At 44.0% G+C, this 115,343-nt stretch carries 100 protein-coding genes and 5 pseudogenes (2 of these 105 cut by a window edge); 74 read left to right on the forward strand and 31 right to left on the reverse strand.

The window, feature by feature from the left end; all coding sequences use genetic code 11:
• The 3 genes from EGM68_RS11580 to EGM68_RS11590 all read left to right on the forward strand — a co-directional run.
• Positions 1–10,001: the 3' portion of a non-ribosomal peptide synthetase gene (locus tag EGM68_RS11580; protein WP_129549209.1), read on the forward strand. It extends 1,246 nt beyond the left edge of the window; the window shows 10,001 of its 11,247 coding nt (coding positions 1,247–11,247); its start codon lies off the left edge, out of view; its stop codon occupies positions 9,999–10,001.
• 265 nt (positions 10,002–10,266) lie between these two features.
• On the forward strand, positions 10,267–12,168 hold the full coding sequence (locus EGM68_RS11585) for a serine hydrolase domain-containing protein (protein ID WP_129549210.1): 1,902 nt from the start codon (positions 10,267–10,269) through the stop codon (positions 12,166–12,168).
• 101 nt (positions 12,169–12,269) lie between these two features.
• The gene (locus tag EGM68_RS11590) at positions 12,270–15,305 is read left to right on the forward strand and encodes an endonuclease (protein ID WP_129549211.1); all 3,036 of its coding nucleotides are present in this window, start codon (positions 12,270–12,272) and stop codon (positions 15,303–15,305) included.
• A gap of 229 nt (positions 15,306–15,534) precedes the next feature.
• Here EGM68_RS11590 and EGM68_RS11595 read toward each other — a convergent pair whose 3' ends face one another.
• Positions 15,535–15,882 (reverse strand): hypothetical protein, encoded by a 348-nt coding sequence (locus tag EGM68_RS11595; RefSeq protein WP_064963646.1) that lies wholly within the window; start codon positions 15,880–15,882, stop codon positions 15,535–15,537.
• A gap of 370 nt (positions 15,883–16,252) precedes the next feature.
• On the opposite strand from EGM68_RS11595, the gene greA reads away from it, so the two are divergent.
• Entirely contained in the window at positions 16,253–16,732 is a 480-nt protein-coding gene (greA, locus tag EGM68_RS11600) for a transcription elongation factor GreA (protein WP_013371005.1), read from the forward strand.
• A gap of 128 nt (positions 16,733–16,860) precedes the next feature.
• On the opposite strand, the gene EGM68_RS11605 is transcribed toward greA, so the two are convergent.
• Both EGM68_RS11605 and EGM68_RS11610 read right to left on the reverse strand, forming a co-directional pair.
• The gene (locus tag EGM68_RS11605) at positions 16,861–17,400 is read right to left on the reverse strand and encodes a transcription repressor NadR (RefSeq protein WP_013371006.1); all 540 of its coding nucleotides are present in this window, start codon (positions 17,398–17,400) and stop codon (positions 16,861–16,863) included.
• Positions 17,397–18,551, reverse strand: a complete 1,155-nt coding sequence (locus EGM68_RS11610) for an IscS subfamily cysteine desulfurase (RefSeq protein WP_129549212.1) — start codon at positions 18,549–18,551, stop codon at positions 17,397–17,399. The genes EGM68_RS11605 and EGM68_RS11610 overlap by 4 nt, the downstream gene beginning before the upstream one ends.
• 166 nt (positions 18,552–18,717) lie before the next feature.
• On the opposite strand from EGM68_RS11610, the gene nadA reads away from it, so the two are divergent.
• The 5 genes from nadA to EGM68_RS11635 all read left to right on the forward strand — a co-directional run bounded on the left by nadA (position 18,718) and on the right by EGM68_RS11635 (position 22,820).
• A complete protein-coding gene (nadA, locus tag EGM68_RS11615; RefSeq protein ID WP_013371008.1) occupies positions 18,718–19,824 on the forward strand; it encodes a quinolinate synthase NadA in 1,107 nt (368 codons plus the stop codon).
• 115 nt (positions 19,825–19,939) lie between these two features.
• Complete coding sequence (locus tag EGM68_RS11620; protein ID WP_240664155.1) at positions 19,940–20,269, forward strand: hypothetical protein; 330 nt, start codon at positions 19,940–19,942, stop codon at positions 20,267–20,269.
• Entirely contained in the window at positions 20,235–21,068 is an 834-nt protein-coding gene (yidC, locus tag EGM68_RS11625) for a membrane protein insertase YidC (RefSeq protein ID WP_058712336.1), read from the forward strand. Before EGM68_RS11620 ends, yidC begins: the two co-directional genes overlap by 35 nt.
• A gap of 195 nt (positions 21,069–21,263) precedes the next feature.
• Positions 21,264–22,040 carry a GNAT family N-acetyltransferase gene (locus tag EGM68_RS11630; RefSeq protein ID WP_129549213.1) on the forward strand — a complete coding sequence of 259 codons (777 nt, stop codon included), beginning with the start codon at positions 21,264–21,266 and terminating at the stop codon, positions 22,038–22,040.
• Between the two features lie 108 nt (positions 22,041–22,148).
• A complete protein-coding gene (locus tag EGM68_RS11635; RefSeq protein WP_129549214.1) occupies positions 22,149–22,820 on the forward strand; it encodes a phosphatase PAP2 family protein in 672 nt (223 codons plus the stop codon).
• 38 nt (positions 22,821–22,858) lie between these two features.
• Here the strand turns inward: EGM68_RS11635 and EGM68_RS11640 are convergent, their stop codons facing one another.
• A complete protein-coding gene (locus EGM68_RS11640) occupies positions 22,859–23,509 on the reverse strand; it encodes an undecaprenyl-diphosphatase (protein ID WP_129549215.1) in 651 nt (216 codons plus the stop codon).
• A 147-nt stretch (positions 23,510–23,656) separates the two neighbouring features.
• On the opposite strand from EGM68_RS11640, the gene EGM68_RS11645 reads away from it, so the two are divergent.
• Positions 23,657–24,367 carry a response regulator transcription factor gene (locus tag EGM68_RS11645; RefSeq protein ID WP_129549216.1) on the forward strand — a complete coding sequence of 237 codons (711 nt, stop codon included), beginning with the start codon at positions 23,657–23,659 and terminating at the stop codon, positions 24,365–24,367.
• Complete coding sequence (locus tag EGM68_RS11650) at positions 24,364–25,740, forward strand: sensor histidine kinase (RefSeq protein ID WP_129549217.1); 1,377 nt, start codon at positions 24,364–24,366, stop codon at positions 25,738–25,740. Before EGM68_RS11645 ends, EGM68_RS11650 begins: the two co-directional genes overlap by 4 nt.
• Before the next feature lie 81 nt (positions 25,741–25,821).
• On the opposite strand, the gene EGM68_RS11655 is transcribed toward EGM68_RS11650, so the two are convergent.
• The gene (locus tag EGM68_RS11655; RefSeq protein ID WP_129549218.1) at positions 25,822–26,295 is read right to left on the reverse strand and encodes a C40 family peptidase; all 474 of its coding nucleotides are present in this window, start codon (positions 26,293–26,295) and stop codon (positions 25,822–25,824) included.
• A gap of 353 nt (positions 26,296–26,648) precedes the next feature.
• On the opposite strand from EGM68_RS11655, the gene EGM68_RS11660 reads away from it, so the two are divergent.
• The gene (locus EGM68_RS11660; protein WP_058711075.1) at positions 26,649–27,665 is read left to right on the forward strand and encodes a glycosyltransferase family 4 protein; all 1,017 of its coding nucleotides are present in this window, start codon (positions 26,649–26,651) and stop codon (positions 27,663–27,665) included.
• A 23-nt stretch (positions 27,666–27,688) separates the two neighbouring features.
• Positions 27,689–28,414, forward strand: a complete 726-nt coding sequence (locus EGM68_RS11665; protein WP_129549219.1) for a succinylglutamate desuccinylase/aspartoacylase family protein — start codon at positions 27,689–27,691, stop codon at positions 28,412–28,414.
• A gap of 128 nt (positions 28,415–28,542) precedes the next feature.
• Here the strand turns inward: EGM68_RS11665 and EGM68_RS11670 are convergent, their stop codons facing one another.
• Complete coding sequence (locus EGM68_RS11670) at positions 28,543–29,886, reverse strand: sugar phosphate nucleotidyltransferase (RefSeq protein WP_058831343.1); 1,344 nt, start codon at positions 29,884–29,886, stop codon at positions 28,543–28,545.
• Between the two features lie 70 nt (positions 29,887–29,956).
• Entirely contained in the window at positions 29,957–30,793 is an 837-nt protein-coding gene (locus tag EGM68_RS11675; protein ID WP_013371021.1) for a DUF6492 family protein, read from the reverse strand.
• Between the two features lie 209 nt (positions 30,794–31,002).
• Here EGM68_RS11675 and EGM68_RS11680 point away from each other — a divergent pair, with 209 nt between their 5' ends.
• The 4 genes and pseudogenes from EGM68_RS11680 (at position 31,003) to EGM68_RS11690 (ending at position 33,640) form a co-directional block, all read left to right on the forward strand.
• Positions 31,003–31,866, forward strand: a complete 864-nt coding sequence (locus EGM68_RS11680; protein WP_025677866.1) for a YheC/YheD family protein — start codon at positions 31,003–31,005, stop codon at positions 31,864–31,866.
• 95 nt (positions 31,867–31,961) lie between these two features.
• Positions 31,962–32,099, forward strand: a pseudogene (locus tag EGM68_RS26060) (oxalate decarboxylase); the annotation flags it as partial.
• Positions 32,100–32,132: 33 nt separating this feature from the next.
• Positions 32,133–32,483 (forward strand): cupin domain-containing protein, encoded by a 351-nt coding sequence (locus EGM68_RS26065; RefSeq protein ID WP_240664156.1) that lies wholly within the window; start codon positions 32,133–32,135, stop codon positions 32,481–32,483.
• Positions 32,484–32,860: 377 nt separating this feature from the next.
• Positions 32,861–33,640, forward strand: a complete 780-nt coding sequence (locus EGM68_RS11690; protein WP_058711079.1) for an ABC transporter ATP-binding protein — start codon at positions 32,861–32,863, stop codon at positions 33,638–33,640.
• Positions 33,641–33,656: 16 nt separating this feature from the next.
• On the opposite strand, the gene EGM68_RS11695 is transcribed toward EGM68_RS11690, so the two are convergent.
• The gene (locus EGM68_RS11695; protein WP_129549220.1) at positions 33,657–34,583 is read right to left on the reverse strand and encodes an AEC family transporter; all 927 of its coding nucleotides are present in this window, start codon (positions 34,581–34,583) and stop codon (positions 33,657–33,659) included.
• Between the two features lie 207 nt (positions 34,584–34,790).
• Positions 34,791–35,684: an oxygen-dependent tRNA uridine(34) hydroxylase TrhO gene (gene trhO / locus EGM68_RS11700; protein WP_058711081.1), complete on the reverse strand. Its 894-nt coding sequence runs from the start codon at positions 35,682–35,684 to the stop codon at positions 34,791–34,793.
• A gap of 210 nt (positions 35,685–35,894) precedes the next feature.
• On the opposite strand from trhO, the gene EGM68_RS11705 reads away from it, so the two are divergent.
• From EGM68_RS11705 to EGM68_RS11720, 4 genes are all read left to right on the forward strand, one after another.
• On the forward strand, positions 35,895–37,184 hold the full coding sequence (locus EGM68_RS11705) for a glycoside hydrolase family 27 protein (RefSeq protein WP_129549221.1): 1,290 nt from the start codon (positions 35,895–35,897) through the stop codon (positions 37,182–37,184).
• A gap of 234 nt (positions 37,185–37,418) precedes the next feature.
• Positions 37,419–38,462: a carbohydrate kinase family protein gene (locus EGM68_RS11710; protein WP_025677855.1), complete on the forward strand. Its 1,044-nt coding sequence runs from the start codon at positions 37,419–37,421 to the stop codon at positions 38,460–38,462.
• 97 nt (positions 38,463–38,559) lie between these two features.
• Entirely contained in the window at positions 38,560–39,255 is a 696-nt protein-coding gene (locus EGM68_RS11715) for a P-loop NTPase family protein (RefSeq protein WP_040101404.1), read from the forward strand.
• A gap of 323 nt (positions 39,256–39,578) precedes the next feature.
• Complete coding sequence (locus EGM68_RS11720; RefSeq protein ID WP_129549222.1) at positions 39,579–41,324, forward strand: proline--tRNA ligase; 1,746 nt, start codon at positions 39,579–39,581, stop codon at positions 41,322–41,324.
• On the opposite strand, the gene EGM68_RS11725 is transcribed toward EGM68_RS11720, so the two are convergent.
• Positions 41,321–42,085, reverse strand: a complete 765-nt coding sequence (locus EGM68_RS11725; protein WP_040101402.1) for a spermidine synthase — start codon at positions 42,083–42,085, stop codon at positions 41,321–41,323. The two genes, EGM68_RS11720 and EGM68_RS11725, sit on opposite strands and share 4 nt — an antisense overlap.
• 218 nt (positions 42,086–42,303) lie before the next feature.
• Here EGM68_RS11725 and EGM68_RS11730 point away from each other — a divergent pair, with 218 nt between their 5' ends.
• The 4 genes from EGM68_RS11730 to EGM68_RS11745 all read left to right on the forward strand — a co-directional run bounded on the left by EGM68_RS11730 (position 42,304) and on the right by EGM68_RS11745 (position 45,304).
• Complete coding sequence (locus tag EGM68_RS11730) at positions 42,304–43,023, forward strand: YebC/PmpR family DNA-binding transcriptional regulator (protein ID WP_014599726.1); 720 nt, start codon at positions 42,304–42,306, stop codon at positions 43,021–43,023.
• A 170-nt stretch (positions 43,024–43,193) separates the two neighbouring features.
• Positions 43,194–43,778: a TetR/AcrR family transcriptional regulator gene (locus EGM68_RS11735; protein WP_013371033.1), complete on the forward strand. Its 585-nt coding sequence runs from the start codon at positions 43,194–43,196 to the stop codon at positions 43,776–43,778.
• A 164-nt stretch (positions 43,779–43,942) separates the two neighbouring features.
• Positions 43,943–44,371 carry a nuclear transport factor 2 family protein gene (locus EGM68_RS11740; protein ID WP_040101401.1) on the forward strand — a complete coding sequence of 143 codons (429 nt, stop codon included), beginning with the start codon at positions 43,943–43,945 and terminating at the stop codon, positions 44,369–44,371.
• 72 nt (positions 44,372–44,443) lie between these two features.
• Positions 44,444–45,304, forward strand: coding sequence for an NmrA family NAD(P)-binding protein (locus EGM68_RS11745; RefSeq protein WP_013371035.1), 861 nt, complete (start codon positions 44,444–44,446; stop codon positions 45,302–45,304).
• A 13-nt stretch (positions 45,305–45,317) separates the two neighbouring features.
• On the opposite strand, the gene EGM68_RS11750 is transcribed toward EGM68_RS11745, so the two are convergent.
• The 3 genes from EGM68_RS11750 to EGM68_RS11760 all read right to left on the reverse strand — a co-directional run bounded on the left by EGM68_RS11750 (position 45,318) and on the right by EGM68_RS11760 (position 47,429).
• Positions 45,318–46,508: an oxalate decarboxylase family bicupin gene (locus EGM68_RS11750; RefSeq protein ID WP_129549223.1), complete on the reverse strand. Its 1,191-nt coding sequence runs from the start codon at positions 46,506–46,508 to the stop codon at positions 45,318–45,320.
• An 89-nt stretch (positions 46,509–46,597) separates the two neighbouring features.
• Entirely contained in the window at positions 46,598–47,077 is a 480-nt protein-coding gene (ybaK, locus tag EGM68_RS11755) for a Cys-tRNA(Pro) deacylase (protein ID WP_129549224.1), read from the reverse strand.
• A 16-nt stretch (positions 47,078–47,093) separates the two neighbouring features.
• Positions 47,094–47,429, reverse strand: a complete 336-nt coding sequence (locus tag EGM68_RS11760) for a ribosomal protein L7/L12 (protein ID WP_013371038.1) — start codon at positions 47,427–47,429, stop codon at positions 47,094–47,096.
• 320 nt (positions 47,430–47,749) lie between these two features.
• On the opposite strand from EGM68_RS11760, the gene EGM68_RS11765 reads away from it, so the two are divergent.
• The 14 genes from EGM68_RS11765 (at position 47,750) to EGM68_RS11825 (ending at position 61,335) form a co-directional block, all read left to right on the forward strand.
• Positions 47,750–48,658: an ROK family protein gene (locus EGM68_RS11765; protein WP_013371039.1), complete on the forward strand. Its 909-nt coding sequence runs from the start codon at positions 47,750–47,752 to the stop codon at positions 48,656–48,658.
• A 259-nt stretch (positions 48,659–48,917) separates the two neighbouring features.
• Positions 48,918–50,333: a glycoside hydrolase family 1 protein gene (locus EGM68_RS11770; protein WP_090739263.1), complete on the forward strand. Its 1,416-nt coding sequence runs from the start codon at positions 48,918–48,920 to the stop codon at positions 50,331–50,333.
• Positions 50,334–50,485: 152 nt separating this feature from the next.
• The gene (locus EGM68_RS26380) at positions 50,486–50,614 is read left to right on the forward strand and encodes a hypothetical protein (RefSeq protein ID WP_013371041.1); all 129 of its coding nucleotides are present in this window, start codon (positions 50,486–50,488) and stop codon (positions 50,612–50,614) included.
• Between the two features lie 155 nt (positions 50,615–50,769).
• Complete coding sequence (yfcE, locus tag EGM68_RS11780; protein WP_064963665.1) at positions 50,770–51,321, forward strand: phosphodiesterase; 552 nt, start codon at positions 50,770–50,772, stop codon at positions 51,319–51,321.
• A 118-nt stretch (positions 51,322–51,439) separates the two neighbouring features.
• Entirely contained in the window at positions 51,440–52,471 is a 1,032-nt protein-coding gene (locus EGM68_RS11785) for an agmatine deiminase family protein (RefSeq protein WP_129549225.1), read from the forward strand.
• 29 nt (positions 52,472–52,500) lie between these two features.
• Positions 52,501–53,376 carry an N-carbamoylputrescine amidase gene (gene aguB / locus EGM68_RS11790; protein ID WP_013371044.1) on the forward strand — a complete coding sequence of 292 codons (876 nt, stop codon included), beginning with the start codon at positions 52,501–52,503 and terminating at the stop codon, positions 53,374–53,376.
• Positions 53,377–53,514: 138 nt separating this feature from the next.
• Positions 53,515–54,045, forward strand: a complete 531-nt coding sequence (locus tag EGM68_RS11795) for a hypothetical protein (RefSeq protein ID WP_064963667.1) — start codon at positions 53,515–53,517, stop codon at positions 54,043–54,045.
• 285 nt (positions 54,046–54,330) lie between these two features.
• The gene (locus EGM68_RS11800) at positions 54,331–56,352 is read left to right on the forward strand and encodes an NAD(P)/FAD-dependent oxidoreductase (protein ID WP_129549226.1); all 2,022 of its coding nucleotides are present in this window, start codon (positions 54,331–54,333) and stop codon (positions 56,350–56,352) included.
• Positions 56,353–56,378: 26 nt separating this feature from the next.
• Positions 56,379–56,555 carry a hypothetical protein gene (locus EGM68_RS25715; RefSeq protein WP_013371048.1) on the forward strand — a complete coding sequence of 59 codons (177 nt, stop codon included), beginning with the start codon at positions 56,379–56,381 and terminating at the stop codon, positions 56,553–56,555.
• Entirely contained in the window at positions 56,494–57,462 is a 969-nt protein-coding gene (locus EGM68_RS11805) for an aminoglycoside phosphotransferase family protein (protein WP_481855594.1), read from the forward strand. Before EGM68_RS25715 ends, EGM68_RS11805 begins: the two co-directional genes overlap by 62 nt.
• A 245-nt stretch (positions 57,463–57,707) precedes the next feature.
• Positions 57,708–58,157 carry an immunity 63 family protein gene (locus EGM68_RS11810; protein ID WP_129549228.1) on the forward strand — a complete coding sequence of 150 codons (450 nt, stop codon included), beginning with the start codon at positions 57,708–57,710 and terminating at the stop codon, positions 58,155–58,157.
• A 131-nt stretch (positions 58,158–58,288) separates the two neighbouring features.
• Positions 58,289–59,272, forward strand: a complete 984-nt coding sequence (locus EGM68_RS11815) for an ABC transporter substrate-binding protein (protein WP_129549229.1) — start codon at positions 58,289–58,291, stop codon at positions 59,270–59,272.
• 33 nt (positions 59,273–59,305) lie between these two features.
• On the forward strand, positions 59,306–60,331 hold the full coding sequence (locus EGM68_RS11820) for a FecCD family ABC transporter permease (RefSeq protein WP_129549230.1): 1,026 nt from the start codon (positions 59,306–59,308) through the stop codon (positions 60,329–60,331).
• On the forward strand, positions 60,328–61,335 hold the full coding sequence (locus EGM68_RS11825) for a FecCD family ABC transporter permease (RefSeq protein WP_129549231.1): 1,008 nt from the start codon (positions 60,328–60,330) through the stop codon (positions 61,333–61,335). Before EGM68_RS11820 ends, EGM68_RS11825 begins: the two co-directional genes overlap by 4 nt.
• A gap of 71 nt (positions 61,336–61,406) precedes the next feature.
• Here the strand turns inward: EGM68_RS11825 and EGM68_RS11830 are convergent, their stop codons facing one another.
• The gene (locus EGM68_RS11830) at positions 61,407–61,982 is read right to left on the reverse strand and encodes an NAD(P)H oxidoreductase (protein WP_129549232.1); all 576 of its coding nucleotides are present in this window, start codon (positions 61,980–61,982) and stop codon (positions 61,407–61,409) included.
• Between the two features lie 233 nt (positions 61,983–62,215).
• On the opposite strand from EGM68_RS11830, the gene EGM68_RS11835 reads away from it, so the two are divergent.
• On the forward strand, positions 62,216–62,599 hold the full coding sequence (locus EGM68_RS11835) for a winged helix-turn-helix transcriptional regulator (RefSeq protein WP_013371054.1): 384 nt from the start codon (positions 62,216–62,218) through the stop codon (positions 62,597–62,599).
• A gap of 72 nt (positions 62,600–62,671) precedes the next feature.
• Here EGM68_RS11835 and EGM68_RS11840 read toward each other — a convergent pair whose 3' ends face one another.
• Positions 62,672–63,100, reverse strand: a complete 429-nt coding sequence (locus EGM68_RS11840; protein WP_013371055.1) for a VOC family protein — start codon at positions 63,098–63,100, stop codon at positions 62,672–62,674.
• Positions 63,101–63,310: 210 nt separating this feature from the next.
• On the opposite strand from EGM68_RS11840, the gene EGM68_RS11845 reads away from it, so the two are divergent.
• Positions 63,311–63,502, forward strand: a complete 192-nt coding sequence (locus tag EGM68_RS11845; RefSeq protein WP_129549233.1) for a DUF3934 family protein — start codon at positions 63,311–63,313, stop codon at positions 63,500–63,502.
• Positions 63,503–63,640: 138 nt separating this feature from the next.
• Positions 63,641–64,333 carry a pseudouridine synthase gene (locus EGM68_RS11850; protein WP_129549234.1) on the forward strand — a complete coding sequence of 231 codons (693 nt, stop codon included), beginning with the start codon at positions 63,641–63,643 and terminating at the stop codon, positions 64,331–64,333.
• A gap of 53 nt (positions 64,334–64,386) precedes the next feature.
• Here EGM68_RS11850 and EGM68_RS11855 read toward each other — a convergent pair whose 3' ends face one another.
• From EGM68_RS11855 to EGM68_RS11870, 4 genes are read right to left on the reverse strand one after another with little or no spacing between them, the layout of a single operon-like run.
• Positions 64,387–65,487, reverse strand: coding sequence for a GerAB/ArcD/ProY family transporter (locus EGM68_RS11855; protein ID WP_040101391.1), 1,101 nt, complete (start codon positions 65,485–65,487; stop codon positions 64,387–64,389).
• 12 nt (positions 65,488–65,499) lie between these two features.
• Positions 65,500–65,727 (reverse strand): hypothetical protein, encoded by a 228-nt coding sequence (locus EGM68_RS11860; protein ID WP_013371060.1) that lies wholly within the window; start codon positions 65,725–65,727, stop codon positions 65,500–65,502.
• A gap of 6 nt (positions 65,728–65,733) precedes the next feature.
• A complete protein-coding gene (locus tag EGM68_RS11865; RefSeq protein ID WP_058831320.1) occupies positions 65,734–66,942 on the reverse strand; it encodes a Ger(x)C family spore germination protein in 1,209 nt (402 codons plus the stop codon).
• A 13-nt stretch (positions 66,943–66,955) separates the two neighbouring features.
• Entirely contained in the window at positions 66,956–68,380 is a 1,425-nt protein-coding gene (locus EGM68_RS11870; protein ID WP_129549235.1) for a spore germination protein, read from the reverse strand.
• 293 nt (positions 68,381–68,673) lie between these two features.
• Between EGM68_RS11870 and EGM68_RS11875 the strand changes: the two genes are divergently transcribed.
• From EGM68_RS11875 to EGM68_RS11905, 6 genes and pseudogenes are all read left to right on the forward strand, one after another.
• On the forward strand, positions 68,674–69,042 hold the full coding sequence (locus tag EGM68_RS11875; protein ID WP_017428542.1) for a hypothetical protein: 369 nt from the start codon (positions 68,674–68,676) through the stop codon (positions 69,040–69,042).
• Between the two features lie 125 nt (positions 69,043–69,167).
• A pseudogene (mle, locus tag EGM68_RS11880) lies at positions 69,168–70,009 on the forward strand (alpha/beta fold macrolide esterase).
• 246 nt (positions 70,010–70,255) lie between these two features.
• Entirely contained in the window at positions 70,256–70,534 is a 279-nt protein-coding gene (locus tag EGM68_RS11885) for a DUF6809 family protein (protein WP_129549236.1), read from the forward strand.
• A 138-nt stretch (positions 70,535–70,672) separates the two neighbouring features.
• Positions 70,673–71,452, forward strand: a pseudogene (locus EGM68_RS11890) (WXG100 family type VII secretion target); the annotation flags it as partial.
• A gap of 566 nt (positions 71,453–72,018) precedes the next feature.
• Positions 72,019–72,291: pseudogene (locus tag EGM68_RS26530) on the forward strand (DUF2326 domain-containing protein); the annotation flags it as partial.
• Between the two features lie 203 nt (positions 72,292–72,494).
• Positions 72,495–72,809, forward strand: a complete 315-nt coding sequence (locus EGM68_RS11905; protein ID WP_231124608.1) for a hypothetical protein — start codon at positions 72,495–72,497, stop codon at positions 72,807–72,809.
• Between the two features lie 274 nt (positions 72,810–73,083).
• Here EGM68_RS11905 and EGM68_RS11910 read toward each other — a convergent pair whose 3' ends face one another.
• The 3 genes from EGM68_RS11910 to clpP form a co-directional block, all read right to left on the reverse strand.
• Positions 73,084–73,749 (reverse strand): MBL fold metallo-hydrolase, encoded by a 666-nt coding sequence (locus EGM68_RS11910; RefSeq protein WP_129549237.1) that lies wholly within the window; start codon positions 73,747–73,749, stop codon positions 73,084–73,086.
• Between the two features lie 46 nt (positions 73,750–73,795).
• Positions 73,796–74,002 (reverse strand): hypothetical protein, encoded by a 207-nt coding sequence (locus EGM68_RS11915; RefSeq protein WP_043885946.1) that lies wholly within the window; start codon positions 74,000–74,002, stop codon positions 73,796–73,798.
• Positions 74,003–74,063: 61 nt separating this feature from the next.
• On the reverse strand, positions 74,064–74,648 hold the full coding sequence (gene clpP / locus EGM68_RS11920; protein WP_013371085.1) for an ATP-dependent Clp endopeptidase proteolytic subunit ClpP: 585 nt from the start codon (positions 74,646–74,648) through the stop codon (positions 74,064–74,066).
• Between the two features lie 199 nt (positions 74,649–74,847).
• Here clpP and EGM68_RS11925 point away from each other — a divergent pair, with 199 nt between their 5' ends.
• Positions 74,848–75,573 (forward strand): RNA polymerase sigma factor, encoded by a 726-nt coding sequence (locus EGM68_RS11925; RefSeq protein WP_013371086.1) that lies wholly within the window; start codon positions 74,848–74,850, stop codon positions 75,571–75,573.
• 93 nt (positions 75,574–75,666) lie between these two features.
• Positions 75,667–76,377: an alpha/beta hydrolase gene (locus tag EGM68_RS11930; protein WP_129549238.1), complete on the forward strand. Its 711-nt coding sequence runs from the start codon at positions 75,667–75,669 to the stop codon at positions 76,375–76,377.
• A 153-nt stretch (positions 76,378–76,530) separates the two neighbouring features.
• Here EGM68_RS11930 and EGM68_RS11935 read toward each other — a convergent pair whose 3' ends face one another.
• Positions 76,531–77,061: a DUF4303 domain-containing protein gene (locus EGM68_RS11935; protein ID WP_090739251.1), complete on the reverse strand. Its 531-nt coding sequence runs from the start codon at positions 77,059–77,061 to the stop codon at positions 76,531–76,533.
• 76 nt (positions 77,062–77,137) lie between these two features.
• Between EGM68_RS11935 and EGM68_RS26535 the strand changes: the two are divergent.
• A pseudogene (locus EGM68_RS26535) lies at positions 77,138–77,299 on the forward strand (DUF2798 domain-containing protein); the annotation flags it as partial.
• Positions 77,300–77,534: 235 nt separating this feature from the next.
• Here EGM68_RS26535 and map read toward each other — a convergent pair.
• Both map and EGM68_RS11945 read right to left on the reverse strand, forming a co-directional pair.
• Positions 77,535–78,281, reverse strand: coding sequence for a type I methionyl aminopeptidase (map, locus tag EGM68_RS11940; protein WP_013371089.1), 747 nt, complete (start codon positions 78,279–78,281; stop codon positions 77,535–77,537).
• A 26-nt stretch (positions 78,282–78,307) separates the two neighbouring features.
• Positions 78,308–79,027, reverse strand: coding sequence for a TetR/AcrR family transcriptional regulator (locus EGM68_RS11945; RefSeq protein ID WP_129549239.1), 720 nt, complete (start codon positions 79,025–79,027; stop codon positions 78,308–78,310).
• Positions 79,028–79,369: 342 nt separating this feature from the next.
• Between EGM68_RS11945 and EGM68_RS11950 the strand changes: the two genes are divergently transcribed.
• From EGM68_RS11950 to EGM68_RS11970, 5 genes are all read left to right on the forward strand, one after another.
• Complete coding sequence (locus EGM68_RS11950; RefSeq protein WP_013371091.1) at positions 79,370–79,639, forward strand: CD3324 family protein; 270 nt, start codon at positions 79,370–79,372, stop codon at positions 79,637–79,639.
• 359 nt (positions 79,640–79,998) lie between these two features.
• Positions 79,999–81,003, forward strand: coding sequence for an alpha/beta hydrolase (locus EGM68_RS11955; RefSeq protein WP_129549240.1), 1,005 nt, complete (start codon positions 79,999–80,001; stop codon positions 81,001–81,003).
• 202 nt (positions 81,004–81,205) lie between these two features.
• A complete protein-coding gene (locus tag EGM68_RS11960) occupies positions 81,206–83,281 on the forward strand; it encodes a thioredoxin domain-containing protein (protein WP_129549241.1) in 2,076 nt (691 codons plus the stop codon).
• 387 nt (positions 83,282–83,668) lie between these two features.
• Complete coding sequence (locus EGM68_RS11965) at positions 83,669–85,669, forward strand: methyl-accepting chemotaxis protein (protein WP_129549242.1); 2,001 nt, start codon at positions 83,669–83,671, stop codon at positions 85,667–85,669.
• Between the two features lie 150 nt (positions 85,670–85,819).
• A complete protein-coding gene (locus EGM68_RS11970; RefSeq protein WP_129549243.1) occupies positions 85,820–88,384 on the forward strand; it encodes a hybrid sensor histidine kinase/response regulator in 2,565 nt (854 codons plus the stop codon).
• Between the two features lie 5 nt (positions 88,385–88,389).
• Here the strand turns inward: EGM68_RS11970 and EGM68_RS11975 are convergent, their stop codons facing one another.
• On the reverse strand, positions 88,390–89,082 hold the full coding sequence (locus tag EGM68_RS11975) for a response regulator transcription factor (protein ID WP_013371096.1): 693 nt from the start codon (positions 89,080–89,082) through the stop codon (positions 88,390–88,392).
• Positions 89,083–89,636: 554 nt separating this feature from the next.
• Between EGM68_RS11975 and ectB the strand changes: the two genes are divergently transcribed.
• Entirely contained in the window at positions 89,637–90,899 is a 1,263-nt protein-coding gene (gene ectB, locus EGM68_RS11980; protein ID WP_058712083.1) for a diaminobutyrate--2-oxoglutarate transaminase, read from the forward strand.
• 94 nt (positions 90,900–90,993) lie between these two features.
• On the opposite strand, the gene EGM68_RS11985 is transcribed toward ectB, so the two are convergent.
• From EGM68_RS11985 to EGM68_RS11995, 3 genes are all read right to left on the reverse strand, one after another.
• Positions 90,994–91,512 (reverse strand): NAD(P)H-dependent oxidoreductase, encoded by a 519-nt coding sequence (locus EGM68_RS11985; RefSeq protein WP_013371098.1) that lies wholly within the window; start codon positions 91,510–91,512, stop codon positions 90,994–90,996.
• A gap of 165 nt (positions 91,513–91,677) precedes the next feature.
• Positions 91,678–92,802, reverse strand: coding sequence for a GGDEF domain-containing protein (locus EGM68_RS11990; RefSeq protein WP_129549244.1), 1,125 nt, complete (start codon positions 92,800–92,802; stop codon positions 91,678–91,680).
• Between the two features lie 96 nt (positions 92,803–92,898).
• Positions 92,899–95,334 (reverse strand): glycoside hydrolase family 94 protein, encoded by a 2,436-nt coding sequence (locus EGM68_RS11995; protein WP_129549245.1) that lies wholly within the window; start codon positions 95,332–95,334, stop codon positions 92,899–92,901.
• A 223-nt stretch (positions 95,335–95,557) separates the two neighbouring features.
• On the opposite strand from EGM68_RS11995, the gene EGM68_RS12000 reads away from it, so the two are divergent.
• Both EGM68_RS12000 and EGM68_RS12005 read left to right on the forward strand, forming a co-directional pair.
• On the forward strand, positions 95,558–96,292 hold the full coding sequence (locus EGM68_RS12000; RefSeq protein WP_013371103.1) for a thioesterase II family protein: 735 nt from the start codon (positions 95,558–95,560) through the stop codon (positions 96,290–96,292).
• A 17-nt stretch (positions 96,293–96,309) separates the two neighbouring features.
• The gene (locus tag EGM68_RS12005) at positions 96,310–97,167 is read left to right on the forward strand and encodes a sugar phosphate isomerase/epimerase family protein (RefSeq protein WP_129549246.1); all 858 of its coding nucleotides are present in this window, start codon (positions 96,310–96,312) and stop codon (positions 97,165–97,167) included.
• A gap of 81 nt (positions 97,168–97,248) precedes the next feature.
• On the opposite strand, the gene EGM68_RS12010 is transcribed toward EGM68_RS12005, so the two are convergent.
• A complete protein-coding gene (locus EGM68_RS12010) occupies positions 97,249–97,617 on the reverse strand; it encodes a DUF423 domain-containing protein (RefSeq protein WP_025675219.1) in 369 nt (122 codons plus the stop codon).
• Between the two features lie 276 nt (positions 97,618–97,893).
• Here EGM68_RS12010 and EGM68_RS12015 point away from each other — a divergent pair, with 276 nt between their 5' ends.
• The 15 genes from EGM68_RS12015 (at position 97,894) to EGM68_RS12085 (ending at position 114,615) form a co-directional block, all read left to right on the forward strand.
• Positions 97,894–100,881 (forward strand): glycoside hydrolase family 48 protein, encoded by a 2,988-nt coding sequence (locus EGM68_RS12015; RefSeq protein WP_025675221.1) that lies wholly within the window; start codon positions 97,894–97,896, stop codon positions 100,879–100,881.
• Positions 100,882–101,017: 136 nt separating this feature from the next.
• On the forward strand, positions 101,018–101,521 hold the full coding sequence (locus EGM68_RS12020) for a ferritin (protein WP_013371107.1): 504 nt from the start codon (positions 101,018–101,020) through the stop codon (positions 101,519–101,521).
• 287 nt (positions 101,522–101,808) lie between these two features.
• Positions 101,809–102,357, forward strand: coding sequence for a GNAT family N-acetyltransferase (locus EGM68_RS12025; RefSeq protein WP_025675225.1), 549 nt, complete (start codon positions 101,809–101,811; stop codon positions 102,355–102,357).
• Positions 102,358–102,660: 303 nt separating this feature from the next.
• A complete protein-coding gene (locus EGM68_RS12030; protein WP_064963765.1) occupies positions 102,661–104,688 on the forward strand; it encodes a S9 family peptidase in 2,028 nt (675 codons plus the stop codon).
• A gap of 197 nt (positions 104,689–104,885) precedes the next feature.
• Complete coding sequence (locus tag EGM68_RS12035; RefSeq protein ID WP_064963766.1) at positions 104,886–105,989, forward strand: DNA alkylation repair protein; 1,104 nt, start codon at positions 104,886–104,888, stop codon at positions 105,987–105,989.
• A gap of 173 nt (positions 105,990–106,162) precedes the next feature.
• Positions 106,163–107,752, forward strand: coding sequence for an acetate--CoA ligase (locus tag EGM68_RS12040; RefSeq protein ID WP_129549247.1), 1,590 nt, complete (start codon positions 106,163–106,165; stop codon positions 107,750–107,752).
• A gap of 47 nt (positions 107,753–107,799) precedes the next feature.
• Entirely contained in the window at positions 107,800–109,032 is a 1,233-nt protein-coding gene (locus tag EGM68_RS12045; RefSeq protein WP_058712084.1) for an aminopeptidase, read from the forward strand.
• 234 nt (positions 109,033–109,266) lie between these two features.
• Positions 109,267–109,857 carry a TetR/AcrR family transcriptional regulator gene (locus EGM68_RS12050; RefSeq protein WP_025675234.1) on the forward strand — a complete coding sequence of 197 codons (591 nt, stop codon included), beginning with the start codon at positions 109,267–109,269 and terminating at the stop codon, positions 109,855–109,857.
• Between the two features lie 18 nt (positions 109,858–109,875).
• Positions 109,876–110,502, forward strand: coding sequence for an HXXEE domain-containing protein (locus EGM68_RS12055; protein ID WP_129549248.1), 627 nt, complete (start codon positions 109,876–109,878; stop codon positions 110,500–110,502).
• A gap of 120 nt (positions 110,503–110,622) precedes the next feature.
• Complete coding sequence (locus EGM68_RS12060; protein ID WP_025675237.1) at positions 110,623–111,423, forward strand: DUF4309 domain-containing protein; 801 nt, start codon at positions 110,623–110,625, stop codon at positions 111,421–111,423.
• A gap of 158 nt (positions 111,424–111,581) precedes the next feature.
• The gene (locus EGM68_RS12065) at positions 111,582–112,109 is read left to right on the forward strand and encodes a TetR/AcrR family transcriptional regulator (protein ID WP_129549249.1); all 528 of its coding nucleotides are present in this window, start codon (positions 111,582–111,584) and stop codon (positions 112,107–112,109) included.
• Between the two features lie 205 nt (positions 112,110–112,314).
• Positions 112,315–112,905 carry a sulfurtransferase TusA family protein gene (locus EGM68_RS12070; protein WP_129549250.1) on the forward strand — a complete coding sequence of 197 codons (591 nt, stop codon included), beginning with the start codon at positions 112,315–112,317 and terminating at the stop codon, positions 112,903–112,905.
• Positions 112,902–113,378: a DsrE/DsrF/DrsH-like family protein gene (locus EGM68_RS12075; protein ID WP_129549251.1), complete on the forward strand. Its 477-nt coding sequence runs from the start codon at positions 112,902–112,904 to the stop codon at positions 113,376–113,378. Before EGM68_RS12070 ends, EGM68_RS12075 begins: the two co-directional genes overlap by 4 nt.
• Positions 113,379–113,454: 76 nt before the next feature.
• A complete protein-coding gene (locus EGM68_RS12080) occupies positions 113,455–113,721 on the forward strand; it encodes a metal-sensitive transcriptional regulator (protein ID WP_129549252.1) in 267 nt (88 codons plus the stop codon).
• Positions 113,722–113,901: 180 nt separating this feature from the next.
• On the forward strand, positions 113,902–114,615 hold the full coding sequence (locus EGM68_RS12085; RefSeq protein ID WP_129549253.1) for a YetF domain-containing protein: 714 nt from the start codon (positions 113,902–113,904) through the stop codon (positions 114,613–114,615).
• Positions 114,616–114,631: 16 nt separating this feature from the next.
• Here the strand turns inward: EGM68_RS12085 and EGM68_RS12090 are convergent, their stop codons facing one another.
• Positions 114,632–115,343, reverse strand: the 3' portion of a protein-coding gene (locus tag EGM68_RS12090) for a GerAB/ArcD/ProY family transporter (protein ID WP_129549254.1). It continues 395 nt past the right edge of the window; 712 of the gene's 1,107 nt are visible here — the last part of the coding sequence; the start codon falls outside the window, past its right edge; the stop codon is at positions 114,632–114,634.

Here is a 115,343-nt window from a genome sequence, read left to right on the forward strand (position 1 = left end):
ATGTGGACTGCCTAAACCCACTCTATTCTATTTCTGCTAGTCCCGAACTTGCTTCTACTACAACTATCCCAACAGAAGCTACGCAATCAGAACAAGCTAAACCAATACAGCAGGTTTATGCAGCTGAAGAACAACCGAAGGCGACCGCAGCTGATCGATTGGCCTATATTATGTACACCTCAGGGACAACAGGCCAGCCCAAAGGGGTAATGGTGGAACATCGCAATGTCGTTCGTTTGGTGAAACATGCAAACTATGCACGTTTGGATGCGGACACGCGCATTTTGCAGACTGGGTCTGTTGTCTTTGATGCGTCCACCTTTGAAATTTGGGGGGCGTTGCTAAATGGTGGACAGCTTGTGCTAGTGAGTCAGGATGTCATTTTGGACGTGCTTAAGCTTAAGGAAGCTGTACGCAGCCACGGCATTACCACGATGTTTCTGACCACACCGCTCTTTAACCAGCTGTCTCAGCAGGATCTGGCGCTGTTCGAGGGGATACGGGAACTGCTGGTCGGCGGTGATGTGATGTCCGTACCACATATGACTCGGGTGCTGAAGGCTCATCCGTCCCTGCGAATCAGTAATATCTATGGCCCAACTGAAAATACGACCTTTTCCACAGTGCATGCGATCAACGGTGTGCAATCGGAATCTGTGCCAATTGGCAGACCGATCCATAATTCGACAGCATATGTCGTGGACCGTTCGATGCAGCTTCAGCCCGTCGGGGTATGGGGTGAGTTGCTAGTGGGCGGTGATGGGGTGGCACGTGGATACCGCAACCGTCCGGACTTAACGGCTGAAAAGTTCATCGATAGTCCGTTCCGTAACGGCGAACGCTGCTATCGCACCGGGGACCTGGTACGTTGGAATGCAGATGGGGCGCTGGAATACAAGGGACGGATCGATGCGCAAGTGAAAATCCGGGGTTACCGGATCGAGCTGGGCGAGGTGGAAGCGCAGCTGTTGAAGCTGGAGGTGGTGCGAGAAGCTGTTGTGACTGCACATGAGGATGAGCAGGGGCAAAAGCAGCTCTGCGCTTATGTAGTAACTCATGCGAATGCACAGTTAAGTGAGCTCCGCAGCGCTTTGAGCCGGGAACTGCCGGGCTATATGGTGCCGTCGTATTTTGTGCAGTTGGAGCAGTTGCCATTGACGCCTAATGGCAAGGTGGATCGCCGAGCTTTGCCTCAGCCGCAGGGAAGCATAAGCTCAGGTGCAGAATATGTAGCTCCTCAAAATCAGTTACAAGCACAACTGGTCAGCATTTGGAAAGATGTGCTGGAACTTGAGCGCATTGGGATTAAGGATAACTTTTTTGAAGCAGGAGGTCATTCCTTACGGGCGACAAATGTCATCTCGCTCATCCATAAGGAATTGCATAAAAATGTGCAGCTAAAGGACCTGTTCCAGCACCCAACCATCGAACAGCTTGCGCAGGTTATTGAAGCACTGGAGCAAACCACCTATGAATCCATTCCTGTTTCGGGAAATAAGCCATCTTATGCGGTATCCTCGGCTCAAAAACGGATGTATATTCTCAATCAGCTTGATGGAGCGGGAACTAGCTATAACATACCAGGCGCCTTGACATTGACCGGTTCACTTGATTACAAGGCACTGGATAACGCGTTCCGTCAGCTTATTAATCGCCATGAAACATTGCGCACAAGCTTTGAGAGCATGAACGGTGAACCTGTCCAGCGAGTACATGACGAGGTTCCTTTTCGCGTGGAGTTGATTCATGCCCACGGAGCTGACCAAAAGGAAACGGATGAGCTGGTGCATGGCTTTGTTCAGCCGTTTGATCTTGCGCATGCTCCGCTGTTCCGGGCGGGTCTGATTGAAACTGGGCCAGAGCATCATATTTTGCTGCTGGATATGCATCACATCATTTCGGACGGCACCTCTATAAATGTATTGATTCAGGACTTCATCCACTTATATGCGGGGGACACGCTGCCGTCGCTGCGCATTCAGTATAAGGACTATGCTGCATGGCAGCAGGAACAGCAGCAAAGTGAACGCTATCAGGAACAGGGAAATTACTGGCTCAATACCTTCGCAGGAGAGCTGCCAGTGCTGGATATCCCGACGGATTATCCACGTCCGGCGGTGAGAAGCTTTGAAGGAGATGTACTGGAATTTACGCTCGATCAACGGCAAAGCGAAGGATTAAAAGGCATTGCGATGCAGACCGAATCGACCTTATATATGGTGCTGTTGGCTGCCTATACGACTTTGCTTAGCCAATACAGCGGGCAGGAGGATATTATTGTCGGCTCGCCGATTGCGGGGCGGCCACATGCTGATCTTAGCAGTCTGATTGGGATGTTCGTCAATACACTGGCGATCCGCAATTATCCGGAAGGCGGGAAAACATTCCGCGATTATGTGCTGGAGGTCAAGGATAACGCGTTAAAGGCTTTTGAACATCAGGATTATCCTTTCGAAGAGCTGGTAGAAAAGCTGGGCGTGGATCGGGATTTAAGCCGCAATCCATTATTTGATACCATGTTTGCTTTACAAAACCTGGAGCAAACAGAGCAGCAGCTGGCAGAGCTGCAATTAGCGCCCTATCCGAGTGAACAAACAACGGCCAAATTTGATCTAAGTCTGTTCGCGCAGGAGGATGGGGAACAAATTGCCTGCGGTTTTCAATACGGAACCCGGCTGTACAAACGCGAAACCATCGAACGACTGGCTGTACATTTACAGCAGCTAATCAATGTGGTTATAGAACAGCCGGAGATCGCTCTTGCGGCTATAGAAATGGTTTCGGCCCAAGAAAAAGAGCAGCTGGTGGAGCAATTCAGCACTACAGCAGCAGACTCTCCGTATCCACGGGATCAATTACTGCATGTGCTGTTCGAGGAACAGGTTGCACAATCGCCAGATCGACTAGCGATCACCTTTGCGGACACACAGCTCACTTATCGCGAGCTGAATGAGCGTTCCGATCGTCTGGCATGTGTCCTTACTTCCCATGGGATACGGCGTGGGTCCGGGGCTCAGATACAGCGAGTAGGGATAGTAGCTGAGCGTTCCATTGAAATGGTCGTGGGCATGCTGGCTATTATGAAGGCAGGCGGGGCTTACGTTCCTATTGATCCCGAGTATCCGGAAGAGCGTATCCGTTATTTACTGGAGGATTCCGGTGCCGAGCTGTTACTGTCACAGCGACGGGAACAGATTTCTTTTGAACCAGGTATTCCGGTTATCGATTTGAGCGATGCGCAACTATGGAGCAGCGAATTTGAAGGATACACTCATACTCATGAATCAGCTTCCATTACAAATGGGGGGTCTGCCTTAGATCTTTCGCATGTCATATACACCTCTGGTACGACAGGCAAGCCGAAAGGCGTTATGGTCAATCACCGTAATGTCGCACGGTTGGTGAAAGGCAATAGCTACGCCACGCTTGACGAAAATACGCGTATGCTGCAAATGGGCGCAGTTGTATTCGATGCCTCCACGTTTGAAATCTGGGGAACGCTGCTGAACGGTGGTCAATTATATGTAGTAAATCATGACACTATTTTGGATGCTGCCAAGTTCAAACAAGTGATGAACAAGTATCGTATTAACACCATGTTCATGACCACGGCTTTATTCAATCAGCATTCACAGCAAGACATTGAAGTGTTTGCATCCCTAAAGGAATTGCTCGTGGGTGGGGATGTGATGTCCGTACCACATGTTAACCGCGTGCTGAAGGAGTACCCGCAGCTTCGGTTGAGTAATGTTTATGGGCCGACAGAGAACACGACCTTTTCCACCACCTATGAAATTACAGAACCGCAAACTCAAGGTGTTCCCATTGGACGTCCGATTGATCATTCCACCATTTATGTGGTCAATCGTTCGTTAAAATTGCAGCCTGTCGGGGCGTGGGGCGAGCTCCTTCTCGGTGGCGATGGCGTGGCACTCGGGTATCTGAACCGGCCTGAGCTTACGGCAGAAAAGTTTATTGAAAGTCCATTCCGGCCTGAAGAATATTGCTATCGTACAGGGGATTTGGTGCGTTGGCGTGCTGATGGCGTACTGGAGTACAAGGGAAGAATGGATGAGCAGGTCAAAATTCGCGGCTACCGCATCGAACTGGGTGAAGTTGAAACCCGTTTGTCCACGATTGCAGGTGTGAAGGAATCTGTTGTTACTGTGCGGCAGGACGATAGCGGGCAAAAACAGCTGTGTGCATATTTTGTAACAGACAGCGAATTGAGCGCTAGCGACTTACGTAGTGTGTTATCACAGGATCTGCCGAGCTATATGGTGCCTTCCTACTTTGTGCAGCTGTCGAAACTGCCTTTGACACTGAATGGCAAAGTAGACCGTAGGGCACTGTCTGCACCTGAGCCTAATGTCGATACAGGTATGGATTATGTGGCACCTGAGACAGATGTCCAACTGGCCTTGGCTGCGGCTTGGGGAGCCATTCTGGGTATACAGAAGGTAGGCACACAAGATAACTTTTTCCATTTGGGTGGTGACTCCATCAAGGCTATCCAAGTATCGTCCCGCTTGTTTCAGGCTGGATACAAGCTGGAAATGAAGGATTTGTTCAAATATCCAACGATTGCAGGATTGAGCACATATATTCAGCCAGTTAAACGAGTAGCCGAGCAGGGTGAGGTTACGGGACATGTTGTGCTTACACCGATTCAGCGCTGGTTCTTTGAACAGTCAACGGATGAACCACATTATTTCAACCAATCTGTCATGCTCTATCGGCAGGAAGGCTATAACGAACGGGCACTTCGGCTGGCACTCCATCAGATTACAGCGCACCATGACGCCTTGCGAATGACTTTTCGTTCGTCGGAGAACGGATATACGGCATGGAACCGAGGTGTAGGGGAAGGCGAACCGTACCATTTGGAGTGCTTTGACTATAGGGATAGCGAAGTAATTGAAGAGAATTTGGAGAAAATGATTGAGGCTAAATGCAATGAAATTCAATCCAGTATTTCCTTGAGCGAAGGGCCATTGATGAGGCTCGGCCTATTCCGTTGCCCGGATGGAGATCATCTGTTGGTCGTGATTCACCATTTGACAGTGGATGGGGTATCCTGGCGCATCCTATTCGAGGATTTGGCGACAGCATATGAGCAAGCCGCCAAGGGCGAACAGGTGATTCAGTTACCGCACAAGACGGATTCGTTTCAAACATGGGCCGAGAAGCTGCACGCCTATGCCAACAGCCCAGCGATGGAACGTGAGCGGGCGTATTGGGAGGGGATTGCACAAGCGAAACCGGCACCTCTGCCGCAAGATTATGGACATAACGAGCACGACAAGCCATTGATTGGCGATAGTGAGTCGGTTACTGCTTTGTGGACACACGAAGAGACAGAGCAATTGCTCAAGCAGGCCAATCGTGCCTACCGTACAGAAATTAATGACCTGTTGCTGACGGCAGTAGGAATGGCATTGCAAGCATGGAGTGGTCATGATCGTTTCCTAATTAATCTAGAGGGACATGGTCGTGAAGCCATTTTACCAGAGGTGGACATTACCCGGACGATTGGGTGGTTTACAAGCCAATATCCTGTTTTACTCGATATGCCAAAAGAAACGGCTCTTTCGCAGCGAATCAAGCATGCGAAAGAAGGATTGCGTAGTATTCCGCAAAAAGGAATAGGTTACGGGATACTGAAATATTTAGCCGAAGTATCTCCAGCCCTATGTGAGGTAGATCCTGAGATCAGCTTTAACTATTTAGGACAATTTGATCAGGATATGAAGGGAAATGACCTGCAGTCGTCTCCTTATAGTGGAGGTATGCCACTTAGCCCGACTATGGCTCGGACGTATACGCTGGATTTTGGCGGCATCATTTCAGGAGGCCAACTGGGGCTGACAATTAGCTATAGTCGTACCAGCTATCGACCAGAGACGATCGAGCGATTGGCCAGTTTATTGGAATCGAGCCTGCGTGAAATTTTGAAGCATTGCATTCATAAAGAACATCCAGAGCTAACCCCAAGCGATATTTCCTATAAAGGAATGCGTGTTGAGGAGTTGGACAGCTTGTTGTCTGAGATGGGTGCTACGGGTGAAATCGACAATGTCTATACCCTGACCCCAATGCAAAAAGGGATGCTGTTTCACAGCCAACTCGATAGTCAAGCAGCTGCCAATGACGCGTATTTTGAGCAGGTTTCTTATGATATGCAAGGTCAGCTGGACATTCAGGCTTTTGCAGAAAGCCTGAATACTCTAGTTCGGCGACATGAGGCGCTGCGTACACACTTTTATTTTGGACGGGATACGGAGCCTTTGCAGGTAGTGTATCGAAACCGGGATTGTGGCTTCTATTACGAAGATTTACGAGAGCTGGATAGCGATACAAGGGATACGCAGCTGACCAATTTCAAGTTGCAAGATAAAGCACGAGGCTTTGATCTGCGTCGGGATGTCCTACTGCGTGTAGCGATTTTGCGCACTAGGGAAGATCGTTATCATTTTGTGTGGAGCTTCCATCATATTGTGATGGACGGTTGGTGTCTGTCCCTTGTAAACAAAGAAGTGTTTGAGAGCTATGCAGCACTTCGGGAGCGCAGAGTACCGGAGTTGGCACCGGCGGTGCCCTACAGCCGCTTTATTGAATGGCTGGAAGCACAGGATCGCAACGCAGCAACCGACTACTGGAGCAGCTATTTGTCCGGGTATGAGCAGCAAACAGCACTGCCAGCTGTAAAATCCGGTCGCAAGAGTGAAGGCTATATGGCCAGTGACTGGATGACGGATTGGGAGCATGAGCTGGCTCTCCGGGTGGAGGAGACGGCGAAGCGGTATCAGGTGACCATGAATACATTATTGCAAACCACATGGGGGATTCTGCTGCAAAAGTACAACAACCATAGTGATGTTGTATTTGGCAGTGTCGTCTCAGGTCGTCCATCGGATATTATCGGGGTCGAGGATATTGTTGGTTTGTTCATTAATACCATTCCTGTTCGCATCCGTAGTGAAGCAGGGGAAACTTTTGCGGAAGTTATGAAGAAAATGCAGGAGCAAGCGCTGGCTTCTCATGCGTATGATACGTATCCGTTGTTTGAAATTCAGGCACTGACCGACCAGAAACAGAATTTAATTAACCATATTATGGTGTTTGAAAATTATCCGGTGGATGAGCAGATTGAAGAAATGGGTAGTGACGGGCAGGAGTTATTATCGGTTTCCAACGTGACGGCTACAGAGCAGACTAACTATGATTTGAGCATCGTCGTTATGCCGGGAGAAGGCATAAAAATTCGTTTTATGTATAACGCACTCTGCTTTGATCAAGCAGATATTGAACGTCTGCACGGACATTTTGTGCATCTGCTAGAGCAAATTTTGCTTAACCCGAATGTTTGCGTTGAAGAGCTGGAATTGGTTACAGCCTCAGAAAAACAACAGATTATAGGAGAATTTAATGACACGGCCTTAGCATATTCCTACAATCAGACGATCCAAAAACGGTTTGAGGAGCAGGTGGAACGCACGCCGGATCATATCGCCGTCGTTTGGGGTCAACAATCTTTAACTTACCGTGAACTGAACGAGCGAGCCAACCGCCTTGCACGGACTTTACGCGCGAAGGGGGTTAAACCAGATCAGTCGGTAGGTATTATGGTATATCGCTCGCTAGACATGATCGTAGGCATCTATGCGATCCTCAAGGCCGGCGGAGCCTATGTGCCAATTGATCCGGAATTTCCGGCCGACCGCATCTGCTTTATGCTGGAGGACTCGGGAGCGAAGCTGGTGCTGACGCAATCGCATTTAGCGGAGCAAGCATCGCTGAGCTTCGATGGCCAGGTGCTTGTGCTGGATCACGAGGACATCTATCACGAAGATGGCTCGAATCTGGAGCCACTGGCCGGACCGCACCATGTCGCCTATGTGATCTATACCTCCGGTTCCACCGGAAAACCGAAGGGCGTAATGGTGGAGCACCATTCCGTGCTGAACCGGATTTTGTGGATGCATGATCGTTACGGCTTAAGTGCGGAAGATACGATCCTGCAAAAGACCGCCTTCACCTTTGACGTGTCGGTGTGGGAGCTATTCTGGTGGTCGATGGTCGGCTCGAAGGTGAGTCTGCTGTCGGTCGGCGGGGAAAAGAACCCGGAAGAGATTGTGGACACGATTGCTCGTGATGGCGTGAGCACGATGCACTTTGTACCGGCCATGCTGCATGCGTTCCTGGAGTATGTGGAGCAGCAACCACGAGAAGCGATGCAAGCGAAGCTAGGCACGCTGCGCCATGTTTTTGCCAGTGGTGAAGCCTTACCGCCACAGCATGTGGCCCGGTTCCAGCGGCTCGTGTCGAGCTTGGCCGGAGCGAAGCTGATCAACCTGTATGGTCCAACCGAAGCGACGGTGGACGTATCGTACTTCGATTGCGAGCCGGATGAGGAATATGCGGTTATTCCGATCGGGAAACCGATTCAGAACATTCGTCTGTACATCGTGAAGGAAGGTACAGAGCAATTGCAGCCGATCGGGGTCGCGGGTGAGCTGTGCATCGGCGGTGTAGGTGTAGCCCGAGGCTATCTGAACCGTCCGGAGCTGACGGCCGAGAAATTTGTGAAAGATCCGTTTGCTGGAGGCAAAGCAGGCTATGAGCGGATGTACCGTACAGGCGATTTGGCAAGATGGATGCCGGACGGCAACATTGAATATCTGGGCCGGATTGACCATCAGGTGAAAATTCGCGGTTATCGAATTGAACTGGGCGAAGTGGAGGCACGTTTGGCAAGTGTGCCGCTCGTGCGGGACGGCGTTGTTATTGCTTTGCAGGATGGAATAGGTCAGCAGCAATTATGTGCTTACTTCACGGCTGATGAGCAGCTGACTGTCCGTGAGATTCGAGCTGTACTATTGGGCAGTCTACCAAGCTATATGATTCCATCCGTATTCGTACAGATGGAGCGTATTCCGCTGACGGCCAACGGCAAAATCGACCGAAAAGCGTTACCTACGCCGGACACAGCGCTGCGCACGGGTATAGAATATGTTGCACCGCGAACCGACGTGGAGCAGTTACTGGCAGCCATTTGGCAGGAAGTGCTTGATATTCCACAAGTGGGTATCCACGATGACTTTTTCACGTTGGGTGGACATTCCTTGAAAGTACTGGAGCTTATACGCAAAGTTCACCTTGCCACAGGCATTGAGCTTCCTATACGTAGTGTGCTGGAGTTCCCGACCATAGAAGAGCAGGCGCTCACATTATTGAAAGCTGATCTGGAATACAAGGCTGATAGTCCAATCATTCGGTTGAATGAACACGGTCCGGTCTCCATCTTCTGCTTTCCGCCGATGCTTGGATACGGGCTGTCGTTTGCAGAGCTTGCGAAACAACTGGATCAAGACGCAGTCGTGTACGGGTTAGAGTTCGTAGATGATGCTGCGGATGAGCAGGCAATGTTGGCACGTTATGTTGATCTTATCGTCAGCACGCAAGCGCAAGGTCCGTATGTACTACTTGGTTATTCCATAGGTGGGAATCTAGCGCATAAGGTTGCCTCTACACTGGAGCGTCAAGGTCATGCTGTATCCGACATTTTTATGCTTGATTCAGTCAAAAGAACGGAAGCCCTGCCTTTCACAGACGAAGAAACAGAGCAGGAAATTCATGCGATGCTGGAACAGGTTCCTGAATCTTACCGCGAGCTGCTGAATGAAACGTACCAGCGTAAAATGATCGCTTATGCGGTGTATGGCAATCAGCTTGTGAACACTGAAAAGGTTCAGGCGAATATTCATGGTTTTGACGCCGTTGGATCGGAAACGGTGAAGGGCACAGGAGATAATCGACTTTTATGGAAAGACGCTACACAAGGAAGCTATGAAGAACATAGCTTGATTGGGAATCATTATGAACTGCTGGAACCCGGATTTATCGAAGAAAATGTAAAAGGGATCCGTGCCGCGATACAAAAGATTACCCGGAACATGGACAAAGGCATGGCACAAGGTTTAACACATCATAATTCTTGAAAATCTAGTCTTGACGAATGATTAGAAGTTATCACCAATTTTAATCTGTAACCCATGAATCCTGATCGAACAAGTAAGAAGCCTTCCACTTACGCGATTCGATCAGGATTCGCTTTATCATGTGCACTCCCACGATGGGAAGTGCGATGATTTCATAGCGCCATGCTGATGGCTTCCATGCGGAGTATAAAGATCTGCTCGCTATGCAATCACCGCACGGTTCAAATTATTAAATCAAACTCATACGTAAGGAGAGTACTTGAATATGAAGAATAGAGGCTTTTACTACCTATCCGCATTTTTAGCAGCGTTGTATCTCTGGAATCTACTCATTGCTTCGGTATGGGCAGCAGATAGTATAACACCTAATTCAGTGGAAAAAGCAGTGGACGACATCATGAGTACAGAATTGGAAAAATTGCATACTCCGGGTGCTGCGGTCGTTGTGACCCAGGAAGACCACATTCTTTTTAGTAAAGGCTATGGATATGCAGACCTGGAGCAGAAAGTGGCATTCGACCCAGCGAAGACTATTGTTCGTGTCGGCTCTCTAACCAAATCATTTAGCGCAAGCGCCGCAATGCAACTGGTCGAGCAAAACAAACTTGATTTGAATCAAGACGTAAACCGCTATCTCCACAGCTATAAAGCTTTGCAATACCAAAATCATCCTTTTAATCTACATCAGCTTCTGACACATACTGCAGGATTAGATGAAGCGATATACGACATCAACAGCTCGACTCGGGCAGGTGTTTTACCTACAGAGCAGTATCTCAGCACGTATTTTCAAAAGCAACCTCCTATCCGAAAACCTGGAATTCGGTATGAATACAGTAATGTTGCCTTTGGTCTGATCGGTAACATTGTGGAGCAAGTAAGCGGTCAGGGACTGAATGATTACCTTAGCACACATCTGTTCCGGCCGATGAATATGCCGAGTGCGACATTGGAATTGCCACTAAATAATCCGGCACTAGCGCAATCCTATCAGTGGAAGCGTGAAGCGTATCTAAAACAGCCTTTTTCGTATATCAATCTGCCGGGAGCAGGAGCGTTGAACGTCACACCCAACGAATTTTCCCATTATCTGATCACTCATTTGAATCAAGGCAAGTATAAGGGCAAAGCGGTGCTCCAGCCACAAACGGTAAAAGCGATGCATGCACAGCAATTTGCAGCTGACGCTCGTCTTGATGGCATAGGTTACGGATTTTTCCGCGGTCAACTGGAGACGGGAGTGCACATGTTGTGGGCTACCGGGAAAATTGATGGTTTTATTTCCAAAATGGTACTAGTTCCCTCCCAAAAGATCGGTATTTTTGTAATCAGCAACTCAGCGGATACGGACACCCTGCTTCATGGAAAAGTCATCAATGCGATCGCCCAAATACTGCCCGCCGAGCCGCAGGCCGCTTCTCAGTCACCGGTTCGTTCTGTCAAGGAAATAAAGCTTTTACCAGAAATCGAGGGTGTATATCAGCTGAATTTGAATCCTATTCATGGGTGGGGAAAATGGCTTCGGATGCTGGGAAGTGTTAAATACACCGTTCGAATTCAAGATGATCATACGTTAATTGTTAAAGGGAAATTTCCGGATCAAAATGAAGCATCAGACAAAGTTTTTCAAGCAGCAGGTGATGGACTGTTTGTGGAGAAAGGGGGACAGCTTAAAATATTGCTGTATCAGGAAAACAGTACATGGATGATGATTGCCCCGGATAGTGAGACCATGAAGCAGACGACATTTTGGCATCGTACCTGGACGCTGCTTGTCAGCTACGCCGCATCCTCTTTATTTTTCATCACAACCCTGCTGATATGGATGATAAGGTATGTGCTCAGAGCTATCCGTAAAACGAATAATCACATTTCATCCAATCTGGCATACATCGCGTTACTAAATACGATTTTTCTCGGGGTACAGGTCGTCTATGCTAACAATCAGATGGTCTATGGCTATTCCGCCTGGTTTATCTGGGGAATTTGCACGCTGCCGCTCCTTTCAGCACTCATTGCCGTGTGGGTATTGATTGTGAATGGCGCAAAGCTGATTACCGGGGAAAAAAGAACTCGGGCTGCCGGGAAAATTGTATTTGCGGTACTCACATTGCTGCATACAGCCTATCTTTATTATTGGAATTTCCTTCCCTTTCATTATTCCTAAAGATTTACAAAATAACGCATGTCCGCACATAAATGAATGCTAACATTTATATTTAGTGCCCCTCTGAGAGGGGCCTTAAACCAATTAACAGGAGGAATAGAATGGGAATCTTTCGTCGTTTTACATCCCGTAGCTTCAAATACGCAACAGCTATGGTTTTCACTTTATCGTTGTACGCTGGTGTTGTAGGCGGCATACAACCGGCACGTGCAGAAGGTCCGGCAGACCCTGCCCCTTTCATTGCAGCCAAAGTGGTCAATGAAAACGCTGGTAAAAAAGTATTGTTCGATAATACACATGGACAGACAGCCGGCGCAGCAGATTGGGTGATTGATGGTGGATTCTCAGATTTCGGACAAGCCCTTGCAAACAATGGCTACGATGTTCATGAACTTCGCCAATCTACACCTATTACTTATAATGATTTAAAGAATTATGATGTATTTGTGACAGCAGAGCCCAATATCCCTTTTAAACAAAGCGAACAGGCCGCAATGGAACAGTATGTTAAAGCAGGCAATAGCATTTTTTTCATTGGAGATCATTATAACGCCGACCGCAACAAGAATCGCTGGGACGGGTCGGAAAGTATCAATGGGTACCGTCGAGGTGCATGGGAAGACCCTGCGAAGGGAATGAGTGAGGAAGAAAAAAGCTCGACAGCGATGCAGGGCGTGGTTAGCTCAGATTGGCTGGGCAGCCAGTTTGGTATACGCTTCCGCTACAATGCATTAGGCGATATCACGGCTAATCAGATTGTTGAGCCTGCGCAGGCGTTTGGCATTACAGCAGGAGTGAGTAATGTGGCGATGCACGCAGGATCTACATTGGCGATTATTGACCCGACCAAAGCCAAGGGGATCGTATATCTCCCTAAAACCAATCAGGCTTGGGGGAATGCAGTAGATCAGGGCGTTTATAACGGTGGCGGTATAGCGGAAGGGCCTTATGCTGCTGTAGCAAAAGTAGGTCTAGGCAAAGCTGCCTTCATTGGGGATTCATCTCCTGTTGAAGATGCAACGCCAAAATATTTGCGTGAAGAGACAGGAACCAAGAAGACAACGTATGACGGATTTAAGGAGCAGGATGACGCCGTGTTACTGGTCAATATGGTAGACTGGTTGTCCAAGAAAGAGGAGTATACCAGCCTGTCGTATGTAAAGAACTTACATCTTGATCAGCCGACGGAATTGCTGTCTTTTGAAGATCCTCAGGCTTCCACGGAACCGCAAGCAGAGCCTTGGTCCGCTCCTGCAGCCGGCTACAAATGGTGGGATCAACGAACGTTCAAGGCCGGCTCCTATGGCGGATCTACAGCCAGCGCGCAGCCTGTGTACAGCATCGTTCGTCAGGAACAGCTGCCGAATGTACAGCCTTTTCAAATTCGCATTGTTGCCGACCAACTGGCTCCCAATAGCACGATTAGCGGATTTAGCGCAGGTATTTATGTAGCGGGCGGCAACCAAGTAGCCCAGATTCAGAATCCGGATGGAAGCTGGCCGACCTCTTACGGTTATAGCGGAACATTTAGTCTGGAATCCGACAGCAAGGGGCATGCCTATAGGGACCTGACGGTGCGTATCAAGCCGGGAACCAGTGGTTCGGCTAATCTTAGGCTGAGACAAAACGGCAGCAACCTGCTGACCCAATCCGTCGTGTTGGCTGATGTCCCGGCTCAGCCTTTGCCTGAGGATGGCAACACGATTCCTGCTCGTATCAGTGTCGCAGAAGCACGGACTCTTTCGGCTGGCAAAGTTGTGACCTTGGAGGGTGTTGTGACGACAGAACCAGGGGCTTTTGGCGGTCAAGCCTTTTACATGCAGGATGAAAGTGGCGGCATTTATGTATATCAAAACCAAAGCGGATTTCACCCAGGTGATCGAGTAAAGATTACAGCAAGTTTGGCACTGTACAATAGTGAAGTGGAGTTGACCGATCCAGTGGCTATTGAAAAAACGGGAGAAGGACAACTTCCGCAAGCTGTGCAGGTCACCGAACTCAACGATGCGAACCAAGGACAGCTGGTTGAGCTCCCTACTGCCATTATTCGTAATGTGATAGATGCAACTCCTGTAGGTTCGTTTGAATTTGATGCAGTAGCGGGTGAGGTTAGCCATCATGTGCGAATTGATGCACGTACAGGCTTAACACGGACATCTTTTCCGTATCAAGAAGGACAGCAAGTGAAGCTGAAGGGAATTTCGGCGGTTTTTAAAGGGAATTATCAGTTAAAGCCGCGCGGGCTAGATGACTTTTCAGCTCAGACAGATGCAACTTTGCAGGAAGTGGAGCTTTCACTGGATCAAACAACATTTAACGTTGGGGATACAGTAGCCACACATCTCAAGGGTACGCTGACAGATGGCAGCCAAGCTGATTTAAGTAATGCCTCTGTTCAGTATAGCAGCAGTCATGAATCCGTTGCACTGGATACGTATGGAGAACTTCGGGCCCTAAAAGAGGGGAGCGCCGAGATTACAGCCAGCGTCACCTTGGACGGTAAAACGGTCGTATCCAATCCTGTAACCGTTAGAGTCGAGAAAACCGCTGCAGGTGAGGTGCCGGGTAAACCGGTGCTGTCTCATGATAACGGTCAGGAAACCGGACTGAAGGATGGAGACTACAACATCACCATGAATCTGTGGTGGGGCACGAATGGCGATGAACTCAAGTGGTATGAAAATGATAAGCTGATCGAAACCCAATCATTGCAAGCAGCTTCCCCTGAAGCACAGCATGCAGTCATTTCCGTTACAGGCAAAAGTAATGGAACCTACACGTATACTGCCGAGCTGATCAACGCTTCCGGTAAAACGGTCAGCGACCCGTTAACTGTCGAAGTGACCGATGCTTCTCCTGGCATTCCGGTGTTGTCTCATAATAATTGGGATGGTGACGGCGACTATACCCTGACAATGAACATGTGGTGGGGCACGAATGCTACCCAATACAACCTGTATGAAAATGGAAAGCTGATCGACACGCAGGATCTGCCGAGCCAAAGCCCGCAGGCTCAAAGTGCTGCGACCAATATCCAAAATCAAAAGCCGGGTACATATGAGTATCGGGCAGAGTTAGTCAATGCTGCCGGAGAGGTTTCCAGTCAAACCATAAGTGTAGAAGTAAAGGAACGTTAAATCGAAATGATTGGCTGTTAAAAAGAAGAGCATCTATTGACCTCGCGAGAGTCTGTAGATGCTTTTTTTGCGGGAATTATCATTTTAGGATTGGGTTGGCGAAGCGGAAAGTCCCTCTATATCTGAGGAGCCATAGAAGATCATGGCAACTAGAATCACAATGATGATAACCTCTGCAAAATATTCTCCATCAAACTCACTCACTACAAATATCTCCTTTCGCCACCTCTTAAGTATTTATTTTTTGTGAAAAGGCTTGAATTACCTGATCCAACGTCATATTGCCGTTATCATTTAAAAATTTCACCATATTATCTACATTAGTAGGGGCAGATGCTAATGTTTTGTATTTTCCTGTGAGTCCTAAAAATAAAGTTGCTTGTCTGTATAAAGTCACGGAATCGACGTTTAGTTTTCCTGTTAGTAGGAGGGCTGCGACTAGGACCTCCACATTTTTTCCTTGAAGTGCTGAAAAGATAGCCGAATTACTGTTTAATCCATTTTTCTTTTGACCGTTAGGGGGGGATTTGGATTTGCGATTCCCGTTCCCGTTGCCATTCTTTCCTAAGGAAGCCATTGAATCTTCCTCCCGCCATACACTGCTCCTGCCTGGTTTTCATGAAATTTGGGACAAGGGCAGTGGCACTGCACGTGCTCATTAAAATACGTTATGATCATACGATATGCGAGCAAGAAAGCTTTGGTTACCATATGAATCACTGTGGCCGAAGGTAGCTGACTGCTAAATTCCTGAATTTCTTTTCGCATGTTGGTCCAATTTAGAGTAAACTACAATAAAGAAAGCTAAATGAGCATTTTGCATCAATTCCAGGAGCTTTATCCAATCAGCAATAGATGGACCCTAACGGTTTAGCTCGTATATATTGCACCTTCGAGTATTGAACTTGAATTATGCAAAGTGCTGAAATAGGAGTTGAAATAAGACCATGTCGAACGAAGAAGTATTGTTAACTAAAGAGGGATTAGCCAAGCTGGAGGAAGAGCTTAAGGAACTGAAGACGGTAAAACGCAAGGAGCTAGCCGAACGCCTCAAGTTGGCCATCAGCTATGGAGATCTGAAGGAAAATAGTGAATATCACTCAGCCAAGGACGATCAGGCGTTTATGGAAACACGGATCATGGTCTTGGAAAAAATGTTGACCAAAGCTCGGATAGTGGATGAAAGTAATCTGGACCTTAAAACGGTCAGTATCGGATCTACTGTTATTCTGAATGACATCGAATTTTCGGAGAAGGTGGAATACAAAGTTGTAAGTCCTGCGGAGGCAGATGTTCTGGACAACAAAATTTCCTATGAGAGCCCTTTAGGTAAGGCACTTTTGGGGAAAGAAGTGGGCAGTATCATTCATGTCGATGCACCCATGGCTGTAATCAAATATGAGCTGCTAGAAATTAAGCTCACTTAGTCCATTCCCGATTCCCTTTATAAGGGGGCCGGGATTTTTCATTCTTGCTATTTACATACCATCCCTGCGGAGTGCATTTGCACTCCACAAACTGGACAGGATTTTCATTACTTTGTATCGTATTAAGATTAATCTGTCATCAGGAAGCCGGCTTGCTCCAGTGCAGCACAGGCATCATTAATTTTATTTTCATCCGAGGCATGCAAGGTATGCAGGTGAATGCCTCCGGTCAGCTGGGACAAATAAGTGGCTTGGGTGGAACTGATCTTACGAATAAAATCGTCCACTTCTTTGCGAGTTCCGACCCGTATTGGAGCAGTCAGATCTCCATATACTGGATGTTCAACTATAACATCCTGCACACTGACACCGTAGTCCACAATCAGTTTTAATTCTTCTTCTGTTTGTTCAGGGCGGTGATTACACACAATAATACGAGAGGCTAAGGGAGCGACTTGAGCCGTAGGCTCCATATAAATGTATCCTTGACTCGTTGCAAGGATAGGCTCTTGGCTTGCTTTTAACAGGGAAATATCCTGTACAATTACTTGTCTGGAAACGGAGGACCTGCGTGCCAGTTCGCTCCCGGTCAGCGGTGATTCGCTTTTGAGCCACAATAGCAGCTGTTCGCGGCGATCCGTACCCGACCGTTTTGAAGATTCAGTCAACGGGATAAGCTCCTTTCTTGTTGATGCGTCAGGTCTGTCAAAATATCTACCAGTACATTCAATTCCTCGATGGTGGTTGTCCTGCCGAAAGAAATACGGATAAATTGTAAGGCTTCACGGCCGGATGCTCCAAGCGCCTGTAAGGCAGGGGAAGGATCGTGATGTCCGGCGGCACATGCGCTTCCGGTAGATATACAGACACCGCTGCGATTACACTCCAGCATAACATATTGTCCTTCGTAACCGTGAAAAAAACATCCTACAATATGATGCAGCACCGCTTTTTTTTCGCTTTCCTCTACGACCCAACGTAATGGAATCGATCTTTCCTGAATTTTCGTAATAAAGTATCTTCGCAGGGTAGCATACCGCTCCTGATGCATCTCCATCTGTTCGGTCATCATTTCTGCCGCTGCGACAAAGGCTGCAATCCCTGGAACATTAATCGTTCCGGGACGAAATCCGTTTTCATGCAGTGTATCAGGATATACCGGACGCCATGGGGTTCCGGGTTTGAGATATGCAGCACCGACACCTTTGGGGCCATACACTTTATGGCTTGATATAGAGAGTGCATCCACTCCCATGGCTTCTACATCTATGTGAACATTCCCAAATGTTTGTACCGCATCACTATGCAGCAAAATACCGCGTTCGTGGAGCAGGGGAGACAAGGCAGCAAGATCCTGAATCAGCCCTGTTTCCGAATTGGCGTGTTGTACCGATACAAGCCCGGTATTGTCTCTAAGGTGGGGGATAAGAACTTCACGGGTTATTCTTCCTTCCCGATCCGGTTGTACAATGGTCAGCTCATAGCCCTGATGTTCTAGAAAAGTAGCAAGATTATACATCGAGTGATGTTCCAAAGCGCTCATAATCCAATGCTTTTTGTGGGGCGGCAACCCGTTCAGGATCGATTGCACGACCAACATATTGGATTCTGTGCCCCCTGTTGTAAAATAGATGCCTTCCTTATGCCCGCCAATCATATTTGCCATTCGTTGCCTGCTGTAATCTAGTGTGTAGGCTGCTTGACCGCCTGCATCATGGAGACTGCTAGCATTTCCGAACATTTCCTTATTCATTACGCTATATATATGCAAAGCTTCGTCACACATGGGTGTGGAAGCGGCATAGTCCAAGTAAATCACAGCAAATCCTCCCCACTTAAAAATAATTCCATTCCAAAAACCCTTGAGATTATTGTAGGCATGTGTAAATATAAGTGTCAAGACACATGTAAATATGTTTGTACACATAGCGGTTATCTATTCGTGAGCGAGGGACAGTCAGCCGCAACGATATGGAGGGAATCTAATGTCTATGCTAGACGTTTTACAAGGAAATCGTGGACTTATGCCAGAGCATTATAAAACACAGACGGTTGCTGACATGGAGCAACGTGTAGCTGAGCTGAAACAAAAATGGGGCTCAAAGCTGCTCATTCCGGGCCATCACTATCAGAAAGACGAGGTTATCCAATTTGCTGATATCACAGGAGATTCGCTACAGCTCGCTCAAATGGCGGCACAAAATCAGGAAGCGGAGTTTATTGTGTTTTGTGGGGTTCATTTTATGGCGGAGACAGCGGATATGCTGACTACCGACCAGCAAACCGTTGTTCTGCCGGATATGCGCGCAGGCTGCTCGATGGCAGATATGGCTAACATGGAGCAGACGGAACGAGCGTGGAAGCATTTGCAGGAGTTGGTAGGCGATACGATCATTCCGTTAACGTATGTAAATTCCACCGCAGAGATCAAAGCCTTTGTAGGACGGCATGGCGGGGCTACTGTGACTTCTTCGAATGCGAAGCAGGTGCTGGCTTGGGCGCTGAAACAAAAGGAACGTATTTTATTTTTGCCGGATCAACATTTGGGACGCAATACAGCCCATGATCTTGGAATTCCGCTGGATGAAATGGCTGTATGGAATCCTATGACCGATCAGTTGGAGACTGAACGAAACCCGGAAACTGTGAAAATCATTTTATGGAAAGGGCACTGTTCAGTTCATGAAAAATTTACGGTAGATCACATTCGCAACGTCCGTGAACGTGATAAGAATATCCGGGTCATCGTTCATCCCGAATGCTCTCACGAGGTTGTACAGCTCGCAGATTGTGCTGGCTCCACCAAATTCATCATCGATACGATCCGTGCGGCAGAGCCGGGGACCCAATGGGCCGTTGGCACAGAGATGAATCTCGTGCAACGGATTAGACAGCAGTACCCTGAACAGCAGATTGAATCGCTCAATCCCGATATGTGTCCTTGTCTGACCATGAACCGGATCGATCTTCCGCATTTGCTGTGGGCAATGGAACAGATTGATCGGGGAGAGCCTGTGGGGGTCATTCGTGTGGATGCTCAGATCAGACAGGACGCTGTTCAGGCACTGAATCGTATGCTTGCTATACGTTAAGTTTTTATCGCAACGTAGAGCGGACTTTCTTGTTTGTGATCCAACCTCTATCTCTAATTAAAGATTAGTCGATTGTCCAGTTTCGTGCTATAATTGTAGCAACATACCGAAGGAGGTGAATCCCTTGTTTGAGCTTCAGGACCTACTCCCTTATTTGCTTACGATCGGCTTGCTGTGCACTGTGACTTATACGTATCTTGCTCATTTGCATGGCAGTGTAGCTGAATGCTGGGTCGAAGGCGGGCCCGTTCGCTCGCATGCTTCTCCGCTGATGCCGATATCTGCCCGCGGACAGGACATGCCTGTACGGCTAGCACGTCACATTCGGCGGAAAGAAGCGCCAGATGAAGATGCATCCGATTGTTCCCCCTTGTTGAATGATGGCACAGTCAATCAACGAGGAGGAACATATGAAACGATTCAAGGGATTCACTTTCTGGGGTAAACAAGAACGGATATTGGGTTTAATCGTAGCGTTGGCGGTGGTCATGCTGCTGTCTGGTTGTGGTGCGAATGCTGCGGAGATTAATGCACAGACACCTGGTTTTTTTAATCATTACGTGGTATTCCCACTTTCATGGCTGATTCAGCATTTGGCGCAATGGTTTGGTGGAAGCTTTGGGCTGGCGATCATGACTTTGACATTCATTGTCCGTCTGGCCTTACTGCCGCTAATGATGCGTCAAACGCGTGCCCAGCAGGGGATGAAGCGCAAGATGAGCGCTATGCAGCCCGACTTGGACCGAATTAAGAAGAAGTATGAGAATAAGAAAGACGCTACCAGTCAGCAAAGTATGCAGCAGGAAATGATGTCACTATACAAAGAGCATCAATTCAATCCACTCAATATCGGTTGTCTGCCTATTCTCATTCAGCTACCGATTTTAAGCGGGATGTATACTGCCATCCGACTCACGCCGGAGCTGGCGTCTCACTCCTTCTTATGGTTCCGGCTCGGACAGCCGGACTGGATTCTGGCAATTGTCGTTGCAGTTGTATACTTGGCACAGGCCAAGCTTTCTCAGCTACAGATGACGGCTGACCAGCGCAAGCAATTTGCTATCATGGGTTATCTTTCACCGATTATGATGGCGGTCTTTTCCTTCAACGCTCCTGCGGCTATGCCTTTATATTGGACCGTAAGCGGCACCTTTTTGTTGCTTCAATCGTTGTGGTTCCGCAAACGCTATCCAATCGAGGAAGCAGAGAACAAGATTAAGCTTGGTGAAGTCACGCCAACCTAATAAGAAGATGCTATTTGTTTGACATAGAATTGCGTTTGCAGTGTCTCATGTGTAATGACAGGATACTATTCGAGCCTATAAGGCTTAAATAGTGTCCTTTTTTTGTAGTTTTTTTCACTATTATTTCGCTTGCGGTTTTGTAATCATTATGAAATCCTTATATCATAAATATTCTTAAAAGTTAGGAGAGACTATATGGAAAATTCAACAACAACCACTGAATGGTATGAAAATCAAATAAGAGAAGACGGCTGTTTTTGCATGAGAAGCATGCAAAAAGCACCGGGATATGTACAAAAGCTGAATTGGACAGAAAAAGAATTCACTCAAGGTTTGACTTACATACAATTAAGAAAAGACAATAAACCAGTAGGATTCATTGAGTATGCATTGGGTGAACAAGCATGGAGAGCTGTTCATGCGGATGGATATCTAGTAATTCATTGCATCTGGATCGCTGTAACTGGTTTGGGGCTAGGTTCACAGCTTATTCAACGCTGCATTCAAGATGCTATTACGTTGGGGAAGAAGGGAGTGGCAGTTGTTACCAACATAGATACCTCCTGGGCACCAGGTCCCGAGATTTTTCTGAAAAACGGATTTCGGCATGTGGAGGATGCTCCATATTCTTTTCAGTTGTATGTTTACAAGCTTAATCAAGAGCATTCAGACCCTTATTTTCCTGATAATTGGGTTTTACGTCTGGATCGTTTTAGTGAGGGCTTAACCATTTTACGAACTCATCAATGCCCTTATCTGGAAATAGCCACGCACAATGTGATTGAAGCAGCTGAGACTGTGGGGATACAACCTGAAATCATTGATATACGAGATCGTTCACAATTGATGGAACTGTCCCCGACCCCGTATGGCGTATTTCATGTGATCTGTAATGGAGAATTGATTTCATATCACAGGATGACTCCTCGTTCTTTTGCCAAAAAGCTAACCATGCTTTATTCTAAAAGCTAATCTTTTCATGAAATGATACAAGAAAAGTGGGTAAAGTAAATACATAGACAATACGAATGCTACATTTTGCTTGATCAGGGGATGAAGATTATGGAGGATCTTTAAAAAATGAAGCAACTACCTACAAAGCTGCCAATTTCCGTGGCTCTGCTCACATGTATAGTATGTGCCCTCGGTTTTTGCTTAATTGCACTATGGGTCAGCGACCATCAAGTACGGCATTTTGACCACAAGATCATTACAGCTATTGGGCAACTGGAGTCGCCTGCCATGACACGTCTTATGAAATGTTTCACTATGATCGGCAGCGGGATTCCAGTAGTGATTATCATTTTAATTGCCATGTTCGTGCTATATAGCGTATTAGGACACCGCCGAGAATTGTTTTTTTTAGCGGTTGCTGTGCTGGGATCGGTGCTGCTGAATATGGTGTTAAAAATGCTATTTCAGCGTGCGAGACCTGAAATTAACCGTATTATTGAAGCGAATGGATACAGCTTTCCCAGCGGACATTCTATGACTGCTTTTAGCATGTATGCGGCTCTGACGTTTTTATTGTGGAAGCATGTTCCTTCCAGAAGAGGGCGTATCCTTCTTGTTGTGCTCAGTAGCCTGCTAATCCTAACGATCGGGGCAAGCCGTATTTATTTGGGCGTACATTATCCAAGTGATGTTGTGGGTGGCTATTTCATGAGTGGGTGCTGGATGGCAGCTTGCATTTGGTTCTACCAACGTTATGAAGAACGAATGCTATCCCTTCGTACCAAATCGACTGCATAATGAGCCGCATAGATGATGAGCTTAAAAAAGCAGACGCATTAGCGTCTGCTTTTGATTTGGACAGAGGAAGTGGATTTGGTCATCTTAGTTCTCGTCTGTGCTGCAGGTTTAAGTCCCAGCTTCTGCTCCCATTTTTCATACAAAATAATAGCCGCCTGCATAAAGATGCCTGGAAGCTTCCGACTGCGAATGAATTTATGAACACCAACTGCGCAACCTGCCCCAATAAGGGCGCCTGCCAAAATATCTGAAGGATAATGCACCCCGGTCCATACGCGGGATATTGCAATAAGCATAGCCAAGATAACCCACAGAACACGATATTTTTGATGATGAAGCCATAGAATTGCAGCCAGAGCAAAAGCTCCAAGTGCATGATTACTCGGAAATGAAGCATTTGGATCATGGTGAATAAGCTGAATGACAGAATGTCCAACAAAAGGCCGGTCTCTGTAAAACAAATGTCCAAGCCCCCAACTGATCATAAAACCGATACAAACCGTTATAACGGCTTCTAAAACCATCATCCGATGCGGCATTTTAAAGGTGAACCAGTATATCAGTAAGGCCACTCCGAATAAATACGGTGCATATTGCGCCAAGAAGCGCATGGTTCCATTCAAAAAGGCGAGGTGATCAGCCAGTTCATTGATCCAGTGAAACAAAGCAAAGTCTACATTAATTAACATGAATAAATTACTCCTTAACCTCAAAAAATTGAATTACAAAGTTATATTATAGAGCGACTATACGGATAAAAGCTTAAAATCAAATAAAAAATGAATGTTATGTGCATTGCTTATTAGTTTTTTCTATAGAAAATAGGTGGTTTTGCGATGGATAAGTCGGTGCTGGTCATTGATGATGAAGAGAAGATATCCAGATTGCTTCAGTTGGAGTTATCCCATGAAGGATATGTGGTTGAAATCGCACAAACGGGAAGAGAAGGGTTGGAAAAAGCATTAGCCCATACATGGGATATTATTATCCTGGATGTGATGCTGCCGGAGATAAACGGAGTTGAGGTGCTGAAGCAGATTCGAAAAGTGGACAATCATACCCCGATAATTATGGTCACTGCACGTAACACGACTCCTGACAAGGTCTCAGGTCTGGATGAAGGAGCTAATGATTACATTACAAAGCCTTTTGAAATTGAGGAGTTATTAGCGCGGATGCGGGCTAGTATGAGGAATCAATTGGAGCCGGCTACCGCTTCACCAAAAGAGGACAAGCAGCAATCCAAACTTCAGGTCGATAGCCTGGTGTTGGAACCCAAGACGCGATCTGTGGTGAGGGAAGGAAAACGTATCGAACTTACGCCCAAAGAATTTGATCTGCTTCTTTATCTGATGGAGCACAAAAATCAGGTATTGCATCGGGACCAAATGATTCAGGACGTGTGGGGGTTTGATTTTGTTGGTGATACGAATGTAGTAGATGTTTATATCCGATATGTTCGCAAAAAAATTGATCATGGATACAAAAAGAAACTGATTAAAACCGTGCGCGGCGTTGGGTACAGTATCCGGGAGGAAGACCATTGAAGCTGCGGACCAAAATTACCCTGCTTAGTTCTATTTTAGTGATGACGATTCTCCTGTTTGTGGATGTCACGGTTCATCTATTATTTGTCAAAATCGCTACTCGCAATGAAAGAGAAGTGCTACAAAATAAGTGGACTGAAATTATTTCCGAAACAGGACCTACGATGATTCTGAAAAATGCATGGGGGCCCAAGCTGAAAGATGAACTTTCGGGGGATACCATTCTGAGGGTATTTGATCAGCAATCTCGTCTTCTGTATGAAGTAAGCCGTCAGTCGCGCTTTAAGCTAGACGATATACGTTTTAACCTTTCTCAGAGCTCTCAACTGACGGATCTACAGAATCATAAAATTCTGATCATTCACCTTCCGGTGCTTTCCCCAGAAGGTAGTCAAAAGGGGACACTGGAGATTGTAGAAAAATGGGATGCGCTCGAAAACAATCTCGATATCTTAAATACAATTCTTATCACGTCGACTGTAGGAGCTATGTTGCTCAGTCTGGTGGGTAGCACGATTTTGGCGAATGCGATATTGCTGCCAATTTCCAGTAGTATTCAAACAATGCAGGAAATCGAAAGAAGCTTGAAATTCAAAAAAATTCCTGTCGGCAGTCACAATCAAGATGAATTGTCCCAAATGACCGCAACTTTTAACCTAATGGTGGAGAGATTGGAAGAAAGCTTTCAGAGCCAGCAGCAGTTTGTTTCCGATGCCTCACATGAGCTGAATACGACATTGATGATTATTGAGGGCTATGCCAACATGTTGCGGCGGTGGGGTACGCGTGACGAGGACATACGTAAGGAATCGATTGAATCGATCTATGAAGAAACTCAGCGAATGCGTACGATGACGCAGCAATTACTGACATTGGCCTCCTCACAGCAGCAAGCCCCCGAACCGTATGAGCCGGTAGAGCTGGTTGGTTGTTGTCAACAGGTAGTAGCACATCTCAAGCCTGTACATGAACGTCAAATTTCTATTTTTACAGAAGAAAAGGAAATTTGGCTGGATGCTAATCTTGCAAAAATCAAGCAGTTACTAGTCATCCTGCTGGATAATGCCTTAAAGTATAGCTCGGATGAAATCGAAATATGGATATCTACAGATGAAAAAGATGTCCACCTTCAGGTTAAGGATTACGGAATTGGCATTCCTGAGGGCGAGATCAAGCGTGTCTTTGAACGATTTTATCGGGTAGACAGCTCCAGACATCGTAAAACCGGAGGAACCGGACTGGGGTTGCCGATTGCCAAGACAATAACAGATGCTCACCAGGGTACGATACGCATGGAAAGCGTAGAAGGAGAAGGGACGGAGGTCATCGTTACGCTGCCTCAAAAACAACAGAAAAGGCTGTCCCTCCAGTAGACATCTCTACTCAGAGGAACAGCCTTTTTAATGTTAATTGTAAGTTAAGCATTCGGTGGATGGGAATCATCCAAAATGATCCTAAAGGACACGACGTGCTGTTGTGTAATGGGAGTTCCACCATCCCGAATTCAGTTTTGTAATCGTTACGCCACCTTTACCATACGTGTGCAGTATTTTCCCGTCTCCCATGTAAATGGCTACGTGATGAATTGGGGCATAGAAAAAGACCAAATCGCCTTTTTTAAGCTGACTACGCGGTACATAAGTGCCTACAGTTGACTGCTGTTTAGACGAACGTGGAAGCTTGATTCCATTTTGTGCAAAAACATACTGAGTGAACGAAGAGCAATCAAAAGAGCTTGTACTGCCTGCAGGAGCTCCATATTCATAACGGACGCCCATATACTGGGATCCTTTTGAAATAATCCGATCAGCTTTACTTGTCGAAGCGGCATGAGTGGTGTCTGATCCAACGACGAAGCTCCCAGCGCTCAGTGCCAAAGTCATCGTAAAGCAAATACCCATCCACAATTTTTTAGAAGTACGTTTCATATATAATTTCCTCCGTTATTCGTATTGTGTTGATGTCCTGAAATGACAATAACACAAATAAAATATCCGGAATTTACCACTCGTGGTTACAATCCTGTTACCCCAACGTTTTGCCCTGCTTTATTAGAAAACGATGAGAATTTTCTCCTTAACTTTGACTTGACAAATTAAATAAGCCCCCCTTATGGCTAGGCTCGTATGACAAAAAGCGACTTGCAGACGATTGGCACAAGCAATCATGCAAAACATACATACCTATATACTACAATTTATAACCTGTACGGGAGTATGCTCAGATTCCCGTTGACATCGTAAAGATTACACCGTATCTCCGGTCAGGAAGGGGAATTCATATGGCTTCAAGGCAGAGTAAAGCACTCAAAAACCGACCTTTAACCATTGTGCAGGTCATATCCAACTATCCCGATGCACAGCCTGTACCCTCCATCAAGGGCGGAACGGAAAAGGTTGTGCATGAATTAACAGAGGAATTAGTGAGACGAGGGCATCATGTATCTCTTTTTGCCGCCCGTGGGAGCAGGAGCAGCGCGCGATTGATTACTTATCCCAAGGGTTTGAAACATAGTCAGATCCCCCAATATGTACTTCGGCATATGCCTTCCGGTACACATATCATTCATGACCATACCTTTCGTTCTGCGGTGGCGCGTAGGAAGCTGCCTTGCTCATCATTGTGTACCGTTCATCTACCAGTGAAGAGGCACGGTAAAAACCCCGTATATGTCAGTAAAAGAGCACGCCAACTGATGGGCGGGGGCAAAGGATTTTATATTTATAACGGCATCAACACCCATGAATACGAGTTCAGCAGTGAGAAGCGAGGCTACTTGCTGTTTATGGGCAGAATCATACCGGATAAAGGTGTACTGCAGGCCATTCAGGTTGCAGAGCGAACAGGAAAAAGACTGCTTATTGCGGGTCCTATCAAAGCCCCTGTATTTTTTCGCCGAGAGATTCAAAAGCGAATTCAGCGCAATCCGAATATACGCTATGTGGGACCAGTTGGGGGTGATCGGAAACAGAAGCTGCTGAAACATGCAGAGTGTCTGTTGTTTCCATCACTGTGGGAAGAGCCGTTCGGACTCGTAATGGTAGAGGCCATGGCTTGTGGAACACCGGTGCTGGCACTAAAAAATGGCTCCGTTCCCGAGGTGCTATCAGGCTTTCCACAGTTGATTTGCAAATCAGTTGGCCAAATGGCACGTAAGGCACAGCAAAAAAATTACCCGTCACCCGCGCAGCTTCGATTGTATGTTAACCAAAGATTTACCAACAAACAGATGACCAGCAACTATTTGAGACTATACCGTGAAATCATCCGTCGGCGAGAACAGAAGAGAGGACACTGAAAGCCTATACGGAGGTGAAGAGGATGCAGGTCAATCGATATATGCTTGGGAAGGGATCTTCTTGGGCGACTCCTTATTATGTAGCCATAGAGGGACAGAAAGGCCCGTGTGCGATGGTGGTTGCAGGCATACATGGTAATGAAATAGCAAGTATACGTGCGGCTGAGAAACTGGTAAAGCTTTTGAATGAGCAAAAACTGAGATTCAGCCATGGCAAACTTATTATTGTGCCAATTGTGAATCAAGAGGCTTACCGCAAGCGGATCAGAGGAAAACCTGATCTGAATCGAACCTTTCCGCGCCAGAAAAAGCAGGCGGCAACACATCCACTTTCCGCTGCTTTATTTAAACTAACACAAAAGCATCACCCTGAATGGTATCTCGATTTGCATGAGGCGAATGGATTATCACAAAAGGATGCCAAGGTGCTTGGTCAAACGCTGATCTCCAATAAAGGCAACCCGGTAATTCCCACGACGCGCCGGATTATTAAGCGAATGAATCGCTCGATCAAGGTGAAAGACCGCCATTTCAACATGCGGCTGCATGAGCTCCCAGGTTCCTCTCGTACCGCTGCAGCCCGTATTTTAGGGGCACGTGCAGTAACCGTGGAAACGGGGTGGAGCCTGTCCCAGAAAGTACGCATACACTATCAGATGAAGATTGTGCAGCACTTTTTAAGAGAGGCCGGGATAGTTAAGGCCAACAAGGTTTATTTATCTGGCAAGGTTAAAACGGTTACTTTATGAAATGTAATGTTACAAAAAAAGTCGCTTCATGAGCAAGGGATCTTACTCACCTTGCTCAAGAGCGATTTTTTTGATGTGTGATTTTCGTGCAAAAATCCTATCTGTTTAGATGCTATAACTCTGTGTTGTCAGGAATCGGATTTATAGAAGGCGCTCACCAAACTGTGACCCAGGCGCACCTCGATCAGTTCCAGTGCGGTATCCAGATCTGCGCGGATCGTGTGATACGTATCCACTGGAATGCTAAATACAGAGCCGCTTGCCGCAGCAAAGCGTTCTCCGTTCAGCATAACCTCTCCCCGGCCGGACACGATCGTCCATACTTTAAGTCCGCTGCCGTGAATACGTCCATTCAAGCGATGATCTGGCAACACCGTCAGTCGTATGGCTAAGATGTCGTTCGGACTCCGGTGATCAAACTCGTCCAGCACCCGGTAACTGCCCCAAGAGGTTTCACCATGCATGGGGTGAAGTTGGAGGTTGCCTAGCTGCTCCTTGATCGCGTGAGCATGGCTTTTGGACGCAATGAGAATACCGTCAGGGCTTGCAGCAGCAATAATATCCTCCACGCCAATGACATGAAGTGGATAGGGCAGCTCATTCACGATGTGTGTGCCGTGAGTCTGACCACTGATTTGTCCACGTCCGATCACTTGGCTTCCTATCTGCTCTGTTAAGGCCTGCCAGTTGCCGATGTCGTGCCATTCGCCCTCGTAAGGCAGGACAACGGCCCGTTCAGTACGCTCCGCAATCTCCTTATCGAAACTGCGAACCGGGAGGCTATCATATATTGTGTACAGTTCTTCATCGTTCAGCGGCAATTGAATTTGCTCCATGCAGGACAGCATATACCGTAACGTAAAAGCGTAAATACCGCAGTTCCACAGCGCGCCTTGGTTAATAAGCTGCTGCGCCCTAGAGAGAGCCGGCTTTTCAGTGAAGCGAGCAACTTGTGCATAAGCCGATTTCCCTTCCTGCCTCATTTGCAGATCTGGAACAATATATCCATATTGGTCGGAGGCATGGGTAGGCCTTGTCCCAAGCATAGCCAGATCGGCTCCGCTCTCGAGCAATAGACCGGAGAGCGCTGCTATGCTGTGGAAGAAGTCGTCGCCTGCGAACATATCTGCTGGAGCAATACAGAGAACTTCATCCAGCCCCATGCCTCTGGTGTGAAAATAAGCAGCAGCGAGTGCGGCAGCTGTGAAGGTTCCCCGTTTGGCAGGCTCGCCAAGAACGGGCAGACGACCTTCAGTATGGCGAAATGCTAGATTTACCTGACTCCGATGAGCCAGAAGCAGGGCAGAGGAATCTAGCCCGGCTAAGGTAAGCTGACGATACACCCGGCCAAGCATAGATTCCTGCTGCCCATCAGGAGCGGGTAACAACCGGAGAAACAGCTTTGACCGAATATCGTTGGACAATGGCCACAGCCGTTTTCCGGCACCACCGCATAACAATACGATGCGCACGGACGTTTCCTCCTTCAATGCAGATCCATTTGGATTGCATCAACAATTGCGGGATTTTCTATTTTAGGAACTATTTCAATGCAGATTGAATCTTTGTTTTTGGAGCTAGCTGGTATACTTTGCGTTGATGAAAAGATAAGGAGCGGTAGCTTTGGGCGTAGAGATCCAATTGTTTTGGTGACAGCGAAGAAGCACGACTATGAAGCGCTTTATTCAATGACTTGCGCAAAATCATCCGAGAGGGCTGATTGCTGTATAGATAGTTGGCATACGTTTCATATTCGGAAAATCCAAACTGTTTTGTCCGGTCTATACTTTGAATAATGGCGTTGTACCAAGGTTCCCCATGTCTGGTCTCAATAACTTGCTTGAGCTGGGCGAGCCGTGTTTTTTCAAAAAGCATATAGTGAGTGACAAAGGACTTTGGTGAGGGAGCTTTAGCACCCATCAGCTTACGGTAAGTGCGAAAGTACTCAGGTTGACTCCAGCTGCGATAGTAAAAAATTGTTTTCCCGTCTTTACGGAACGTATGTGGACGAATCAAAATGGTGTCCGCGTCTATGACGAGAAAAAAAGACGATTTACTGATTTTGTCGCCATTCATTTTGAGCAATTGCTGATACAGCCAGCCTGATCGATCCCAGCGCGTTGTTCCGTAACGAATATGCTTTTTAGTGATGGGCAACACCGTTTTTTCGTCTATAAATGTACACTTCTTGTTGGCACATAGACGGCGAAGTTTGGTGCTTTGCGGTGAAACGATATAAATGGTTGCAATTCGGTGCTGCACGTGACGGCGCAGACTGTCAATTACTAGTGGTAGTGTCGCCAGATCTTTTTCAATTGCGGGGATCAGAACATCGATTGAGAGGGAACCCTTTTGTGGCTCATCGGATTGCGCAGACATGTTATTCACTCCCTATACGTGTAAATATACGCTACCGGTACCTTATATTATTGTATGCCTGGACAGGCGCTTTCGACCGGGCAAGGCCAACTGTCTAATTCTATGTAGAAGAGGGCGAATGGAGCTTCGAATGGGGATTTGGCGCATACGATAGATTGATCTTTTTTAACAGGAGCGTTCTACCCTGAGAGTAGAGAGGAGAGGGGCAAGTGAATTCTTCACAAGCGCAGGCGTTGCGCAGCAAATGGCATAAAACCCAATTGTTGCTCCAGCATGGCAGCATCAAGCCTTTTGTACCTGAAACTCGTAAATACAGCAAAGCAAATGTAAAATCAATGCTCGAAAAATATGGTATGGTCTATGTAAAGCCTGAGCGAGGTACCTTTGGCAAAGGTGTGATGAAAGTCGAACAAGAGGCAGGTCAGCGTTTTGCCTACCAATATGAGGAAAAGCGTCTGGAATTCAAACATTTGGATGCACTAATCACCAGCTTATCGAAACACACGGGGAAAAAAAGTTATCTCATTCAAAAGGGAATCCATTTACTGCGCCATCAAAATCGTTATTTTGATATCCGGATCATGGTGCAGCGTAATGCAAAAGGGTCATGGGAATCTACCGGAATTATTGGACGCTTGGGTCATCCCCGTAAAATCGTGACCAATTATCATAGTGGTGGTAAGCCGATGGCCTTAGAACAACTACTGAAATCCCATTTATCGCAAAGTAAGCAGGCTGAGCTGGTCAAGAAGCTCAATGAACTAGGGATTACCATCGCCACACAACTACAAAAAACATATCCGAAATTCCGGCAAATTGGTGTGGACATTGGATTGGATCATCGCTTTATCCCGTGGATCATTGAGGTGAACACGAAGCCAGACCCATATATATTTAACCAATTGACAGATAAGTCTATGTACCGAAAAGTAATAAGCTATTGGCGACTGGCTAATGAAAAAAAGAAAGTTGCAGTCCCAAGCAAGGATAAGAAGAATAACAACAAGAATAAAGATAAAATTGCAAATAAAGTTGATCATACAAATAAAGAACCTAAATCAAAAAAAGGATGAATTGTTTATGATTCATCCTTTTTTTTCTTGCCTGTTTATCCTAATCCTAACCGCGAGGTGGCGACTCGGACATTCACGGTACTTCCTATGTCGTTATTTTTAACCCCGGTGATGTATGGTATTTTCCGCGTGGTTATGGTCACTCTATTCAAGGCCTTTGTCCTGGAGAATGTCATTTTATCCTGATTTTCGATAATGGTGATTTTTCGGAGGACCATACGTTCAGCATTACTGATTTTATCGCTCAGACTCCCGCGGATGTTGTCATGCAAAATCTCGGACTTGCAGCCGACGAGCTGGCTCTTTTGCCAAAGAAGGAAGCTTATTTTGCAAAAGGACCTGTCCCATCTATCGCATCTTATGATGCATATCCGCGCGCTTCTTCCGATCTAATTACTAAACACCGCTATCCTTTAATGGCCAAACAGCCCAGATTGGCACCGGGTGGAGGGACTCAGCGGACCGTTACAGTAGTAGATTTCCCTATTTCTTCGACGATGGCAGGATCTGTGATTGAATTAGAGCCAGGCGGATTGCGAGAAATGCACTGGCATCCCAATGCGGATGAATGGCAATATTATTTGGACGGAGTGGTCATTACGAGGCCATTGATTTGAGTGAGTGGATGGCTGGCAACCCTGTTGATGTATTGGCAACAAATCTGAGCCTGCCTCGGGAAATAGCGCATAACTGCCTCATAAATCAGTCTTCATCGCCCCAAAATCTTAAATCTTAAATCTTAAATCTTAAATCTTAAATCATAAAGCAACTAAAATGCCCGCTTATGCTACCTTATTCCAGTTAGCCTAAGCGGGCTATTGAACTTGATTCTGTTTATATTACTTTTGTAGAAAGTAATAGAGTGAATTTAAAATTGAACAACCTGCAACCCTGTGCTATTCTTATACGAAAGTGAAGATTAATGTAGTAAAAGTTATATTTTATTATGCTTATAAACATCTGATGATACGATGAATAGAAGGGATGTGCAGCCATGAATTCTGTCATTGAACTTAACAATGTAAGCTGGAAGAGAGATAACCGTACCATACTGGATCAAATCAATTGGCAGGTAGCTGAGGGAGAGCACTGGGCTGTACTCGGCTTGAATGGATCAGGCAAAACAACGATGCTCAATATGATTAATGGTTACATATGGCCAACCACAGGTAGTGTCGGTGTATTGGGTCATACTTTTGGGGATGTAGATTTGAGGGAATTACGCAAATCTATTGGTTGGGTCAGTTCCTCTTTACAGGAAAGAATTAATGGAAGCCAGCGCACGCAGGATGTTGTCATTAGCGGCAAATTTGCTTCCATTGGACTGTATGATCAGACGACGGATACAGATGATAAACAGGCTGTTCAGCTTATGACCCAACTGGGCTGTGCTCATCTCGTAGATCGGTTGTATCAGGGATGCTCACAGGGAGAAAAGCAAAAAGTGCTTATTGCTCGCGCGTTAATGGCCTCGCCCAAGCTGCTGATTTTGGACGAGGCGTGTAATGGGTTGGATTTTTTTTCTAGAGAAGCATTACTGGATAGCGTTCGTCAGCTGTCCGAGACGCCGGGTGCTCCAAATTTATTATATGTTACACACCATATCGAAGAAATTCTACCCATGTACACACATACGATTCTGATTCGTCGGGGTACGGTGTTTGCCAAAGGTAAAACGACAGATATCCTGAGCAGTGAAACGCTCAGTGCTTTTTTTGAAACACCTGTGCAAGTAGACTGGAGACAGGATCGTGCATGGCTCTCTATGGTATAGAGAGCCTTTTGTCTGTCTAACCTGCTACCAGCATAATCAGAATGGGCAAAATCAGGAATGAAGCAAGCGTGCTCCACAAGATGCAGGTAGAAACCAGTTTTGGCGATGCATTAAATTTTTCGGCTAAAATGACTGCATTCACAGCCACTGGCATCGAGGCCAGAATGAAGAGAACGGAGAACAAAAGTCCTGAAATTCCCAGTATCAGCATGGCAAGACAAGCCGCAAGCGGGGAGAGCAGAAGTCGAATTATCAGTCCTGCGTAGCTGGCTTTTTTAATAGATGGCTCCAGCCTGAATATTTTTACATAAGCCATCTGGGTACCGAGAATCGCCAGCACGACCGGAGAATAGGCGGCTGCAATCATCGAGACACCTGATTGAATGCCAGAGGGTAGATGCCAATCCAGTGCTCGAAGTCCCAGTGCGAGAAGAGCCGCATAGATCGCAGGGAGAGAAAATACTGACTTCACGGCACTTTGAACAGAAAATTCAGAGCGGGCTGCAAAGTATACACCAATGGTATTGACCATAATCATCTGGATGACGACATATACGGAGGCTTTATCCAGGCCAAGCTGTCCAAAAGCAAGTAAAATAAGCGGCAACCCATAATTTGCACTATTAGTCAGTGTGGAGATTAAGGTGAGTCCCGCCGTTTCCGGGGGGCTCAGCCTGAAGATTTTCCCCGCTAATTGTGCAATTCCCCATAAAAGCAGCAGGTTCAGTAATGAAAAAGCGGCTGTCAGTGCCACATCATGCCAGGAAAGCTGTGCCTTGAGCAGTGTGTCCAGAATCATGGCGGGACTTAAAAAATATAAGTATAAAGTCGAGAGCGGTTTTGTTTCCAGCTTCATGAATTTGCCGAGTAAAAATCCGGCAATTACCGGAATGGACAGCGGAACGATAACGGATAAAAGAGTTGAAAGTACGATTTGAACCATGAATTCCACTCATCCTTTCTGTAATGACATTTTCCATTATAAGGCGCTACTTTCGAACCCGTCCAAGATGGATAAACAATTAAGGTTATAGGTATATGCTATGAAGCTTAGATCACTTATTCTGAAAATAACAAAAGGGATGTCCACAGCCATGTTAAACGGCTAATAGGAACATCCCTTTTATATGAAACCGAGTATTCTGAAGGTTTATGCAGAAGCCATAGTTTCCGCTTTAGTTCGGCAATCGTCAGAGCAATAGTGTTGATGCTGTTCTTCGCAATCTGGACACACGATATGTTGGAGATTGCACACGGGGCAGTTAATATAATGATCGTTTGTTGTTTCACAGTGGTAGCAATTACCAACAACAACGTCTTCATCTGTATGGTTGATTCGAACCGAAATTCGTTCGTCAAATACATAGCACTTACCGTCAAACAAACGTCCTTGTACTTCTGGGTCCTTGCTGTAAGTCACAATGCCGCCATCCAACTGAGCTACATCGTTAAAGCCTTCTTTAATCAGCAGACCAGACAGCTTTTCGCAACGAATACCTCCGGTACAGTATGTTAGGATTTTTTTATCCTTGAACCCAGTCATATTATCGCGAATCCATTGTGGAAATTCACGGAATGATTCAACTTCGGGGCGAATAGCTCCGCGGAAATGACCGATGTCATATTCGTAGTCGTTACGTCCGTCCAGAACCACGACATTTTCATCTTGGAGCTGTTCATAAAACTCCTTTGGTGATAGACGCTTGCCGCTAATTACATTAGGGTCCAGCTCGTCCTCATGACGTAGCGTAACCAGCTCCTGACGATGGCGTACAAATATTTTCTTGAACGCATGACCGTCAGACTCATCTATTTTAATAACGATATCGTGGAATTTCGGATTAGCGCGCAAATCACGGATATACTGCTCCGTTTGCTCTACTGTACCGGACAGTGTTCCGTTGATTCCTTCCTCAGCAATCAAGATTCTTCCCTTGACGCCCAACTCCTTGCAGTAAGCCAGATGCTCTGCCGTAAAGGTGGCAGGATCTTCAATATTGACATATTTGTAAAACAACAAAATTCGATAAGCATGTTCACACATGTAAAATCACCCTCTGATTCAAGTCAAAGTTTTTTAACAAGCAAGTTTAAATGTACCACATTCTTTAAGTTAGTCAACATAAATGTTTAAAAAGTGGAAACGGAAAAGATGACGAGCGACAAAAGTAAGGGGTTACATTATAATGGTATTGTGGGGTTGATGAGATTCGCAGTAACAGGTTGAGGTCTAGCAGATGAAAGGATGAATTCAATGAAACATCATTTGACAGCGCATACACCACCTATGGGGTGGAATAGCTGGGATTGCTACGGTGCAGCAGTACGGGAAGAGGAAGTGCGAGGAAATGCTCAATATATGGCGGAGCACCTGAAGGAATATGGTTGGGAATATGTTGTGGTGGATATTCAGTGGTATGAGTCAGGAGCAGTATCTTCACAGTATCGCCCGTTTGTCCCATTGGAAATGGATTCATATTCACGTCTTATTCCAGCGGTGAATCGTTTTCCTTCGGCAGCAGATGGACGCGGCTTCCAAGCTCTTGCGGAATATGTACACGGTCTGGGATTAAAATTTGGGATACATATTATGAGAGGCATCTCCCGCCAGGCGGTTCATCAGGATACTCCGATTTTAGGAACTACAGCTACAGCCAGACAAATTGCACTTCCTAACTCTATTTGTCCTTGGAACACAGATATGTATGGGGTAGATGCTTCCAAGGAAGGCGCACAGGAGTATTATAATTCGTTATTTGACCTGTATGCGGAATGGGGTGTGGATTTTGTCAAAGTAGATGACATTGCTGCATCACGTCTCTATGGTATTCATTTGGCGGAAATTGAATTGATTGAGCGGGCTATCGCCCAATGCGGACGTCCGATGGTGTTGAGTCTATCGCCTGGTCCCGCACCGCTGGAGCATGCATCTGATTTAATCGCAAACGCGAATATGTGGCGTATGACTGATGACTTCTGGGATGTATGGCCTTTACTGTATGGTATGCTTGAGCGCTGCGAGAAATGGGCGGAACATGTAGGTCCAGGTCACTGGCCGGATTGCGACATGTTGCCACTGGGCCATCTGGGTATTCGTTCGGTAGATTCAGTAGATTCCGGCAGTCATGATCGATGGACACGCTTTACGAAGGATGAGCAGCTGACAATGATGACCTTATGGAGCATTTTCCGGTCTCCACTGATGTTTGGGGGAGAACTGCGTGATAATGACGAATGGACACTTTCATTGCTGACGAACAAAGAAGTGCTCGATGTTCATCACAACGGTGTGAATGCGCGACAGGTCTACAGAAAGGATGAACATATCGTTTGGACTTCTCACAACGAGGAAGGTCACGTATATGCGGCTTTATTTAATGCTGGAGATGAAGCTTCCACAGTCCGTGTGTCCTTACAGGAGCTTGGAATTGAAGGGCAGGCAAGTGCCAGAGACTTATGGAACCATGTGGATTTAGGTGATATAGTGCAGGAACTGTCTGCAGATTTACCCCCTCATGGAGCTGCACTATTCATTATAAAATAACAGGATGTTAGGAAGGATCTAAGCTGCACGTTCAGCTCTAGTCACCTTATTGTAAAGTGGAGGATGTTTTTACGATAAGGTGATTTTTTTGTATGTGTAACTTTATGATATTTTTAACGGACTCGACATGATTCTTGGGAATTTGACATTTGGAACATGTTAGGTTTATAGAGTACCTATTTCTGCACAAATTTAAATCATTCTAGCGAATAGAGTCGAGAAAGGAGTCAAATGATGAAATTAAAAAAAATTCACAAAAATGAGCAGGACGAGCCTTGGCCCTCTAGTGAACAAATTCTGTGTATCGGAGGGGCCAATCTGGATCGTAAAATCATGATTAAAGGTACATTTCAGCTTCACACCTCCAACCCGAGCAGCACTAGTCTGCAATCTTGCGGTGGGGTAGCACGGAATGTGGCTGAAAATTTAGGGAGGTTGAGTCGACGGGTCAGCCTGCTGACCGCAGTTGGGGACGATGCTGAAGGTGAATTTATCATCGAACAGTCCAGCCGTTACATGCACGTGATTCCTCTTCAAGTCAAAGGTGAATCGTCAACCGGTGTCTATACTGCCTTGCTGAACGAGCATGGTGAAATGATTGTAGCGACAGCAGAAATGGAGATTTATGATCAGATTCGTCCTTCCATAATTTTTGAAAATATTCCTTTAATCGCCTCGTCCCGACTCGTTCTGCTGGACACTAATTTTTCTATGAACGTAATAGCGGCCACCATACATGTCTGTCTGGAACATCAGGTTCCGCTTGTCGTTTCTTCGGTGTCAGCTTCCAAGATGAGAAAGCTTCCACGAAATTTGCATGGGGTGGAATGGCTGGTATGCCAACCGGAAGAGGCTGAAGCTTATTTGGGACTTGAACTTAAAGATGATCAGCAGATATTGGACGCAGCCCGAGTTTTTCACAAACTTGGGGTTCAAAATGTCATTATTATCTGCGGTGCTGAGCGTGTGTTGTTTGCTTCTCAAGATGGAACTTATGGACAAATCCCTATACACCCATTTCAACAGGTCATTGATGTCACAGGCGCAGACGACGCTTTTATTGCCGGGATGATTTATGGAATTACCCAAGGTTATCCTATGGAACAAGTGTGCCAGTTTGGAATCAGTTGTGTCGATTTAACCATACAAACGGATCGGACAGTCTCAGACACCATTTCTATGAATAAACTTCATTCTAGATTCCAGGAGCTGTATGGCACACATTCGCAAAATTTTGTTTTTTTTAAGGGTGTGTATTTTAAAAAGAAAAATACATAAGTAAAGAAGAGAACACTAACCTACAGCAGCGTGTATTTGGAGCTTCACGGACGTAATGGTCTCAATTATTGAATTTATAAAAGGAGCAGGTTGTCTGATGGACAGTGTGAAATACGCTATTGTTTTTCTGCCGCTGTTCCTACTTTATTTGCTTTTAAAGGGAGGGGCTTTGGCAGTAGGTTTACTATATCGACTGATCTATTCCATTTCGACCTTACGTGCAGGACAAAGTGACGATCTTCTAGCTGTACAGCATGCTAAGCGTATTATCGTAATCGGCTCACCGGGGAGCGGCAAGACTTTTTTGGCCAAACGTCTATCGATGTGGACTCATTTGCCGTATACCTCGTTGGATGATTTGTATTGGGGGCCAGAGTGGAAGCAGAGTACGGACAAGCAATTTCACAAACAGCTGGGAGAAGTCCTGCAAAGGGAAGAATGGATTATCGAAGGGAATTATCATGAGCGTTATTTTACCGAGCGACTCCAGCGTTCCGATACAATCATCGTGATGGATGTCAGCACGATTGAGGCGATATCAGGTGTTATCACACGTTCGCTTAACCGTTTTTTATTTTCCAAGGAGTTACCCACAGGAATAGAGCGGGAAGCCGTTCGTATTTGGGATATTTCACCTCGGTTTGTCCGCTTTGTTCTGGGTTTTCGCAGGCGTATCCGTCCTAAAATCTGGCCGCTCATTTTGCAATATGGTAATGAACGGAATTTGATTATCCTAAAATCTAAATATCGTTCATGTCCCTGGATGAGCCCAGATAGACAATTATCTCCTTGACTCGAATCTGCGTTTCGTGTAAAGTGGTGAAAATTGTAATATATAGGAATAGTGTAGACCAAGGATCAAAGGTTCAATTACCCGCTGTACAGAGAAGAAACCCATGGGCTGAAAGGTTTCTCGCCGCGAATGAACGTTTCCCTGCCTTGCGAGCTGTAACGGTGCGTAAGATAAACCGTTACCGGCCAGATGCCGTTATCTGAAGAAGGACCGTCCCGTATATGGTTACGGTCAAATGAAGGGTGGTACCACGACACATTCGTCCCTGACGGATGTGTCTTTTTTGCGTACATTTTATCGTTCTTACAAGGAGGAAGCCACACATGCGCCAAAGCCAATTATTACTGACAACCTTACGTGAAGCACCTGCAGAGGCCGAAGTGATCAGCCATCAGCTGATGCTGCGGGCAGGATTTATCCGCCAATTGGCGGCTGGAATGTATACCTATATGCCACTGGGCAGACGGGTGCTCAGAAAAGTGGAACAAATTGTACGAGATGAGATGGATCGTGCAGGAGCTGGAGAGCTGCTAATGCCTGTATTACAGCCAACGGAGCTGTGGCAAGAATCGGGGAGATACGATGTGTACGGTCCTGAGCTGATGCGTCTGCAAGATCGGCATGATCGGGAGTTCGCATTAGGTCCTACACATGAAGAGGTCATTACGTCTTTAATACGAAATGAAGTGAATTCCTATCGGAAATTGCCAGTAACACTGTACCAAATTCAAATCAAGTTTCGGGATGAACGACGTCCTCGGTTTGGTCTGCTTCGCAGCAGAGAATTTTTGATGAAGGATGCCTATTCGTTTGATGCCAATTGGACAGGACTAGATCACACTTATTGGACGATGTTCCAGGCCTACCAACGTATTTTCACCCGCTGCAGTCTGAATTTTCGCGCAGTCGAAGCAGATGCAGGCGCTATTGGTGGTGAGGGTGAAACTCATGAATTTATGGCACTGGCTGAGATTGGAGAGGATACCATTGTGGCATGTACCTGCTGTGATTATGCTGCCAATCTTGAAAAGGCGGAGCCACGGACGACGGGGAGCGTAGGAATATCTTCTGTCTCCAATGAAGATGAACATGACAGCCATCCTTCAATTGATACAGATAAAATGGAAAAACTGTACACTCCAGGTTTGCGAACCATAAATCAACTCGTTGAAACGCTTCACATAGAGCCGAAGGAAATCATCAAAACACTGATTTATATGGCTGACGATCAGCCGATTGCGATAGTTGTCAGAGGAGATCATGAGGTCAACGAAGTAAAAGTTAAACAAATTTTAGGTAGTGAAAAATTCGAAATAGCAAATGCAGATGCCGTCACAAAGGCGACTGGAACCCCACCCGGGTTCATAGGTCCATGCGGCTTGACAATCCCTGTGTGGGTGGATTACGCCGTTGTCCAAATGTCTAGCGGTTTTGCAGGCGCGAACGAGCAGGATTACCATTATCGGCATGTGAATCCAGGACGCGATCTAGATCTTCGCTATGTGGCAGACTTGCGCAATGTTATAGAAGGGGATAGATGTCCTCGGTGTGACGAAGGGAAATTGGAACTTCATCGAGGAATTGAGATTGGACACGTATTTAAACTGGGCACCAAGTACAGTGAAAAGCTGGGTGCAACTTTTCTAGATGCGTCCGGAACTGATCAAGCGATGATTATGGGCTGTTATGGTATTGGTGTTTCCCGAATCCTGTCCGCCATTGTAGAGCAAAATCATGACCAGAACGGAATAATATGGCCGCATGCGCTGGCCCCGTTTCAGGTTCATATCATTCCGATTTCTGTGAAAGACAGGCTTCAGATGCAAATAGCTGAGGACTTATACAGCCAACTGCAGGATCGCGGTGTGGAGGTGTTGCTAGATGATCGTGAGGAACGCCCAGGGGTTAAATTTAAAGATTCGGATTTAGTAGGTATTCCCGTGCGTATCGTCGTTGGTAAAGATGCTGAACACGGAAAAGTAGAGTTCGTAGAGCGAAGAAGCAGCCACAAAGAGTCAATTCATATCCATGATGTAGAGAGACGGATACTGAACCTCATTCAACACTAAGCATCTGTATCCCGCAGAACATGACCTTCTCCAAGGGTAATCTCATGAAAGTCGGCCATCTGACGTGCCTGAAAACGAATGGGCTTGTCTCGACCTATCATAATGATATTTTGGATGTCAGCAATGCCTTCCGAGGGTAGGGAGAACGTGGTAACATAGGCGAATTCTTCACGCAGCGTTGTGTGAATGGCATGGATCAGATGATCGTGTTCGCTTTTGCCTATCAAATTCATAATTAGCGAGCCTTCTGCATCCAGCTTTTCTTTGGCCATTTTGAAAAATTCCCAAGATATTAAATGCAAAGGCGTACCCTGCTCCGTGAAGGCGTCCAAAATAATATAGTCATAAGCATCCGGGCTCTCCTTCTCCAGAATGCGGCGTCCATCACCAATAACTACATTGTCCTGGTCGTATCCAAAGAATGTTTGGCTGAATTCTACCACTTGTGCGTCCAGCTCGGCAATCTTAAAGCGTTTGTCTGCAAAATGACCCGCAATCGTGCCTACACCATGTCCGATAACAAACACGTCTTCAAATGACGGGTCGTTCAGCTCCATGAGATGAATGATTGCTCTGGGATATTCGAACAGAATACGTTGCGGATGATTCAAATCCATCGCACCTTGGATGGCTGCATTGGAGAATTGCATCACGCGAAATAATCCCTTTTCACCATATAGCTCCGTGGTTTCATATACCGTGATTTCATGGTTATTGCTCAACTTTTTATGTAAGACATCCAAGTGAATAATCTCCTTCAAGTCAGACTTCCTCCTCATCTTAGACATTCATAGGATTATTGTCCATAGATGAGGGGATTGAAAGTTCACATTCTTGAAGCATCCCTAATTAGGTAGAATTGTTTATTTTTCCATAACGGAGTTGTTTGAACTTGTTCGTATGTCCTTTAGGAGATATAATATACAAGGATATAATGAAGTTCGTTGTGTATATTCATACAGGAAGAGAGCGGGATATTATGGGACGTAAGTGGAATAACATTAAAGAAAAGAAGGCATCCAAGGATGCTAATACGAGTCGTATATATGCTAAATTTGGCGTGGAAATTTATGTGGCAGCCAAACAGGGCGAGCCTGATCCTGAATCCAATCGGGTACTAAGAGTCGTGTTAGAACGTGCAAAAACGTACAATGTACCGAAAGCGATCATTGACCGTGCTATTGAAAAAGCAAAAGGTGCTGGCGATGAAAACTACGTAGAGCTTCGTTATGAAGGTTTCGGACCGAACGGCTCCATGGTCATTGTAGATGCACTGACTAATAACGTAAACCGTACAGCATCGGATGTGCGTTCTGCATTTACTAAAAATGGCGGTAGCTTGGGCGTGAGCGGATCTGTAGCCTACATGTTTGATTCCACGGCAGTTATTGGTCTGGTGGGTAAAACCGCAGATGAAGTGCTGGAGCTGCTGATGGAGGCAGATGTCGAGGTTCGTGACATCATTGAAGAAGATGAAGCCGTCATCGTATATGCAGAGCCTGATCAATTCCATGCTGTTCAGGAAGCTTTCAAGCAGGCAGGAGTAACTGAGTTTACTGTGGCTGAGCTCACCATGCTTGCCCAAAATGATATTACTCTTCCGGAAGATGCACAGGTTCAATTTGATAAATTGATTGATGCATTAGAGGACTTGGAAGATGTTCAGCAGGTGTACCACAACGTAGACTCTGAGGAATAATCGGATTGCATCATTTACATCTGAGCGTTTGGATAAAATAAACATCCCTAAACCATCGTATTTCGGTACGATGGTTTTTTTGTGAATAAAATGATATAAAATCAATTTCATTTTCTTGACTGATCAGTCTGAAAAAATTATAATCATAGTCAAGGAGGTGAACATGAGGTTTGGGAAGAGCTAAAGAATTTGATACTGAAAGTGTTCTGCGAAAAGCTATGGCTGTATTTGGAGAGCATGGCTATGAGGGAACTTCTCTGACTATTTTACTGGATCAGCTGGGTATAGCGCGGCAGAGTCTTTATGATACCTACGGAACGAAATATGATTTATTTTTTTCGGCTATTCAGCTTTATATACGTGACAAAACTGAAGCCGTAGTTCATCTGCTCAGTCAACCTGGGAGCATTAAGGATGCAATAGCGACGATTTTTAATGAATCTGTTAGAGTCTTGACGGATAAGAGACTGTCCAAGGAATGCTTTATTATGAACAGTGCTATTGAACAGGCTCCGCATCATCATGAGATCAAAGCTTTTATTTCTGAAAATACTGAAAAGCTTGAACTTGCCTTTTACAACGCCCTAGTCCGCGCCCAAAAAGAGGGGGAGATTCATGCTACGGAATCTGAGCTATTGTCAATCGCCAGATTTCTAAATCATGCCCGACTATCGTTGACATTTACCGCCAAGACAGGCGCCAGCACTGAGGTGCTTAGAGATATTGTACGTACGACGCTGTCGGTTTTGGATTGATCTTTATGAACGCTTAATAGCGTTTATTTTTTGAACATTCCAGACCGATTAGTCAAATTTTTTTGAGTATTATAGACTATTCAGTCTAGAATGATTATGTTTATTTTCGCGTCTTGAATTCACTTTTAAAACAGAAATTAAAATAAATATGCGAGGTGTCTACCATGAATATCAATCCGAATACTGACGATGCAAAACAGCAAGCACAAGCAGTCATGCATAAATTTACGAGCAACCTGTTAGAAGAAAATATGGAGCAATGGATTTCATTATTTGATGATAACGCTGTTTTCGAGTTCCCTTATGCACCTAAACATTTTGTACAAGTGCTTCAGGGTAAAGCAGCAATTTACGAGTATATTAAGGAGTTTCCTAGTATACTTCGGATTCAGCATTTCTCTTCACCAACTATCCATACGACAACGGACCCGGGTTTATTCGTGGCCGAATTCGCCTCTGAGGCGCAGGCTGTGAGCACAGGTAAACCGTATAATCAAACCTACATTTCTGTTATTAAGCTGAAGAACGGAAAAATTACTCACTACAAAGATTATTGGAACCCTTTAGTAGCTCTAGAAGCTCTAGAATCGTGAATGAAAAAGTCAAGTCTCATAGGGATATAGAGATCTAGGCGAAAATAAAAATTAAAATAGGAGTTGAATTTCATGAAAGACAGAAATATAGCGTTGATTACAGGAGCAAACGGCAAAACAGGCAGCCGTGTAGCTGCCAGACTTATGCAACTTCAGTATCCGGTACGTTTGGCAGGGCGTACTAAACCTGGCAATTCGGAAGGGGCGGATTATGTATTTTTTGATTGGTATGATGAATCAACACATGCACAGGCGCTGATGAATGTAGGTAAAATTTATTTGGTAGTACCTGTGCTGGACGTCAATCCCGCCAAAGTGATGATTCCTTTTATTGAAAAAGCCTTGAGTGCCGGAGTGCAAAGATTTGTGCTGTTAGGGAGCGCATCTGTGCCTGAGGACGGACCAGTATTTGGACCTGTGCATCAAGCACTTCGTAGATTAGCTCCAGAGTGGGCTGTACTGCAGCCATCCTACTTTATGGAGAATTTCACAGAAGGCCAGCATGTGGGCACGATCAAAAACAACAAGGCCATTTATAGTGCAACCCGAAACGGGAGAATAGGCTTCGTAAGTGCAGATGACATTGCAGAAGTAGGAGTGAGGGCTCTTATTGACGATAAACCACACAACACGGCTCATGTCATCACTGGACCTCAATCACTAACATATGACGAAGTGGCTGAACTGATCGGGAAATCAACAGTCCAACCGATCCAGCATATCTCGTTGTCTGATGAAGAGTTGAAAGCGGGCATGGTTCACGCTGGAATGCCTGAGGAATATGCAGATATGCTGGCAGGATTAGATAGAAGGATACGTGAAAATGGAAGTGAAGACCAAGTGACCGATACCGTTAAGCTTGTCACTGGGCGCTGTCCGGTCTCATTTGAGCAGTTTGTTCTGAGCCACGGAAACAGCTGGAAGACATCATGACAAAGTGTTTCCTTTATTTCTTTTTAGGGTCATAAGAGTAACCAGGATACTTGACGACGGGCCATTTGACCTTTCGTAAATTAGAGATCACATCAGCGCCAACGTGTAAATTACTTTGAATCAGTTCTTTAGGCGTAAGAGCCATCCATTGATTTAAGGACACATCTGCAAAACGGTCACTTTTAAACATCTCAAGAAACCATAGTGTGCTAGAACCTGTATTTTGAATGTAATGACCGTAAGCAAAGGGCACATATCCAACATCCCCGGCTCTGAAATCAAATGTACGAGCTGCACCATTACCGCCAAAGACAGTCATCCGTCCTTGCCCGGCAAGATAGTATTGCCATTCGTCATTATTGGGGTGCCAATGCATTTCTCGCATGGCTCCAGGCTCAATCTCAACAAGGGCAGCTGCAATGGTTTTGGAAATCGGAAAATTGGAGGAGTCAACGATCCGTACGCTTCCGCCTGGTGTTTTGATCGGGGGCTGAGCTAGTAACTCATGCTTAAAGGATTGGGGCAACGTCCCGTAGGGAGAAGGAACCGCTTGACTTTGAATTGAACCGGGAACGGAGTCCTGATAGATGTACACTTGGTCTTGAGGAATCTCTGCAAAATCGGCTTCTGGAATCCCGAAATTTGCAGAGAGCACCTCTTTAGGTGTGTGTGCGAACCAATCCGAGATGGATAAGGTGTTCAGATCGGAGAAACTGCCATCGTCGAAAACCAGCAAAAATTCACAGCCTTCTTCAAGGCCCTGTATAGAATGCGGGATGCCAGGTGGAAAATACCAGAGATCGCCAGGGCCTACATCAGCAATAAAATTACGTCCATCTTGGTCAACTGCCGTAATGCGAGCACTACCTAACAGCATATATGACCATTCTGCCTGCTGATGCCAGTGAAGTTCGCGGACACCGCCCGGTGTCAAACTCATATTCACGCCGGCAAGAGTTGTGGCAATGGGTAATTCCCTTACTGTAACTTCTCTTGACCATCCACCCTGATTAAGCTGCATATGGGCGTCTGAAAAAGAAAACCTCATATTCGGTATGAGACCATTGTCCGTTACGGGAGGAACCAGCATATCTGGATTTTGTAAATCCCTCATCACATCACGTGGACCCTTGTCAATCCCCCCTGCGCCATCACTTCTTATGGGCTGGGGGATTCCGACTTTTTTCGAGCAATCATTATGCATTATTTGATCTTCCTCTCCAAGTTGAAGCATGATGAAGCATAGGATTAAGAGAAAATACGCATAAAGATTTTATGAGGACGTGATGAGTTTTATGCCGTGTGGGTTAGATCTGTAAACTGTGCTTGAATGATTTGGGCTAAATCATGCGGACTCAGCTCCACTTGGGTTCCAATTTTCCCAGCGCTTACGACGATCGTTTCCAGCTCAACTGCAGGCTGGTCGATATAAGTGGGATAGATCTTTTTCATCCCTATGGGAGAGCAGCCGCCGCGAATATATCCCGTATGCTTTTGCAAATCCTTAACTGGAAGCATTTCAATTTTCTTCTCTCCCGCAGATTTAGCAGCCTTTTTGAGATCGAGCTCTTTATGTACAGGAATGACAAAAACAAACAGATTTTGTTTGCTATGTGCAACCAAAGTTTTAAAAACAGATTCGGGTGCTCTTTGAATCTTTTCGGCTACGTTCATACCGTCTATTTTTCCGTCTTGGTGCTCATAACTCAAAATATTGTAGTGGATGTGTTGCCCGTCCAATATACGCATAGCGTTTGTTTTACTCACACTCATTTTAATTCTTCCTTTCTTAGCGTTTTTCCAAGTAATCTACATAATCTTTTGCATCCTTAAGTGAAAGATTCTTAGCGGTTCTTAACTCTTTTATGGCTTTAATCTTATTTCCTTCCCTGATCAGTAGAAGCAGCCTTTCATTGATTTCTTCAGAAGCATCTGCATGTTGGATATGTGGAGCAGGAGGAGCGATTGTATTTGACATCGAGGTTCCCGTTAGTCCTGAACGATTCTCAAGACGCTCCACATCGGATTTCAAGTCATTAAGCCGAGATTGAAGGTGATAGACCTTGAACAAAAGTATGACGGAGAGGATCAATGCAATGATTGCTACATATTCGCTAGTTGCCAATAGAATCTCCCTTTTCTTGTTAGTTTTATCATTAAATTTTTGTCCCTTAAACATAGTATATCATGATGGTTGACTAATCGAATTGAGAATCATATTCTTTGCGTACGGGTAGTGCAAATTGACTTATTGCAGACCGAGCGTTATATTACAGCTTATTATTAAGCTTTTTATAATCACTTCAAAAGGAGTGTATTCAAATACAACCAGTTTCCAATAATACCATTCGGGTCAAACACATTAATGTAGAGCTAGTTAAAAACACACTGAAATCCAAGGAATATGCAACCAAGTCATCTATAGCCAGTATTACAGGACTTAGTGTGGCAACCTGCGGAAATATTCTAAATGAGCTTCTTCAAACCGGAGAAGTATTAGAGATGGAATTGGAAGAATCGAACGGTGGGCGTCCGGCTAGACGTTACAAATATAACGCTGATTATTCCTATATTATTTGTTTAACTGTGAAAACGGAAGGCGGAGTAGATTCTCTTACTTATGCTGTTGCCAATATGCTTGGCGATATTATTGCAGAGAACACATCCGTTGTGCCTCATATTGATTATGAAGTAATAGATCACCAAATTGAAGAGCTGATTAACAACTACGAAAACGTTAAAGCGATTGGTATTGGCATCCCGGGGGTTGTTCATCAAGGGGTTATTGATGTCTGCGATCTTGATCTGCTGATAGGAGTCCCTGTAGGACCACGCCTTCAAGATAAATACGGGGTAGAAGTCACCATTGAAAATGATATGCATCTGACCGTCTATGGATTTTATAACATGCAAAATTATGATGAGGACAAAACCTTCGCTATTGTTACGTTTCCCAAGGATAATTTTCCGGGAGCGGGTTTTATTGTCGATGGACATTTGTTAAAAGGAAATACCAAATTTGCCGGGGAAGTTTCCTTTTTACCCTTTGGCATAACGAGAGAGGAACAGCTTAAACAGTTAAATAGCACACAGGAATTTGTTTTTTTGGCGATCAAAACGATAACATCCATTATTGCGATTATAGACCCTGTATCGATCGCTTTGACCGGAGAGTTATCTAAGCCAGCACTGTTGGATGATATTTATAACGGCTGTCTTAAAGATGTACCCAAAGAACATATGCCTGAGATTTTTGTAAAAAACGATACGCACGATGAATACATGTATGGGTTGATTTCAGTTACCCTTGAAAGCTTGACCTACAATTTACAATTGGTGGAAAAAAGAAAATAGAGGCCTTCCACTTTGAAGAATAGCTCACCCAGTTACAATTGGTAATTAACGGATAGATGGGTGGGGACGTTGTTATAAATAGGGAAGTAAGTATTGGAGATAATACGATTATAGACTCTGCAAGTTTTTAAAATAATACTTGACATGAAACGCGTTACAAACCTTAAGATTCAATTAGAAGTACTTTATAAACATTAGCGTAGAGGTAACGTGTTTATGTGCTAGTTTATGAAAAAACATCAGCAAAGGCGGAGAAAATATGAGTACACAGTTTCCAAAAGATTTCCTGTGGGGTGGAGCAGTTGCTGCTAATCAGCTCGAAGGCGCTTATCAAGAAGACGGAAAAGGCTGGTCCATTCAGGATGTAACTCCTCGTGGTGGTTGGGGACCGGTGACGGATGTACCAACAGAAGATAATATGAAGTTGATCGGTATTGATTTTTACCATCATTATAAAGAAGATATCAAACTTTTTGCGGAAATGGGCTTTAAAGTGTTCCGTACTTCCATTGCTTGGTCACGTATTTTCCCTAAAGGTGACGAACTTGAGCCTAATGAAAAAGGCTTGCAATTTTATGATGATTTGTTTGATGAACTTCATAAATATGGTATTGAGCCACTCGTTACATTATCTCACTATGAAACACCTTTACATTTGTCCAGAGAATACGATGGTTGGGTGAACCGTAAGCTTGTTGATTTCTATGAGCGCTATGCAACAACTGTATTTAATCGCTACAAAGATAAAGTTAAATACTGGTTGACGTTCAATGAAATCAACTCGATTCTTGAAGCACCATTCATGAGTGGCGGGATTAGCACACCAAAAGATCAACTTAGTGAACAAGACCTTTATCAAGCTATTCACCATGAGCTGGTAGCGAGTGCAAGAGCAGTAAAAATCGGTCATCAGATTAACCCTGATTTCAAAATTGGTTGTATGGTACTGAGTATGCCTACTTATCCGCTGACACCTAATCCAGACGATGTGATTGCAGCAATGGAATTTGATCACAGAAACATGGCATTTGCCGATATTCATGCAAGAGGTCAGTATCCAGGTTACATGAAACGTTTCTTCAAAGAAAACGGAATCTCTATTCATTTTGAGCCAGGTGATGCTGAAGATCTGAAGCATACGGTTGATTTTATCTCGTTCAGTTATTATATGAGTACTTGTGAGACGGCTGACGAAGCTAAAAAAGTCAAAGGTGAAGGTAACATCCTCGGTGGGGTTAGCAATCCGCATCTCGAGGCAAGTGAGTGGGGCTGGCAAATTGATCCGCAAGGTCTGCGCTATGTGCTGAATACATTTTATGATCGCTTCCAAAAACCACTGTTCATCGTTGAAAATGGTCTGGGCGCTGTGGACGAGCTTATCACCAATGAAAAAGGTGAAAAAACGGTTGAAGATGACTACCGGATCAACTATCTGAATGATCATTTGGTTCAAGTTGGGGAAGCGATTGAAGATGGAGTAGAGGTTCTGGGCTATACATCTTGGGGCTGTATTGATCTTGTCAGCGCGTCGACTGCTCAGCTTAAAAAACGTTATGGCTACATTTACGTAGATCGTCATGATGATGGTAGCGGTACACTTGAAAGATATCGAAAGAAATCGTTCCACTGGTACAAAGAAGTTATTGCTACGAACGGTGAAAGCTTGAAGCGTTAATTTATAATATAATTAAATTAAGTTGTAAAATATAATGATGGTTTTACGTGGCGACCGCTTCTGCTTTATTACGGAGGAAGCGGTCGCCAAATTTTTTCATGAGCGTCATTTACGACAAGTATCTAGCTACATAAACGGAGTGTAGACAAGCTATGACAGAAAAAGAAAAATCACAATTAGGGCTCAAAGACATTCCTTCTGGCGTGATTGCCGCAGGAAACCCTTGCAAGGTCATCCGTAAAATCACCGAAGATGATAAGCACAAGTATAAAAGGAATTAACCATAAAACTACAGCTTATCTGGAGCTGTAGTTTTGCGTCATACCAAACGTAAAGAAACATTTTTGCACAGATTTGTTTAGGGAATAGTGTAATAATGAACGTAAGAGGAACATTTTTAAATTACAATGGTCTATTCAGAAAGGAAGGGAAAAATATGAAATTAATGTTTATATCAGATATTCACGGTTCGCTGTACTGGTTGCAATTAGCACTGGAAAAATTCAAGGAGGAGAAAGCTGACCGTATTGTCTTGCTTGGAGATTATATGTACCATGGACCGCGTAATCCGTTACCGGAAGGATATAACCCGGCGGAAGTGGCTGCTATGCTGAACCAATACAAATCCCACATTGCAGTGTCGGTGCGCGGGAATTGCGATGCAGAAGTGGATCAGATGTTGCTAGAGTTTCCAATGATGGGTGATTATGCTTTGCTGTATCATGAAGGACGGCGAATCTATGTCACGCACGGACATGGTTTTAGTATCGGAAATTTGCCGCCACTGGAAGCAGGGGATGTGTTCATTCAGGGACACACTCATATTCCGGTAGCAGATGTGGAAAATGGGGTCTTTGTACTGAACCCTGGTTCGATCGCATTGCCAAAAGAAAACTACCCATCCTCTTATGGTGTGCTGGAGGGAGCACAATTTACTGTGAAGGATTTTGATGGCTGTACAGTAAAAACAATCACCTTTTCAAAGTGATTTTCTTTAAATTACAATGTGAATTATTAAAACTTTTCCGCTTCGATTGAGACAAAGATCATATTATTGTATGATAGGAGCGGAGTCTACATTTTGAAAAGAAAGAGAGCTTCAATACATGCAAATTAAGGATTCATATTATAAGATGCCGCCTGAATGGGCGCCACATGAACGTACGTATATTTCCTGGCCTGTACAATCTTCAATGGTTTACCCGGAGATGCATGCCGAGGTAAGTAAGGGTTATGCCGAAATTATAAGTGCCATGGCGGAATTTGAACCAGTTACCGTAGTCGTAAATCCAGATGATCTGGAGAGCGTTAAAGCGCTTGAACTTGGGGAACGGGTAGAACTGCTGCCGATAGAGCATAGCGATGCGTGGTTGCGTGACAACGGTCCAACTTTTCTGACAGACGAACATGGTCAGTTGGCAGGTGTAAACTGGAAGTTTAATGCCTGGGGCGGCAAATATGCTCCATGGGATCTAGATGACCAGGTTGCGCCGCAAATTCTGGACCAACTTGGAGTTCCACGGTTAGATGCACCACTAGTAATGGAAGGCGGTTCACTGCACGTAGACGGCGAAGGCACCCTGATTACAACCGAAGAGTGCTTGCTTAATCCCAATCGCAATCCGGAACTAAGCAGAGAAGAAATAGAACGGTACGTATGCGAATATACAGGTGCCGAAAAAATTATATGGCTAAAACGCGGACTCAGTGGCGATGAAACAGATGGTCATGTGGACAATATTGCTTGCTTTGCTGCTCCTGGTAAGGTCATTATGCAAGTATGTGATGATCCAGAGGATGAAAATTATGAAATCACGCAGGAAAATCTGCGCATTCTAGAACAAGCAACAGATGCCAAAGGTCGTAAGCTGGAAGTGATTCAGATCGGCCAACCGCCGCGTGTGGATTATGAAGATAGCCGACTAACACTGAGCTATATTAATTTCTACTTTGTGAATGGCGGTATTATTTTGCCAGTGTTTGGCGGAACTGCCGCTGAGAGCGATCTTGCAGCCCAGCAAGTACTAGCAAAAGTATTTCCGAATCGCAAGATCCGCACTGTAGATGGTATGGCAGTTATCCGTGAAGGCGGTAATGTACACTGTACAACCCAGCAGATGCCTGCTGTAAAGCGTTAAACGATACAACATTCATAAGGAGGACTAAGGTGAGAAAAGTAAAAGTGGCAGCAACTCAAATGAGCTGTTCTACCAATATTGAAGAAAATATCAGCAAAGCAGAGAAACTGGTACGTGAAGCGGCAGCCCAAGGCGCGCAAATTATTTTGCTGCAGGAATTGTTCGAAACTCCGTACTTCTGCCAGAAGGAAAAGTCTGATTATTATGTATATGCAACTGAGCTGGAGCACAACAAAGCGGTTAATCATTTCAAGAAGATTGCCAAAGAATTGCAGGTTGTGCTGCCAATCAGCTTTTACGAAAAGAAAAACTATGCTCGTTACAACAGTCTTGCTGTCATTGATGCAGACGGTGAAGTGTTGGGTAAATACCGTAAAAGCCACATTCCGGATGGTCCTGGGTATGAGGAAAAGTTTTATTTTAATCCGGGCGATACTGGGTTTAAAGTGTGGAATACACGTTATGCCAAAATTGGGGTAGGCGTATGCTGGGATCAATGGTATCCCGAGGCGGCCCGCTGTATGGCGCTTATGGGCGCAGAGATTTTGTTCTATCCGACAGCGATTGGTTCTGAGCCACAGGATTCTTCCATTGACTCCAAGGACCACTGGCAGACCTGCATGCTAGGTCATGCAGCTTCCAATCTGATTCCAGTCATTGCTTCCAACCGCATCGGAATGGAAACAGATGAAGAATCCAGTATCAATTTCTACGGCTCATCATTTATCGCCGGACCTCAGGGGAACAAAATCACAGAAGCGAGTCGTACTGATGAAGAAGTGCTTACTGCTGAATTTGATCTGGACGAGCTCGAAGTAGGGCGGATCGAATGGGGCATTTTCCGTGACCGTCGTCCCGAACTATACAAAATGATTGCTACCTATGATGGTGATCTAAAAGTATAATCTGTATATAGATAGGTATATTTCCCTTGCTGTCAAGCCGTGATGTTTCTTTTCTGAACTCACACGGCTTTTCGAGCAAGGGATTTTTGGTTTCTAAATGGAATACACTTGTGATAAATAGGAGGAAGGAGAATAGCAATGAGGCATAAGCGGATAGACCAAACGTTCACACACTTACAAACTTCGGCCGAAGAAGATCAAGAGTGGGGAGACTCGCGTGCAAGAGATATGGCTATTTTGGGCTTGTGGGACGAGTACACGCTATCTGCGCAGCGTTTATGTGAACGAATGGCTACCGTAACCCGTCAAATCAGACCTTCGGAGTACGAGACGTTCCCAACTCAGTTTGAATGGCTGGAACAAAAAGAAACAGACTTGATTATTGATGGAATATGGTCAGCTGATTTACATGGTGATCATTGTCTGTTTGTGAATATTGGGGAGCATCACCCAGAATGGCATACATCGATTGAAGCTTATATTTATGATACGCAGGTGATAGACGAAGGATTTTTCCTTCAATATTTGAACACTTCTCCTAAAGCCACTGCCTACGCAACTTCATTCAGAAACAATGGATATGCTACAATGTGTGAACTACTGGACAGATATGTCAGGGAAGGGAAATTGGAGCGTAGACCCTTCGGCTTCAAAAGAACGAATGCGTAGGTGAATAATGAATAAAAGTATGATTTTGGTTTGAGTCAAAAGGAACATTTCTCAAAGGATTGTTCCTTTTTTTATGTAGGACTATATTTCATCTATAGACTGAAACTATGATTCAGTACATAAAATAGCATTAGAATTTATAGATTGAATGATATAAAATCAATTCATAAGGAATGATCGTAATCAATAAAACTTCGATATCCTTTAAAGTGAAAAAAATCACATATATGAGTTATTTAATGAAACTTGAAAATGAAATTTGCAAACCTGCAAGGAGGAAGAACAATGAACTACTATCCTGCGATATTTGAACCTCTGACCATACGGCGCATGACCTTGAAGAATCGGATTGTAATGCCCCCAATGGGAACCAACTTTGCTGCCATGGATGGAAGCTTTGTTCAGGATCATATTGACTATTACGTGCAACGGGCTAAAGGGGGGACTGGCCTGATCACAGTAGAAAATGTTTGTCTGGATTTCCCCATGGGTACGAACGGGACAACTCAGCTGCGGATGGATAATGATCAGTTTATTCCTGGACTGTTTAGATTAACAGAAGCCCTGCACTCTTATGGGGCATGTGTTTCTGTACAAATTAACCATGCGGGTGCTTCGGCTTATGCGGGACGACTGAACGGAGTTCAACCCGTATCCGCTTCGAATATTCCTTCTAAAAAGGGTGGAGCGATCCCAAGACCTCTGCAAAAAGAAGAAATTTATGCCATTGTGCGTAAATACGGCGAAGCAGCGGGAAGAGCGCAACGAGCTGGGTTTGACTGTGTTGAAATTCACGCAGGACATTCCTACTTGCTGAGTCAGTTTCTTTCGCCAGTGTATAATAAACGTACGGATGAATTTGGCGGCAGCGCAGAAAACCGTACTCGTTTTGCCAGATTAGTCATTGATGAAATTCGTTCAGTGGTGGGCCCATTTTTCCCCATTTGCTTACGTTTTAGTGCGGAGGAGTTCACAGAAGGTGGGAACACCTTGGAAGATACACTGGAGTTACTGGAGTATCTCAATGATGAGATAGATATTTTGAACGTTTCCGCAGCTCTAAATGATTCCATCCAGTTCCAGATTGACGGGATGAACCTGCCTGATGGTTGGCGCTCATATATGGCCAAAGCGGTAAAAGAAAAATTCGGAAAGGTCACGATGACCTCGGGTAATATACGGAGCCCACAGGCTGCTCAGGATATTTTGGCAAGAGGTGACGCTGATCTTCTGGCAATGGGCAGAGGTTTGATCGCAGAACCGAACTGGGTGCTTAAAGTGCAAAACGGCTACGAGCATTTGCTTAGAAAATGCATCTCCTGCAACATTGGTTGTGCCGATCACCGTATCTCCAAAAGTAAACCGATTTGCTGTACGGTTAATCCGGATCTGTTCAAGGAAGCTGAATACAGGAAACAACGAGTTAGAAACAGTGTTCAAGTCGTTGTGATCGGTGGGGGCACGGCGGGGATGGAAGCGGCCTGTACAGCAGCTGAGGTAGGCTGCAAAGTAACTCTCTTCGAAGAAAAGCCAGAACTGGGTGGCCTCGCGCGTGATATTGCTCGCTTACCAGACAAAACGCGCATCAATGATTTCCCAGATTATCTGATTCAGCGCACCAAGCAGTTAACCAATCTGAACATTGTCACGGGTACAAGAGCAGATATGTCGATGATTAGTGCTCTGAATCCTGATATTATTGTCAATGCAACTGGGGCCCAGCCACTGCTTCCACCCATTGCAGGTCTGCACGATCAACTAGGCAAACCGGGTACAAAAGTATTTTCCATCTTTGACCTGTTGAACAACATGGAGAACTTTCAAGAGTTTGAAGGCAAACGTATTGCTGTAGTGGGTGGAGGAGCCGTGGGACTGGATGTTGTAGAATATTATGCGGAACGCGGGGCTCAAAAAGTTTCTATCATTGAGATGATGCCTTTATTGGGCAAGGATCTGGATATGATTACCCGCATTTCAATGATGAAAATGGTGGAGGAAAGGGGAGTAAATGTCCATACAGAGACGGCTTTGACAGAAGTGTGCAGCGACCGCTTCAAAGTAAAGCATGGAGAACAGGAGTTTGAGATTCCTTTTGATCTAGGGTTCGTATGTTTGGGTATGCGTTCATACACTCCACTGATGGATAGCTTGCTTCAATATGGAAAAGAGCATCAGGTGGAAGTTGTAAATATCGGAGACAGCAAACAAGCGCGTCGTATTATTGATGGCACCCGTGAAGGTCGGAATATTCTGAAAACCATTCAACGGGTAGACGAATTTAAAAATGAGTTCTCCTATTCTTACTAAATTGAGGGTATAGGTGATAGGTATTTATGACCAACAACTCACTTTATATTCAGGTTGAAGAGACGTCTGTCTTTTCAGCCTTTTTAATTTGGATTTATGCTGGCAAGAAGATTGATTCCTTTGTCATTTTAAAGGTAAACTATGGAAGGTATAAAAAGGCTATTAGCGTGGGGGGATGCGAGCGTGAATCATTTTTTGAGTGAAATTCCAGGTGCCAGCGCATGGAGGAACGTGCAAGAAATTCATAAAGGCTGGTCCAGTGACAGCAAATATTTTATTCAAACCACTGACGGTAGAGATTTGCTGCTGAGAATTTCGAATATCACCCAATATGACAAGAAACAGCGAGAATTTGAATCCGTAAAAAAGCTGGATCATATAGATAATGTTCTAATGTCCCGTCCGCTTGGTTTTGGATTGTGCAACAACGGACAGTCGGTATACTCTTTATTTACCTGGGTCAACGGGGAGGATGCTGAAGGAATTATACCCACATTAAATGCAGAACAGCAGTATCAGCTTGGAGTTCATGCTGGAAAGGTATTGGCTAAGTTGCATGAGATTTACGCGGAGCAAGATCGCGTCCCATGGGCTGAACATTATAATGCCAAAATCAACAGATATATCAGAAACTATAAGTCATGCGGTATTGCTTTAAAAGGAGCAGATCAAACGATAAGTTTTATTGAGCAAAACCGTCATCTATTAGAAAATCGCCCCCAGACATTTCAGCACGGGGATTATCATGTGGGCAATATGGTGATTACCTCATCTGGTGAACTGGGTATCATTGATTTTAATAGACTGGATTATGGCGATCCCTGGGAGGAATTCAATCGTATCACCTGGTGTGCTGGATTAAGCCCATTATTTGCTTCTGGTCGTATTCACGGTTATTTCAATAACGATGTGCCGGATTTATTTTTTAGGTTAATGGCACTGTATATTGCAAGCAATCAGATTTCATCGATTCACTGGGCCATTCCATTTGGCAAAGAAGAGGTAGACGATATGGTGCAACGAGCTGAAGAGGTTTTGGAGGGGTATGATTACTTTCAAACGGTTATACCAAAATGGTATCTACCTCTTCACCTGAGTAGTAAAATGTGAAGACCGCCGCTCCTGAGAGTGACGGTCTATTTATAGTGTTTTATGATTGTTTCTTAATCTTATAGGTGAATTCCCAAACGGCCAGTTTGAAATATTGAGGAGAATCTCCTCTATTCTATTTATCGATTGCAGCCAAAGGAATTGTTAATGGTTGGTAAAAAAATAGTTTAGTATTTTATTGCATCACTTATGACCTAATATGATTATGACCTAAATTTTAGTAGAGAAAAGGATGGGGAAATCTGATGAAAAAAATATACAGAAAACAAGAAATCATAGATATGACCATTAAGCTGCTCGAACAAACTTCGATGTACGAAGAACAATATGAGCAATATGTAAGACGACCTTTTCGTACGGATTTTTATGATGATCTGAGTCCGTATGTGAAAGTTGGCAAACAGGGGTATACGCTACAGATGTACGAAAGAGGCGTACAGATGCTGAATAAGCTTACTCAAGATGTAGAGGATGTGATGTATTGGATCATCGAAGATACAATTCATATCATTTCTCATCTAAATCTGCTTCGCAAATATAAAGTAGATAACCAAAATACTCATCTAAAATATACCAAGGAGATCATGAAGGAGCTGACAACAGCAATGAATAACGCATTTTATGAAATTGGAGGAATCTATCAGGAATGGCATGAAGCGAATAGAAGGGCAACGTTGGAAAACCCATTAAAGTAAATAAAACTTAAAGAAACAGTTGACAATCATGAAGCAGAAATTTACAATTTTATATTAGTGATAATGATTATCAATATCACTGTTTTTAAGTATGCTCTGCAATTACTATATTTCAAAGGAGAATTTATAACATGCATCATATGATGAGCAAGAAATCTTACATGATTTTATGTGCATTATTCGTAATGATCTTCGTTATTTCAGGATGTGGAAATGCTGGAAGTTCCTCAGATTCATCTGCTCAACCTGCATCTTCCACGAAAGAAGAGGCAGGCGGTGAGTCTGGTACACGTACAGTCTCTACGATAAAAGGAGATGTAAAGGTGCCCGCTAATCCCCAACGGGTAGTGGTCAACTGGTATATTGGCGATGTATTCACGCTGGGAATCAAGCCGGCTGCGGTATTTGGTTGGAAACAAGAAACTATGCCTTTTTACGATAAGTTTAATGGGATTCCTGTTATTGAAAAGTGGGAGACCGAGGAAATTATGAAATACGATCCTGATCTCATCATTACATATGACACAAAGGATTATGATAAGTTGTCCAAAATTGCGCCTGTTCTTGTAATACCTGAGGGTAAAATGACATCTGTTGAACGGTTGAAATTCCTTGGTCAGGCCACAGGACATGAAGCAGAAGCGGATAAAGTGATTTCACAGTTTGAAAGCAAGCTGAGTGAGGCCAAAGAAAAACTTAATTCCGACATATTCAAGGACAAAACATTTAGCATTTTCGAGGACTGGGGCAGTGGATCCTACGGAATATATTATGAAACAGGCTCACGGGGAGGAACGTTGCTTTACGATTTTCTAGGACTTCACAAACCGGAAAAGCTCAATACATTGATTAAAAATTCCGGAGAGAGTCGAGGCTCTTTATCCTATGAGGTAGCTGCTGAATACTTTGGGGATTATGTACTGTGGTTTAAGCAGGAAGACAAAGAATCCGAATATGCGAAGACCAAAATCTGGAGCAGTATTCCAGCCGTCAAAAATGGGCACATTATCGAAATTCCAGCGAAATATGCAGGACTTTTCTATTATTCAGACGTTGCTAGTATGACAGGACAGCTAGATTATATTATTGGTAAATTACTGGAACAGACGAAGTAACGATGCATAATTGACCAACTAAGGGTGTAATCAATGTCTACTCACAAAGAACAAAATAAAAAAGGAATATTTCATTTTGTAAGCTACATGATCGCGGGCGTGTTCCTGCTCTTGGTAGTTTCCGCAGCATCCATCACCTTTGGTGCTGCGGAGATGAGCTTGAAGCTGGCGTGGGGGGCTGTATTTCAATTTGATCCCAATATTACGGAACACCAAATCATTCATACTTTGCGTTTTCCACGCACTGTGGCAGACATTATTGTAGGGTGCAGCTTGGCTGTGTGCGGGGCTATTATGCAGGGAACCACTCGCAATCCATTGGCCGACTCGGGACTCATCGGTATAAGCTCAGGCTCGACATTTGCTATTGCGCTATGTATGGCCTTTTTACCAGGTCGCACCTACGGAGAGACCATGCTGTATTCTTGTTTAGGTGCAGCCATCACGACAGGAATTACGTACTACATCGCATCTATAGGCAAGCGGGGAATGACGCCTCAGCGCTTAGTGCTAGCAGGAATGTCCATTTCCATGCTCTTTGGTGCGTTTAGCACTTTTCTTGCTATTAAGTATGAGATTGGTCAAGCGCTTGATTATTGGTCTGCTGGTGGTACTGCTAGTGCCAAGTGGAGTGAACTGGCTTTCATTTCACCACTATTTGTAGTGGGCTTGGTCTGTGCTATTGCCCTTTCTCCCTCCATTACGATCTTGAGCTTTGGAGAGGAGGTGGCGTCAGGCTTGGGAATTCGTGCGAATAGAATTAAGCTATTTTCAACCCTAATCGTATTAATTCTAACGGGGCTATCGGTTATTGTTGTCGGTCCTGTTGGCTTTGTAGGTTTGATCGTGCCACATATTATGCGATGTCTGGTCGGTACAGATTATCGATATATTATTCCCGCCTCAGCGCTGTATGGCGCAGTCTTTCTCCTGGCAGCAGATTTGCTGGGTCGAATGATTAATCGCCCTCACGAAACGCCGCTGGGCATTATTTTTGCTTTGGTCGGAGTACCCTATTTTCTCTACCTTGTGCGCAAGCAAAGGAGGGAGTTTAGTTGAAGCTGTCCCGCAATAGCAGGGGTATAAGCATTATTTTACTGTTAACCATGTTGACACTACTGGTTGCTGTACTTAGCATGAATGTCGGGAAAATGAATCTGTCTCCACTCGAAGTTTTCAAGGTCATCATCGGCGAAGGAACGAATAAGCAGAACCTGATCGTATTTGAATTTCGACTGCCACGTATTGTGCTTTCCGTATTAGTGGGTATTGGCATGGGGATATCGGGTTGTATTATGCAAAGCCTGCTCAAAAACGACATGGCCAGTCCGGGGACACTAGGCATCAGTTCGGGCTCAGGCTTATTTGTGCTTTTGTATATTACGCTGTTCGCTAGTGAGGGATTACTATCGCCTATTATTCTTCCAGGGCTGGCTTTTGCAGGCGGACTAACGGCAGCTTTCTTGATTTTTATGTTTGCTTTCAGGCGGGGAAGAGACATTTCGCCTACAGGCCTAATTTTAACGGGTGTTGCTATGGGGAGTGGATACAGCGCATTGTCGCTGATACTGACGCTCCGATTAGACAAGCAACAGTATGATTTTGCTCTGCGTTGGCAGGCTGGAGACCTGTGGGGGGACGACTGGAGCTATATAATGGTGTTGCTCCCCTGGGTGCTGATTATCTGCCTTTACGTTTTTTACAGGTCTAACACACTCAATACGCTGAATTTGGGAAATCAGACAGCATCGGGGCTCGGCGTAGCCATTAAAAGGGAATTTATCGGCTTGACGATCGCAGCAGTGGCTCTGGCTTCTGGTAGCGTGGCACTTGGTGGGAATTTCTTTTTTGTGGGGATGGTTAGTCCCCATCTGGCTCGCAGGCTGGTAGGTCCCAATCATAAGCTACTATTACCTACCACTGCATTGGTTGGTGCACTGGTCATATTAATTGCTGACACACTTACACGGACAATCAGTTTTGGTGCTGATATTCCAACCGGAATCATAATTACTATCCTGGTTACCCCTTATTTCCTCTATTTGTTGTCAAAGGCCAATTAAATGTAGATCAATGAAAGACTCTAACCCATGTCCATGGATAATATGGCTGGGTTAGCGTCTTGTAATTAAACCTAATCTTTGGCATAATTTAAACCCAAGCGATAAGCTTGGTCCAGCAGTATTTCATAATGACGGGAATTTGAACCCAGTGTCTCATCTAAGAATTCAACCTTGGAATTGGAAACACCGCAATAATCTGCAATACCCACATTCAGCAAATGAGTAATCTTTTCATCATAGTTGCGCTTTTTCAGCTGTTCTTTCGAAACGCCGGCCAAGCCAATCCATAAGATATGCTGATGATGAAGGTTATTCGAGCCGTACGCAAACCCATTGTTCCATACACGATCAATATAACCCTTCAGCATAGCTGGCAAATGCCACCACCAAAGTGGAAAAATAAATGCCAACGCGTCATGCTCCTTCATCCGCTTTATTTCCATTTCTACTTCAGGGGAAAAGGACTGCTTCGCAACGGACCAATCCGGTTCATCTACTCCTTTTAAAACAGGATCAAAACCGATCCCATGCAAATCCAATATCTCATAATCGTGGCCTGCATCGGCAAGACCTTGTACGAAACGACCAGCAACCTTAAAGGTTAAAGAATCTTTTCTCGGATGTGAAACAACGCTTAATACTTTCATATTTATTCACTACCTTTCTTAATAGGCTAACTTCTAGGCATGCTCAATGCTTGCTGCTATTATAAACAGTAGGAAAATAATCTGGAAGTACGCACTTTTACGTTCTATAGGATGATACAGGTGCCATAGGAACATGGAAGTGCCCTAGGTAGATTACCTAAACTGACCTGGGTCACGAATTGAAGTGATGGGTTGTTCTGAGCAAACGTAGCCTTCTAAAGGAGGATTAAGGAATGAATGAACCGACCAAAAATAGGGTTCAAAAGAAGTATCAAGTTGGAGTGGAAGCAGCTTTAGAGGTAATGGGAGGAAAATGGAAGCCTTTAATTATCTACCATCTGATGACAGGACGGAAACGATCGTCTGAGTTTCGTAGGTTAATGCCCGGTATTACTCAAAAAATGCTGACCACTCAGCTCAGAAGTCTGGAAAAGGATGGGATTGTTACACGAAAGGTTTTTAATGAAATCCCACCTAAAGTGGAGTATGAGTTAACGCACTACGGCTGGGGATTAAAACCCGCGCTAGATCATTTATGCTATTGGGGAGAGGATCACCTGGATAAGATCCATGGAGACAAATTCAAGGTTTTAGAAGAATTCCAAGGCTGCGACTGATATTAAGCCCTCATAAAGCATTCAATCAGATAGCTTGTGAGGGCTTAACTGTCCGTAAGACAATATAAAAGGCTAACTGTCGGTCATTCCGTTGTCATAACTTAATTGCCATTCAATTCCGAACCTATCCTTGAGGCTTCCGTAACATTTGCTCCAGAATGTTTCTTGAAGTTCCATGTTTACGGTCCCGCCTTCTTTTAACTTATGAAAGTACGATCGAATTTTCTCTTCGTCCTTATTGACGATGGCGAGGCTGATGTTGTTTCCCGCAACAAAAGGCATACCAGGAAAAACGTCTGAAAACATCACATTACTACCATCAATTTGAAGCCGCGTATGCATGACCAAATTTTTGGCTTCTTCTGGTAGAGGATAATCGGGGTTGGGCGGTGCTTCACCGAACGTCATGATCTTTGGTTTCTCAGTCCCAAATGCCTCTGCGTAAAATTCTGCTGCCTCGCGACAGTTTCCATTAAAATTAAGATAAACATCAACTGACATGTGTTTCACTCCTTTAAGGATCATTATTTTTCCATACTATACAATCTCATTTCATTATTTACCTGCAAACAAACAAAAATACAATAAGATCCATTTTACAAAAGTATTTGCGGCTTAACATGTTCAATTTTTAAAACAAATGGGCATTATGATCAAAGTAATGGTATGATAGCTTAGTTAAATCTGAACGACTAGTCATGGAGTGATTATATGGGTGGAAAAAGTAAGGGTGGCGGAACCGGCAGAGGTACGGGAAGTAAAGGCTGGACACGCTGGAACAAAACGGCGAAGCCTGTAAAGAGAAAAAGCGCTGCTACCGGTGAACCAGGAAATACAGCGGCAGGAGCTGCAAAAGGCGGCGCTGCCAAGCCAATTGGTAACAGAGGCGGCAGAAGTAAGTAGGCCGAGCATGTATAGGGTTGTTTTTAAAAGGCTAACATCTGATTACGTACGCATAATCAGATGTTTTTTTAGTGGATTAAAGACGTACCGCCTGTATTGATCCATATTTCTTATACTACAACGTAAAATAGGTGAATCATGCGAATTAACAAGTACATTAGTGAGACAGGATTCTGCTCACGTCGGGAAACGAACAGGCTGATTGCAGCAGGGCGAATTACAATTAATGGCAGCGTATGTGAAGCGGGCGCGGAAGTAGAGCCACTGGATATCGTGTTGATCGATGGGAAGCCTATTCCGATTAATCATAGTGAACCCGTATATTTGGCATTAAATAAGCCTATCGGCATTGTATGTACGGCAGCGGAGCAAGTGGAGGGCAACATTATTCGTTATGTCAATTATCCTTCACGTATTTTTGCCATTGGCAGGCTGGATAAGGCGTCAGAAGGGCTCATTTTATTAACGAACGATGGAAGCATTGTCAATCAAATGATGCGTTCCGAGCATGGTCATGAGAAGGAATATGCGGTGACTGTAGACAAACCTGTTACAGATGAATTTACACAGACCATGTCTCGTGGCGTTGAAATATTGAACGTTATTACCAAACCGTGCAAGGTTGATCGTATAAGCGAATACGAGTTCCGTATTATTTTGACACAGGGTCTAAACCTGCAAATTCGTAGAATGTGCAAGGCTTTGGGCTACAGGGTGCTCAAGCTGGAGCGTGTTCGAATTATGAATATTACATTGGATCATCTGGAGCGTGGGCAATGGAGACATCTTGAGAAGGAGGAACTGGAGCTACTTCTCGCTAAATTGCAATAATGAGTACAACAAAAGTTTATTTGAAGGCAATATGTTCATACAGCCAACGCAACTTAGTGATACTTTTTACGTAATTTCAACGAGCCGCCTAATTTACCCACCAGCCATAGCACAATAGGAAACACAATACCGAAAATCATGGCGTAAAAAGGCCATACTGAAAAAAACTTGTTTATAAATTGCATGTTTGGCCAAATAGAATGAACCATTGCTATTGCGATTAGGATCAAAGGAACTAAGAGAGAGTTAGCGTTTCGAAGGCGAAAAGCATCTGCAAGCCCTTGGGCTGAAACATATAAAAGCAGTGCGAGTCGGAAAAAAATAGTGACAAACCAGAACACTGCAACGAAAATTTCAAACCGTTGAAGAAACTCTCCGCTACTGATTGTTCGGTTAATAAAAAAAGTAGGAAATGTCAAATTAGATACAACACCTTCACTCATCACGGCGATTATTTGTAGAACCATGAGAAAATACATGCCGCCGCTAATCAAAGCAGATGTTATCACTGTCTTTCTCCACTTTTTTGGATCAGGGATGTACTGTGCAAAAAAAAGATACAGAAATGCCTCAAGATAGGGAAAGGCAAACAAATTGAACGAAGCGAGAACGATAGGGTTCAAACCATACTCAAAAATAGGGAGCACATTATCTATTTTGCTCTCAGGAAGAAGGGTAATCCTGACTAAAAGATACAGAACAAGAAGGAAAAAAAACAGGATTTCCGCACAACGTCCAATTACAGCTGGGCCTGATCGAACGGCGAAATAAATGACTATAAGCATGATGAAATATATGGCGTCGGGGGGAGTTTCAGGCATAATAGCTATCGTGATAAAGTCGCCTAGATTTCGAAGCGTCATGATGAACACAAGAAAGGGAAAGAAAAAAATGAAAACGATACTGATCGTTCCGCCCAAGGGACCGAAGAGGCAACGGAGATACTCTACGAAAGATTTCCCCTGTATTTGCCTAGCGATAGAGGTATATAAAGGTATCAATAACAGATAAAACCCTAAGGAGACTGGGATGGAGAGCCAGGCATCTTGTTTAGCGGCAGCGGTAATTGCCGCTGGGAGTACCAGATATGCGCTTCCTATTTGATATAATGCAAACCACATAATAGCTTGTCGAACGGTCAAGTTGGAATTCACCCTAATACCTCCTTAAGATAACATTTCTGTAAGTAAACGGCTTATCGGTTGAAATAGGATTTGAATGCCCGTTAGTGGAGTCGGCAGTTTAATGCTGACGATCCGTAGGATAATCAATATAACGCCTATAATCAATAATATTGAGCTGAATACAATTTCACGTACATATTGTTTCTCTTTAAATTTTTTAAACTCATACAACGATGTTAAAATGGAAGTTACGAGAATCACATAAAGCATATGCATTCACTCCTGATTGTGTATTCCCATATCAATTGGACTAGTAATGTCTCCGAACCGAACTAAACGATAATTGAGCTGAATATCCACTTTAAGTGTTTGGAATTTTTGTGGCCAATCCTCTTTCCATCTATGCCATTCACGCGGGAATTTGCGGTGAAAAGCTTCTCCAAACCCGAATATATCGGAACCGATTTGTTGTGCGTGCGAAATGCCTTTCTTTAAAGACTGTTGCAGATGCTCTTTAGCTGATTCTTGAAGATCTCTAAATGTCTCTTCATTCTTAGGGTTGGCATTGCACGAGATTGTTCCGATATTGGATTCTGTATCCACAATAAGAGAAATGCGCGGCTCATGGTCTATTATTTCTGGATGTATTTTTACTTTGGAACGGATTACTTCAACAACAAATTTTCCTTTGGAATTCGGACAATCGATGGAAGCTACGGTACTGGAAACACGGTTGGATATATAGGTAAAGGCTTTACTTTGTGAATCATCCATCCAATCGATAAGTCGATCGCCCTTGAAAACACCAATTCCAGTGAAAAAATATTTAACATGTTGGGGCGACTTTGTCACATTATCAATAGTTAGACCTTTTTCTAGGTTTGTCAGTCGAATACCTGTAAGGACCGGTTCAATGCCATCCTCCGTAAATTTCTGCAAAAGATCTTTTACATTGACCGCGGAAGTTGGAGCCCATGCTTTTTCAGAGATCTTTAATGCCTTATACATATCCATTGCAGGCAAAACCTCGGTTGGAGCTACAAAAGTAACGGCCTCCTTTGCCGAGTTTTCTCTGACAACGGCCAAATAGAAATCAGGCCGAACTTCATGATCACGGAATAGAAAGTCCAGCGGCTCCTTGATTCCTTTTTTTGCGGTTTTCTCATCAAAAATGACAAACTTTAAGTGAGACATATACATTTTGCGGGACGATTCCGTTGTTAATTTTCGAATAGCTTCAAATATGGTATCGGCGCGTTTGGAAAAAACGATCGTTGGCGTCCGTTCCGTGGGGGAATTCTGAGACATTTTCGATGGGTCAACCACTTGTAAACTGACTTCATATTGGTCATCAACAGCATCAATGCCCAGAGCCATCACGACGGAAATTGCGCTCAATTCCTTACTGTTCCAGCAACCCGTAAGAAACACCATTAGCCAGATGCACATAAACAGTAATAAAATGGTGGATCGATACGAGTTCATGATGGTCACTCCTTTAGTTTTTGCGATGTTTTTTAGTTCTATATGGAAAACGCAATATTGCGTCCCTCTGCTCCGACGATTTGTAATTGGCAAAGGGGCTCAAATACGGTACACCGAATGAATGAAGCCCATTCAGATGTACAAAGAGCATAAGAATACCAACAGTCAACCCGTACACACCAAACATAGCGGCTGTGCCTATGAAGGCGAAACGTAATATCCGGATTGGAATGGCAAAGGTGTATGAGGGAATGACAAAGCTGGAAATGGCCGTTATTGCAACAACAATGACCATAACAGCCGAAACGATGTTTGCTTCTACAGCTGCCTGGCCGATTACGATGGACCCGACAATAGAAACGGCTTGACCAACCGTCCGTGGCATACGAAGACCTGCCTCCCTCAGAATTTCAAAAACCACTTCCATGATCATCGCCTCAACAAATGCGGGAAACGGTACTCCTTCACGTTGCGCGGATAAGCTTAATAATAAAACGGTTGGAATCATATCCTGATGGAATGTCGTTAATGCGACATAAATGGCCGGAGCCAACATACAGATTGCCAGGCAGATGTACCTTAATATTCGAATGATACTGCTGTAAACAAAGGATTGATAATAATCTTCTGCCGATTGAAGGAAATCTGCAAACACCGCAGGTGCAAGAATGGCGAAGGGAGATCCATCCACAAATATCGCTATTTTCCCCTCCATAATTCCTGCTGCAATGGAGTCTGGGCGATCTGAATTGTAAAAGAGCGGAAATATCGTGAGTTGTTTATCATGGAGACATTCTTCCAAATATTCGCTTTCAAGCACGCCTTCTACATGCATGTTCTTTAACTTGGATATCATGTCTTGCACCTTTTTTGGGTCAGCGACCCCATATAAATACATGACGGATATATCGGTCTTAGTTTTTTCGCCAACTTTCATGGTAGTTAGACGTACTCTTGTATCCTTCACCCTTCGGCGAACCATAGTCGTATTCGTACGTAAAGTTTCTGTAAACGCTTCTTGCGGACCTCTGACCACTGGCTGCGTCTTCGAGTCCGAAATGCTGCGTTCTTCCCATCCAGGCAAAGAAATGACCAATCCTTCATCCATATCGTCTAGGAGGAGGAGAAGACCACCTGAGAGGATCTGTTCCAAGGCATTTTCAAAGTTTTGAGTAAAGCTTGCTTCACCAATGTCCAAAATTGCGTTTTTCAATAACGGTAAAGTGATCTCGTCAGAGGAGACACGATCATGCAACGGACGGATCACATTGTCCTGTACCTTTTGCATGTCAGTCATTCCGTCCAAATAAAAAAGAGCGGCGTGTTTATGACCAGTCGTGATCTCACGAACAACAAAATCCGAACTGTTTCCCATGAAGCTACAAATGAGCTCGATATTCCGGTATAATTGTCTTGAAAATTTAGTATGTAACTTCATTGTTACCCTCCTCAGATTCGTAGTATTAACAATAATCCGAAATAATACCACAATAATCCATGATTTATTCATTTCGTTAAGATTAATAACATCTTTAACGGTGGAGGATACAATACCTGCAATAATACTATGTAAAGAGCTTAATTTATCCAAATTTCAATTCATCCAATTATTCAAACAGGCTACAGATGACTATCTTTTTTTGGAATAGTTTACTTGTGTAGTATAATATTTTTGACGGATATTCTTTACTGTCAATTCATTTAAACATCCAGATAGAGAGGGATTTGATCATGCTATTCATTACAAAAAAATTGATCGACAAGCTAGCAGAACCTCATAGAGAATCTGACATGCTCATCTGCTATTCAACTCCACAGAGCTTTTCGGCTTATACAAGTCGAGCCATATTACTCTTAAATAATGATCGGATTATTATCCTTTTCCTCAATCTATTTTCCACAAAAGTAGTACAAAAAGTTGAATATGAAATAGCTGATTTACAAGAACAAAAATATCATTCTGGACACCTGTCTTCTGCAGTATGGTCATTTAAAATCAAAGGCCAGCACAGTAGGTTCAGGATAATCAAAAAAATTCTTACGCTTGGCTCTATGCAAAGAGATTTTCTAAATTTCTTGCAACAAAATATCTTGAACTAGCGACCGAGTAGATCGGTAATTCCTGTCTGTCTAAGGCAGAGGCACTGGAAGTACTTAATAAGGATAAGTGATGAAGGTAATATTCGGTGTTTTTTGTTATATATCATTGAAGGGAGGAATTCTACATGAATGAACTACTTATAAAAAGCGATGGAATAGAAATTTGTAGTGAGAGTTTCGGCGAGCGAGTTCACCCAGCAATATTACTGATTATGGGCGCTCAATCCTCACTGATCTGGTGGGAGGAAGAATTTTGCCGGCGTTTAGCTGATACAGGTCGGTTTGTCGTTCGTTATGATAACCGAGATGTCGGACGTTCTACAACTTATGAACCGGGTCAACCAGACTATACTTTTGAAGACATGGCAGATGATGCGATTCGAGTTTTGGATGCTTATAAGATTGAACAAGCGCATATCGTAGGGATGTCTATGGGCGGAATGCTGACTCAGATGATAGCTCTACGACATCCAGACAGAGTATTAACGGTGACTCTTTTAGCAACGTCCAATTTTGCTCCCGATCTTCCACCGATGGAGGAAAAGGTTATGGACTATTTCTCGAATATGGAAGCAATAGATTGGACGAACGAACATCGGTGGTTGATTTTGTGGTGGGTAGATCAAGAATTCTAGTAGGTTCAAAGCATTCCTTCGATGAGAATAAGGTGTATCAACTGGCAAAAGAAGAATGGAAAAGAAGCAATAATATGGCTAGTATGAATAATCACGCAATGCTGTCAGGTGGAGAATCCTATTTGGCCAGGACAGGGGAAATAAACGTTCCTACACTGGTTATACACGGTACTGAAGATCCGATTATCCCTTATGAACATGGAATACATCTTGCTCACGAAATTCCGGGTGCGTTTTTACTGGCATTGGAAGGTGCCGGACATGAGATTCACTATGACGACTGGGATTTAATTATCGATTCAATTTCAAAACACACTTCGATGCCAAATTAGTTTAATCAGCCGAACATTTAGATCAGATAAATTAGAGTAGAAAATGCAACTTTTCAAAGTTGTCATTAGAAATGTAGAGCTCTATCCTACGGGGTAGGGCTTTTTAATGGTTTCTAGTAAAATATTCGCTAAAAAATCATTAGTGACATTACAATAGGAATATTCTATTTTTTAGGAACAGAATGCATCTACATATCTGAAATTTATACAAAGTATTTATCAGAACAAAAGGGAGAAGATGAATATATGAGCATCTTGGAGGATTTATATTATGGAAAATGGTACCCAAGAGAACGAACCAAACCTAAAAAACCTGAGCTTGAGCTAGTCCATCAGAAAATATCTGTTTTTATGAAACAACTGAGAGTGAGATTGTCGGAACACGACTACGAATTAATTGAAGAACTATCCGATTTATATGATGTTTTGATTTCTATATTATCTGCCTCAGATTATTATTCAGGGTACAAAGCAGGGGCTTTGACGATAATTGAAATAATTGATGGGATAAACTATCGAAACTAGGAGATCGAGCTTTCAATGTATCGGCTTATTTTTATAAGGTGAATCATATAACTTAAGTAAGATGTATTTTAGGAGTGGACAGTATAAGAGAAGCATTTATAAATATAAGTCAGAGGTCATAGGGATTCAGTCTTATAATTTGATTCTTTCTGGAGCTTCATGGATTACATGACGTACGGTATACCCAAAGGAATGTATCAAGGGTATATGGAACGAGCAGCCAAACAAAACGATTCATGGAATGACATGCTCAATTTCGGTACATTTGGAGTAACGGGCATGATTCAGGGTGCATTCAATCCTACCAATGCATGGTCAAAGGAACATATGGCAAATTTGTTTGGTACAGCAGGATTGATGATAGGTTCTACGTCGACCAAAGCGCTAATCAAGCCCAAAAATATTTTGGAGGGTTCTGTTAAGTATGAATCAACTCTTAGTAAAGTCAATATTTTAAAAGAAAGCGAACAGCGCTCTTCTAATATAAAATCAAACGATTTTAATTATGCTGAAACTGGTGCTCGTAATATTCCTCCAGAGCAATTTTTTAGAGAAGAAGCTATTGCAGAGGAGTTATATGGAAAATTTAGGAACTTAGGAAATCAAGACGTAGAAGCCATTGCTAAAAATACTGGTTTTTCAGAAAGAATTCAGAGAATTAAAGACCATGTTTTTAACAATACCCACACTAAGGATCATGGAGTCGGGAAATTTGACCCTGACTTTGAATTATCACAAGCTTGGGAGAGGTTAGTAGATGGGAAATACGTGGATTCTGATGTACAATTACTACATCATGAGCTTTTTGAATCGAGGTTTGAAGGCATATTCCATACGAATTATAGAACAGCACATGATAAAACTATAGAATCTGGAAGACCATGGAATTGGGAAAAGATCTATGAGGAGAGAGAATAATGGCCGTATATATAATCATGCTAAAAGAATATGAAGATGAAGAAAGAGTTGTATATAATTATGGACCAAGTGAAGAGGCAATGGGGAAAATAGAATATGACAAAAAAATGGGGTCATAAATCAAATTGCTCCGATAGTTTCAGATAACTATGCAGATGAATTTTTCTTTAAGAGAGCGGGACGAAGGTTGGCAAAGATGATTATTAAAGAGAAGAGAATGGAAACTTCGTAGAAAAAACGACTATTGAATCGTAAGTGAATTATATAAACTATCTTTACAAGAATCGTAGAAACAAATGGCGATGCCATTTAAGCTTTTTAAAGTAGCTCTCACATTAGGAGTTACTTTTTTTATTACAAGAGGTGCAGTACGAGGCTTGAGAAATACGTGTAAGACAGAGGGCTTTCTTTATAGATGAGAAAGTTTGCTAGTGAAATCGAAGGTATTGAAAATGAAATCACAGTTCTTAGTGAAAGCAAACAACAGTCATGGATCGGATTAACAAAAAGATTATTTCTATTAATGAGAAAATTCATACAGATAAACGGAGAGCACCTTAACTGGGAAAGCATATACAAATTTATTTATTTTAGATATATGTATATTTGACTTAACACCACTACCTATTTTGATACATGATTCAGTATTATTCAAAAATGTTGAAAATAGTGTGGTTGACAATATTATTGAATTATATGATGAGCAACGAAAACAAACATTCATTTCAATTGATGAATTAAATAAATATTCAAGTACTACACAAGAAATTTTGTTTACACATTCTGTAATCCAACTTTCAAAGGATAAACTTTTATTTGATAAAGATTGGAGGGCGTGATAGTAATATTTAGCTATGAAATCTATTTAAAGTAGATGTTTAGTATGCTAATAACAACTCAAATCATTTGTGTAACTAGCATAACTACGCCCTTCATCACTATTACCATAAAGTTCTTGTTAAATACATATTGTTAGGAGGATCGGTTAATGTGAGAGATGGATTCAGCATAAATACAAAAAATACATTATCTAAAAGAGTAGGTGGTTGTTGTTGCAACGTTTAAAATGAAAAAAATAATGGATGTTAGTTTGGCTTTTGAGTCAAAAGATGAAGGAACAATCATAGTAGGAACAAACAAAGAATTGGATCATTTAACCTACCCAGAGATAAAAAAAATCATAGGAAATAAAATTCTTATTAAAAATACAGATCAAAATGAGACGGTATTAAACGTTAGCTCTATTCAAATTTCAACTTCAATGGCTGAAAGGAAAAATATTGGCATATGTATTGGTAAGTTAGTATCTCCTGATCTTGTTCAAGTGGGGGCAAGTATTTATAGTTTGGAAGATTAATAGAGAAATTAACACTATGCATGTTTTGGTCAATACTTTCGTAAAAAGGCGGTCTCCCCTTTTGGGGAAACCATACATTATACATAATTGATTTAAATATTTATGCAATATCAGCATTAACAATACTCTGAATTTTTTTATGTGAAATACTTTTAGTGTTTATCCATCTTTGTTATATGAACTTCTTCGTTTCATTAAATGCTAACTCCCTGTGGCCTGCTTGGCAGTGTTGCTCACCCTCCGTTTCTTTAGTAAATACTGTTAAACTGTAACTTTATAATTCTTGGGTAAGACCTAATATCTGATCATGTATATCTACATTACTTAATCCTCCGTGATAACAAACCACCGATGCAATGTCGAGATCTAAGTACTTTTTCAATGAGAGACAAGCTGCATTCATATCCGGTGTGGTCGGAGCATAAATTCCTCTGAGAATCCCGTTTTCACTGTACATCGAATCCCCGGCAATGAGAATCTTACTTTGCTTTAAATAAAGGCTGATATGACCAGGGGTATGTCCAGGAGTATGGATGACTCGAATTGTTCCGCAAAACGGCAGCTCCTGACCGTCTATTAAGGTAGCATCCACTTGGCCCTTTGGAGGATTCTCAAGGTGACTATCTTTGAAAAGAGGGATCTCCCCCTGAATATATGGCTTATCCAGCTCATGTGCATATGCTTTAATATTGTTGCCACACTCCTGCAAAATCTCAGGAAGACAACCTATATGATCCACATCCTGATGTGTCAAAATCACAGCTTTTAGTTTGTCGAACGATACGCCTACCTTTTCCATAGCCACGCGTAAATCTTCCATTTGTCCAGGGAATCCTGTATCTATTAAAACAGCCATTTCTTGATCCCATAAAAGAATGGGGTGAATCCTATGCCCACGAAAATCTAGCTGAAGCATTTCTACTCCCTGTGAAATTTCCATAATATCGGGCCTCCGTAAAACGAAATTACCACCCATGAAAATAGGTTCAAGGGGCGAATCCAACTCTGTGGCGTTGCCGTTCCTTAATGTCAATGGATACGGTGCGAATAGATGTAATAGGAATAACAAATGTCTGATATTGCGTAAGGTATTTTACGAACTTGTCGTCAATCTGATCCAATATTCCGTCGCATACATTTGTCCCATCTATAAAATGAATAGTTACTTCCTTACCTTGTAAGCTTGCTAACATGATATCACCTCGTTTGTTTTCTTGAAGTTTCTTGCCGGATCATTGAAATCTTGAACATACTCTACAAAGAAGTTATCACTTGATCAATAACACCATATTCGAGTGCCTCCTGTGCGGACATGTAAAAATCCCGGTCCATATCTTTTTCGACTTTTTCAAAAGATTGCCCGGTCCGTTCAGCTGTGATACGGGTTGCCTTTTCACGAGTCCATAAAATTCGTTTTGCGCTGATCGCAATATCGCTGGCCTGGCCTTGTGCGCCGCCGTGCGGCTGATGGATCATAATTTCACTGTTCGGCAGTGCAGAACGTTTTCCTTTGGCACCAGCCAGCAAGAGGATGGCGCCAAACGAAGCAGCAAATCCCGTACATATCGTATGCACCTCGGGTTTGATGTACTGCATCGTATCATAAATGGCAAATCCTGCGGAAGTAGAACCACCTGGGCTGTTGATATACATGTAAATATCTTTTTCCGGATCTTCTGCCGCCAGGAACAACAATTGAGCAATAATACTGTTAGCCAATTGATCGTCGATGGTTGCCCCTACAAATACAATACGATCCTTTAACAATCTGGAATAGATATCGTACGATCTTTCACCTTGAGCAGTTTGCTCCACAACATAAGGAACATAAACACTCATTTTTCATCCCCCCATTTTCTTGGTTCAGTTGATTTCTTCTTGTAAACGAACCCAGACCGTAAAAAGATACGGAGTTTTAATGGGAAAAATGATTTGCGTATATGGTGTAACTTCTATAACCCCTTGTTCGTTTACAATGAAGGTAGCAAATGGCTTTGCTTTAGCAGAGGGCAGAATATGACCGTAGAGGAGAAGGCCTATGAACATAGAAGATTCTGTACAGATGACAGACAATACACTAGACATCCAGAACTTTGATGAATTACAGGCGGTCCTGAAAAGTTACTGTCTGTCGCTTACGAAATCAAATTGGGATGCGGAAGAATTGGCGCAGGACACTTGGGTAAAAGCATTAGGAAAGTTAAATAAATTCGAGCATACAAATCCCAAGGCACTGTTGATGCGGATTGCTAAAAACACCTGGATTGATGATATACGGAGAAAAGCAGTCTACACTCGAATATTGAATAGGGAACAAGCGAAAGTAACTGTACCGGATCATGGATCTTTTGAAATCGAGATCGCGTTGCAGTCCTTAATGAATCATTTATCTGCGCTTCAGAGAACTGTTTTTTTGCTGCGAGATGTGTTTGGATATTCGATTCGTGAGACATCCGACATGCTTGAAACAACGGAGGGAGCGGTAAAAGTTGCACTTCATCGGGCACGAAAATCGCTAGGAGCAGTTCAGGAGGAACTCTTAAAAGGCGAATTATCCTTACCAGAAAGTGAAAAATCGAAAACTTTTCTAAGGGCATTAACGGCTGCATATCAGATGGGAGATATTGCAACTTTGGTTATGCTTTCCTACCAGGATGTAATAGAACCAGAAGTTATGATCAGTATCGTCAATAATAAGTTGCTCTGGAGTCACGTCTCAGCAAAACAAGCGAATTTCGATACTATAAGTATGATGGCAGCGTAGTTTTTCTTACCATCGTAGTATCATAAGATAGAATCACAAAGAATATTTTGATAAGGAAGACAACAACAAGCTGTTTTAAGCGAGGATAAAGTAATGATAAAGCAAAAATTGAAAATCGAGGGCATCCCGGCAATTTTGTGGGGTGGTGAATCAGATAAGGTATTTATAGCTATCCACGGTAATATGTCAAACAAGGCAGATGATGTGATCGTTATATTTGCAGAAGAAGCAACGGCACAAGGGTATCAAGTCATTAGTTTTGATTTGCCTGAACATGGTGACCGCAAAGAAGAAACCTACGTCTGTAAAGTTCAAAATTGTGTTCATGATCTTGACATCATCATGCGTTACACACAAAAGCAATGGCATGAAATTAGTATTTTCGCTTGTAGCATGGGTGCGTATTTTAGTTTACTTGCTTATCATCATCTCCCACTAAAACAATGTCTGTTTCTTTCTCCAGTGCTAGATATGGAGAGAATAATCAAAAATATGATGACATGGTTCAGTGTAAGTGAGGATAGATTAAAAGTTGAAAAAGAAATATCTACACCCATTGGGCAAACACTTTATTGGGATTATTACTGCTATGTTAAATCGCATCCAATTGATACATGGAATAAGCCAACTGCCATACTTTATGGCTCTGAAGATGACTTGTGTGAATATGACGTCATATCTACGTTTGCAAGCCGATTTCATTGCCAGCTAAAAGTGATGGAACGTGGAAAACATTATTTTCACACCAAAGAGCAACTACAGTTTTATAGACAGTGGTTGAAAGAACATGTAACCGCAAAATAAGCATATGGGAAGCAAGGAGTTGATCTCACTGCTTCCCATTTAACGTATCTTCCAGCGCCGTATTTATCTTCAAAAGGTTACAAATAAGTAGCTGGTAAGTGAGTGTTTGAGATTGAAAAAAAGTTGAACCATGTGAAAGAGAATGATTTAGTATTATTGATAACGATGCAAGAAGCCATCAACTAATTTGGCATTTGTCATCTGAATTACAGACTGATCTTCCAGTTCCTCGGCCATATCATCATCTGTCATGGACACGAAAAAAATAATATCTTCTTTGGACTGACCGAATTGAGTAAAAAATACATCGTCGGTTTCTTTAACTACCTTGGCCATAATTTTTATCATTTCATCTTTATAGTCCAACACATTGTCGGTTGCATACAGAAATTTGCTAATATGATTGAGGTGTGCTGTATCGCCATATTGATATTCGCTTAATCCCCATCTGTAATAAATTTCATCTTCCTTGCTGTTGCACAGGTCTTGGGCTTTCATGTTTGTGATATGTCTAACAAGTGATTCCTCCGTATTAACAGCTAGAAACAAGGTGACAAAATCGCTGTCTGTGCCAAACGCGCAAGCGTAAACTTTTTCATCCTTCACTTCTTCCAGTATGCTTTTGAGATCTTCCAAAAATCCTGCTCTAAATCTTTCCTCAAATTCACTCAGAAAATTGCTCATGTGGTTCATATACTCCTTTATGAGTTTTATGCTTGATTATACTTTACTATTATTAGCACGACTCGTGTAGCCTACCACAATTATAGGAACTTGGATTGGTACGAAGCAAATAAGCCTAGAACCTTTTCAGAACTTCTTTCATAGTTGGTTTAGAAATTTTGGTGTAGCATTTTGGATTGAGCTATTGGTTGCTCAGCCAATAGCAAGATATACAATGAAAAACATACATGCAAGATAGGCTAGCCAAGAGAGAGTGTAAATCCGTAATATGATACCAAAGTCATAATAAAAACCGCATAACAATATGGTTTTTCGTAAATCGGTAAAGATACAAACCATGTAAAAAGGCGCTGGTTCCAGCCTGGGACCAGCGCTTTTTCGCGTTTCGGATTATGAACTTTCGTCAGGCCAAGCAGGCCGGGTCGGCGACTTATTTCCTAAAATGACGCATTGCCGACTGTTCGTCTTTATTCTTACTGGGCTGTTAAAATCAGTGGACCGTCCTGCGTAACTGCAATCGTATGCTCATATTGCGCCGACAACTTGCCGTCGGCCGTTCTCGCCGTCCACTGATCGTCGTCGATCGTGATACGGAACGTACCTTCGTTGATCATTGGTTCAATCGTAAACACCATGCCTTCCTTTAACCGAGTGCCTTTGCCAGCTACGCCGATATGCTCGTAGCTCGGCTCCTCGTGCAGGCTCCGCCCGATCCCGTGCGCGAGCAGATCGCGTACGACCGAAAAACCGTTTGCTTCCGCATGCTGTTGAATCGCCGACGTTATGTCGCCGAGCCGTCCTCCGGGGAGTGCTCGGGCGATCCCCAGATCCAAGCATTCCTTTGTCACCCTCATTAATTTTTGCGCCTCCGGCCGGATATTGCCTACCGCATAGCACCAGCACGAATCGCCGAACCATCCGCCGTATTCCACAACGATGTCGAGCTTCAGCAAGTCGCCGTCCATAAGCACCTGGTTCGAAGGAATGCCGTGGGCCACCACATCGTTGACAGAAATGCAGGTTTCGGCGGGGAAACCGTTGTATCCTTTTGTAAACTGCTTGCCGCCCAGCTTGGTGATATGTCTGGCAACAAAGTCATTGATTTCCCGGGTGGTGATCCCAGGCTCGATTAGTTTGACCACCTCGCGATAGCAGTCCGCAACGATTTGGCTCGCAGGCTTCATCTCTTCGATTTCCCTGGGTGATTTTAAAATGATCATCTTTGTCTATTCGCTCCTTATTAATTCTATAATTTTAAAAACCGGACGATATCTCTGGCCTCCTCGTGCAGCTTTCCGCGGCGAAGCGAAAGCGAGGCGCAGCCGACCAAGGCGGCCAGTAGCATTTCCGTGCGCTGTAGCCGATACGGCGGCTCCGCCGCGTTTCCGCCGGAAGCGGCAGTCCCGTCCGCCGCACGATCGGTTTCCAGCAGCGCGGCAAGCGGCGTGAGCACTTCCCGGCGAAAGGCGGCCGAGAGCGGGGCCGAGCGCCCTTCAGGCAGCGAGGCAAAGCCCTCACCGGCCAACTTATGCAGCAGGTACAGGGCGTGGTCCTCCGCCCAAAGCTGCAGCAGCCGGACGCCAGCGGCGGCGACGGGGCCAAGCTCTGTGGCAACGGCCGTTTCGCGGCTTCCGCTTTGGGAATCCGCCGCAGCCAAGCCGAAATGCCCGCCTGCCGGCGTCTTCTCCGAAGCCGAAGCGGGAGGGGCTTTCGGTTGAGCCTCAAGCGGGGTCTCCAGCCATCCCCCGGCCCGCTCCAATGCGTCCCATAGCAGATCGTGGAGCAAATTGCCCTTATTGCTGTAATAATGGTATACCGTGCCATAGCCGAGTCCTGCCTGCACGGCGACATCGCGGATTTCCAGTAAAGGTCCTTTATTCAAAAACACATCGGCAGCGGCTTTCCGGATTTGCGCCAGACGCCGCAGCCGGATCTCTTCGTTTTGTTCCTTTGTTCGTGGAGACATCTTGTCCGTTCACCTCTTTTATTTTTGACCTACTCTTATGTCAATATAAAACATTAGCTTGCGAATAACAAGAGTGAGCAAACAAACGTCCCGGCAACACCTCGTAAACGAATGAAGATCAGGTGAGCAGAGTTATGCTATACTTGCGAAGTAAAAGGGGGTGCCTACTGATGGAGAATCTATTGGGATTGTCTGTGACTTCTTACACTCATGCAAAGCCAATTATTAGGAAAGCGTTACTTTGTATGGGGCGAAACAATTTTTTAACGCTGAATAAGCTTTTTTAATATTTTTGGCTTTGCACCTTATTTTAAAAAGAATCAAAATAAGGAGCGAGCAAAATTGAGATATACGAATGCTACAAAAGTTTTACCTCAAAAACTAATTACGGAAATTCAAAAATATGTTCAAGGAGAGACTCTGTATATTCCTAAACCAAAAACGGAGTATATGAATTGGGGCAGTTTGAGTGGCGGGAGAAGGTTGCTTGAACAGCGAAATACCGAAATCAGAAATGCTTTTCAAAATCGCAGCAGTATCGAGCAATTAGCTAAGGAGTTTTTTCTTTCTACCGAAACCATTAAGAAAATTGTGTATTCACATAAAAAGTAGGGGATGCACTGGTGAATTCGATCGATATTCAATTAAGTGAACATAAATAATACCTAATTTACAAAGTGGCGTGGTACTATACTCGCGTCAATGAATTTAATTTTGGCCTCATCTAGATTCCCAAATACTTTTTTGTATTTCAATTTCTATTTCAAAGGCTGTACTTCATTTTTACATTTATTATTTTTATGTCAAAAATGATTCTAACTCGTTGTTTTCATTTATAGAGCTTATTTTAATCTTTAAAATATGAATATAAACGACAGCAACAACGGATTTGGAACGGTGCCGATTCTGAATAAATGAAGGGAAACATGTGTTGATTCATTATCGTTGAAACAAGAAAGTGGGGAAGATTTATGGGGGAGCAAAAAAGTAGAAGCAGACATCTCATTGATCCAGAAATTATCAGTGCAGTTGATTTAATACCAACAACCGACCTTACCAAATCTACACTAATGGAATCACGTAAAAACCAATCTCAAATGATGCAACAATTAGATGTAACACAGATGTTCCCTGTTACATTGGAAAAAAGGGTTGTGCCAAGTTATTTTAACGGTCCAGATATTCAAATAGAAATCATTAAGCCCAAACAATCAAAGCATAATAAGATGCCTCTATATTATTCGATACATGGAGGCGGGATGGTCTTAGGAAGTCCAGTCGTGGATCGTCCTGCTAATGCAGCTCTTGCTGCAGAACATGGTTTCTGTTGTGTATCTGTGTACTATCGCCTAGCGCCAGAGCATGTACAGCCAAGTCAGTTACAGGATTGTTATTCGGGCCTAAAATGGTGTATTGAACATGCGGAAGAGTTAGGGATAGATACTGAGAAAGTTGCCGTCGGGGGCAGTAGCGCTGGTGGCGGTTTGGCGGCTGGCTTAGCTTTGTACATTCGTGATCAAAAGGAATTCGAAATCCATCATCTAAGATTAATGAGGCCAATGCTAGATGACCGCACAAGTATCGCACCGGAGCATCCATACGCAGGAGAGTTTATTTGGACAAAACAAAGCAATTATTTTGGCTGGAAATCTGTATTGGGGGTTGAACCGGGTTCCGAGGAGGTAAGTGAATATTATGTGCCGGCCCGTGCCAAGTCTTGGGCCGGGTTGCCACCGACTTATATAAATATAGGTACCGTTGATTTATTCATTGATGAAGCCTTATTTTTTGCTAAACAACTGGTATTTGATGGTGTCTTAGTGGAATTACATATCTATCCCGGGTACCATCATATGTCTCCCGCTTTTCCAAATGCGCATTTTTCAAAAGAAGGAGCTAGAACAAGTGAATACGCCTTACTGAAAGCTCTGAAGATATTTGATATAAATTCTAATGAGTATAATACTAAACGCTAATAAGGTACGATTGCAGTAAACAAAGCACTGTTGGAGAATATCCATCAGTGCTTTTTCATACCTACTTATGACCTGAACACATAATTTATTGATAGATTCGGTTGAGAGTCATTATATTTTTTCTACTCTTCCGACTTTTACCACCCATTTAGGGTAAAATAATACCAAGCATAAAATCCAACTATGGAAGTGGTGATGCCCCATGTCAACGAGCAGCAAACCGAATAGATTAGTCAAGGAAAAATCACCGTACCTATTACAACATGCTTACAATCCGGTAAACTGGTTCCCTTGGTCAGATGAGGCTTTTGAAATTGCTAAGCGTGATAACAAGCCAATTTTCTTGTCGATTGGCTATTCGACTTGTCATTGGTGTCATGTGATGGAGAGAGAATCTTTTGAGGATCAAGAGGTAGCTGAGGTATTAAATCAGGATTACGTATCCATTAAAGTGGATCGAGAGGAACGTCCGGACGTGGATCATATTTATATGTCCATCTGTGAGACGATGACGGGGCATGGGGGCTGGCCGCTGACGATTATGATGACGCCGGATCAGAAGCCTTTTTTTGCGGGTACGTATTTGCCAAAGGAGCAGAAGTTTGGGCGTGTCGGACTTTTGGAGTTGCTGGGTAAGGTGGGAATCCGATGGAAAGAACAGCCGGATGAGCTGATGGAGCTGAGTGAGCAGGTACTTACCGAGCATGAACGACAGGACTTGCTTGCTGGTTATCGCGGAGAACTGGATGATCAATGCTTGAATAAAGCTTTTCATGAATACAGTCACACCTTCGATCATGAATATGGTGGCTTCGGAGAAGCACCGAAGTTTCCTTCTCCACATAACTTGTCTTTTCTGCTGCGATATGCACAACATACGGGGAACCAGCAGGCACTGGAAATGGTAGAGAAGACGCTGGATGCGATGTCACGGGGCGGAATCTACGACCATGTAGGCATGGGATTCTCAAGGTACTCAGTGGACGAGAAATGGTTGGTGCCGCATTTTGAAAAAATGCTGTATGATAACTCTTTGTTGGCCATCACGTATACAGAAGCTTGGCAGGTGACAGGCAAAAGACTGTACCGACAGATCACTGAACAAATTTTTACATATATCGCAAGAGACATGACGGATGCAGGAGGTGCTTTTTATTCGGCAGAGGACGCGGATTCTGAAGGAGAAGAGGGGAGATTTTACGTCTGGAGCGACTCTGAGATAAAGGCTGTATTGGGCGATGAGGATGCCTCTTTTTTCAACGACTTGTACGGAATCACACCTTACGGTAATTTTGAAGGTCACAACATTCCAAACCTGATTGATATCAATTTAGAAGCCTACGGGAACAAGCATGACTTGACCGAGCCAGAACTGGAGCAGCGGGTCAGTGAGCTAAAGGCCAAGCTATTTACTGCCAGGGAGCAGCGGGTTCATCCTCAGAAGGATGACAAGATTTTGACCTCGTGGAACGGGTTGATGATTGCTGCTTTGGCCAAGGCGGGGCAAGCTTTTGGAGATACCAGATATACAGAGCAAGCTCGAAAGGCAGAGACGTTCTTGTGGAACCATTTGAGACGGGAAGACGGACGCCTATTGGCACGGTATCGGGATGGTCAGGCAGCTTACCTCGGCTACGTAGATGATTATGCTTTTTATGTGTGGGGGTTGATTGAGTTGTACCAGGCGACCTTCGATGTACAATATCTGCAGCGGGCACTGACGCTTAATCAGAATATGATTGATCTGTTTTGGGATGAAGAACGGGACGGGTTATTCTTTACCGGATCAGATAGCGAACAATTGATATCCAGACCCAAAGAAATTTATGATGGTGCGATTCCGTCGGGTAACAGCATTGCGGCCCATAATTTTGTGCGACTTGCGCGGCTAACGGGGGAAACTCGATTGGAAGACTATGCTGCCAAGCAGTTTAAGGCTTTTGGCGGGATGGTTGCTCATTACCCCTCAGGCCACTCAGCGCTGCTCAGCGCGTTGTTGTATGCGACGGGAAAGACGAGTGAGATTGTCATTGTAGGTCAAAGGAATGATCCGCAGACTGCCCAGTTCGTTCAGGAGGTTCAAGCTGGTTTTAGGCCAAATATGGTTGTTATTTTTAAGGATAAAGGACAGCCGGAGATTGCAGAAATAGCTCCTTATATCCATGATTACGATCTTGTGGATGGCAAACCAGCCGTATATGTGTGTGAACATTTTGCCTGTCAGGCACCTGTCACCCATATCGACGACCTTAAGGCTATGCTGGATAGAATAGAATAAAGTGAATTTAATCCCCTTGCGGGTGGAGCATATGGTGATTTTCGATCAATGACCTTATGTGTGCCACCTTCAAAGGGATTATTTTATGTAAAGAGGTAGGTATAGTGTAGTGAAACTAACATTTTCTTAACATCTACATTGCATTTTTTTTAATAATTTTTAGGTATATTATATCAAAGAACCGGTTCCGTTTAGCTTTGTGGTGTTCGAAAATAAGTACATATACCTATTCAACTAGCGTGTTTATATCTTTTTATATCCAAGCATTTCAGCAGGAGATGTGAAAAAACGTGAAAGGGAATCTGTCGGGTGACTGCCATCATAGACAAGACGAAGCGGCTCACCATAGGTTACGAAATTCAGGCGATGAAATGGAGATGCTAAGTAATGAAGAAGTTTTCAAGGGAAAAATGGAAGATAACAAGGGTACTCAGCAAAAATTTTAAAACAAAGCTAATGGTGGCCTTTATTGCCTTTCTGATCATACCATCCATGATTGTGGGGGCTCTTTCGTTTGAGAGCGCTAGTCAGCAGATTCGAAACCAGATCGAAGAAAGTGCCGAGCAGGCTATAATTCGTACTAATTTTATTATTGATAGTACTATTGAACCCAAGCTACATGATGCAGAATATTTTGCAGAAAGACTAAAAGGCAATCGGGTAGAGACAGAGGAACAAGCGGCTAAACTGGAAGAGTTGTTTAAGCAATATGCTGCACTTCACCCAGAAGCAGAATCTATCTATTATGGTACGAAAGACGCTAAACTTACAACCTATCCACCAAAGCAATTACCAGATAATTATGATCCACGTATTAGACCTTGGTATGATGAAGCGATAAAGGGAAATACAAAGACAGCGATTAGTTCACCTTATCTTTCGGCAGACTCAAAGCAGATGACGGTTACGGTGTCGAGAGCAACGACAGATGGATCCGGTGTTATTGGTATTGACCTGAAAATTAGTGGTATTAAAGAGACATTGAACAATATTAAAGTAGGTCATGAAGGTTATGCCATATTGCTGGATAGCAACCATACTTACATTGTTCATCCAACGAAGGCAGCAGGCGCCAAAATTACAGATATTGAATCACGCATGTTTCAGAGCGACACAGGTGAATACGAATATGAATATGAAGGTCAGCCCAAGTATATGAACTATGCGACCAATAAGCTGACAGGCTGGAAGATAGGCGGAACGCTATATTTATCTGAAGTTGATGAAGCAGCTCAGCCGATTTTGTTCAGCACTTTGCTTACTATTGTCGGTTGTCTTGTGATTGGTGTTATTATTGTTTATTTCCTAATCCGTTCCATCATCAAACCGATTTTAAATCTTAAAGAACAGGCGGTAAATGTGAGCGCAGGAGATCTGACACAGGACATTCAAGTCATGAGCAAGGATGAGATTGGAGAATTAGGAGCAGCTTTTCAGAATATGCAGCACAACTTGCGATCCGTTATTCAGAACGTAGGAAACAGTGCGGATCACGTCGCTCTTTCTTCGAATGAGCTGACAATAAGTGCGGAACAAACCAGCGCTGCAAGTGAGCAGGTATCCCAGGCTGTGCAAGAAATTGCTAGCGGTGCGGAGAAGCAGACTACGGGGCTGGAAAATAATTCGGTTGCACTGGATGAAATAGCACAAGGAATCACCCGAATTGCTGAACGCTCGACTTCAGTAGCGGATTTGGCCAGACGTTCTGCCTTACAAGCTGAGGAAGGACGAAAATCTGTGGAGCAGACAGGCGAGCAGATGAATTCCATTCACCAGTCAGTAGAGCGTTCCAACCGGATGATTCAGACCTTGCAAGCCCGCTCTCATGAAATTGGAGAAATTACGAAGGTCATTGGCGATATCTCCAATCAGACGAACCTGTTGGCCTTGAATGCAGCTATTGAGGCTGCCAGAGCAGGTGATCATGGTAAAGGCTTTGCCATCGTTGCGGATGAGGTGCGCAAGCTGGCAGAACAGTCTCAGAGTTCTGCCACCCAGATTGCCAACTTGATTGGCGAAATTCAGCATGAAACCGAAACTACGGTGGAAACGATGGATAGGGTCACGACTGAGGTGAAGGACGGACTACAGATTTCCAAAGAGACCATTGTGAAGCTGAATCATGCGATGGAAGGCATTCGGGAGACTACGCCTCAGATAGATGATGTTGCCTCGATTGCCCAGCAAATATCAGCTAGTGTACAAGAGATTGCAGCAACAGCCAGTGAGCTAGCAACGATTGCAACCGGTAATGCCGCCACATCTGAAGAAGTTGCCGCCTCCTCACAAGAGCAATTGGCTTCTATGGAGGAAATTTCGGCTTCTGCTCAGTTGCTTTCCAATATGGCTGCTGATTTGAAGGTGATGGTCAGTCGTTTCAAATATTAAATACGAGCTTGAACGTTATGGAATCTATAGTACAATAAATGCTCGGGACAGTTCTTTAAGCCTTATGGCATAAGGAATCTGTCCTGAGTTTTTTTATATTTCCGATACAGCTTCTGGCAACATATGAGAGATTACAAGGAGGACGAACACTTGGTTCGAGATTTATTGCTATATACGATCGTGATATTATTGTTAGTTTTGATTTTTCAGCGTCAGCTCATTCGTCAGGCGATCACAGGCGTATTTTATGGACTGGCAGGAATTCTGTTCTTTTATTTTGGCATAAGTGATAGTACACTGCTGACCTGTGTGTTGGAAATAGGGATTGGTCTATTGTTCATGACTCTGTTTGGGCAGGCCCTAACCCCCACCAATTATACATATGGACAGCGATTGTTGGACAAAAATCATGATCTGCTAACTTTACTTCGAGTTCAACCTGGCTTTACCTTCAGGCTGGAGAAAAGGGGTGATGAATTTTATTATATGCTGCTTGATGGTGAATTGCTGGAGCGTATGGGTCTGAATCTGCAAGTCAATTTCAATAAATGGGAGCATGTGAAACGTATTGGGGATATTTTGGAGCTTTCCTCTGAAACACTGGAGCAGCTTACCGAATACTACAAACAGGCTTGGTTCGGGGATCGGACCGTATTTGAATTGGAGTTTTGGGAATATTCAGCTTTAATTACCTTGCATCCTGTCAGGGACGACGGGTTCACCAGATATGTCATCGGTCATGTATTGGATATTACAGAGTATAAAGCTTCCGAGCAGAAAAGAAAGGAGATGAGTGAATTTAACCATGCAAAAAGCATTTTTCTAGCTCATATGAGCCACGAAATTCGAACGCCGCTGAATGGCATCATCGGGCTCTCAAAGCTGTTGAGTAAGACTCAACTGACTGACGTTCAAAAAGATTACCTCCACAAGCTGCTCGCCTCCTCGCGTACTCTTTTAGACATGCTCAATAATGTATTGGATTTTTCCAAGATAGAGGCTTGTAAGCTGGAACTGGAAAGGGTCGAATTTGAGTTGGAAAACATGCTTCGGCATCTCGCAGATACTATTGGGACTTTGCTGGAACATAAAGAAATAGAGGTCGTTTTTATAACAGACCCGGAATTGCCGAAAAGCTTCAAGGGAGACCCGCTTCGAATGGAGCAAGTACTTTTAAATCTTATGACCAACGCCATTAAATTCACAGATCAAGGGCATGTTTTGTTACAGGTAAAAATGGTAGGCCAGCAGGACGAACGAGTGAGTGTCACTTTTATGGTAGAAGATACGGGCATAGGCATTTCCAAGACGGGAATGGACAAGCTATTTGTCCCTTTTACCCAAGTGAGCACATCAACCCACAGATATGGGGGTTCCGGGCTGGGTTTGGCTATTAGCAAGCAATTGGCTGAAGCTATGGGTGGTAGCGTAGAAGTGAAGAGCTGTTTAGGAGAGTATAGTCAATTTTACTTTAATGTGGAGTTGGATATCGGGGATTTAAATGCAAGAAATACGCAGTTAGAAAAACCAATCAACGGCAAAGCCTTAATCATTGCACAGCATAAACTGGTGAGCCACAGCCTAAACGAATTACTGCAAGATTTGGGACTACAAACACTCACCGTTTCATCCTTTCAGGAATATGCAGATGCTTTTCAAAAGGGTGAACATTTTGATTTTGTTATGATTGATATGGGGATGAAAGGCTTTAGAGAACTTGAATCATGGAGGCATTGGTTTCATATACTGGATAAGCAAATGACTCAGGTCATTGGGCTTACAACCGTGTTCCAGTTGGAAGAAGTAGCCGCTGAAGCTACAGAACATGGGGTGGATGTCTTTTTGTCTAAGCCAGTAACTCGGAACGCTCTTCTGGAGGTGCTCCGCTTTAACCACGAGCAGGAAAAGTCAGTGTCGGTAGATCATCATAGTCTGGAAGCTGTTGCAACCATGAATTTGCAATATGAAGTAGGGGTCTCAACACAAAAGTATCAAATCCTCATAGCGGAGGATAACGAGATTAGCCAAGTAGTGATAACCGAATTTTTGGCAGAGCGTGGTTTTGAGGTAACGATAGTCACAAATGGAAGAGAAGTAATAGAGTTACTGGAGCGATTTTCCTGGGATATGGTGCTGCTTGATCTACATATGCCGGAAATGGATGGTTTTGAGACGGCCAGACATATTCGAAGAAACAGGGCTTTTAACAGACTCCCCGTTATCGCTTTTACCGCGGATGCTGTGCAGACTCAACAGGAAATTTGTCTTCGTGCAGGCATTAATGACGTGCTGCTCAAGCCTGTACATGAATTGACCGTAACAAGAATATTAAATAGCTGGATCCATTTAGCGTGGCTGCAAGAATTACATGGCATTCACGCGGAGAAGGCGATAGCCGGTATGGATGGCAAGGTGTATATTTTTCAATTTGCCCTACATAAATGGATACAGGAATACCAATATCTTGATAAGAGAGTTGTGAGAAAAATGGATAATGGTCAGTTATCCTCTGCTCTTCGATTAATTCACTCGCTGAAGGGAGGGACGGGGAATCTGTGTGCGACTGAGCTGCTGGCAAAGGTGATAAAGTTGGAGAAAGCATTGAAGCGCAGCAATGAAACCTCAGGGGGAGAACTGTATCCAGACTGGAGAGAGCAACTGAGTATAGTTCAAAAGGAGATTAATCAAATTAAATCATCCATTCCCTGGATCTAACTGTGTTATTGCATAAATTTGTAGCCGATTCCCCAGATGGTCTTAATCAATTGTGGTTTCTTGGGGTCTTTTTCGATTTTTCTGCGTAAATGGTTAATATGTACGTCCACTGCCCTCTCATTAATAAAGGAGTCTGTGCCACGGAGAGCCTGAATCAAGGCATATCTACTAAATACAATTCCTCGGTTCGAATAAAAAAGCTTCATCAGCTCAAATTCCGAATAGGTCATCTCTACCATCTGGCCATTAACGATAACCATTCTTCTCGCCAGATCCAAAGAAATGCCGTTTTCAGGTTCAGCTTCAGGTGAAGTGTTTCTTCCTTGCAAGCGTGTGATTTTAATCCGACGGAAAAGAGCCTCGATCCTTGCTTTGAGCTCCTGCATACTAAAAGGCTTGCAAATATAATCATCTGCTCCCAACGTAAGTGTACGAATGCGCTCTGAAATGTTGTTTTCTGTAGAAATCACGATGATTGGCACGTCCGTATGCTTGCGTATCAGCGGGCAGGGATTCACGCCATCCAAATCTGGAAGCAACAGATCTAGCAGAATAATATCGGGCTGTTCTTTATCGAGTAGGGCAATTCCCTCAGTTGCTAGTTCCACTCGAGTAACGTTGTAGCCTTCCCCTGTTAAATATAAGGAGAGAGTGTCACCCAGCATATTATCATCTTCAATAATCAAAACATTAGACATGATATGTTTCCTTATCTATTTTTAAATTTAGCAAGTTCTTTTGATAGAGTAAACTCCTTTGGACAGTCTGTCAAAAACTCAGTTTTACTCTGGAAACCCAGTAGCCAGACAGTTTTGATATATATCTATTTGATATGAAAATGTACTTTTTTTGAGATTTATCACTATAATACGACATTTTTCATATCTATTTAACAATATACTGCAAGAACATAACCTTAAATTACAAAAAATTAACAAAAGATCTCAGAAACATGCATTGACTTTAAAGAAAATTATGGTATTTTATTACATAGGAGTTGACATCCTCTGACAGACCCCTTAGAAAAACCCACTATATTAATCTTCCATTTATCTGCTCTTAATATGCATCTCTGTATTCTTTTGTACTCTATATGTTCTTGTGATCGTACTCATGATTTTGTGGTGTGGATATCCCATTGTGAGTTCAGACTGTCTACTCATTTTAGATTACATATTTACACTCTTTTGCATTTTTTTGCTTTCCATGCTTGTGTTTTTCAAAAATCAGGTCAGCGGGAGGACGAACTATTATGAACACATTCGAAACACTGGAGTCCAATGTAAGATCCTATTGCAGAAGTTTTCCAGTTGTTTTCAACAAAGCGAAAAATGATGTTTTGTACACGGAGGCAGGAGAGGGATATATTGACTTTTTTGCCGGGGCAGGGGCTCTAAATTACGGGCATAATAATGACTTTATGAAAAACCGGTTACTAGATTATTTAACCTCCGATCGGATCATGCATGGTCTGGATATGTACACCACGGCCAAGCAAGAGTTTATGGAGTCTTTTTCCGAGCGTATTCTCCAGCCTAAGGGCTTGAATTATAAGCTTCAATTTTGCGGACCAACGGGAACCAATGCGGTAGAAGCAGCACTGAAACTTGCGCGTAAGGTGAAAAAAAGAAATGGCGTTTTTGCTTTTATGGGCGGTTTCCACGGTATGTCGCTGGGTAGTTTATCTATTACCAGCAACAATTCCATGCGAGAGAGCGCAGGAGTCCCACTGAATAATGTTACCTTTATACCTTATAACAGCACGTTTAACGGAATGGATACGATTTTGTACATGGAACAGCTTTTAACAGACACTCATTCTGGTGTGGAAAAGCCTGCTGCGATTATTTTGGAAACGGTACAGGCTGAGGGTGGTATTAATATCGCAGATAACGAATGGCTGCGTGAGTTGCGACAGCTGTGCGATGATCACGATATTTTGCTCATTGTTGATGATATTCAGGTCGGTTGCGGCCGAGTTGGTTCGTTCTTCTCGTTTGAGCGAGCAGGAATTGTTCCTGATATGGTTGTCTTGTCCAAGTCGATCAGTGGATACGGTCTGCCAATGTCTTTGTTGCTACTTAAGCCAGAACTGGACATTTGGAGTCCAGGGGAACATAACGGCACTTTCCGTGGGAATCAGCTAGCGTTTGTCGGAGCCAAGGCAGCGCTGGAGTTCAGAGACACGGTAGGGCTAGAAGCACAAGTGAAGGAAAAAGAGGCTTTTGTTCAGCAGTTCTTGCGTGAACATATCCAAAAGATTGATCCACTCATTGAAATTCGCGGCTTGGGACTGATCTGGGGAATTGATGTGACCCATCTGGGAGAAGCCTTCGCCAAGGAGGTAGCAACTCTCTGCTTTAGTAAGGGACTTATTATTGAGCGAGCTGGGCGTAACGATACGGTGCTCAAAATTATGCCTGCATTAACGATAAGTATGGAGAACTTGAGCAAGGGTTGCAACATTATTAAAGAAAGCATGGCACAGATAACCAGTAACTTGGTTACGCTGTAAATGTAATTCCATTAGCAAAACCCCTTGGTTGGAGCAGCCGTCTGCTGTAAGGTAAGCAGGTGTGTACCAACTTCCAAGGGGTTTTTTGTGAAAATTAAGAAATAACCGCCTGCGCATATTTTAGTGCAGATTGCTCCAACTGCTCATCTGTCAAAGTTGCGGCACCATACTGCACGAAATAAGGGAGCAATTTAACACCAATCATATGGCCTGTAGCTTCAAAAGGTCTCAACAGTTCTTCGATCGTGTATCTGTTTCGTCCGCCATGTTGATAGTTTTCCTCCACGCTGGCAGCGGACAAGGCGATCAACAACTCTTTGCCCTGTAGCTTGCCACCTTCGCTTCCATAAGCCCAGCCGTAAGTTAAAACCTTATCCAGCCATTTTTTCAGCAGGGGAGGACTGCTATACCAGTAAAAGGGGAATTGCAGAACGATACGATCATGCTGCTCTAGCAGTTTCTGCTCATGGGCAACGTTGATTTGCTCATCCGGATATACTTCATACAGGTTGTGAACGGTCACGCTGGATTGCTTCTTGAGTTCTTGCATCCATCTTTTGTTAATACGAGATTCCGCAAGATCAGGATGAACAACAATAACGAGTGTTGACATGTAAAACCATCTCCTCAAAGCTTATTTTTCGTAAGTAAATAACCATTACGCATGTAACGATTTTAGATTCAACCCACAAAATTGTCAACTCTTCTCAATTTTGAGTTCTACATACAAAAAACTCCGACAATCTATGCCGGAGTTGCATTAAATGCATTTTTTACATTAAGCGATATGGTCAAGAGCAACAATTTTATTTTTACCGGAGCGCTTGGCTTGATACAGATAGTCGTCTGTCTCCTGAAAAAATACATCTTTGTCTTTGTTCATATCCTCGGTATAGCTTTTTAATCCAATGCTTACGGTTACAGAAACGATTTGCATTTTCTCCTGAAAGGTCATTTTCTCCACTTCACGCCGAATGTTCTCCACAATCTGATAAGCTTCCTCAAAAGTATGCTCGAACATTAAAATAGCAAACTCCTCGCCGCCATAGCGGGCCGGAATGTCATTTGCTGTAATTTGCTCTGTGATGATTTGCGAGATGCCTTCCAAAATTTTATCTCCAAACTGATGTCCGTAAGTGTCATTGATCTTCTTGAAATTATCAATATCCACTAACGCCAGATGGATGATCGCTCCTTGTTCGGCATATTCGAGTGCTTTTTCATAAAAGTTTTGAAAAGACAAATGATTATAAAGCTTCGTCAAACCATCGGTCATAGACATTTTGCTGATAATCGCGTTGCTGATCATTAATTCCTGCTGGGCGCGCTTTGTCTTGTATAAATCCACTAACAAATCGCGGCCGCTGGCCTGAATAATAAGGGCAAGAAAAGTAGACATAACTAAAAATGTTGGAATCGCCACGATATCAAAGTCTGACAAATAGCTGCGGAATGATCCATCTATTGCTAGCAATAGAAAAAAGACGATCACTTGCAGTGCAAAAGAAAACCATATTAAGCGACGATTGAAAAACAGAATCGAAGAAAAAATGGGCAACAAGCACAACGCTGGAATAATCCGGATATCATAGTTTAGGCGAATAATCATCCAACAAATGACGGTGCTTGCCATAAATAGAATCGCGAAAGAATACCTACTAAATTTAAAATGTGCCAGCTCTGCAAGTAAGTTGGATCCACTCATGATTAGTGTGGGAACAATAAGGACCCCAACGTAAAATTCATAAGGCGAAGCGGGATAATCAAGGAATAAGTAGCTGCCCAGCTGGACGATAAAATGTACGGTTATAATCATCCAGTAAAGTAATAACATTTTGCGCACCCAGCGGGCTTGCTTTGTTCTGTAATCCATGGTTTGAGTAAGCCGTTTTGTCTTGTTCATGATGTCACCACACTTAATGTATCTATAGCCATTCTCGTATTATAAGATACTATGTGGTGAAGTTGAAGCTAATTTTTTTGAAGGGCATGAACTCGTTTAGCCCAGCAACACTTTTACCTGGTGAATAGTTCCATCTCCTGCAACCGGCAGAATATTATTCGTTAGAACAGTGCCATCTACGGTAACTGTAGCTACACCTTTGGAGACGTGTTGCGGATTAGTGATATGAATCACATAGGTGTCGCCACGGAAGACGCGGGTGACTGTGAATTCTCCCCAAGATTTGGGGATGCACGGATCAATACGCAGACCGTCCCATTCCGGCTGAATACCGAGGATGGATTGAGTAATAGCTATAAAATTCCATGCCGCAGTACCTGTCAGCCAGGAATTTTTGGCTTCACCTTCACGAACTGCATCCTTACCCGCGATCATTTGAGCATACACATACGGCTCGGTACGATGAATGTCGCTGATGTCCTCTAGATAAGCGGGAGCAATTTTGCTATACAGCTCGAAAGCGCGATCCCCGCGTCCTATGACAGCTTCTGCCATCATAATCCAGGGGTTATTGTGACAGAAAATACCTGCATTTTCCTTATAGCCAGGAGGGTAAGAAGAGATTTCACCTAGATTCATATAGTAGCGGGAATAAGGCGGATGTTGTAGTACAATGCCGTAGGGAGTTTCCAGTCGATCACGTGTAGAGTCGAGAGCTTTATGAGCGAGACCTTCTTTAACGCCAATTCCTGCCATTACACAGAAGCCCTGAGGTTCTATGAAAATTTGCCCTTCTTCACAATCCTTGCTCCCTATTTTGTTACCATAATGGTCGTACGCACGTAAGAACCATTCCCCGTCAAACCCATGCTCCAATGTGGCTGTTCGCATACGATCCACATGTGCTTGAGCTGTGGCTGCTTCTTCATTCAAACCTCTGCGCTTGCAAAGCTCAATAAAATCCGGTCCAGTATATACGAATAGTCCGGCGATAAACACAGATTCGGCTATTCGGCCCTCCAAATTCTGTGTCGTCTGATAGGACTCATCTGGTGTAGCGGAAAAACAGTTGAGATTGAGACAGTCGTTCCAGTCAGCCCGGCCAATAAGCGGAAGACCATGGGGACCTAGATTGTCTACAACATGGTAAAAAGAACGCTTCAAGTGTTCAAACAGCGAAGCGGCACGATCTACATTGCCGTCAAAGGGAACTTGTTCATCCAGAATGCCAAAGTCTCCAGTTTCTTTAATATACGCTGAGGTACCGACGATAAGCCACAACGGATCATCGTTAAAGCCACCGCCAACCTCGTGATTTCCTTTTTTGGTCAACGGTTGGTACTGATGATATGCCCCGCCGTTTTCAAACTGAGTAGAAGCAATGTCGATAATCCGCTCCCTTGCCCGCTCCGGTATTTGGTGGACGAAGCCGAGCAAGTCTTGATTTGAATCCCGAAAACCCATACCACGTCCAATACCGGATTCAAAATACGAGGCCGAACGTGACAAATTGAATGTAACCATACATTGATATGGGTTCCATATGTTCACCATTCGGTTCAGTTTGTCGTCATGACTTTGAAGGGTATACTTGGACAACAGATCGTTCCAATAACTTCGTAGCTCACTCAATGCTCGTTCCACATCGGTTTCATCCGCAAATTGCGCGATCATGGCATGAGCCCGTTTTTTGTTAATAATACCCGGAGACTCCCATTTCTCTTCCTCTGGGTTTTCCACATAACCGAGTACAAAGTTACAGCTTGTTTCTTCGCCAGGCTCCAGTGTGATCTCAATGCAATGCGATCCGATAGGGGACCAGCCGCTGGCTATCGAGTTAGACGCTTGCCCTGCGGTGATGGTTTGGGGCTGATCCAGTCCATTGTAGAGACCCAAGAAAGCTTCACAGTCTGTATCATAGCCCGCCAGCGGACGATTCGCATCGAAAAAAGCATAGTGATTGCGGCGTTCGCGGTATTCCGTCTTGTGATAAATGACAGAATCCTGTATTTCAACTTCGCCTGTGTTCAAGTTACGCTGAAAATTGGTCATATCGTCATAGGCGTTCCACAGGCAAAATTCAACGAATGAAAAGAGTTTGATCTTTTTAGTTTGTAACGATGTGTTCTGAAGCTTGACCTGGTGGACCTCGCCGTCAAAGGAAAGGGGCACAAAAGCTAGTTGCGTAGCCCGAATACCTCTGCGTTCACCCATAATTGAGGTATAGCCAAGCCCATGACGGCATTCATACTGCTCCAACTCTCTTTTAACCGGCATCCAGCCCGGAGTCCAATAATCTCCATCATCATAAATATAAAAATAGCGACCGCCATTATCGACAGGAATATTGTTGTACCGATAACGTGTTAAACGACGTAAGCGAGCGTCTCGGTAAAATGCATAGCCGCCGCCTGTATTGGAGATCAGTCCAAAAAATCGTTCATTACCTAAATAATTTATCCAGGGATATGGGGTTTGAGGGGTGTGGATAACATATTCTTGGTTGGCATCATCGAAGAAACCATACTTCATGGCGCAGGACTCCTCTCAAATTGGAAAATAAAAGACCCAACACATGATTATATTCAAACATTCAGCAGTTCTTCCTGAAAGAAGACATTTCCTGCCTTAAACAAAATGTGCTTGAATTCGTCAACCTTCTTTTTCGAATTTGCAAAATATTTGAAATGGGTAAATATACCTTTTTGTGCTAAACTAAAAAAGTTAGGATTTAGCAAGACAGGAGGTTGCAAGAATGGCACCTATCACATTATTTTTCATCCCGTATGCAGGTGGATCGGCATCAGTCAGCTTCAAGTGGAAAAAGCTGCTGCTCCCACAGATTAAACTTGTCCCTTTGGAATTGGCGGGCAGAGGTATTCGTTCTGGTGAACCGCTAAAGGATAGCATTGAGGAGATGAGCGAGGATCTGCTGCACCAAATCAGCCAAGAGTTAGTTCCTGGCGATCCTTATGCCATATACGGTCACAGCATGGGAACAATGATTGCGTTCGAGCTGTATTATAAGCTGGTGGCCGGAGGATATGGGAAGCCGGCTCATCTATTTGTTTCGGGTGGACGAGCACCGCATGTCCCGAGAAATGTCCCGTGGTTACATGATCTGCCCGCAGATCAATTTAGAACACATTTGCGACGGTACGGTCAGCTTTCGGAAGCCATTTTTGACAATCAGGAATTGTATGACTATTTTATGCCAGTATTAAGAGCAGATTTCAAAGCTGTCGAGATGTATAAGTATATGGATAAAGATACGCCTTTACATTGCCCTATCACCGCCCTGACAGGACTGACCGACAACACGGTGACCCTACAAGATGCGGAGGCGTGGGCACAGCATACGGATCAGCAATTTCGTGTGTTTACCTTTGAAGGAGGACACTTTTTTATTCATGATGAAGTAGAACGAATTACAAACATTATCAATGAGTCTTTGGAGCTGAGTACAGTGACTAGTAGAATACAAAATTAAAAAAGAGGTGATTTTTAGTGACAGTAGGTGTATTGGCACATTTGTTTGGCAAGTTGCCTTATCGTGAGTTGGCTGCAAAGGTAGGTGAAGCGGGCTTTACTCATGTTCAGCTTGCTCCATGGAGAGCGATCAGCGATGTCGATTTTAATAAACCTGGCAAGTTCAATCCAGGATTAGCATCGTCTATCGCAGAGGAATTTCGTAAGCATGGGGTATCCATATCAGTGCTCGGTTGTTATTTGCATTTTTTTGTACAGGATGAGGAATTGTTACGTGAGAATGTAGAGCGTTTCAAAGAGCTGATCCGATATGCGGGTCTGTTAGGAGCACCAATGGTCGCAGCTGAAGTCGGACGCAATGAGGACGGGACCCCTTATTCGGAACGGGACTGGAGAGTTGTAAAAGAAGTTGTACGAGAATTAGCAGATGAGGCGGAAAAATGGGGGGTATTCGTAGGATTGGAAGCTGCTAACGATCACTTGGTCGGAACAGCAGCAGAGCTTGCTACCTTCTTGGAAGAAGTGCCCTCTTCACACATTGGCGTTGTGATTGATCCGGGTAATTTGCTAAAAACGGAAAATTTGGCCCGACAGGATGAGATCATCCGCGAAGCTTTTCAGCTGCTGGGACCTCGGATTATCGCAGCGCATGCCAAAGACCGGCGTCTGTCATCATCAGGTGAGATCGAGACCGTACCGCCGGGTTTTGGTGACATGAACTATGGTCTATATATGGAACTGCTGGAGCAGTACAAGCCAGGGGTCCATATTATTATGGAAGCTGCTCAGGAGCATGAGATGGCTCAATCCAAACGCTATATCGAAGGTCATCGGGTTGCGGCTCAGAAAGCACAGCAAGTGCAAACGAAATCATAGACACTTTCATATTCATCAATAATTCGGTCATGATTCAGGAGACTTGGAAGCGCCTAATTTTCCAAGTCTCTGTTCATTTGTTTAGCCTTGCATTACCGCCACCATCACCATCACCCAGCTTGCCAAAAAAGCCAGCCCGCCAATCGGGGTGATGGCTCCAAGCTTTTTCACACCAGACACACTAAGAACATACAGACTGCCGGAAAACAGGAGAATGCCCACCAGCATAACCCAACCAGCGGTTACAATAAGAGAAGAATGGACCAGGTTGCCTGCAAGAACTCCCAGCAGCAACAAACCCAAACCGTGAGCAATTTGATATTGAATTCCTGTCTGGAATATGCTCATCATGTCTGCAGAAAGTCTTTTTTTCAACGCATGCGCCCCGAATGCTCCCAGAGCTACAGCTAAAAACATCACAATACAGCCAAGCAACAGCAACAAATTCATGATTTAACGCCTCCTTGTGAAATAGTACCGATTCCTATCGATTTCGTCAATTTCCTTGTGCAACTCTAAACATATAGAATTTTTCGACTCTCATTTGGCAACTAGTGTGGTATATTCTTGCCAGGGCCAATGTGAAGCATTTGGAGCTATGGACAGCGTGTCCTCCACCTTTATAACGGGAAAGTGAGGTGATGGCGCTGTCTTTTTATGCTGTCGTTTTTCGGAATCAAATTTTGAGTAAAGCCAAAATTGATAATGGAGAGGATGAATGCAAAAGTGATCAGTAGAAAATCAGTGTTCAGAAAATCTGTCTCTATGGTCATGTCAGCCATTTTGGTACTTCCGTTAAGCTTGGGCTTATTTCAGGCCGAACCCGACCGTGCATCAGCCGCAACCCCTGAATCGACACGCTTTCTGCAAATGTATAAACAGCTAAAGGACCCGGCTAGCGGTTATTTTTCAAAAGAAGGTATCCCTTATCATTCCGTTGAAACACTCATGAGCGAGGCTCCTGACTATGGACACTTAACGACCTCGGAAGCATACAGCTACTGGATGTGGCTGGAAGTTCTCTATGGTCATTATACCGGGGATTGGGGTCATTTGGAATCAGCCTGGGACAACATGGAGAAATATATCATTCCTGTTAATGAGGGTGACGGTAAGGAAGAGCAGCCTACAATGAGTAACTATAACCCGAACAGCCCTGCCACTTATGCCGCAGAATATCCGCAGCCGGATCAGTACCCAAGCCGTCTGAGTGGTCAGTATGGTGCTGGCAAGGACCCGCTGGACTCTGAGCTGAAGGCAACCTATGGCAACAATCAGACCTACCTGATGCATTGGCTGCTGGATGTAGACAATTGGTACGGTTTTGGCAATCTGCTGAATCCGTCGCATACGGCGACCTATGTGAACACTTTCCAGCGTGGAGAACAGGAATCGGTCTGGGAGGCCGTACCGCATCCATCGCAGGATAATCACAAGTTTGGCAAGCCTAATGAAGGCTTTATGAGCCTGTTCACCAAGGAAAACAATGCTCCTGCACAGCAATGGCGCTACACGAATGCCACGGATGCGGACGCACGGGCGGTTCAAGCCATGTACTGGGCGAAAGAATTGGGTTACGACAACCAGGTATATTTGGACAAAGCGAAAAAGATGGGAGACTTCTTGCGTTACGGCATGTACGATAAATACTTCCAGAAAGTAGGAAGCGCTTCCAACGGAAGTCCGATTGCTGGTACGGGCAAGGATGCCAGTCTTTATCTAATGGCATGGTATACGGCTTGGGGCGGCGGGCTAGGCCAAAGCGGCAACTGGGCTTGGCGTATTGGTGCAAGCCATGCGCATCAGGGCTACCAGAATGTCGTTGCTGCATATGCGTTATCCGATAAGGATAGCGGATTGATTCCAAATTCACCTACGGCAGGACAGGACTGGGCGACCTCGCTCAAGCGCCAATTGGAATTTTATACTTGGCTGCAATCTGATGAGGGGGCCATTGCAGGTGGAGCAACGAATAGCTGGGATGGCGCCTACAAGGCGTATCCCTCTGGTACGAGCACTTTTTATGGCATGGCTTATACAGGGGCTCCTGTATACCAAGATCCACCGTCCAACAACTGGTTTGGAATGCAGGCTTGGCCTGTCGAGCGGATTGCGGAGCTGTACTATATTTTAGCCAAGAAAGGTGATACTTCGTCTGAGCAGTTTAAAATGGCTAAACAAGTGACGGAAAACTGGATCGAATGGTCCAAGAGCTATGTATTTGCCGACGAACGGCCTGTAACAGACGCGCAGGGATACTATTTGGATGCACAAGGCAAGCGTATTCTGGGTGGCAAAAATCCGAAGGTAGCCACAACAGCAGCTAAAGGTGAGTTCTGGCTGCCGAGCAATCTGGAATGGAGTGGAAAGCCCGAGACTTGGAGCGGATTTGCCAATCATAAAGGGAATGCCAATCTTCATGTAGTAACAAAAAATCCAGGACAGGATGCAGGAGTGTTGGGCAGTTATGTGAAAGCGCTGACCTTCTTTGCTGCCGGAACAAAAGCTGAAAAAGGAGACTACACCGAGTTAGGCAAGGAAGCCAAAGATCTGTCCAAAGCCTTGCTTGATGCAGCATGGGGCTATAACGACGGCATAGGAATTACAACGAAGGAAGCACGTGAGGATTATTATCGTTATTTTACTAAAGAAGTATATATCCCGAGCGGATGGAGTGGCAAGACTGGGCAAGGAAACACGATCCCAGGCACAGACGCTACACCGTCTGATCCGGCCAAGGGTGGCAATGGTACGTATTCCAGCTATAGCGACATCCGTCCTAACATCACCAAAGATCCGCAATGGTCCTATCTTAAAGACAAATACACGACTTCATGGAACAAACAGACCAAGAAATGGGATAAAGGTGCACCAGAATTTACGTATCACCGTTTCTGGTCCCAAGTAGATATGGCAACTGCTTATGCAGAGTATGACCGTCTCATTAATGGTAGTGGACCAGCCGAACCTACAGCTCCTAAAGCTCCGTCAAATGTGAAGGCAAGTGCAGGGGATGCACAAGTTACACTAACTTGGAGCAAAGCGACAGGTGCTGATAGCTACACGGTTAAGCGCTCCACAACCAGTGGTGGCCCGTATACCACGGTAGCAACGGTAACTGACGCCACTTACAAGGATACAGGGGTGGTGAATGAAACCACTTATTATTATGTAACAACTGCAACAAACTCCTTAGGAACCAGCCCGGATTCTGCTGAGGTCAGCGCCAAGCCAACAGCAGCGCCGATTCCGGCAAAGGGAGATGTAATTGCCCAATACCGTGTGGGCGACACCAACCCGGGAGATAACCAGATTCGACCACTCTTCCGTGTCGTAAATAAGGGGAAAGAGGCTCTGGATCTGAAAAACGTCAAGCTGAGATACTACTATACCGTAGATGGCGATAAGGCGCAGGAGTTCCACTGTGATTATGCGCAATTAGGCAGTAGCAACATTCAGGGACGTTTTGTGAAACTGGATAAGGCCGTTAATGGGGCAGACTACTATCTGGAAATTTCCTTTGGAGCCGGTGCGGGAAGCCTGGCAGCTGGAGAAAATACGGGAGATATCCAGATTCGTATGAACAAGTCAGATTGGAGCAACTATAACGAAAGCGATGATTTTTCCTATGATGCAACCAAGACCTCTTATACAGATTGGGAGAAAGCACCTCTGTATATAAACGATAAACGTGTCTGGGGTCTGGAGCCTTGATTGTGAACTAAATGTTGAGCACGGTGGGCGGAACGTGAGTATGCTTGAATTCACTTCCGTCCGTTTTTTTGTGATCGGATTCGTGGTACACTATGATCGTTACATCATTACATATCTGACCGAGGTGACCTGAGACATGAATGACAATTTGGCACAGGCTCTGAACGAGCAAATGAACTTTGAATTTTACTCTGCTCACGTATATCTGGCGATGGCTGCTTATTGCTCCAGTGAAAGTCTGGATGGGTTTGCAAACTTCTTTCTGGTACAAGCGGAGGAGGAACGGTTTCATGCCATGAAACTGTATAGATACATTAATGACCGTCGAGGACGCGCCACATTGGCAGCATTACCGGAGCCCAAAAATAGCTATGATTCCATGCTGGATGTATTTGAACATGGCTACAAGCATGAGCAGCAAAACACACAAAAATTTTATCACTTGGCTGACTTGGCCCTCGATGCACGTGAGCATGCGACGATCCATTTCCTGAAATGGTTTATTGATGAGCAAGTCGAAGAGGAAGCTCTGTTCGATAGTGTTATCCAGAAGCTTAAGCGCATTGAAAGAGACAGTAATGCCTTTTATATGCTGGACAGCGAGTTTGCCAAACGCAGCTTTGTTGCCCCTGCGGAATAACACAGCGTACAGGTTCGTTTAAATGCCCCAGAGACAGGGACAGCATTTTATTAGTCTAGAAAGTAAAGGAGCCCGGCTTTCGGGCTTTTTTGCTTTCATTTTAATTACGGACTTTCCAACCCTCAAGGGATATTGTTATTTTAAATGGAGCTATAGAAAAATTTAATTTGTCGCTGAATGGTTAGCATGCTACAGTTATGTTAACTTTTATATCTAATTAAAAAGATAGGATTAGTTGTAAAGTCGTTTGCGTACATTATTACAGCACTACAGGGAGGCGGGGGACTATGAGCGAGATCTATCGTCTGGCACGACAAGAGGACGCAGAAAGATTGCAGTATGTAACGTATGAGGCATATGAAACAATTCGGCAGTTAGAGCTTAAATGGCCTGCCGCTCAGGCAGACGTTGCTCTCATTCAAGAGAACATTAAAAATAATGATTGCTATGTGCTGGAAGTCGATGGTGTCATCCAGGCTACCGTTAGTCATCTAAAAAATAGAGCCCTTAATTTTATAACTGATCTTCCGTTTGTGATGTGGTTTGCCGTAGATCCGGCTGCCCAGGGCAAAGGATATGGTAAAAAACTGCTGAACTGGGTAGAACAAACGGTTATTCGTGATAAGGTCGGAGCTCCTGCAGTGACATTAGCGACTGCGGAAAAACATCCTTATTTATTATCCATGTATGAGCGTTGGGGATATGAACGCATTCATGCTTTTGACCATGGAACAGGGGACGGGACGATGCATTTACTGCGTAAAGTAGTGAATCCTGAATTATTCTCCACCTACATCCATGAAAAGAATGAAGCCGAGACTGCTCATCGAAATTAGACCCGATCACTGGGGAAGCCTGAATTCGAAGCAGAAATTCCAAAATGTCGTCAGGCAGGCTGTGTTTGCATGCGTATGGTATAGAAGAACGATAACAGATCAGACCTTCTCTCAAGAAAGCAACCGAAGCGGCGGTGTTTTCGAGTCATTGCGACTGAGAGAGGGTTATTTGAGCTGTGGACAAATTGACAGAGATACATAAAAAGAGTAACGTAATTGTATATTTATTTAATCCATATAAAATTAATCGGATTAATCGAATCTAAAGTTGTAGAAATCTGGCCATATTAAGGAGGAACTTATTTGAGCAACTCGCAATCTGGCACGACCAAACGCCGTATAATAGCTGAGGATTTATATCGATTTCACTGGGTTAGTGATCCGGCTGTTCATCCCACGAGTGGCGAAATCGCTTACGTAGAGCAGTGTATTAATAAAGAACGGACAGACTATAACTCGGCAATTTGGCTGTTGCCGTTTGAAGGTGAAGCTCCGATACCCTTTACATACGGACCGAAAGATGAAACACCTGTCTGGTCACCGGACGGATCACAACTTGCTTTTCTCCGTTCGACAGACGGCAAGCGCCAGGTATGGATTATCCCAGCACGCGGGGGAGAAGCCCGACGACTTACGCACATAGAGAACAATGTTCGTTCATTATCCTGGTCGCCGGATGGAGCCTACATATCGTTTGTAGCAAAAACTGCTGAGAACCAGTCAAGTTCTACATGCGATGTAGGTGAGCAGGAGACACATCTTGAGGGACGAGTGGTTAATCGAACAAAAGCTAAATCCGACGGCTATGGGCTGTGGGATGATACTCGTGATCACTTGTACGTAACTGATGTCACTTCAGGGCACACGGTTCAACTGACGTCCGGCGCTTATGATGTGGCGGAGCCCGTCTGGTCACCGAATGGCCAACTGATTTTATTTGTCGCTAGAATAGCGGAGCATTCCAAAGAGGATACGGATTTACGCAAGCAAAATGATTTGTTTACGATAGCTCCTGCGTCTTCTAATGGCAATGCGGCAGCACCGTTTAAGTTGACTCATTCCGAACTTCAAATCGAGAGTGCTGCTTTCTCTCCCGACGGCACAATGATTGCCTTTTACGGTCATGATCGCCATGCCAAAGGCGCTACTCAGACTCGGCTGTATACGGTTGCCTCCAGTGGTGGGACGGCAGTATGTGTTAGTGAGACGCTTGATGCTCACCTCGGTAATGCGGGTATGAGCGACATGCGTTCACATCTTCATGTAGGACCACCACGCTTCAGTGCGGACGGTCAATCCCTGTACACGCTGGTAACCATTGAAGGAAATGTGCACGTATATCAGTTTGCCCTTGATGGAACTTTTAAAATTTTAACCCAAGGAGAACGGGAAATTTATCAATTTGAGCTTACTTCAGATGAACAGCATATCATTGCCGCTTCCACTGACGTCGCTTTGCCAGGTGATTTGTTCCGAATTGCAATCCATTCGGGAAACGAAGAACGGCTGACACGAGTGAATGATTCTCTGCTTGATGAGATTGAGATCAGTGTGCCTGAGAGCTTCTGGACTGAGGTTGAGGATGGTCGACGCGTGCAGGGATGGGTGATGAAGCCAGCTGGTTTTAAGGAGGGAGGATCTTATCCTGCCATTTTGGAAATTCACGGCGGTCCCCATGCCATGTATTCCAATTCTTTTTTTCATGAGTTTCAGTTGCTGGCCGCTCAGGGGTATGCAGTCATCTATACGAATCCGGGAGGAAGCCGAGGGTACGGACAGTCTTTTACCAATGTTGTCCTTGGAGATTACGGCGGACGTGACTACACCGATCTACTGAGCGCCGTGGACGAGGCTATACGCCAATTCCCACTCATTGATCCGGAAAGACTGGGTGTCACAGGAGGCAGCTATGGTGGCTTTATGACAAACTGGATTGTCGGGCATACGGATCGTTTCCGAGCAGCTGTGACCCAGCGCTCCATATCTAATTGGCTGTCGATGTATGGGGTGAGTGATATCGGATACTCGTTTACTGAAGATGAAGTTGGCGGAAATCCATGGGATGATTTCGAACTTTTGTGGAGGCAGTCCCCGCTGGCTTATGTGCAGCAAATCAATACACCGCTGCTCATATTGCATGGAGAGCAGGATCTACGTTGTCCTATTGAGCAGGGGGAGCAGCTGTTTACAGCATTACGTCGTTTGGGAAAACCTACTCAATTTGTCCGTTTCCCAGCTTCAAGTCACGAGCTTTCACGAAAAGGGCACCCACAGCTTCGCGTGGAACGACTGCAACGTATTACCGACTGGTTTGTCCAACACAAAATTTAAGTCTCATTCGATTTGTAGTGTTTATGGAAAAATGTCAGGTCCTAATCTTAGGACTTGGCATTTTTTAATGTGTCTTGCATCCATTCTCTTAACCTCATTTAATGCTGGTGTTGGGTCACGATTTACGGTTATCATAGACGAAGATATTATTCGTTCATCGCTTCTTGCTTACATTCATATTCAAAAGGAGATATACAATGGCTGAGCCCTTAAAAAATATGTACACGGAGGAATTCCTTCGTCTATTCGGTGAAAGAGTACAGGCTGCATACAGTCCATTCGACATTGAAGGATTTATCCATCAAGTTATGGACCAAAAATGGGATGAGCTAGAGCTAAAAGAACGAATACGGCGTATTTCGTTAACATTAGGAGCGTTTTTGCCTAGTAGTTATGAAGAAGCTCTTTTTATTTTATTTGCCATAGATGAGTACTGTAGCGGGTTTCCGTACTTGTTTTTCCCCGATTTCGTAGAGGTATATGGGCAGGGAGAAGAGCATTGGGACCTGTCCATGAATGCACTGGAGCGATTTACATCAAAATCCTCTGCGGAGTTTGCTGTGAGGCCCTTCCTTCTGCGTGAACCAGAACGGACGATGCGGCAGATGACGAGCTGGGCGGCACACCCCAGTGAACACGTCCGCCGTCTTGCCAGCGAAGGATGTCGTCCACGGCTACCCTGGGGACAGGCGCTGCCTGTCTTCAAACGTGACCCTGCTCCGGTATTGGCCGTATTGGAACTACTGAAGGCCGATCCATCATTGTATGTACGTAAAAGTGTAGCCAACAACCTGAACGATATTGCCAAGGACCATCCCGATATCGTCATCGCAACGGCTCAACGGTGGAAGGGGGCACATCCTGACACCGACTGGATTGTGCGCCATGGCTGTCGATCCCTGATTCGCAAATCCATCCCTGAAGTGATGGCCATGTTCGGCTATGCGAATGATACGGATGGGGTGCCGCTGGTTGCAGCTGCCTCTCTCAACACAGACCCTATCGTGTTAAAGATCGGTGATCACTGTGAGTTAAGCTATGTGCTTCAGCTTCGAGAAGGTGAATCCGTACGAGTCCGCATCGAGTATGGCATCGACTTTGTTAAGGCGAGAGGACAGGTCTCACGTAAACTGTTTTTGCTTTCTGACAAAACCGTCTCCGGAGGAACCCGTTTAACGGGTACACGAACACACCGGTTTGCAGACCTGACAACTCGTCGCCATTATGCGGGAGCGCACCGAATTGTCCTGCTCGTAAACGGGCAGGAAGTGGCTTCTACAATGATAGACATTGAGATGTAGATTACAATAATAGTAAAGAAAAGAGTCTGTATTCAGGCTCTTTTTTGTCGTTTGCGTTACAAATTTTATTTTTTCCAAATAAATTAATTCTGGTATTAGAACCTGGTACTAAGACGTGTTATACTACTTAAAGGAAGTTGCTCTTATCTTATGTATAAAGGGGTAGGTATGATTTGACTGATCAGCAACAATGGCTTGCGCCTGAATATTACAATATGACTTCGGAAATGGAGCACCATGAGGCTGGTAAGACAGCACTCAAGTGGTTAAGTGAGACAGGAGAATACGAAGAAATCACATACGGAGAGCTGTTGAAAAAAGCAAACCGGCTGGCTGGAGGACTTGCAAGTCTGGGATTTAACAAAGGGGACAGAGTTCTGGTCGTAGTACCACGGCGTATTATTGCATATGTCATTTACCTGGCATGCTTGAAGCTGGGGCTTGCTGTCATTCCATCTTCAGAAATGCTGCGGGCCAAGGATATTGCATATCGGCTTCGCCATTCGGAAGCGCGCGCAGTCATTGCCTGGACCGACGTAACAAGTGAAGTAGACAAAATCAGCGATGATTTGCCTGCTTTGGATTATCGCATTGTAGTCCCTGGGGACCGAACAGTAGGTGCGCAAGGCTGGCTCGTGCTGGATGAGCTGATGGAGGGACAGGAAGATATTTTTGAAGCTGTGAAGACACACCGTGATGACATGGCCATTCTGGCCTATACTTCGGGCACCACAGGCAATCCTAAAGGTGTTGTACACAGCCATGGCTGGGGATATGCCCATCTGCGGATAACATCACCATGGTTGGATATTCGAGCTTCAGACATCGTATGGGCTACTGCCGCACCTGGCTGGCAAAAATGGATTTGGAGTCCGTTTTTATCAGTACTGGGAAATGGAGCGACCGGATTCGTATATAATGGTCCGTTTCGTCCGGGGCGCTATTTGCAGTTGCTGCAGCAATATGGAGTTCAAGTGTTGTGCTGTACACCGACGGAATATCGGATTATGGCAAAAACGGCTGGTTTGGATCAATATGATCTATCCCGATTGCGAAGTGCTGTTTCTGCGGGAGAACCGCTCAATCAGGAGGTTATTAACAAGTTTCAGGAGCAATTCAACATTACGATTCGCGACGGTTACGGTCAAACAGAAAGTACATTAATTATTGGTAATCTAAGAGACGTACCTCTGCGCACAGGTTCGATGGGCAAATCCATTGCACCGGGACTTGTTGAGGTCGTAGACGAGGATGGTATTCCGCTGGCTCCAGGGCAAGTGGGCGATATTGCAGTGCGTGCTGATCTGCCGGCATTGTTTCATACGTACTATCATGATCCAGAGCGCAAATTAGCGAGTGTACACGGAGATTATTTTGTAACGGGCGACCGGGCTCGGAAGGACGAGGATGGATATTTTTGGTTTGAAGGACGTGGTGATGATATCATTATCAGTTCTGGCTACACCATTGGTCCTTTTGAAGTAGAAGAAGCGCTGATGAAGCATGATTCTGTGCAGGAATGTGCAGCGGTAGCCAGCCCGGATGAAATCCGTGGACATGTTGTAAAAGCCTTCGTCGTGCTCAAAGCCGGAATAGAAGGATCACCAGAGCTAGTGAAGGAACTGCAACATCATGTAAAAACATGGACGGCACCTTACAAATATCCACGAAAAATAGAGTTTATTCAAGAGCTTCCTAAAACCAGCTCAGGCAAAATACGAAGAGTGGAGCTGCGTGAACTGGAGAAACAGTCCTCACTGTAGTGATGAAATCATTCAACATAACCAAACGGGAACAGGAGCGTGGAAAAATGAGTACATTTGAATCATTGTTGGAGCAATATGCAGAACTGGTCGTTAGAGTAGGAGTCAACATTCAGCCCGGACAGGCGTTGTTGGTAACTGCACCACTGGAAACTGTTGAATTCACACGCCTGATTGTCAGCAAAGCCTATGAAGCAGGCGCTAAATATGTACAGGTAGAGTTTGAGGACGATTCCATTACACGCAGTCGTTTTGAGCATGGTGACGAAGCCAGCTTTGATTACTACCCTGCTTGGAAGGCAGAAATGATGGAGAAATTCGCCGAAGAGGGTGGAGCCACATTAACGATTAAAGTGCCGAACCCGGATTTATATCAAGGTATTGATCCGCAAAAAGTTTCTCGTGCGACAAAAGCGGCAGCTACGGCGAGAGAAGGCTTTTCCAAATATACCCGCAATCACAAAATTAGCTGGTGTTTGATTAAAGCTCCGACGAAAGCCTGGGCCGATAAAGTGTTTGCGGATGTAGCAGAAGAAGACCGCATTCGTGTTATGTGGGATACGATTTTCCAAATGAATCGTGTAGACGGCTCTGATCCCATTCAGAATTGGCAAAATCATTTGAAAAATCTTGAACAGGTACAAGATAAGCTGAACCATAAAAAATATAAAAGCCTGCACTATCGTGCGCCCGGAACAGATTTGAGAATTGAGTTGGCTGACGGACATATTTGGCGCAGTGGTGGTGGTGAAAACGGGCGCGGAGATTATTTTGTCGCGAATATGCCGACAGAAGAAGTATTCACGATGCCTAAGCGTACTGGTGTCAATGGTCACATTACAAGTACCATGCCGCTTAATTTAAATGGGCAGCTGGTAGATCGCATTACATTTACCTTTAAGGACGGTAAAGTCACCGAATATACAGCAGAATCCGGTGAGCAGCATCTCACTCATTTGCTCGCTACAGATGAAGGAGCCAGCTACCTGGGGGAAGTTGCCTTGGTGCCGCATGATTCACCGATTTCTAATCTCAACCGCATCTTTTATAATACAGGTATCGACGAAAATGCTTCCTGCCACCTGGCTTTAGGCAGTGCGTATCCATTTAACATCGAAAATGGGACACAAATGAACCGGGAGGAACTACTCCAGAACGGTGCCAATGTCAGCCTGACTCATGTTGACTTCATGATCGGCTCAGCTGAGCTGGATATTGACGGTGAACTGCAAGACGGAAGCAAAGAGGCTGTGTTCCGCAAAGGAAATTGGGCTATTTAGTTTTGCCTTTTCTTAATCTCTATTCAATCAACCCGCAAACGATCTGATTCGTTTGCGGTTTTTTTTAGCCTAATTTTCATATCTTTACTTGTTTTGTGAAATGTAAAGTGCTAGGATAAGTTCAAACAATAATTTAAACAACGTTTTAAATATAGTTTGAATTTTTGTTTGTTTTGCTTAAGCGGCCCGTTTCATTTGCCCGTTTGGATTAAACTAAATAGGAGGAGGAAAAACATGAGTCACCCAGACAAAAAACAACAGACCAAAGAAAAAATTCTACAGTCTACGCTGAAATTTATTCAAAAGGAAGGTTTCGAGGCGGTTACAATCAGAAAAATTGCTGATCTGTCTAGCACTAATATTTCTTTAGTTAATTATTATTTTGGCTCCAAAGAAAATTTGCTCAGTGAAGCTATTGAAGTGATCCTAAACAGCTTTCAGCACACATTTTCCGTTTTGGACAATACAGCGATGCCTCCGCAAGATAGACTGAAACAATTTTTACTTAACTATTTACAGGTCATTCGCCAATATCCAGAGCTACTGTCGCGAATTATTGTGATGGGCAGCACACCCTTTACATCTCAACAGGAATACGGAAGATTTTTAAACATGATGGGGTTTCCAAAGGTCCAGAACACGATCAAGGAGCTGACAGGTGAGCAACAGCCGGAGCGGTCGTTAGCAATGATGCTGCAAATATTCGGAGCTATTTTTCTGCCTGCACTGATGAGTCCGATTCTTGAGTCTGGAGCAGTTGTGGAAATGCCCACAATAGAGGAACAATTAAACCTGCTATTTGAAAGATATTTCGATCAAAAATAAATCTCAGGGGTGAATACCATGGAATTTTTGAGAAAATATTGGCAAGATGCAGGAGCCATCATTGGAGTGGCTGTATGTATTGTTTTGTTTTTGAATCCCGCCATGTTTTCTGATATATCAGGAATATTATGGTTGAGCTTTGTGAATATATTGTTTCACCAATTTGAGGAATACCGCTGGCCTGGATATTTTGCGGGTTTATTTAACAATATTTTGTTTAAAAGTGAAGCCCCAGATCGTTACCCCTTGAACCCTAATTCAGCGATGATCATTAATGTGGCCATTGCCTATGTATTTTATCTGCTCCCCGTATGGTTCCCCCACGTAATCTGGCTCGGACTCGCACCAGTTTTGATGGGATTCTTCCAGGTCGTCTGGCACGGTATTGTTGTCAATCTCAAAGCAAAAACGGTATATAACCCTGGTTTGTGTACGGCACTTCTCCTGCATGTCCCTATAGGAATCTGGTATATTCATGAAATCGTAAAGAGAGACATCCCAACGGCAATAGACTGGATTGCAGGCACAATCTACTTTGTTTTTGCTGTATACATCTTCATTATCAAAGGGAATATATGGTTGAAGGAGAGTGACTCCCCTTACGCCTTTTCTAAACAACAGCTAGGAATTTATGATCGCAGGTAGGATATGTTAGAAAATCACAAATGTGCTTGTTTACAAGTTGGATACAAGTAGAGGTATTCTCGAAACGAGGTTCGGTTACACTTGGTTTGTACCCAAGAACAAGGAAAGAGTGATCTTACAATGAAACCTACACATCAATCTCGTAATCGTAAAAAGTTAGCTTGCAAGCTGGTCACCACCAGCGCTTTATTGGCTATAGGTTTTGCTGTAATGACAGGATGCGGCAATAGCGGAGAAGCAAACTCAACTGCTCCCTCTACAACGAAATCAGCCACACCATCTGCCAGTAATTCAACAGATCAGAACACAGACATCCATACCAACGAGCAAGATACTCACACTAACAAGACGAGTACAGATCTCAGCAAGCCTAGTGTGGATGCGGGAAGTTCCAAGGGAAGTTCCAAAAATACTGGAAAAGAGTTTGATCAAGGTTCAACCTCGACACAGCATAAACCTGCTAGTAGTACAGCCTCACCTGACAGTAAATACAGCTCTGCAGCTGCTATATTGAGTGCAGCCAAGCAGGGGACGTTACCCAATCTGCCTAAAGGTCTTGGTTTGGGAACTAGCAGCGATCTTTTGTTTGAGCTTTGGGGGAAATCCGATTCTGGTTCTACAGGCCCTATGAGAAGTTACGCTAAATATCATACAGATCTCGTACTGGATGGAAATGATAAAGTTACAGAAATTACTTCTTCCGATTCAAAATATAAGAAGTTGCTTATCAAACAAGTTATTGACGAACTGGGCCAGCCCACAGAAACAGTTGACACCTCTAGAGACATATCCGGCACAGCAGAAGCTAATTATAAAATCGACAACACATCAGGTCTTAGTTATTATTTAGTATTTTCCTATCAAACCAAAACGCAAAAGGTCAGTTATGTTCGACTATATTTTAACTCGATGACGCCATAATTAGATTTAGATGTATAAAAAAAAGAGTCGTTTCCATTACAATGATGGAGGCGACTTTTTCGGTTCATTGCATTTTTAAAGGATGACATTTATAATGTTAAGTGATTGATTAATCACTAATCAGAGAAAATTTGTGATAAACAAAAGGATGAGAAAATATGGCTAAAGCAACATCAACATCAATAAATCGCCAAAAGGAAATCATATCTGCTGCTATTGAAGTCTTTGCGGAGATGGGCTACTATCGAGCTACAACGGCCAAAGTTGCGGAACGGGCTAATATTTCACAGCCCTATGTTTTTCGCTTTTTCGCTACTAAAGAAGCCTTGCTTATTGAAGCCCTAAAGGTATCATTTGCACGTATCATAGACTCTTTTCACCGGGTCATACAATCGGCTTCGTCGGAACAGTTAGAGCAAGAACTGATTGCAGCCTATTCGCAGATTATGACGGAATATCGAAATGAAATACTTTTGCAAATGCAGGCACAGACAATCCGTGAGGATGTGGTTGTAACCGTGATGCAGCAGGGGTTACGTGAGATCCATACGACAGTTTATGACGCTTTCCGCCATGCTGGTATTGAACAAGCCATGGAAAGAACAATGCTTTTTCTCGCCAGAGGAATGCTATGTAATATTTCGATGTCGCTGGATCTGCCAGAACTGATGAAAACAGACGATTAATTGGTATGTATGCAGTAGAGTCGCGCTTTTGCGCGGCTTTTTTGTGTGCTTTTAATTTTATAAGACATGAATTATTAGTTTGAATGAAAATGACTAGCTGAGTTGACAAGAGAAGTGGGCTTCGCTATTCTAATACCTATAGGGGTATATGTATTAAGAAATTAAAACTAAACTAAACCCCACAAAAAAAGGCGGAGGTACCACTATGTCATCAACTAGTCATATCGAAGCAGATCAGATTCTTGATTGCAAAGGGCTTGCTTGTCCTATGCCAATTGTAAAAACAAAAAAAGCTATGGATGAGCTTCTTGCCGGGCAAATTATGGAGGTTCAAGTGACTGACAAAGGTTCGTTAGCAGATTTTCAGAGCTGGGCCCAAGGCACCGGACATCAGTATTTGGGCACTTTTCAAGAAGGAGTTGTCATGCGACATTATCTACGCAAAGCAAATCCGACTGATGTGAAGGAGGAGCAAGCATTTCCTTCCACGATAAGTATTAAAGAGCTGCAAGCAAAATGGTCTGCAAAGGAGAACTTCATTTTGCTGGATGTTCGTGAACCCGCCGAATTTGCTCTTAAACACATCCCAGGATCTAAGCACATCCCCCTCGGAGAACTGGAGAACAGCCTCGCTGAGCTAAATCTGGAAGATGAAATCGCAGTGATCTGTCAAGCTGGAGCACGCAGTGAAAGGGCTTGCCGCTTATTGGCAGACAAAGGCGCTAAAAACGTCAAATCTGTGCTTTCAGGCATGTCCGGCTGGGCAGGAGAAATAATAGGGTACGATTCTATATGAGTACAGCCAAAACAACGATTATTTTATTCAGCGGTGAGCTGGATAAAGCGCTTGCTGCATTCATTATAGCGAATGGAGCGGCAGCATATGATCATGAAGTAACTATTTTCTTTACATTTTGGGGACTAAATATATTGCGTAAGGATGAGCTCATGCGCACCCATAAGGGAATGCTCGAAAAAGCCTTTGGCTGGATCATGCCTCGTGGACCGAAAAAGTTAGCACTCTCCAAAATGAATTTCGTCGGACTGGGACCACAGATGATCAAGCATGTCATGAAAAAGCATAATGCGCTCTCTCTTCCAGAGCTTATAGAGTTAGCACAAGATCAGGGGATCAAGCTCGTCGCTTGCACCATGACCATGGATTTGTTAGGACTTCAACAAGAAGAGCTAATAGATAGTGTGGAATATGCTGGAGTAGCTGCCTACTTGGGAGATGCATCGCAAGGACAGGTGAATCTATTTATTTAGGGTATCCTATTTACTTTTTTGGTTTATAATATACCTATACATGTATATGGTAAGTCAAAAAAGGAGTGCATTGCTTATGGATTACAATTACAGTGATGAACTGAAAACGCGCTTGAGAAGGATTGAGGGTCAGGTACGTGGAGTACTTCGTTTAATGGATGAGGGCAAGTCGTGTAAGGATGTAGTCAGCCAGCTATCAGCTGTACGCAATGCATCAGATAAAGCAATCGCCCAGATTGTAGCAGAAAATCTGCAACGCTGCATATTGGAAGAGCAAGAAGCTGGGGGAGATACGGATAAGCTGGTTAGAGAAGCAATTCAGCTGCTGGTGAAAAGTAGATAATTTATATGAATACACGAAAGACTAAGATTAAATAATAGCCGAATTAAAAGGTTCGCTGCCCTAGTTGGTAGCGGACTTTTTTTCGAACAACTTTAGGAATGGATTAAGCCTCTGTTTATACAGAAGTATAGGAGTGTAAATAACCCATAAGAAAAATAACTTCTTTCGGAGGGCATAGGTATGGAGGTATTTGTCACGATTGGTGTCAAATTGATCATCAGCTTTTTTGGCCTATGGCTTATTACTTTTATTACAGGTCGGAAAACACTCAGTCAGTTAACACCGCTCGATTTTCTGACATCATTGGTATTGAGCGAAATTGTAGGGAATACGTTATATGACGATAAGGTGACCATTTGGCATCTTTTGTTTGCTTTGGCACTATGGTGCGCTCTGGCCTACTTTTTCGAAAAAGCGACGACCCATTTTGTGAAATTTGGATATATGGCAGAAGGTCGAACAGTGCTGCTCGTGGATAAAGGGCAGGTTAATCAAGAATTGCTGGAGAAATATGATATAGAATTTACACAGCTACTCTCCATGCTACGCCAGCAAAATATTTTTTCTCTGCGTGAGGTCTTGTACGCTACGTTAGAGACGAACGGCTCATTGTCAGTCATACGCAAACCCGAATATGAGCCACCCGCTGCTCAGGATATGGGAATAGATGCACAGCCTGATTTTTTTTCTGTTACTGTCATTGATAAGGGAAGGTTGCTAAATGAATCTATGCGCGGGAAAACAATTGATGTAGAGCTGATAAAAGCAAAGGCGCGAGAGCAGGGATATGACAGCATCAATGAGATTGCCTATGCAGAGCTTAGCGAGGATGGAACGCTCCATGTAGTGCCGATGAAAGAGAATAAAAATCAAAAAAGTGGTGGATCTATTTAAATGAATGATCATCTCCTCATGAAGAGGACTGTTTATTTGTTTTTTTTCTTTTTTTAATAACAATAAAGGTGAATAGTAACAAAGGAAGGAAAATTTGAAAAATAGGAAACCAGGAATTAAGAACAAATTTTCGACCGATTACCATGTGATGAATATAGTTAGGCGACAAAAAAGAAAGACCATAAATAAGTGCTGCAAGGGGAAGAATCCATTTTTTAAATCCGACCCCGGTTATTTTTTCAAGTCCTATCACAGCACCATTAAAAAATAAAGACATTTTGATGATCAAGCCAAGAAAAAGAAGCAAGGTGAAAAGGGCATCCATTCGTTCGAACAGATCTGCTAATTCAATCAACTGAACGGCTTCCAAAAGAGGAAGCGTGCTATTTGCAGCGATCTTGGGTCCGAGAACAAAAATATCCAATTGATTAACAAATGTTAGAGCAAGTGCGGTCATTATATAGGCAAAGGAAACGGGTTTTATGAGATTCCGGCCTTTATGTACAAGTGGATAAAATACAAGAAATAACACAGTTTGTCCGAATGGAAAGGAGATAAGCTCAGGAATAGCGGCTTTAAATATGGGGTTCCATCCTTCCTCTAAAACCGGAAGGGAATTTTCCAAGTGAAAGAGACCAGTTGCCGGAATTAATATACTAATTATGGCGTATCCAAGTACAAAAAAAGGGAAAAGGAACAAGCAAAATAAGAAAAATGCTTTGTAGCCG

This window comes from Paenibacillus sp. M-152, assembly GCF_003856555.1.
GTDB classification, from domain to species: Bacteria; Bacillota; Bacilli; order Paenibacillales; family Paenibacillaceae; genus Paenibacillus; species Paenibacillus polymyxa_C.

Bases quoted from the DNA above. Each gene is read 5' to 3' on its own strand.
- EGM68_RS11960 (WP_129549241.1), top strand. From the start codon at position 81,206: ATGTCAACGAGCAGCAAACCGAATAGATTAGTCAAGGAAAAATCACCG.
- EGM68_RS11585 (WP_129549210.1), top strand. From the start codon at position 10,267: ATGAAGAATAGAGGCTTTTACTACCTATCCGCATTTTTAGCAGCGTTG.
- EGM68_RS11785 (WP_129549225.1), top strand. From the start codon at position 51,440: ATGCAAATTAAGGATTCATATTATAAGATGCCGCCTGAATGGGCGCCA.
- EGM68_RS12050 (WP_025675234.1), top strand. From the start codon at position 109,267: ATGAGTCACCCAGACAAAAAACAACAGACCAAAGAAAAAATTCTACAG.
- EGM68_RS11975 (WP_013371096.1), bottom strand. From the start codon at position 89,082: ATGTCTAATGTTTTGATTATTGAAGATGATAATATGCTGGGTGACACT.
- EGM68_RS11845 (WP_129549233.1), top strand. From the start codon at position 63,311: ATGGGTGGAAAAAGTAAGGGTGGCGGAACCGGCAGAGGTACGGGAAGT.
- EGM68_RS11810 (WP_129549228.1), top strand. From the start codon at position 57,708: ATGAAAAAAATATACAGAAAACAAGAAATCATAGATATGACCATTAAG.
- EGM68_RS11695 (WP_129549220.1), bottom strand. From the start codon at position 34,583: ATGGTTCAAATCGTACTTTCAACTCTTTTATCCGTTATCGTTCCGCTG.
- EGM68_RS11720 (WP_129549222.1), top strand. From the start codon at position 39,579: ATGCGCCAAAGCCAATTATTACTGACAACCTTACGTGAAGCACCTGCA.
- EGM68_RS12020 (WP_013371107.1), top strand. From the start codon at position 101,018: ATGAATGACAATTTGGCACAGGCTCTGAACGAGCAAATGAACTTTGAA.
- greA (WP_013371005.1), top strand. From the start codon at position 16,253: ATGTCGAACGAAGAAGTATTGTTAACTAAAGAGGGATTAGCCAAGCTG.
- EGM68_RS11995 (WP_129549245.1), bottom strand. From the start codon at position 95,334: ATGAAGTATGGTTTCTTCGATGATGCCAACCAAGAATATGTTATCCAC.
- EGM68_RS12045 (WP_058712084.1), top strand. From the start codon at position 107,800: ATGAGTACATTTGAATCATTGTTGGAGCAATATGCAGAACTGGTCGTT.
- EGM68_RS11630 (WP_129549213.1), top strand. From the start codon at position 21,264: ATGGAAAATTCAACAACAACCACTGAATGGTATGAAAATCAAATAAGA.
- nadA (WP_013371008.1), top strand. From the start codon at position 18,718: ATGTCTATGCTAGACGTTTTACAAGGAAATCGTGGACTTATGCCAGAG.
- yfcE (WP_064963665.1), top strand. From the start codon at position 50,770: ATGAAATTAATGTTTATATCAGATATTCACGGTTCGCTGTACTGGTTG.
- EGM68_RS11840 (WP_013371055.1), bottom strand. From the start codon at position 63,100: ATGTCAGTTGATGTTTATCTTAATTTTAATGGAAACTGTCGCGAGGCA.
- EGM68_RS11595 (WP_064963646.1), bottom strand. From the start codon at position 15,882: ATGGCTTCCTTAGGAAAGAATGGCAACGGGAACGGGAATCGCAAATCC.
- EGM68_RS25715 (WP_013371048.1), top strand. From the start codon at position 56,379: ATGACCAACAACTCACTTTATATTCAGGTTGAAGAGACGTCTGTCTTT.
- EGM68_RS11945 (WP_129549239.1), bottom strand. From the start codon at position 79,027: ATGTCTCCACGAACAAAGGAACAAAACGAAGAGATCCGGCTGCGGCGT.
- EGM68_RS11865 (WP_058831320.1), bottom strand. From the start codon at position 66,942: ATGAACTCGTATCGATCCACCATTTTATTACTGTTTATGTGCATCTGG.
- EGM68_RS11935 (WP_090739251.1), bottom strand. From the start codon at position 77,061: ATGAGCAATTTTCTGAGTGAATTTGAGGAAAGATTTAGAGCAGGATTT.
- EGM68_RS26380 (WP_013371041.1), top strand. From the start codon at position 50,486: ATGACAGAAAAAGAAAAATCACAATTAGGGCTCAAAGACATTCCTTCT.
- clpP (WP_013371085.1), bottom strand. From the start codon at position 74,648: ATGAGTGTTTATGTTCCTTATGTTGTGGAGCAAACTGCTCAAGGTGAA.
- EGM68_RS11915 (WP_043885946.1), bottom strand. From the start codon at position 74,002: ATGTTAGCAAGCTTACAAGGTAAGGAAGTAACTATTCATTTTATAGAT.
- EGM68_RS11770 (WP_090739263.1), top strand. From the start codon at position 48,918: ATGAGTACACAGTTTCCAAAAGATTTCCTGTGGGGTGGAGCAGTTGCT.
- EGM68_RS11955 (WP_129549240.1), top strand. From the start codon at position 79,999: ATGGGGGAGCAAAAAAGTAGAAGCAGACATCTCATTGATCCAGAAATT.
- EGM68_RS11705 (WP_129549221.1), top strand. From the start codon at position 35,895: ATGAAACATCATTTGACAGCGCATACACCACCTATGGGGTGGAATAGC.
- EGM68_RS11850 (WP_129549234.1), top strand. From the start codon at position 63,641: ATGCGAATTAACAAGTACATTAGTGAGACAGGATTCTGCTCACGTCGG.
- EGM68_RS11830 (WP_129549232.1), bottom strand. From the start codon at position 61,982: ATGAAAGTATTAAGCGTTGTTTCACATCCGAGAAAAGATTCTTTAACC.
- EGM68_RS11640 (WP_129549215.1), bottom strand. From the start codon at position 23,509: ATGTTAATTAATGTAGACTTTGCTTTGTTTCACTGGATCAATGAACTG.
- EGM68_RS12055 (WP_129549248.1), top strand. From the start codon at position 109,876: ATGGAATTTTTGAGAAAATATTGGCAAGATGCAGGAGCCATCATTGGA.
- EGM68_RS11745 (WP_013371035.1), top strand. From the start codon at position 44,444: ATGAAAGACAGAAATATAGCGTTGATTACAGGAGCAAACGGCAAAACA.
- EGM68_RS11990 (WP_129549244.1), bottom strand. From the start codon at position 92,802: ATGAACAAGACAAAACGGCTTACTCAAACCATGGATTACAGAACAAAG.
- EGM68_RS12025 (WP_025675225.1), top strand. From the start codon at position 101,809: ATGAGCGAGATCTATCGTCTGGCACGACAAGAGGACGCAGAAAGATTG.
- EGM68_RS11870 (WP_129549235.1), bottom strand. From the start codon at position 68,380: ATGAAGTTACATACTAAATTTTCAAGACAATTATACCGGAATATCGAG.
- EGM68_RS11835 (WP_013371054.1), top strand. From the start codon at position 62,216: ATGAATGAACCGACCAAAAATAGGGTTCAAAAGAAGTATCAAGTTGGA.
- EGM68_RS11635 (WP_129549214.1), top strand. From the start codon at position 22,149: ATGAAGCAACTACCTACAAAGCTGCCAATTTCCGTGGCTCTGCTCACA.
- EGM68_RS11795 (WP_064963667.1), top strand. From the start codon at position 53,515: ATGAGGCATAAGCGGATAGACCAAACGTTCACACACTTACAAACTTCG.
- ectB (WP_058712083.1), top strand. From the start codon at position 89,637: ATGAACACATTCGAAACACTGGAGTCCAATGTAAGATCCTATTGCAGA.
- EGM68_RS11965 (WP_129549242.1), top strand. From the start codon at position 83,669: ATGAAGAAGTTTTCAAGGGAAAAATGGAAGATAACAAGGGTACTCAGC.
- EGM68_RS12010 (WP_025675219.1), bottom strand. From the start codon at position 97,617: ATGAATTTGTTGCTGTTGCTTGGCTGTATTGTGATGTTTTTAGCTGTA.
- yidC (WP_058712336.1), top strand. From the start codon at position 20,235: ATGAAACGATTCAAGGGATTCACTTTCTGGGGTAAACAAGAACGGATA.
- EGM68_RS11750 (WP_129549223.1), bottom strand. From the start codon at position 46,508: ATGCATAATGATTGCTCGAAAAAAGTCGGAATCCCCCAGCCCATAAGA.
- trhO (WP_058711081.1), bottom strand. From the start codon at position 35,684: ATGTGTGAACATGCTTATCGAATTTTGTTGTTTTACAAATATGTCAAT.
- EGM68_RS11885 (WP_129549236.1), top strand. From the start codon at position 70,256: ATGAGCATCTTGGAGGATTTATATTATGGAAAATGGTACCCAAGAGAA.
- ybaK (WP_129549224.1), bottom strand. From the start codon at position 47,077: ATGAGTGTGAGTAAAACAAACGCTATGCGTATATTGGACGGGCAACAC.
- EGM68_RS12080 (WP_129549252.1), top strand. From the start codon at position 113,455: ATGGATTACAATTACAGTGATGAACTGAAAACGCGCTTGAGAAGGATT.
- EGM68_RS11675 (WP_013371021.1), bottom strand. From the start codon at position 30,793: ATGTCTGCGCAATCCGATGAGCCACAAAAGGGTTCCCTCTCAATCGAT.
- EGM68_RS11690 (WP_058711079.1), top strand. From the start codon at position 32,861: ATGAATTCTGTCATTGAACTTAACAATGTAAGCTGGAAGAGAGATAAC.
- EGM68_RS11910 (WP_129549237.1), bottom strand. From the start codon at position 73,749: ATGGAAATTTCACAGGGAGTAGAAATGCTTCAGCTAGATTTTCGTGGG.
- EGM68_RS11740 (WP_040101401.1), top strand. From the start codon at position 43,943: ATGAATATCAATCCGAATACTGACGATGCAAAACAGCAAGCACAAGCA.
- EGM68_RS12035 (WP_064963766.1), top strand. From the start codon at position 104,886: ATGGCTGAGCCCTTAAAAAATATGTACACGGAGGAATTCCTTCGTCTA.
- EGM68_RS12075 (WP_129549251.1), top strand. From the start codon at position 112,902: ATGAGTACAGCCAAAACAACGATTATTTTATTCAGCGGTGAGCTGGAT.
- EGM68_RS11805 (WP_481855594.1), top strand. From the start codon at position 56,494: ATGGAAGGTATAAAAAGGCTATTAGCGTGGGGGGATGCGAGCGTGAAT.
- EGM68_RS12060 (WP_025675237.1), top strand. From the start codon at position 110,623: ATGAAACCTACACATCAATCTCGTAATCGTAAAAAGTTAGCTTGCAAG.
- EGM68_RS11710 (WP_025677855.1), top strand. From the start codon at position 37,419: ATGAAATTAAAAAAAATTCACAAAAATGAGCAGGACGAGCCTTGGCCC.
- EGM68_RS11590 (WP_129549211.1), top strand. From the start codon at position 12,270: ATGGGAATCTTTCGTCGTTTTACATCCCGTAGCTTCAAATACGCAACA.
- EGM68_RS26065 (WP_240664156.1), top strand. From the start codon at position 32,133: ATGCAAAATCTCGGACTTGCAGCCGACGAGCTGGCTCTTTTGCCAAAG.
- EGM68_RS11820 (WP_129549230.1), top strand. From the start codon at position 59,306: ATGTCTACTCACAAAGAACAAAATAAAAAAGGAATATTTCATTTTGTA.
- map (WP_013371089.1), bottom strand. From the start codon at position 78,281: ATGATCATTTTAAAATCACCCAGGGAAATCGAAGAGATGAAGCCTGCG.
- EGM68_RS12085 (WP_129549253.1), top strand. From the start codon at position 113,902: ATGGAGGTATTTGTCACGATTGGTGTCAAATTGATCATCAGCTTTTTT.
- EGM68_RS11930 (WP_129549238.1), top strand. From the start codon at position 75,667: ATGATAAAGCAAAAATTGAAAATCGAGGGCATCCCGGCAATTTTGTGG.
- EGM68_RS11985 (WP_013371098.1), bottom strand. From the start codon at position 91,512: ATGTCAACACTCGTTATTGTTGTTCATCCTGATCTTGCGGAATCTCGT.
- EGM68_RS11800 (WP_129549226.1), top strand. From the start codon at position 54,331: ATGAACTACTATCCTGCGATATTTGAACCTCTGACCATACGGCGCATG.
- EGM68_RS12065 (WP_129549249.1), top strand. From the start codon at position 111,582: ATGGCTAAAGCAACATCAACATCAATAAATCGCCAAAAGGAAATCATA.
- EGM68_RS11715 (WP_040101404.1), top strand. From the start codon at position 38,560: ATGGACAGTGTGAAATACGCTATTGTTTTTCTGCCGCTGTTCCTACTT.
- EGM68_RS11660 (WP_058711075.1), top strand. From the start codon at position 26,649: ATGGCTTCAAGGCAGAGTAAAGCACTCAAAAACCGACCTTTAACCATT.
- EGM68_RS12000 (WP_013371103.1), top strand. From the start codon at position 95,558: ATGGCACCTATCACATTATTTTTCATCCCGTATGCAGGTGGATCGGCA.
- EGM68_RS11665 (WP_129549219.1), top strand. From the start codon at position 27,689: ATGCAGGTCAATCGATATATGCTTGGGAAGGGATCTTCTTGGGCGACT.
- EGM68_RS11875 (WP_017428542.1), top strand. From the start codon at position 68,674: ATGCTATTCATTACAAAAAAATTGATCGACAAGCTAGCAGAACCTCAT.
- EGM68_RS12070 (WP_129549250.1), top strand. From the start codon at position 112,315: ATGTCATCAACTAGTCATATCGAAGCAGATCAGATTCTTGATTGCAAA.
- EGM68_RS11860 (WP_013371060.1), bottom strand. From the start codon at position 65,727: ATGCTTTATGTGATTCTCGTAACTTCCATTTTAACATCGTTGTATGAG.
- EGM68_RS11645 (WP_129549216.1), top strand. From the start codon at position 23,657: ATGGATAAGTCGGTGCTGGTCATTGATGATGAAGAGAAGATATCCAGA.
- EGM68_RS11730 (WP_014599726.1), top strand. From the start codon at position 42,304: ATGGGACGTAAGTGGAATAACATTAAAGAAAAGAAGGCATCCAAGGAT.
- EGM68_RS11815 (WP_129549229.1), top strand. From the start codon at position 58,289: ATGCATCATATGATGAGCAAGAAATCTTACATGATTTTATGTGCATTA.
- EGM68_RS11925 (WP_013371086.1), top strand. From the start codon at position 74,848: ATGAACATAGAAGATTCTGTACAGATGACAGACAATACACTAGACATC.
- EGM68_RS11655 (WP_129549218.1), bottom strand. From the start codon at position 26,295: ATGAAACGTACTTCTAAAAAATTGTGGATGGGTATTTGCTTTACGATG.